The organism is Streptomyces sp. NPDC058231 (assembly GCF_042882275.1).
In the GTDB taxonomy this organism is placed as follows: Bacteria; Actinomycetota; Actinomycetes; order Streptomycetales; family Streptomycetaceae; genus Streptomyces.
Window position 1 is genome coordinate 1 of record NZ_JBHVWN010000024.1, and the last position, 99,783, is coordinate 99,783.

Annotated in this window: 90 protein-coding genes and 1 pseudogene; 51 read left to right on the forward strand and 40 right to left on the reverse strand. The window is 70.7% G+C overall.

Annotated elements, in window-relative coordinates; all coding sequences use genetic code 11:
* From ACFVXE_RS18100 to ACFVXE_RS18115, 4 genes are all read right to left on the reverse strand, one after another.
* The coding region (locus ACFVXE_RS18100) for a transposase (protein WP_389672131.1) at positions 1-409 on the reverse strand (409 nt) is incomplete at its 3' end.
* A gap of 88 nt (positions 410-497) precedes the next feature.
* A complete protein-coding gene (locus ACFVXE_RS18105) occupies positions 498-1,688 on the reverse strand; it encodes a DUF5667 domain-containing protein (RefSeq protein WP_389672132.1) in 1,191 nt (396 codons plus the stop codon).
* 232 nt (positions 1,689-1,920) lie between these two features.
* Positions 1,921-2,697 (reverse strand): ECF subfamily RNA polymerase sigma factor, BldN family, encoded by a 777-nt coding sequence (locus ACFVXE_RS18110; protein WP_030928170.1) that lies wholly within the window; start codon positions 2,695-2,697, stop codon positions 1,921-1,923.
* 437 nt (positions 2,698-3,134) lie between these two features.
* Complete coding sequence (locus ACFVXE_RS18115; protein WP_389672133.1) at positions 3,135-4,103, reverse strand: HAD family hydrolase; 969 nt, start codon at positions 4,101-4,103, stop codon at positions 3,135-3,137.
* Positions 4,104-4,250: 147 nt separating this feature from the next.
* Here ACFVXE_RS18115 and ACFVXE_RS18120 point away from each other — a divergent pair, with 147 nt between their 5' ends.
* The 6 genes from ACFVXE_RS18120 (at position 4,251) to hemB (ending at position 10,855) form a co-directional block, all read left to right on the forward strand.
* The gene (locus tag ACFVXE_RS18120; protein WP_389672134.1) at positions 4,251-4,526 is read left to right on the forward strand and encodes a glutaredoxin family protein; all 276 of its coding nucleotides are present in this window, start codon (positions 4,251-4,253) and stop codon (positions 4,524-4,526) included.
* A 270-nt stretch (positions 4,527-4,796) separates the two neighbouring features.
* Positions 4,797-5,570, forward strand: a complete 774-nt coding sequence (locus ACFVXE_RS18125) for a redox-sensing transcriptional repressor Rex (RefSeq protein WP_389672135.1) — start codon at positions 4,797-4,799, stop codon at positions 5,568-5,570.
* Entirely contained in the window at positions 5,567-7,063 is a 1,497-nt protein-coding gene (locus ACFVXE_RS18130; RefSeq protein ID WP_389672136.1) for a glutamyl-tRNA reductase, read from the forward strand. The genes ACFVXE_RS18125 and ACFVXE_RS18130 overlap by 4 nt, the downstream gene beginning before the upstream one ends.
* On the forward strand, positions 7,060-8,046 hold the full coding sequence (gene hemC, locus ACFVXE_RS18135; protein ID WP_389672137.1) for a hydroxymethylbilane synthase: 987 nt from the start codon (positions 7,060-7,062) through the stop codon (positions 8,044-8,046). Before ACFVXE_RS18130 ends, hemC begins: the two co-directional genes overlap by 4 nt.
* Positions 8,043-9,710 carry a uroporphyrinogen-III synthase gene (locus ACFVXE_RS18140; RefSeq protein WP_389672138.1) on the forward strand — a complete coding sequence of 556 codons (1,668 nt, stop codon included), beginning with the start codon at positions 8,043-8,045 and terminating at the stop codon, positions 9,708-9,710. Before hemC ends, ACFVXE_RS18140 begins: the two co-directional genes overlap by 4 nt.
* Positions 9,711-9,856: 146 nt before the next feature.
* The gene (gene hemB / locus ACFVXE_RS18145) at positions 9,857-10,855 is read left to right on the forward strand and encodes a porphobilinogen synthase (protein WP_389672139.1); all 999 of its coding nucleotides are present in this window, start codon (positions 9,857-9,859) and stop codon (positions 10,853-10,855) included.
* Between the two features lie 27 nt (positions 10,856-10,882).
* On the opposite strand, the gene ACFVXE_RS18150 is transcribed toward hemB, so the two are convergent.
* The 4 genes from ACFVXE_RS18150 to ACFVXE_RS18165 all read right to left on the reverse strand — a co-directional run bounded on the left by ACFVXE_RS18150 (position 10,883) and on the right by ACFVXE_RS18165 (position 14,067).
* Positions 10,883-11,413 carry a HEAT repeat domain-containing protein gene (locus tag ACFVXE_RS18150; protein WP_389672140.1) on the reverse strand — a complete coding sequence of 177 codons (531 nt, stop codon included), beginning with the start codon at positions 11,411-11,413 and terminating at the stop codon, positions 10,883-10,885.
* Between the two features lie 95 nt (positions 11,414-11,508).
* Positions 11,509-12,315 carry a DUF4253 domain-containing protein gene (locus ACFVXE_RS18155; RefSeq protein ID WP_389672141.1) on the reverse strand — a complete coding sequence of 269 codons (807 nt, stop codon included), beginning with the start codon at positions 12,313-12,315 and terminating at the stop codon, positions 11,509-11,511.
* Between the two features lie 114 nt (positions 12,316-12,429).
* Positions 12,430-13,089, reverse strand: a complete 660-nt coding sequence (locus tag ACFVXE_RS18160; protein ID WP_389672142.1) for a 1,4-alpha-glucan branching protein — start codon at positions 13,087-13,089, stop codon at positions 12,430-12,432.
* A 171-nt stretch (positions 13,090-13,260) separates the two neighbouring features.
* On the reverse strand, positions 13,261-14,067 hold the full coding sequence (locus ACFVXE_RS18165) for a HEAT repeat domain-containing protein (RefSeq protein ID WP_389672143.1): 807 nt from the start codon (positions 14,065-14,067) through the stop codon (positions 13,261-13,263).
* 95 nt (positions 14,068-14,162) lie between these two features.
* On the opposite strand from ACFVXE_RS18165, the gene ACFVXE_RS18170 reads away from it, so the two are divergent.
* Positions 14,163-14,597, forward strand: a complete 435-nt coding sequence (locus ACFVXE_RS18170) for a DUF3224 domain-containing protein (RefSeq protein ID WP_389672144.1) — start codon at positions 14,163-14,165, stop codon at positions 14,595-14,597.
* Here ACFVXE_RS18170 and ACFVXE_RS18175 read toward each other — a convergent pair.
* Positions 14,591-15,325 carry a DUF4232 domain-containing protein gene (locus ACFVXE_RS18175; protein ID WP_389672145.1) on the reverse strand — a complete coding sequence of 245 codons (735 nt, stop codon included), beginning with the start codon at positions 15,323-15,325 and terminating at the stop codon, positions 14,591-14,593. The genes ACFVXE_RS18170 and ACFVXE_RS18175 overlap by 7 nt on opposite strands.
* Positions 15,326-15,637: 312 nt before the next feature.
* Between ACFVXE_RS18175 and ACFVXE_RS18180 the strand changes: the two genes are divergently transcribed.
* Complete coding sequence (locus ACFVXE_RS18180; RefSeq protein ID WP_389672146.1) at positions 15,638-17,005, forward strand: helix-turn-helix domain-containing protein; 1,368 nt, start codon at positions 15,638-15,640, stop codon at positions 17,003-17,005.
* Positions 17,006-17,291: 286 nt separating this feature from the next.
* Here ACFVXE_RS18180 and argS read toward each other — a convergent pair whose 3' ends face one another.
* Complete coding sequence (gene argS, locus ACFVXE_RS18185) at positions 17,292-19,064, reverse strand: arginine--tRNA ligase (RefSeq protein ID WP_389672147.1); 1,773 nt, start codon at positions 19,062-19,064, stop codon at positions 17,292-17,294.
* A gap of 134 nt (positions 19,065-19,198) precedes the next feature.
* Between argS and lysS the strand changes: the two genes are divergently transcribed.
* Positions 19,199-20,953, forward strand: coding sequence for a lysine--tRNA ligase (lysS, locus tag ACFVXE_RS18190; RefSeq protein ID WP_389672148.1), 1,755 nt, complete (start codon positions 19,199-19,201; stop codon positions 20,951-20,953).
* A gap of 147 nt (positions 20,954-21,100) precedes the next feature.
* Here the strand turns inward: lysS and ACFVXE_RS18195 are convergent, their stop codons facing one another.
* The 3 genes from ACFVXE_RS18195 to ACFVXE_RS18205 all read right to left on the reverse strand — a co-directional run bounded on the left by ACFVXE_RS18195 (position 21,101) and on the right by ACFVXE_RS18205 (position 24,542).
* Positions 21,101-22,489, reverse strand: coding sequence for a DUF2637 domain-containing protein (locus ACFVXE_RS18195; RefSeq protein ID WP_389672149.1), 1,389 nt, complete (start codon positions 22,487-22,489; stop codon positions 21,101-21,103).
* A 199-nt stretch (positions 22,490-22,688) separates the two neighbouring features.
* The gene (locus ACFVXE_RS18200; RefSeq protein ID WP_389672150.1) at positions 22,689-23,585 is read right to left on the reverse strand and encodes a DUF3558 family protein; all 897 of its coding nucleotides are present in this window, start codon (positions 23,583-23,585) and stop codon (positions 22,689-22,691) included.
* Positions 23,586-23,753: 168 nt separating this feature from the next.
* The gene (locus tag ACFVXE_RS18205) at positions 23,754-24,542 is read right to left on the reverse strand and encodes a DUF3558 domain-containing protein (RefSeq protein WP_389672220.1); all 789 of its coding nucleotides are present in this window, start codon (positions 24,540-24,542) and stop codon (positions 23,754-23,756) included.
* Positions 24,543-24,710: 168 nt separating this feature from the next.
* Between ACFVXE_RS18205 and ACFVXE_RS18210 the strand changes: the two genes are divergently transcribed.
* Complete coding sequence (locus tag ACFVXE_RS18210; protein ID WP_389672151.1) at positions 24,711-25,904, forward strand: RtcB family protein; 1,194 nt, start codon at positions 24,711-24,713, stop codon at positions 25,902-25,904.
* A 133-nt stretch (positions 25,905-26,037) separates the two neighbouring features.
* Here the strand turns inward: ACFVXE_RS18210 and ACFVXE_RS18215 are convergent, their stop codons facing one another.
* Both ACFVXE_RS18215 and ACFVXE_RS18220 read right to left on the reverse strand, forming a co-directional pair.
* Entirely contained in the window at positions 26,038-26,796 is a 759-nt protein-coding gene (locus ACFVXE_RS18215) for an SDR family NAD(P)-dependent oxidoreductase (protein WP_389672152.1), read from the reverse strand.
* A gap of 110 nt (positions 26,797-26,906) precedes the next feature.
* The gene (locus ACFVXE_RS18220; protein WP_389672153.1) at positions 26,907-27,242 is read right to left on the reverse strand and encodes a YnfA family protein; all 336 of its coding nucleotides are present in this window, start codon (positions 27,240-27,242) and stop codon (positions 26,907-26,909) included.
* Positions 27,243-27,392: 150 nt separating this feature from the next.
* Here ACFVXE_RS18220 and ACFVXE_RS18225 point away from each other — a divergent pair, with 150 nt between their 5' ends.
* Positions 27,393-27,923 carry a hypothetical protein gene (locus tag ACFVXE_RS18225; RefSeq protein WP_389672154.1) on the forward strand — a complete coding sequence of 177 codons (531 nt, stop codon included), beginning with the start codon at positions 27,393-27,395 and terminating at the stop codon, positions 27,921-27,923.
* Between the two features lie 90 nt (positions 27,924-28,013).
* On the opposite strand, the gene ACFVXE_RS18230 is transcribed toward ACFVXE_RS18225, so the two are convergent.
* On the reverse strand, positions 28,014-29,519 hold the full coding sequence (locus tag ACFVXE_RS18230; RefSeq protein WP_389672155.1) for an FAD-dependent monooxygenase: 1,506 nt from the start codon (positions 29,517-29,519) through the stop codon (positions 28,014-28,016).
* Positions 29,520-29,657: 138 nt separating this feature from the next.
* On the opposite strand from ACFVXE_RS18230, the gene ACFVXE_RS18235 reads away from it, so the two are divergent.
* Both ACFVXE_RS18235 and ACFVXE_RS18240 read left to right on the forward strand, forming a co-directional pair.
* Positions 29,658-30,224: a TetR family transcriptional regulator gene (locus ACFVXE_RS18235; protein ID WP_389672156.1), complete on the forward strand. Its 567-nt coding sequence runs from the start codon at positions 29,658-29,660 to the stop codon at positions 30,222-30,224.
* Between the two features lie 63 nt (positions 30,225-30,287).
* Positions 30,288-30,776, forward strand: a complete 489-nt coding sequence (locus ACFVXE_RS18240; RefSeq protein ID WP_389672157.1) for a MarR family winged helix-turn-helix transcriptional regulator — start codon at positions 30,288-30,290, stop codon at positions 30,774-30,776.
* On the opposite strand, the gene ACFVXE_RS18245 is transcribed toward ACFVXE_RS18240, so the two are convergent.
* The 3 genes from ACFVXE_RS18245 to ACFVXE_RS18255 form a co-directional block, all read right to left on the reverse strand.
* Complete coding sequence (locus ACFVXE_RS18245) at positions 30,766-31,533, reverse strand: Mut7-C RNAse domain-containing protein (protein WP_389672158.1); 768 nt, start codon at positions 31,531-31,533, stop codon at positions 30,766-30,768. The genes ACFVXE_RS18240 and ACFVXE_RS18245 overlap by 11 nt on opposite strands.
* Positions 31,534-31,596: 63 nt before the next feature.
* Entirely contained in the window at positions 31,597-32,436 is an 840-nt protein-coding gene (locus tag ACFVXE_RS18250; protein WP_389672159.1) for an NAD(P)H-binding protein, read from the reverse strand.
* 127 nt (positions 32,437-32,563) lie between these two features.
* Entirely contained in the window at positions 32,564-33,370 is an 807-nt protein-coding gene (locus ACFVXE_RS18255; protein ID WP_389672160.1) for a DUF6597 domain-containing transcriptional factor, read from the reverse strand.
* 88 nt (positions 33,371-33,458) lie between these two features.
* Here ACFVXE_RS18255 and ACFVXE_RS18260 point away from each other — a divergent pair, with 88 nt between their 5' ends.
* Positions 33,459-34,031, forward strand: coding sequence for a TIGR03086 family metal-binding protein (locus tag ACFVXE_RS18260; protein WP_389672161.1), 573 nt, complete (start codon positions 33,459-33,461; stop codon positions 34,029-34,031).
* Here the strand turns inward: ACFVXE_RS18260 and ACFVXE_RS18265 are convergent.
* From ACFVXE_RS18265 to ACFVXE_RS18275, 3 genes are all read right to left on the reverse strand, one after another.
* The gene (locus ACFVXE_RS18265; RefSeq protein ID WP_389672162.1) at positions 33,964-34,320 is read right to left on the reverse strand and encodes a hypothetical protein; all 357 of its coding nucleotides are present in this window, start codon (positions 34,318-34,320) and stop codon (positions 33,964-33,966) included. The genes ACFVXE_RS18260 and ACFVXE_RS18265 overlap by 68 nt on opposite strands.
* A 122-nt stretch (positions 34,321-34,442) precedes the next feature.
* The gene (locus tag ACFVXE_RS18270) at positions 34,443-35,552 is read right to left on the reverse strand and encodes a hypothetical protein (protein WP_389672163.1); all 1,110 of its coding nucleotides are present in this window, start codon (positions 35,550-35,552) and stop codon (positions 34,443-34,445) included.
* 280 nt (positions 35,553-35,832) lie between these two features.
* A complete protein-coding gene (locus tag ACFVXE_RS18275; protein WP_389672164.1) occupies positions 35,833-36,414 on the reverse strand; it encodes a hypothetical protein in 582 nt (193 codons plus the stop codon).
* 129 nt (positions 36,415-36,543) lie between these two features.
* Here ACFVXE_RS18275 and hemL point away from each other — a divergent pair, with 129 nt between their 5' ends.
* From hemL to ACFVXE_RS18315, 8 genes are all read left to right on the forward strand, one after another.
* Positions 36,544-37,860 (forward strand): glutamate-1-semialdehyde 2,1-aminomutase, encoded by a 1,317-nt coding sequence (hemL, locus tag ACFVXE_RS18280; protein WP_389672165.1) that lies wholly within the window; start codon positions 36,544-36,546, stop codon positions 37,858-37,860.
* The gene (locus ACFVXE_RS18285; RefSeq protein ID WP_389672166.1) at positions 37,857-38,561 is read left to right on the forward strand and encodes a histidine phosphatase family protein; all 705 of its coding nucleotides are present in this window, start codon (positions 37,857-37,859) and stop codon (positions 38,559-38,561) included. Before hemL ends, ACFVXE_RS18285 begins: the two co-directional genes overlap by 4 nt.
* Before the next feature lie 484 nt (positions 38,562-39,045).
* Positions 39,046-40,305: a hypothetical protein gene (locus ACFVXE_RS18290; protein ID WP_389672167.1), complete on the forward strand. Its 1,260-nt coding sequence runs from the start codon at positions 39,046-39,048 to the stop codon at positions 40,303-40,305.
* Between the two features lie 67 nt (positions 40,306-40,372).
* A complete protein-coding gene (locus ACFVXE_RS18295; RefSeq protein WP_389672168.1) occupies positions 40,373-40,984 on the forward strand; it encodes a TlpA family protein disulfide reductase in 612 nt (203 codons plus the stop codon).
* Between the two features lie 46 nt (positions 40,985-41,030).
* Positions 41,031-41,753: a cytochrome c biogenesis CcdA family protein gene (locus ACFVXE_RS18300; protein WP_389672221.1), complete on the forward strand. Its 723-nt coding sequence runs from the start codon at positions 41,031-41,033 to the stop codon at positions 41,751-41,753.
* Between the two features lie 6 nt (positions 41,754-41,759).
* Complete coding sequence (locus tag ACFVXE_RS18305) at positions 41,760-43,556, forward strand: cytochrome c biogenesis protein ResB (protein ID WP_389672169.1); 1,797 nt, start codon at positions 41,760-41,762, stop codon at positions 43,554-43,556.
* Positions 43,553-44,632 (forward strand): c-type cytochrome biogenesis protein CcsB, encoded by a 1,080-nt coding sequence (ccsB, locus tag ACFVXE_RS18310; protein ID WP_389672170.1) that lies wholly within the window; start codon positions 43,553-43,555, stop codon positions 44,630-44,632. Before ACFVXE_RS18305 ends, ccsB begins: the two co-directional genes overlap by 4 nt.
* A gap of 51 nt (positions 44,633-44,683) precedes the next feature.
* Positions 44,684-45,223, forward strand: coding sequence for an SRPBCC domain-containing protein (locus tag ACFVXE_RS18315; RefSeq protein ID WP_389672171.1), 540 nt, complete (start codon positions 44,684-44,686; stop codon positions 45,221-45,223).
* Positions 45,224-45,317: 94 nt separating this feature from the next.
* Here ACFVXE_RS18315 and ACFVXE_RS18320 read toward each other — a convergent pair whose 3' ends face one another.
* Positions 45,318-45,761: a nucleoside deaminase gene (locus ACFVXE_RS18320; RefSeq protein WP_389672172.1), complete on the reverse strand. Its 444-nt coding sequence runs from the start codon at positions 45,759-45,761 to the stop codon at positions 45,318-45,320.
* A 232-nt stretch (positions 45,762-45,993) separates the two neighbouring features.
* Positions 45,994-46,398, reverse strand: a complete 405-nt coding sequence (locus ACFVXE_RS18325; RefSeq protein ID WP_389672173.1) for a PLD nuclease N-terminal domain-containing protein — start codon at positions 46,396-46,398, stop codon at positions 45,994-45,996.
* A gap of 88 nt (positions 46,399-46,486) precedes the next feature.
* Here ACFVXE_RS18325 and ACFVXE_RS18330 point away from each other — a divergent pair, with 88 nt between their 5' ends.
* A complete protein-coding gene (locus ACFVXE_RS18330; protein ID WP_389672174.1) occupies positions 46,487-47,944 on the forward strand; it encodes a menaquinone biosynthesis decarboxylase in 1,458 nt (485 codons plus the stop codon).
* Positions 47,941-48,858, forward strand: coding sequence for a menaquinone biosynthesis prenyltransferase MqnP (gene mqnP, locus ACFVXE_RS18335; protein WP_389672175.1), 918 nt, complete (start codon positions 47,941-47,943; stop codon positions 48,856-48,858). Before ACFVXE_RS18330 ends, mqnP begins: the two co-directional genes overlap by 4 nt.
* A 126-nt stretch (positions 48,859-48,984) precedes the next feature.
* Here mqnP and ACFVXE_RS18340 read toward each other — a convergent pair whose 3' ends face one another.
* On the reverse strand, positions 48,985-50,466 hold the full coding sequence (locus ACFVXE_RS18340) for an FG-GAP-like repeat-containing protein (RefSeq protein ID WP_389672176.1): 1,482 nt from the start codon (positions 50,464-50,466) through the stop codon (positions 48,985-48,987).
* A 334-nt stretch (positions 50,467-50,800) separates the two neighbouring features.
* The gene (locus tag ACFVXE_RS18345) at positions 50,801-51,436 is read right to left on the reverse strand and encodes a rhomboid family intramembrane serine protease (protein ID WP_389672177.1); all 636 of its coding nucleotides are present in this window, start codon (positions 51,434-51,436) and stop codon (positions 50,801-50,803) included.
* Positions 51,437-51,557: 121 nt separating this feature from the next.
* On the opposite strand from ACFVXE_RS18345, the gene ACFVXE_RS18350 reads away from it, so the two are divergent.
* On the forward strand, positions 51,558-52,229 hold the full coding sequence (locus ACFVXE_RS18350; RefSeq protein WP_389672178.1) for a UbiX family flavin prenyltransferase: 672 nt from the start codon (positions 51,558-51,560) through the stop codon (positions 52,227-52,229).
* A 23-nt stretch (positions 52,230-52,252) separates the two neighbouring features.
* On the opposite strand, the gene ACFVXE_RS18355 is transcribed toward ACFVXE_RS18350, so the two are convergent.
* Complete coding sequence (locus tag ACFVXE_RS18355) at positions 52,253-52,387, reverse strand: hypothetical protein (protein ID WP_389672179.1); 135 nt, start codon at positions 52,385-52,387, stop codon at positions 52,253-52,255.
* 132 nt (positions 52,388-52,519) lie between these two features.
* On the opposite strand from ACFVXE_RS18355, the gene ACFVXE_RS18360 reads away from it, so the two are divergent.
* The 6 genes from ACFVXE_RS18360 (at position 52,520) to ACFVXE_RS18385 (ending at position 57,941) form a co-directional block, all read left to right on the forward strand.
* The gene (locus ACFVXE_RS18360) at positions 52,520-52,975 is read left to right on the forward strand and encodes an Lrp/AsnC family transcriptional regulator (RefSeq protein WP_389672180.1); all 456 of its coding nucleotides are present in this window, start codon (positions 52,520-52,522) and stop codon (positions 52,973-52,975) included.
* Positions 52,976-53,068: 93 nt separating this feature from the next.
* Complete coding sequence (mqnE, locus tag ACFVXE_RS18365; protein ID WP_389672181.1) at positions 53,069-54,232, forward strand: aminofutalosine synthase MqnE; 1,164 nt, start codon at positions 53,069-53,071, stop codon at positions 54,230-54,232.
* A 118-nt stretch (positions 54,233-54,350) separates the two neighbouring features.
* Entirely contained in the window at positions 54,351-54,875 is a 525-nt protein-coding gene (locus ACFVXE_RS18370) for a GNAT family N-acetyltransferase (protein WP_389672182.1), read from the forward strand.
* Positions 54,876-54,998: 123 nt separating this feature from the next.
* Entirely contained in the window at positions 54,999-55,295 is a 297-nt protein-coding gene (locus ACFVXE_RS18375) for a DUF4229 domain-containing protein (RefSeq protein WP_389672183.1), read from the forward strand.
* A 419-nt stretch (positions 55,296-55,714) separates the two neighbouring features.
* A complete protein-coding gene (locus ACFVXE_RS18380; RefSeq protein WP_389672184.1) occupies positions 55,715-57,061 on the forward strand; it encodes a dicarboxylate/amino acid:cation symporter in 1,347 nt (448 codons plus the stop codon).
* A gap of 244 nt (positions 57,062-57,305) precedes the next feature.
* Positions 57,306-57,941, forward strand: a complete 636-nt coding sequence (locus ACFVXE_RS18385) for a TetR/AcrR family transcriptional regulator (protein WP_389672222.1) — start codon at positions 57,306-57,308, stop codon at positions 57,939-57,941.
* A 73-nt stretch (positions 57,942-58,014) separates the two neighbouring features.
* Here the strand turns inward: ACFVXE_RS18385 and ACFVXE_RS18390 are convergent, their stop codons facing one another.
* Positions 58,015-58,875, reverse strand: coding sequence for a MaoC/PaaZ C-terminal domain-containing protein (locus ACFVXE_RS18390; RefSeq protein ID WP_389672185.1), 861 nt, complete (start codon positions 58,873-58,875; stop codon positions 58,015-58,017).
* Positions 58,876-58,881: 6 nt separating this feature from the next.
* The gene (locus tag ACFVXE_RS18395; RefSeq protein ID WP_389672186.1) at positions 58,882-60,210 is read right to left on the reverse strand and encodes a 3-oxoacyl-ACP reductase; all 1,329 of its coding nucleotides are present in this window, start codon (positions 60,208-60,210) and stop codon (positions 58,882-58,884) included.
* Between the two features lie 85 nt (positions 60,211-60,295).
* Here ACFVXE_RS18395 and ACFVXE_RS18400 point away from each other — a divergent pair, with 85 nt between their 5' ends.
* The 4 genes from ACFVXE_RS18400 to ACFVXE_RS18415 all read left to right on the forward strand — a co-directional run bounded on the left by ACFVXE_RS18400 (position 60,296) and on the right by ACFVXE_RS18415 (position 65,727).
* Entirely contained in the window at positions 60,296-61,564 is a 1,269-nt protein-coding gene (locus ACFVXE_RS18400) for an acetyl-CoA C-acetyltransferase (RefSeq protein WP_389672187.1), read from the forward strand.
* Between the two features lie 176 nt (positions 61,565-61,740).
* Positions 61,741-63,663 carry an AMP-dependent synthetase/ligase gene (locus tag ACFVXE_RS18405; RefSeq protein ID WP_389672188.1) on the forward strand — a complete coding sequence of 641 codons (1,923 nt, stop codon included), beginning with the start codon at positions 61,741-61,743 and terminating at the stop codon, positions 63,661-63,663.
* Positions 63,664-63,850: 187 nt separating this feature from the next.
* Complete coding sequence (locus tag ACFVXE_RS18410; protein WP_389672189.1) at positions 63,851-64,669, forward strand: M23 family metallopeptidase; 819 nt, start codon at positions 63,851-63,853, stop codon at positions 64,667-64,669.
* 311 nt (positions 64,670-64,980) lie between these two features.
* Positions 64,981-65,727 carry a class I SAM-dependent methyltransferase gene (locus ACFVXE_RS18415; protein WP_389672190.1) on the forward strand — a complete coding sequence of 249 codons (747 nt, stop codon included), beginning with the start codon at positions 64,981-64,983 and terminating at the stop codon, positions 65,725-65,727.
* A 22-nt stretch (positions 65,728-65,749) separates the two neighbouring features.
* Here ACFVXE_RS18415 and ACFVXE_RS18420 read toward each other — a convergent pair whose 3' ends face one another.
* Entirely contained in the window at positions 65,750-66,187 is a 438-nt protein-coding gene (locus ACFVXE_RS18420; protein WP_389672191.1) for a VOC family protein, read from the reverse strand.
* 181 nt (positions 66,188-66,368) lie between these two features.
* A complete protein-coding gene (locus ACFVXE_RS18425) occupies positions 66,369-67,097 on the reverse strand; it encodes a siderophore-interacting protein (protein WP_389672192.1) in 729 nt (242 codons plus the stop codon).
* A gap of 80 nt (positions 67,098-67,177) precedes the next feature.
* Between ACFVXE_RS18425 and ACFVXE_RS18430 the strand changes: the two genes are divergently transcribed.
* Complete coding sequence (locus ACFVXE_RS18430) at positions 67,178-69,280, forward strand: penicillin acylase family protein (RefSeq protein ID WP_389672193.1); 2,103 nt, start codon at positions 67,178-67,180, stop codon at positions 69,278-69,280.
* Positions 69,277-69,870, forward strand: coding sequence for a GNAT family N-acetyltransferase (locus ACFVXE_RS18435; RefSeq protein ID WP_389672194.1), 594 nt, complete (start codon positions 69,277-69,279; stop codon positions 69,868-69,870). The genes ACFVXE_RS18430 and ACFVXE_RS18435 overlap by 4 nt, the downstream gene beginning before the upstream one ends.
* 76 nt (positions 69,871-69,946) lie before the next feature.
* Here the strand turns inward: ACFVXE_RS18435 and ACFVXE_RS18440 are convergent, their stop codons facing one another.
* Complete coding sequence (locus ACFVXE_RS18440) at positions 69,947-71,479, reverse strand: CehA/McbA family metallohydrolase (RefSeq protein ID WP_389672195.1); 1,533 nt, start codon at positions 71,477-71,479, stop codon at positions 69,947-69,949.
* Between the two features lie 243 nt (positions 71,480-71,722).
* On the opposite strand from ACFVXE_RS18440, the gene ACFVXE_RS18445 reads away from it, so the two are divergent.
* Together ACFVXE_RS18445 and ACFVXE_RS18450 are read left to right on the forward strand one after the other, a co-directional pair.
* Entirely contained in the window at positions 71,723-72,568 is an 846-nt protein-coding gene (locus ACFVXE_RS18445; protein WP_389672196.1) for an LLM class F420-dependent oxidoreductase, read from the forward strand.
* A gap of 335 nt (positions 72,569-72,903) precedes the next feature.
* Complete coding sequence (locus ACFVXE_RS18450) at positions 72,904-74,388, forward strand: peptidoglycan D,D-transpeptidase FtsI family protein (RefSeq protein ID WP_389672223.1); 1,485 nt, start codon at positions 72,904-72,906, stop codon at positions 74,386-74,388.
* 157 nt (positions 74,389-74,545) lie between these two features.
* Here the strand turns inward: ACFVXE_RS18450 and ACFVXE_RS18455 are convergent, their stop codons facing one another.
* Positions 74,546-75,262, reverse strand: a complete 717-nt coding sequence (locus ACFVXE_RS18455) for an SDR family oxidoreductase (protein ID WP_389672197.1) — start codon at positions 75,260-75,262, stop codon at positions 74,546-74,548.
* Positions 75,263-75,333: 71 nt separating this feature from the next.
* Here ACFVXE_RS18455 and ACFVXE_RS18460 point away from each other — a divergent pair, with 71 nt between their 5' ends.
* A complete protein-coding gene (locus tag ACFVXE_RS18460) occupies positions 75,334-76,170 on the forward strand; it encodes a helix-turn-helix transcriptional regulator (RefSeq protein WP_389672198.1) in 837 nt (278 codons plus the stop codon).
* Positions 76,171-76,313: 143 nt separating this feature from the next.
* Positions 76,314-77,279 (forward strand): aldo/keto reductase, encoded by a 966-nt coding sequence (locus ACFVXE_RS18465; protein ID WP_389672224.1) that lies wholly within the window; start codon positions 76,314-76,316, stop codon positions 77,277-77,279.
* A gap of 28 nt (positions 77,280-77,307) precedes the next feature.
* On the opposite strand, the gene ACFVXE_RS18470 is transcribed toward ACFVXE_RS18465, so the two are convergent.
* Together ACFVXE_RS18470 and ACFVXE_RS18475 are read right to left on the reverse strand one after the other, a co-directional pair.
* Complete coding sequence (locus tag ACFVXE_RS18470; protein WP_389672199.1) at positions 77,308-78,282, reverse strand: helix-turn-helix domain-containing protein; 975 nt, start codon at positions 78,280-78,282, stop codon at positions 77,308-77,310.
* Positions 78,283-78,918: 636 nt separating this feature from the next.
* A complete protein-coding gene (locus ACFVXE_RS18475) occupies positions 78,919-79,461 on the reverse strand; it encodes a PadR family transcriptional regulator (protein WP_389672200.1) in 543 nt (180 codons plus the stop codon).
* A 141-nt stretch (positions 79,462-79,602) separates the two neighbouring features.
* On the opposite strand from ACFVXE_RS18475, the gene ACFVXE_RS18480 reads away from it, so the two are divergent.
* From ACFVXE_RS18480 to ACFVXE_RS18490, 3 genes are all read left to right on the forward strand, one after another.
* Positions 79,603-80,184 carry a hypothetical protein gene (locus ACFVXE_RS18480; protein ID WP_389672201.1) on the forward strand — a complete coding sequence of 194 codons (582 nt, stop codon included), beginning with the start codon at positions 79,603-79,605 and terminating at the stop codon, positions 80,182-80,184.
* Between the two features lie 402 nt (positions 80,185-80,586).
* Complete coding sequence (locus tag ACFVXE_RS18485) at positions 80,587-83,169, forward strand: bifunctional FO biosynthesis protein CofGH (protein WP_389672202.1); 2,583 nt, start codon at positions 80,587-80,589, stop codon at positions 83,167-83,169.
* 252 nt (positions 83,170-83,421) lie between these two features.
* The gene (locus ACFVXE_RS18490) at positions 83,422-84,537 is read left to right on the forward strand and encodes an ADP-ribosylglycohydrolase family protein (protein WP_389672203.1); all 1,116 of its coding nucleotides are present in this window, start codon (positions 83,422-83,424) and stop codon (positions 84,535-84,537) included.
* 87 nt (positions 84,538-84,624) lie between these two features.
* On the opposite strand, the gene ACFVXE_RS18495 is transcribed toward ACFVXE_RS18490, so the two are convergent.
* From ACFVXE_RS18495 to ACFVXE_RS18510, 4 genes are all read right to left on the reverse strand, one after another.
* The gene (locus tag ACFVXE_RS18495; protein WP_389672204.1) at positions 84,625-86,196 is read right to left on the reverse strand and encodes a sodium:solute symporter family protein; all 1,572 of its coding nucleotides are present in this window, start codon (positions 86,194-86,196) and stop codon (positions 84,625-84,627) included.
* 845 nt (positions 86,197-87,041) lie between these two features.
* Positions 87,042-87,248: a DUF397 domain-containing protein gene (locus ACFVXE_RS18500; protein ID WP_389672205.1), complete on the reverse strand. Its 207-nt coding sequence runs from the start codon at positions 87,246-87,248 to the stop codon at positions 87,042-87,044.
* Between the two features lie 272 nt (positions 87,249-87,520).
* Positions 87,521-88,390 (reverse strand): helix-turn-helix domain-containing protein, encoded by an 870-nt coding sequence (locus ACFVXE_RS18505; protein WP_389672206.1) that lies wholly within the window; start codon positions 88,388-88,390, stop codon positions 87,521-87,523.
* Between the two features lie 219 nt (positions 88,391-88,609).
* The gene (locus ACFVXE_RS18510; protein ID WP_389672207.1) at positions 88,610-89,332 is read right to left on the reverse strand and encodes a GPP34 family phosphoprotein; all 723 of its coding nucleotides are present in this window, start codon (positions 89,330-89,332) and stop codon (positions 88,610-88,612) included.
* A gap of 193 nt (positions 89,333-89,525) precedes the next feature.
* Here ACFVXE_RS18510 and ACFVXE_RS18515 point away from each other — a divergent pair, with 193 nt between their 5' ends.
* The 5 genes from ACFVXE_RS18515 to ACFVXE_RS18535 all read left to right on the forward strand — a co-directional run bounded on the left by ACFVXE_RS18515 (position 89,526) and on the right by ACFVXE_RS18535 (position 96,510).
* Complete coding sequence (locus ACFVXE_RS18515) at positions 89,526-92,147, forward strand: serine hydrolase (RefSeq protein WP_389672208.1); 2,622 nt, start codon at positions 89,526-89,528, stop codon at positions 92,145-92,147.
* 156 nt (positions 92,148-92,303) lie between these two features.
* Complete coding sequence (locus ACFVXE_RS18520) at positions 92,304-94,163, forward strand: MFS transporter (RefSeq protein ID WP_389672209.1); 1,860 nt, start codon at positions 92,304-92,306, stop codon at positions 94,161-94,163.
* Positions 94,164-94,238: 75 nt separating this feature from the next.
* On the forward strand, positions 94,239-95,183 hold the full coding sequence (locus ACFVXE_RS18525; protein ID WP_389672210.1) for an adhesin: 945 nt from the start codon (positions 94,239-94,241) through the stop codon (positions 95,181-95,183).
* A gap of 95 nt (positions 95,184-95,278) precedes the next feature.
* Positions 95,279-95,560, forward strand: coding sequence for a hypothetical protein (locus ACFVXE_RS18530; protein ID WP_389672211.1), 282 nt, complete (start codon positions 95,279-95,281; stop codon positions 95,558-95,560).
* Positions 95,561-95,619: 59 nt separating this feature from the next.
* Entirely contained in the window at positions 95,620-96,510 is an 891-nt protein-coding gene (locus tag ACFVXE_RS18535; RefSeq protein ID WP_389672212.1) for an isocitrate lyase/phosphoenolpyruvate mutase family protein, read from the forward strand.
* Here ACFVXE_RS18535 and ACFVXE_RS18540 read toward each other — a convergent pair.
* Positions 96,483-97,988 (reverse strand): FG-GAP and VCBS repeat-containing protein, encoded by a 1,506-nt coding sequence (locus tag ACFVXE_RS18540; RefSeq protein WP_389672213.1) that lies wholly within the window; start codon positions 97,986-97,988, stop codon positions 96,483-96,485. The genes ACFVXE_RS18535 and ACFVXE_RS18540 overlap by 28 nt on opposite strands.
* A 432-nt stretch (positions 97,989-98,420) precedes the next feature.
* Here ACFVXE_RS18540 and ACFVXE_RS18545 point away from each other — a divergent pair, with 432 nt between their 5' ends.
* Together ACFVXE_RS18545 and ACFVXE_RS18550 are read left to right on the forward strand one after the other, a co-directional pair.
* Positions 98,421-99,032 carry a LuxR C-terminal-related transcriptional regulator gene (locus tag ACFVXE_RS18545; protein WP_389672214.1) on the forward strand — a complete coding sequence of 204 codons (612 nt, stop codon included), beginning with the start codon at positions 98,421-98,423 and terminating at the stop codon, positions 99,030-99,032.
* A 217-nt stretch (positions 99,033-99,249) separates the two neighbouring features.
* Positions 99,250-99,783: pseudogene (locus ACFVXE_RS18550) on the forward strand (hypothetical protein); the annotation flags it as partial.

Sequence of the window (99,783 nt, forward strand, 5' to 3'; positions counted from 1 at the left end):
GGCCCTCGTGGCTGATGTCGTCGACCACCCCCTCGGCGACCAGGAAGTCCGCCAGCTTGGACAGGCTCCAGGTCGAGAACGGCAGGTCGTGCTCGGTCGGCTTGGACTTCGCGATCTTCTTGATCTCACGGCGCTCCGGCAGCGTGAACGTCTTCGGCCGGCCACCGGAGTACTTCGGATACAGAGAGTCGAAGCCGTCCGTGTTGAAGTTGTGGATCACGTCCCGGACCCGGTCGTCGCTGGTGAACGACACCTCGGCGATCTTCGCCACCGGCATGCCCTGCGCAGAAAGCAGCACCATCTGGGCCCGCCGCCAGGTCACCACCGACCCGGTGCCTCTGCGGATAATCCGCAGCAGCCGCCGCCCCTCATCGTCATCGATCTCTCGGACACGCACTCGTTCTGCCACCCGGACAGAATGACGCCCACGCGCCGTCCACCACAGCACCCGGACGGCGCGTCACATCACAACAGGGCAAACGTTGCCTGATCCGGCACTAGTCTTCCGCGCTGTCGTCGTCGATCCCGAGGCCCGGGAGCAGCCCCGGGAGCAGCGGGGGCAGCGTGACGTCCGGGGTGGGCGTGGTGGTGCCCCTGCCCGACGCGGATGGCGGAGTGTTCTCTGACGGGGTGTCCAGGAGGTCGTCCGGGTCGCCCGGGAGCAGGTCGTCGGACGGGGTGGAGACGGAGTCGGACGGGTCCGGTGTGCCGCTGCTGCCGTCCTGGCCCGATGAGGTCCCGGAGGACGAGGGGGACGGGTCGTCCGAATCGGATGAGCCGTCGGGCTGCGGTGACGACCCCGACTGCTGTGAATCGGCGCTCCGGTCCGGCGTGCGGGGGAAGAGCGACTGCAGCGGTGCGACCTCTTCGTCTATGGCTTCGAAGACCGAGCTGACCTCGTCCCCGATGTCCGTCAGCTGGACCGGCAGCCGGTCGCGCAGGCTGCTCCAGCTCTCGCGGTGGGAGCGGGAGAAGGAGTCCAGGGTCTGGATGGGGCCGAGGGTCCCGTCGCGCTCGTACGCGGAGTGGAGCAGGCGGTGGCCCTCGGTGGCGTCGTGCGTCATGCCGCCCAGGGTGCGTCTGATCTCGCCGAGTGATTCGTGGTCCAGATCGCCCGTGCGGCCGCGCTCCATCAGTCTGCGGGCCTCGCTCAGACGGGTCGATGCCTGGTCGAGGTACACCTCGCCGCGGTCGGCATCGCCGTCGGCCATACCGAGATGGATGTCCTCCATGCCGCGCTTCAGTCCGTACAGCGAATCACCCGGCAGGGCGTCGGAACTGGCAGCGGCGACTCCGCCGAAGGCACCCGCGGCCACACCGACGGTGAGCCCGCCGGCGGCGAGGCCCTTCGTCCAGCGGGAGCGGGGGCGCAGTCTCCGGAGCGGGGAGGCCCGGTGGGCCCCCTTTCTCCGTTGTTCGGGCACCGTAGGGCCCGTGGATGCGCCGCCCTCGGCAAACATGGCCTCCATGGCGGCGACGAGCTGGGCTCGCTGCACCATCTTGACCTCGGGATCCATCTCCGGTCTCGGCAGCTCACCGAGGCCGTTCGCCAGGGCCAACAGCGTTCCGTGGTCGGCCGGTTCGGCCGGTTCCTCGGGCTGTACGGCCGCCGCACCCTGGAGCTCCTGCTCCTCCAGGGCCTGGGCGAAGGCGTTCGCCCGCCGGTGTGCCGAAACGTTTGCGATCACTGGCGGCACCTCCTCTCGTCATGACGGTCGACTCCCCTGGGGGTCCGGAAGGTTGCACACCTTGAGCGCTTCCACTCGGATGAGTGAGTGTCGGCGGACATGGAGTGACGACAGGGGGCCTGCAACCGGCACAACGAGTGGCGCGGCACTTGGGTTACGCGCGAAGGATGATCCGACCAGTGCGTGACGGGCCTGTCACCGAGCGCGTTCACGGGGTATGTCGTTCGGTGATTCAGCGGGCATCATCCGGCAGGAGCCGGGCGAGAGTGCGCACGGCGCGATACTGCAGAGTTTTGATCGCGCCCTCGTTCTTGCCCATCACACGGGCCGTCTCGGCGACCGAGAGGCCCTGCAGGAAGCGCAGGGTCACGCACTCCTGCTGCTGGGGGTTGAGTCGGCGCACGGCTTGCAGCAGTGCGGCGTTGGAGAGGGACTCCAGGACGGAGTCCTCGGGGCTGCGCTCGACCTCGTTGGCGTCGAGCATTTCGCCGGTGGTCACTTCCAGTCGGAACCGGCTGGACTTGAAGTGGTCGGCGACCAGGTTGCGGGCGATGGTGACCAGCCAGGCGCCGAAGTCGCGGCCCTGCCAGGTGAACGTGGAGATGCGCCGCAGGGCGCGCAGGAAGGTCTCACTGGTGAGGTCCTCCGCTGTCGCCTTGCCGCCCACCCGGTAGTAGATGTATCGGTAGACGGTGTCGCTGTACTGGTCGTAGAGACGGCCGAAGGCGTCAGCCTCACCGGCCTGTGCGCGCTCGACGAGATCCATCATGCGCGCGCTGTCGCTGTCGGCGGTGGGCCGACGAACGGTGGACGTGGTCGTTGCGCCGCGGTTGCTGCGTCTTCCGACCGCCGCACCGCGTTCGGCCAGGGCGTAGCAAGGGCCGACAGGCGCAGGGGTGGCAAAGGCGGGTACGGCGTACGCGGTGGGGACGAAGCCGCGCAAGCGGTCGGCGACCGTTGCGCGCAGCGTAGCCAGGCCCGAGGCGTCAACCCCGACGTGTGGGTACACGGGACTCCCAGAGGCAGAGCTTCCATCACGTGCAGTGCAGAACCGTCACTCGTCGTAGTGAGTGGTGGGTTCCGGAATGCGTCTGAGGAGAATAACGCTTCGTACAGGCAGTGCTACACCCAGTTGCTCAAATCATCGATTACGTCGCTTCTGTAGCGACTAAACGACGTATCAAGTAGCACATCGTGACCGTTTATTGATCGGATTACTTCGCCATCTGGCTGCGGGCGCGACGGGTTGTGGTCGGGTGCGCGCAATCCGACTGGCGGGGGCTGTCCGCGGGTAAGAGGTCCCGATTGGCGGCAGGCAGCCGGGCGTGGCCCGGCCCCGTCGGGGCCGGGCCAGGAGGTGGACGGGCCGGCCGGGCGGCCCGTCATCGGGGTGACGGGCCCGGCGGCGTGACGCTCCGACGCGCAGGGCCGGTCGGCGGCGGTGGGTCAGCGGCGGCGGCGGTGCAGGGCGACGGCGGCCGCCGTCCCGCCGGCCAGGGCGCCGACGCCGGCCGCGGCCGGAATGCCGACCTTGGCGGCCTTGCGACCCGTCCGGTAGTCGCGCAGCCGCCAGTCGAGGGCCCGGGCGTGCTTGCGGAGCTTGGTGTCCGGGTTGATCGCGTAGGGGTGGCCGACCAGGGACAGCATCGGGATGTCGTTGTGCGAGTCGCTGTAGGCGGCGCAGCGGGCCAGGTCCAGGCCCTCGGCGGAGGCCAGGGCGCGGACCGCCTCGGCCTTTGCGGGCCCGTGCAGCGGCTCGCCGACCAGTCGGCCGGTGTAGACGCCGTCGACGGACTCGGCGACGGTGCCGAGCGCGCCGGTCAGGCCGAGGCGCCGGGCGATGATCGTCGCGGTCTCCACCGGCGCGGCGGTGACCAGCCAGACCTTCTGCCCGGCGTCGAGGTGGGCCTGGGCGAGGGCGCGGGTGCCGGGCCAGATGCGGTCGGCCATGTACTCGTCGTAGATCTCCTCGCCGATGGACATCAGCTCGGAGACGCGGTGCCCCTTGACGATGGACAGGGCGCTGTCGCGGGCGTCCTGCATGTGCTCGGGGTCCTCGACGCCGGCCAGTCTGAACCAGGCCTGCTGCCAGGCGAACCGGGTCAGTTCGCGGCGTTCGAAGAACTTCCGTTTGTAGAGGCCTCGGCCGAAGTGGAAGATCGCCGCGCCCTGCATCACGGTGTTGTCCAGGTCGAAGAAGGCGGCGGCGCGGTCGTCGCCGACGACCGGGAAATCGGGTTCCGGTTCCTCGGCGGCCGCGGGGCGCGCGCCGACGGATCGTCCGGTGGGCTGGTCTGCGGGCTGTTCGGCGGGGATCGACGACTTCCGCGCTGCCTCGGCTGCTGCCTCGCCTGCCAGCACGCTCCGTGCTGTCGCGGAACGCCTACGGGGTGTGAGCCATCCAAGTGCGGCCATGTCGTGAGCATAGCCAGTCCGTTCGGCCGTTCCCGACCTGCCGGGATGCGGTGGCGTGAACTCTCGGGGGCCGAATTGTTAAACGGGCGATTCCGGGCGTACCGGATCGGCTCGGGAAACCGTGGGCGGGCGGCGCAGAATGAAGGCATGAGTGCCTTGCTGCGTCGTAGGAAGAAGAACCCCGCGGACCGGGTGGTGACCCTTGTGGGCAAGCCCGGCTGTCACCTCTGTGACGACGCGAGACTGGTGGTGCGGGAGGTCTGTGCGGAGACCGGCGCGTCCTGGGAGGAGAAGGACATCACCCAGGACGAGGAGCTGCACCGGGCGTACTGGGAGCAGATTCCGGTGGTCCTCATCGATGACGAACAGCACACGTTCTGGCGGGTGGACCCGGCGAGACTGCGCAGCGCTCTGCTTTCCTGACAAACCCGGTTACCATCATGGGCGTTTTGAGTGGTCTCGGGGGTGTAGTCGTGAGGAGTGTGTACCGCCTTGCCCCCTTCGGGCCTGCAACGGGCTGATGCGATCCATGGTTCCGGGATCGCACGACGGATGCGCGTGACCCCGGTCACTTTGACCGGACAAAACGGACACCATCTTTGTGCACGCGTTCACAAAGACATAGCCTGCATTCGACGGGGCGGTCTTGGAACATACGGCCGCCTGCAGCCCCGCTCATCCCGCAGGAGCACCGTGGCAACTGGCCGAACTCACCGACCGGCGACCCGTAGCCGAGGAATTCCCGAGGCCACCGTCGCCCGGCTTCCGCTGTATCTCCGCGCACTGACCGCGCTCTCCGAGCGTTCGGTCCCCACGGTCTCCTCCGAGGAGCTCGCCGCGGCGGCGGGGGTCAATTCCGCCAAGCTGCGCAAGGACTTCAGCTACCTCGGGTCGTACGGAACGCGCGGGGTCGGGTACGACGTCGAGTATCTCGTCTACCAGATCTCCCGTGAGCTCGGGCTCACCCAGGACTGGCCGGTCGTCATCGTCGGTATCGGTAATCTCGGCGCCGCGCTCGCCAACTACGGCGGCTTCGCCTCCCGTGGTTTCCGGGTCGCCGCGCTGATCGACGCCGACCCCGCGATGGCCGGTACGCCCGTCGCCGGGATCCCCGTCCAGCACGCCGACGAGCTGGAGAAGATCGTCAGCGACAACGGAGTGTCGATCGGTGTCATCTCGACCCCGGCCGGCGCCGCGCAGCAGGTCTGCGACCGGCTCGTGGCCGCGGGCGTCACCTCCATCCTGAACTTCGCGCCGACGGTGCTCTCCGTGCCCGACGGTGTGGACGTCCGCAAGGTCGACCTCTCGATCGAGCTCCAGATCCTCGCCTTCCACGAGCAGCGCAAGGCCGGCGAGGAAGCCGCCGTCGGAGACGTCGCCGACCAGGCCGCGCCGCCCGTGCGCGCCGCCACCAGCAGCGGCCGGAAGGGACCCGACGGGGACATGCCCGCCGTGATGCCGGCATGAGTCTCCTTGTCGTGGGGCTGAGCCACCGCAGCGCCCCGGTCTCCGTACTGGAGCGGGCGTCGCTGGCCGCCGAGACGCAGGGCAAGCTGCTGCAGGACACCCTGGCAGCCGAGCCCGCCACCGAGGCCGCCGTCCTGGCCACCTGCAACCGCATCGAGCTGTACGCCGACGTGGACAAGTTCCACGCGGGCGTCGCCGAGCTGTCCACGCTCCTCGCGCAGCACAGCGGGGTCGGGCTGGACGAGCTCACTCCGTATCTCTATGTGCACTACGAGGACCGGGCCGTCCACCATCTCTTCTCGGTGGCGTGCGGACTTGACTCGATGGTCGTCGGCGAGGGGCAGATCCTCGGCCAGATCAAGGACGCGCTGGCGCTGGGGCAGGAGCTCCACACCGCGGGCCGGCTGCTGAACGACCTGTTCCAGCAGGCGCTGCGGGTGGGTAAGCGTGCCCACAGTGAGACCGGGATCGACCGGGCCGGGCAGTCGCTCGTCACCTTCGGCCTGGAGCAGCTCGCCGACGGCGGCGAGATCGCCGTCTGGGCGAAGGGCAAGCGCGCGCTGGTGATCGGCGCCGGTTCGATGTCGTCGCTGTCCGCCGCCACGCTGGCGCGCGCCGGTGTCGCCGAGGTCGTCGTCGCCAACCGGACCAGGGCCCGCGCCGAGCGGCTCGTCGAGATCCTCAACCAGCCCGGCGGCACGGGAACGGTTGCCCGCGCCGTGGAGATGGCCGCGGTCTCCGACGAACTGACACGTGCCGACGTGGTCGTCTCCTGCACCGGTGCGACGGGTCTCGTGCTGACCGCCGAGGCCGTCGCCGGAGCGCTCGGCCTGCCGTTCGACGCGGCCGTGGCCGCAGCCCCGGCGCCTGCCGCGCCCGCTGCCGACCTGGACCAGCATGCGGCGTGGGTGGAGAACGGTTCCGCCACCATGACCGCGCAGACGCAGACCGTCCGCCGGGCCACCGTGCCCGCGCAGTCCACCGGACCGGTCCGGCTCGCCCTGCTCGACCTCGCGATGCCGCGCGACATCGACGGTGCGGCGACGCGCCTCGACGGCGTGCGCCTGGTCGACATCGAGTCGCTTGCCGAGGCGTCGGCGGACGCCCCGATGGCCGCCGATGTGGACCAGGTGCGCACCATCGTCTCCGACGAGGTCGCCGCGTTCGGCGCCGCTCAGCGTGCCGCCCACATCACCCCGACGGTCGTCGCCCTGCGCACCATGGCCGCCGATGTGGTGGCCGGGGAGATCGCACGGCTCGACGGGCGTCTTCCCGACCTGGACGAGAAGCAGCGCGCCGAGATCACGCAGACCGTGCGCCGCGTCGTCGACAAGCTCCTGCACGCGCCCACCGTGCGGGTCAAGCAGCTCGCCAGCGAGCCCGGCGGTGCCGGGTACGCCGACGCCCTGCGAGAACTCTTCGACCTCGACCCGCAGACGGTCGCCGCCGTCTCCCGGGCAGACCTGAACGACCCGAATCGAGGGCGGTCATGACCGACAACTCACCCCAGCGCGCGCAGACCGACGCGCCGCTCCGGCTGGGCACCCGGCGCAGCAAGCTCGCCATGGCGCAGTCCGGCCTCGTCGCCGACGCGGTCAGCGAGGTGACCGGTCGAGCCGTCGAGCTCGTCGAGGTCACCACGTACGGAGACACCTCCAAGGAGCATCTCGCGCAGATCGGCGGCACGGGCGTGTTCGTCGCGGCGCTGCGCGAGGCGCTGCTGCGAGGCGAGGTGGACTTCGCCGTCCACTCGCTCAAGGATCTGCCGACCGCGCAGCCCGAGGGCCTCGTGCTGGCCGCCGTACCGCAGCGCGAGGACCCGCGCGACGTGCTGGTGGCCCGGGACGGGCTGGCCTTCGAGCAGCTGCCGTCCGGTGCCCGCATAGGCACCGGCTCGCCGCGCCGCATGGCCCAGCTCAACGCGTACGCCCGCAGTCACGGCCTCGACATCGAGACCGTGCCGATCCGCGGCAACGTCGACACGCGTATCGGATTTGTACGAAGCGGTGAACTGGACGCGGTGGTTCTCGCCGCGGCCGGGCTCAGCCGCCTCGGCCGGACCGGTGAGGTGACCGACTTCCTGCCGGTCGACACCGTTCTGCCCGCTCCCGGCCAGGGAGCACTGGCGATCGAATGCGCTGCAACCAGCGCGGACCTCGCCGCCGCGCTCGCCGAGCTCGACGATCCGTACACCCGGATCGCCGTGACCGCCGAGCGTGCCCTGCTCGCCGCCCTGGAGGCCGGCTGTTCCGCACCCGTGGGTGCGCTGGCCGACCTCCTGGTCGACGGGCAGGCTGTCAACGAACTGCGCCTGCGCGGTGTCGTCGGATACACCGACGGTTCCTCGCTGGTACAGATGTCCACCACCGGTCCCGTCCCCACGTCGCTCGACGACGCGGCGGCCCTCGGTCGCGAGCTCGCGGCCGAGATGCTCGCCAAGGGTGCGGCCGGTCTTATGGGGGAGCGAGCACTTTGAGCCCCACCGGCCCCGCCGCATCCGACATTCCTGTCCTGTCCGCAGGGCACGTCACCTTCCTCGGCGCCGGTCCCGGCGACCCGGGACTGCTGACTCTGCGCGCCGTCGAGGCGCTCGCGAGCGCGGACGTTCTTGTCGCCGAGCCGGACGTTCTCGGCGTCGTCCGCGGCCATGCGCGGACAGGCGTAAGCACGCCTGAACTGACCGTTGTTGACGTGTCGTCAACAACTGCCACCGTGCCCGTTCTCAGGGACGCGGCCAATCTTGTCATGGAGGCCGCGAAGGGCGGCAGGCGGGTCGTCCGTGCCGTCTCCGGGGATCCCGGTCTGGACGGCAACGCGGGCGCGGAGATGCTCGCGTGCGCCGCCGCCGGCATCCCCTTCGAGGTCGTGCCGGGAGTGGCGAACGTCGTGGGCGTGCCCGCGTACGCCGGTGTGCCGCTGCGGGACGCGCAGGGCGCCGACGTCCGGTTCGTCGATGCCCGTACCGCTTCGGACCGCTGCTGGACCGAGGTCGGCGCGAGCGATGCCACGGCGGTCGTCTCGACCACGCTGGACTCGGTGGCGGCCGCGGCGGGCGAGCTGGTCTCGGCCGGCCGCAAGCCCGACACCCCGCTGACCGTGACCGTCGCCGGTACGACGACGCGGCAGCGCACCTGGACGGCGACCCTCGGGACGATCGCCCAGGTCCTGAAGCAGGCGAAGGTGCTGCCGTCGCCGGACGGGCACCAGCCGGTCATAGCCGTGGTCGGGGAGCGCAGCTCCGCCGCCCAGCGCGACCAGCTCTCCTGGTTCGAGTCGAAGCCGCTCTTCGGCTGGAAGGTGCTCGTACCGCGGACGAAGGAGCAGGCGGCGTCGCTCTCCGACCAGTTGCGTTCCTACGGTGCGGTGCCGCACGAGGTCCCGACGATCGCCGTCGAGCCGCCGCGCACCCCGCAGCAGATGGAGCGCGCGGTCAAGGGCCTGGTCACCGGCCGCTACGAGTGGATCGCCTTCACCAGCGTCAACGCGGTCAAGGCGGTTCGTGAGAAGTTCGAGGAGTACGGGCTCGACGCCCGTGCCTTCGCCGGGATCAAGGTCGCCGCGGTCGGCGAGCAGACTGCCGCCGCGCTGATCGATTTCGGTGTGAAGCCGGACCTGGTGCCGTCGGGCGAGCAGTCCGCGGCCGGTCTGCTGGAGGACTGGCCGCCGTACGACCCGGTCTTCGACCCGATCGACCGTGTCTTCCTGCCGCGCGCCGACATCGCCACCGAGACGCTGGTCGCCGGGCTGATCGAGCTGGGCTGGGAGGTCGACGACGTCACCGCGTACCGCACGGTCCGCGCCTCGCCGCCGCCGTCCGACACGCGTGAGGCCATCAAGGGCGGCGGGTTCGACGCGGTGCTCTTCACCTCGTCGTCGACCGTCCGGAACCTGGTCGGTATCGCGGGCAAGCCGCACAACGTGACCGTCATCGCGTGCATCGGCCCGGCCACGGCGAAGACCGCCGAGGAGCACGGTCTGCGGGTCGACGTCCTGTCGCCGGAGCCTTCGGTGCACAAGCTGGCCGAGGCGCTCGCCGACTTCGGCGCGCAGCGCCGGGAGGCGGCGAAGGAGGCCGGCGACCCGGTGACCCGGCCGAGCGAGCGGCGTCCGGGCGCGCGCAGGCGTCGTACGACGACCTGATCGGCCCGTCCGGGAACTGTTCATGGGTTGGGGGTCCGGCTGCTTCGGCGGCCGGGCCCCTGCCGTTTCCCCTGCTCGTACCCGTGGCCTTTTTCCCGGCACAGGTGTCGGTAAGACGGTGATGTGTACGGGTCTATCGTCGAAGGATGACTGTGTACGGAAACTTCCCCGGCTCCCGCCCCCGGCGGCTGCGGACGACCCCGGCGATGCGACGGATGGTCGCCGAGACACGGCTCGCCCCGTCGAACCTGATCCTGCCCGCGTTCGTGCGCGAGGACATCGACGCGCCCGTCGCGATCTCGGCCATGCCCGGTGTCCAGCAGCACACCCTGGACACCCTGCGGAAGGCCGCCGTCGACGCGGTCTCGGCCGGTGTCTCCGGGATCATGCTGTTCGGTGTCCCGGCGGACGAGAAGAAGGACGCCTGGGGGACGGCGGGCACCGACCCGGACGGGATTCTCCAGGTCGGGCTGCGTGCGGTGCGCGAGGAGGTCGGTGACGACCTCGTCGTCATGTCGGACCTGTGCCTGGACGAGTACACGGACCACGGGCACTGCGGTGTCCTGACCGACGACGGCCGGGTCGACAACGACGCGACGCTCGAACGGTACGCAGAGATGGCCCAGGTCCAGGCCGACGCGGGCGCCCATGTGGTCGGCCCCAGCGGCATGATGGACGGACAGGTCGGCGTCATCCGTGACGCGCTCGACCAGACCGGCCACGAGGACGTGTCGATCCTCGCCTACACGGTGAAGTACTCGTCCGCGTTCTACGGCCCGTTCCGGGAGGCGGTCGGCTCCTCGCTCAAGGGCGACCGCAAGACGTACCAGCAGGACCCGGCGAACGTCCGCGAGTCGCTGCGCGAGCTGGCCCTCGACCTCGAAGAGGGCGCGGACATGGTCATGGTCAAGCCGGCCGGACCCTATCTGGACGTTCTGGCGAAGGTCGCCGACTCGGTGGACGTGCCGGTCGCCGCGTACCAGATCAGCGGCGAGTACGCGATGATCGAGGCGGCCGCCGAGAAGGGCTGGATCGACCGTGACGCGGCGATCATGGAGAGCCTGACCGGGATCCGGCGCGCGGGCGCGCAGATGATCCTGACGTACTGGGCGACGGAGGTCGCCGAGCGGCTGCGTCGTTCGTGACGGCGGATGCCTGGAACCCGCGCCGCCTCAGGCCGCGGGTTCCAGGCCCCAGGCCGTGAGGATGCGGACCGCCTCGTGGCCCAGCGCGGCGTCCTCGGACAGCCGGTGCAGTACTTCGATCCGCTTGTCGCTGGGGCCCGCCTCGTTGAGCGCCGCCAGGGCGTTGTCGCGTACGAGCCGGTCGAAGTCGTCCATGACGGCGGCGGCCAGTACTTCGTGCACCTCGGGATCGTCGGCGTAGGGACCGAGCGCCATGGCCGCGTACTGACGGACCAGGTCCTCGTCGGGGCCGCGGAGCACCGCCAGCAGTGCCTGGCCGGCGCGGAGCCGGGACCCTGCGTCGGCCGGGGGCCGCAGGCGGAGCGCCTTGGTGGCCTCGACCCTGGCGAGCTCGTACTCCTCGGCGTCGGCGGTCACCGACGTGAGGAAGGGCACGACCACCGGATGGTCGGGCCGGTCCGCGAGCATGTCGCCGATGGTGGCGACGAGTTCGCGTTTCTGGTCGCTTTCGGCAGGCAGTGCGCGGAACTGCTCGATGAGGCTGTCTGTCCGGTCCATGATGTGTGCGCTTCCCCGTGCGCGGGTGATGCATGCCTCGTCGGAAGCGGCCGCCTCCCGGCGGCGGCAGGCCGAAGGGTGCGCACGGCGCGTCCTCAGTCCCACCAGAACGACCACGACTCCCCGCCCAGCACGTACCGGTCGGCGTAGGCGCGCAGGGTGGCCGGGGTGTTGTGGGCGATGTTGTCCGGGCAGAAGGCGAGGTGTTCGGCGGCGACCGCCACCGCCTCGTCGGCGGTTGCCGGCGGCGCGGCCACCGAGACGGTCAAGTGGTCGAAGCCGAGTGCCACGACCCGTATGCCGAAGCGGTCCTCCCAGGACCGGAGCACCGCGCAGAGCCGTGCCGCGTCGGTCTCGTGATTGAGCGGGCCCGTCCATCCCATCGCCGCGGGTATGTCCGCGCTGCGGCGGGCGGGTACCAGGGCCGCGCGGGCCCCCGGCATCCTGCTGTCCTCGGCGGTGAGCCGGGCGGCGATCTCGGCGGCCCGTTCCTCCGCGTCGGCGGGGTCGCTCACGGACGGGGTGGGTGCGAGGCCCGGCCACTCCGGGCCGAAGGGGCCGATCGCGGCGCCTTCGGGCTCGTCCTCCACGTACACCTCCCAGAGCTCGGCCAGCACCTCTTCGGCGTCGTGGTCGCCCGGGTACGACGTCGTACCGGGATCGAGCTCCCACTTCTCGGGCCACTCACCGCGTACGCCGGAGTCCAGCAGTACGGGGAGCAGCCCGACCGCCCTGCCTTCGGCGAGCAGGCGCGGCCAGGTGTCCGGGGTCGCGGGCCTGTCCGCGTACCAGAGCAGTGGTTCGTGCCACGGGCCGTCGTGCGTCGCGTCGACCGTTGTGCCGGGCGGGAGTCGGAGCCCGGAGGTGGCCAGGGACGGAAGCGGGTTCGGGAGCGTCGCCATGACCGCGACTCTAGACGCGGTCACTGACAGCGGTGGGGCACGGTCGGCCTCCGCGCCCGCCTCCGGCCGCCCTTGGGGGCGGGTACTCGGCGACCGCCCCGGTGTCCGGGTGGACTACGGGTGGGCGTGGACGACGGCGAACGCGGTGCGCGCCGTGGTGCCGTCGGGCATCGGCGCGTCCGCGGTGACATGGCCGAGTGCCTGGCCCTCGGTGTCCTGGCCGGGCTGGAGAACGCGGTTGATGTGGATGATCAGGAGGCGTCCGTCGGATGCCGTCTCCACCAATAGGTCCGTACCGTCGGGGTCATCGCTCACGGTCGTGGAGGCGATCGCCGTCGTGACGCCGGACTCCGCGAACCAACCGCTGACGGAAGTGTCGGGGGTATCGCTCGTGCTCTGCATCTGCGGCTCTGCCTCGCCGACGATCAGCGCGAACAACTGGGCGACGAGAACCGGGTCTCGCGTCCCGTCGTACACAAACCGCTGCCCCAGCACCCCGTGCTCGGTGGTGCCGATGAGCGCTTCGTCGGCACCCACGATCGGTGCGCCGCGATAACTGAACGGCACCTGGTATGTGACTGGTTGGTCCCCCGACGTGTCGGTGACCGCCATGAACTCGATCCCCACCTCGCCCTTCGGGTCGTCCAGCCGGAATCCGCCGGACTTCACCAGCTCGGGCTGTTCCCTGCCGCGGTACCAGGGCTGCACGGGCAGCCAGGTGGCGAGGAGTTCCAGCTTGGTGGGCGTCAGAGTGGTGTGGTGGATGAAAGCCATGGCGGTGGTACCCCTCCCGTGGGTTCGGACGAGTCGGCCGGCCTGCCGCGAAGCCGGCGGGGGCTGAGCGGCAGGTACCGGCAGGCCCTTCGTTCTCCCGGTGGAGGGCCTGCGATCGCAGCATCGCATACCGCCCGAGGAGCCGGGCAAGGTTGTGTGGTGCAAGTTCGGTCAGGGCTGATCGGGTCGGGCGAACTCGACGGCCTCGCGTACGTCCTCGTCCGGATCCTCGGCGAGGCGCCGGAGCAGCGCGTCGACGCCGGGTGTCCGCCAGCGGGCCACGGCCTCGACCAGCGCCGTCCGGACCGTGGCGTCGGGATGGTCGGCCAGGTGGGCCAGTTGGGCCACCGGGCCCCGTCGGCGCATGCCCAGCCAGTGCAGGGCCGCGCACAACTGCGCCGCATCACCGGGGTCACCGGCCTCGACGATCCGTTTCAGGAGGACCGGAGTCGCGGGCGCCGGGCCGTCGAGCGGGTGCGGCCGGCGGCGGCGCAGGCGCTGCGAGCCGTACTCGCCGCGCACTCGGCAGCCGTAACAGGTACAGGGCGGCCTGCCGTTGGAGTTCGGGAAGTAGCGCCAGCCGGTCACCTGACGGACGGTGCGCACGTGGTGGACTTCGGCCCGGGTGACGGGGCGGGGGACGAAGACCTCCCAGCCGCGCGGGTCCTCCAGGGCGGCCACCCGGTGCACGGCGTCGCTTGCCGTGGTGGCGGCATGAGCCCGGCCCGGCCGGTTGCTGTAGTGGCCGACGGTGACGGGTTCGTCGTCCGGCAGCCGGAGTTGGACGGCGACGAGTCCGCGTGGGCCGCCGTGGCGGGCGAGCTCGCGCAGCCATTGGTGGGTCAGCGTGTAGGAGGGCAGGACGGGGAAGCAGAACAGGCCCTTGCCGCCGTCGCGGTCGCGGCTGACGGCCCGTATTCCGGACTTCCGGATGCGGGCCGTGTTCGCTGCGGGTGTCAGGTGTACGAACATGGCCATGGCGCCGATCGTAGGGGAGCGGCCGGGGCGAACCCGCCCCAGGGCTCTGCAGGTTCTCACCCGTACGTCCCGGCCGTATCCCTACGATCGACGCCATGAGAGCTTCCGGAACCTTCACGGTCACCTCGTTCGTCCCGTCCGATCTGAAGCCCGTCCCCGAGGTCGCCACCGCGCTTCCGGTTGGCGTCGCGACCATCGTGAAGAGCTTCGAGGGCGAGGTCACGGGGCACTCGACGACCCTGTTCACGGCCGCCTTCGACCAGGTCACGGGCGTGGGTACGTACGTGGCCATGGAGTCCTTCGAGGGCTCGGTCGGCGGCCGCGAGGGCGCGTTCAACTTCGTGCACTCCGCCGCGACGAGCGGCAGCGACCGTGCGAACGAGTTCTTCACGATCGTGCCGTCGAGCGGTACCGGCGGACTGGCCGGGATCCGTGGAGGCGGCGGGCTGGCCGTGGACGGTGACAGCCACCGGATATGGTTCGACTTCGACTGCGACGTCGATGCCGGTCCTGCGGGCGGGGCTCAGTAGGTGAGGGCGTCGGCCATCTCGGTCTGCCAGTACGTGACGAAGCCGTTGTCACCCCAGTAGGTGTCGGCCGGCAGTGTCAGCTCGGCCGGGGCGGTGCCGGTGTCGCCCGCGGGGTTCTTCGACGAGAAGTGCACCCCGAGGCGGGTGGCCTTGTGCAGGTTCTTCTGATCGTCCTCGCCGGCCAGACCGATGGCGGCGTAGGCGGACTGGCCCGGCTGGAGTGTGACCACCGCCTGAGGCTTGCTGTCGTCGAGGATCGGGAAGACCGCCTGGGCGTCGTCGAACCGGAGCTTGGGCGCGTAGTAGGCGTAGCAGGTGCGGGAGCCCGTGTTCGTCATGGTGAGCAGCAGGTGGTTGATGGGGCGGCTCACCTTGCTGACGGTGATCTTGGTGTTCTCGCCTACGCAGGTGACGGGCGTGCTGGTTTTGGTGCTGCCTGCCTGGTCCGTGGAGCCGGTGGTGTTCTTTCCGCCGCTCTTGGCGGGGGCCGCGCTGTTCCCGGACGTGCTGCCGGTGCCGGAGTCGCTGTCGGCGTCGGTGCCGTCCTTGTCCGGCGCGGCGGTCGGGGACGAGGACTGCTTGCCCGTGGCGTCCGCCGCCGAAGCGGACGATCCCGCCTTGCCGTTGTCGCTGCTGTCGCCGTCGTCACCGCTGCATGCGGTGAGCGAGAGGGCGGCCAGGAGGGCGGTGGCGGCGAGGGCAGTGGTGCGGATGCGGTTGCTGCGCATGGTGGTGGTACTCCCCGTGAGTGTGGGCGGTCTGTGCCGTTCAGTGGTGGCAGATCAGGACCATGACGACCGTGCCGGTCACGATCACTACGCCGATGGCCAGTGCATCGATGAGCTCGATGCGTAAGAGGGTTCGCAAGCGCTTGTCCCCTGTGGTCTCTGCGGTGTGGTCACAGCTTGCGGGGAGGCAGATTTCGGCCGCAACGCCCGCCGGACCATTGGGGATGCTGGAATGCCTGCGCGTACTGTGACCTGGGCGGATTCCGTGTCCCTGGAACGGTGTTCCGGGACGGATCAGAGGGGGAGCACGTAGTGGCGACGCCAGAGGCCGAAGAATTCGCGGTCCTGCTCAAGGAACTGAAGGACCGTTCGGGGCGCAGTTACGGGGTGCTTGCCAAGAAGTTGCATGTCAGCACGTCGACGCTGCATCGGTACTGCAACGGGGACGCCGTCCCCAACGAGTACGGGGCGGTGGAGCGGTTGGCCCGCCTGTGCGGGGCCACGTCCGACGAACTCGTGGAACTGCACCGGCGGTGGATCGTCGCCGAGGCGGCGCGGCGGCGTGGGAAGCCGGAGAGCGCGGCGCCGATCTCCCCGGCGGCTCCCGGCGCCGATGCGCTGTCCCCTCCGGGGAGATCGGCGGCCCCGGTTCCTGAACCCGAGCGCCGGCACGATCCCGGACCCGAACCCGAACCCGCATCCGAACTGGCGCGCGAGCACGGACCTGTACCCGAGCCCTCAGGGGCCCGCTGGCGACGTGCATCCGCCCGTACACGCGTGCTGCTCGCGACGGCCGCCGTTGTCGCGCTCACCGTGCCCACCGTCATCGTCGCCGACCAGCTCGCCGGGGCGAGCCAGGACGCCTCCGCGGGTACCCGGGGGGCGGCGGACCCCGGGGACGACAAGAAGGCCGACACCGTGTCCGGCGCCTCGGAGAACGCCTCCACGTCGCCCGGTCCGTCGCGGCCCCCGAGCGCCTCCGTGAACACCGGGTCCACCACCCCGTCCGTACGTACCACCGCGTCGGTCCCGCACGAGTCTGGGACCAGGCCGAAGGACGGTACGGGGCGGCCGCCGACCGCCACCATCAGTTCGTACAACTGGGAGGAGCCCTGCGGTCAGTACTACTTGCTGGACCAGGGCGCCGATTACGTGCCTCCGCCGCCCGTGCCGCAGGACACCCGTGGCTGGGCCCGCGCGCTGGACGGGGTGGAGGGCGGCCGGATGCGGCTCGAACTCACGGTGCAGGGCACCTCGCAGGAAGCGGTCGTCCTGGGAGGCCTGAGCGTGCGGGTGCTGAACCGTAACGCGCCCCTGAAGCGGTCCGCGTTCTCGATGGCCGAGGGCTGCGGGAGCGGTATCGAGCCGCAGTCCTTCGACGTGGACCTGGACGACAGTCGTCCCACGCTCACCCCTGTGGCGGGGAAGCAGGGGGAACAGACCGTGCCGCCGAAGGACTTCCCGTTCCGCGTCTCCTCCAGCGATGTGGAGGTCTTCGACCTCGACGCGCATGTGGAGGGCCATGACGTCAGCTGGTACCTGGAACTGGAGTGGAGCAGCGGCGGCCGGACGGGCACCCTGCGCATCGACGACGACGGCAAGCCGTTCCGTACGAGCAGCATCGCGGGACGGCCGGAGTATCTCTACAACAGAGACCTCTCCAAGTGGGAGGCCCGCTGACGAGCGGTCACCGAGGGCTCCTCGTACTCCTCGTCGTCCCGGTGCACGATCGTGCCCCACGCCGTCATCGCGTCGACGACCGCATGTTGTGGCTCGGACCGACGCCGTCCATGACCACGGTGTGGCTCCGCTGCGGCTGCCGCTGTGGCGCGCGGGCGGCCGTCCGACGTGTCCGGGTGGGCGCTCGGCCGGCCGGAGTGACGCGGGTCCGCGGACGGACCGGGGCGGGGCCCGGCACACCGATGTGTGCCGGGCCCCGCCCCGTTTACGTCAAAAGGTGCGGTGCTCAGAGCCGCTCGGGGGTCCTGATGCCGAGCAGCGCCATGCCCTGGTGCAAGGTGCGGGCGGTCAGGTCGCAGAGGAAGAGCCGGTTCTCGACCACCTCGGCGGGGTTGTCGTCGCTCAGCACATGGCACTGGTCGTAGAACGTCGTGTATAGCGAGGCCAGCTGGTAGAGGTACGCGGCCAGCTTGTGCGGCTCGTACGTCGACGCCACCTCGGCGAGGTTCTCGCCGAACTGGTCCAGGTGCAGGCCGAGCGCCCGCTCGGCCGGGGCCAGCTCCAGCTCCGGGTGCGCGGCCGGCCGGGTCTCGCCCGCCTTGCGCAGAATGGACTTGATCCGGGCGTACGCGTACTGGAGGTACACGGACGTGTCGCCGTTCAGCGACACCATCTGGTCGAGGTCGAACTTGTAGTCCCGGACAGCGGAGGTCGAGAGGTCGGCGTACTTCACCGCGCCGATCCCGACGTACCGGCCGTTCTCGACGATCTCCAACTCGGTCAGGCCCACCTTCTCGGCCTTCTCGCGCACGACCGTCGTCGCCCGGTCGATCGCCTCGTCCAGCAGGTCCACGAGCCGGACCGTCTCGCCCTCACGGGTCTTGAACGGCTTGCCGTCCTTGCCGAGCACCGTGCCGAACGCCAGCTGGTGCGCCTTCACGTCCTCGTTCAGCCAGCCGGCCCGGCGGGCCGTCTCGAAGACCATCTTGAAGTGGAGGGACTGCCGCGCGTCCACGACGTACAGCAGCGTGTTCGCCTTGAGGTTCTGCACCCGGTCGCGGATCGCGGAGAGGTCGGTCGCCGCGTAGCCGTAGCCGCCGTTCGTCTTCTTGACGATGAGTGGCGTCGGGTTGCCGTCCGGGCCCTTCACGTCGTCGAAGAACACGCAGAGCGCGCCCTCGGAGCGGACGGCGACGCCCGTCTCCTCCAGGATCCGGCAGGTCTCCTCGAGCATGTCGTTGTAACCGGACTCACCGACGATGTCCGGGTCGTCGATCTGCATGTCGAGCTTGTTGAAGACCGAGTAGAAGTAGACCTTCGACTCGTCGACGAAGCGCTGCCAGAGCGCGAGCGTCTCCTCCTCACCCGCCTGGAGGGCCACCACCCGGTCCCGGGAGCGGGCCTTGAACTCCTCGTCGGAGTCGAAGAGGGCACGCGACGCCTTGTAGAGCCGGTTGAGGGAGGACATGGCGGCTTCGCCGTCCTGCTCCTCGCCGCCCCGGTGGTCCAGCTCGCTGGGGTGCTCGATCAGATACTGGATGAGCATGCCGAACTGGGTGCCCCAGTCGCCGATGTGGTGGCGCCGGACCACGTTCTCGCCGGTGAACTCCAGGATCTCCACCATCGCCGCACCGATGACCGCGGAGCGGAGGTGGCCGACGTGCATCTCCTTGGCCACGTTCGGCTGTGCGTAGTCGATGACGGTCGTGCCCGGGGTGCTGGTGTACGGGACGCCGAGCCGGTCGCCGTCCTCGGCGCGCGCGGCCAGTGTCTCGACGATCGCCCGGTCGGTGAGCGTGATGTTCAGGAAGCCGGGGCCGGAGACCTCGATCTCCTTGATCAGGCCGCCCGCCGGGATCGCGCCCGTGACCTGGGACGCCAGCTCCCGAGGGTTGCCCTTCAGCTTCTTGGCGAGGGCCAGGATCCCGTTGGCCTGGAAGTCGGCCCGGTCACTTCGGCGCAGCAGCGGGTCCGCGGTGCCGGCATCCGGCAGCGCTGCCGTCAGGGCGTCCGCCAGCTGCTGCTGGAGCGTGGAAGCGAGGGAATTGACCGAGGCCATGGGATGGCTGCCGTTTCCGTAGGGGTACGAGGGATCACGCCCAGTATCCCACGCGCGGTAAAGCCGTTTTCGCGCTGTCGGTGGGACCTGGGAGAATGGACGGTGCCCCTACGAGCCCTACCAGAGAGAAGGACGTGCCGACCGTGGCTCAGAGTCAGAGCAGCACCGAGGCCGACTGGGTCTCCCGCTTCGCGGACGATGTCATCGCCGAATCGGAGCGTCGTGCGCCTGGCAAACCGGTCGTCGTCGCGTCCGGTCTTTCGCCGTCGGGCCCGATCCACCTCGGCAACCTCCGCGAGGTCATGACCCCGCACCTGGTCGCGGACGAGATCCGGCGCCGGGGGCACCAGGTACGCCATCTGATCTCGTGGGACGACTACGACCGGTACCGGAAGGTCCCGGCGGGCGTCCCCGGCGTCGACGAGTCGTGGGCCGAGCACATCGGCAAGCCGCTGACGTCGGTGCCCGCACCGGCCGGGTCCGCCTACCCGAACTGGGCCGAGCACTTCAAGGCCGCGATGACGGACGCGCTCGACGAGCTGGGTGTCGAGTACGACGGAATCAGCCAGACGGAGCAGTACACGGCGGGCACGTACCGCGCCCGGATCCTGCACGCGATGAAGCACCGCGCCGACATCGACGCCGTCCTCGACCGGTACCGCACGAAGAGGGACCCGGCGGCCGGCGGCGGCAAGAAGCCGCAGCAGAAGAAGGTCGACGAGGCCGAACTGGAGGCCGAGGCGGGCTCCGGCGCGGCGAGCGAGGACGACGGCAGCAGCGGCTCCGCCGGCTACTTCCCGTACAAGCCGTACTGCGGCAACTGCGAGAAGGACCTGACGACCGTCACGTCGTACGACGACGACACGACCGAGCTGAACTACACCTGCACCGCCTGCGGCTTCGCCGAGACCGTCCGGCTCAGCGAGTTCAACCGCGGCAAGCTGGTCTGGAAGGTCGACTGGCCGATGCGCTGGGCGTACGAAGGCGTGATCTTCGAGCCCAGCGGTGTGGACCACTCCTCGCCCGGATCGTCCTTCGTCGTCGGCGGCCAGATCGTCCGCGAGATCTTCGACGGTGTGCAGCCGATCGGTCCCATGTACGCCTTCGTCGGGATCTCCGGCATGGCGAAGATGTCCTCCAGCAAGGGCGGCGTGCCGACCCCGGCCGACGCGCTGAAGATCATGGAGGCGCCGCTGCTGCGCTGGCTGTACGCGCGCCGCAGGCCGAACCAGTCCTTCAAGATCGCCTTCGACCAGGAGATCCAGCGGCTGTACGACGAGTGGGACTCGCTGGCGCGCAAGGTTGCCGACGGCTCCGTGCTGCCCGCCGACGCCGCCGCGTACGCGCGGGCCGTCGGCACGGCTGCCGGTGAACTGCCGAGCACGCCGCGCCCGCTGCCGTACCGCACTCTGGCGTCCGTTGCGGACATCACGGCCGGGCACGACGAGCAGACGTTGCGCATTCTGAGCGAGCTGGACCCGGAGAACCCGCTGACCTCGCTTGCCGAGGCGCGGCCGCGGCTGGACCGTGCGGAGAACTGGATCACCAGCCAGGTGCCGGCCGAGGCCCGCACCATCGTCCGCGACGAACCGGACAAGGAACTGCTCGGTTCGCTGGACGACCAGGGGCGTCAGTCGTTGCGGCTGCTCCTGGAGGGGCTGGACTCGCACTGGTCGCTCGACGGGCTGACCACGCTCGTCTACGGCGTGCCGAAGGTCCTGGAGGGGCTGGAGCCGGACGCCAAGCCGACGCCCGAGCTGAAGGTCGCCCAGCGGTCGTTCTTCGCGCTGCTGTACCGGCTGCTGGTCAGCCGGGACACCGGGCCGCGGCTGCCCACGCTGCTGCTGGCCGTGGGCGCCGAGCGGGTGCGGAAGCTGCTGGGCGCGTAACAGCCGCCTGCGGGACGGAGGGCCGCCACCCGGTGTCCGGGGTGGCGGCCCTCCGCGCTGCTGCTCCGTCCCGGCGGGGTCCGTGCCGTGCGGCGCGGACCGTCGGGGTTCCGCGCCGCACGGTCTCGGAGGTGCGGATCCGGATGGCTACGCGATGTGGTTCTCGGCCATCTCGTTGTCGAAGCGCTGCTTGAACCCGGGCAGCATGCGCCGGAGCAGGGCCGTGCTGCGCGGGTGGCTGATGTTGTGGACGTCCGAGAGCGTTATGTCGAGGACCTCCGCGCTCGGGTGGACCTGGTGCTCGTGCGTGAGTTCGGAGAACACCTGGTACGCGGCGTCGCCGAACGCGATCTCCGCCTCGGCCCACTCCGGCGGATCCACGTCCTGCTGCTGCGGCCGCGGCTGCTCCTGCTCCTGGCCCTGCGGAGGATTCAGCTGCTCCGGGTGGGGTTCCTCGTTGCGGGGATGGGGAACCGCGCCGATCGTGCCCACATTGCCCAGGGGACGGGTGCGGCCGCCCGGGCCCGACGGGATCATGACCGGGGTGGGTTCCAGGCCCTCGACGTACATGGGGTTGTACGCACCCTCGTACGCATCCTCGGGGACCTGTGGCGCCGCGAACCACGGGCTCTCGTGCGAGCCGGGACCCTCCTGGGGCCACTCCTCGGCAGCCGGGTCGGAGGGGTGCGGATACTGCGGCTGCCCCTGCGGCGGCTGTTGCTTCCGGTGTTCCTGCTCCCGGGGGCCGGCGTACTGCTGGTGCTGCTCCTGCGGGGCGTAGGCCAGCTCGGGCTGCGGGTGGGCCGGCTCGACGGCTGCCGGGGCGGGGGCCGGGGGCAGCAGTACCGGTTCGATGCCCGCGGCGGCCAGGCCGGCCGGGCCGGTGTCGGCCAGCGGGACGCCGAACTTCGCCAGCCGCAGCGGCATCAGCGACTCGACCGGTGCCTTGCGGCGCCAGTTGCGGCCGAAGCGGGCCTGGAGCCGGGCCTGGTAGATCAGCCGGTCCTGTTCGAGCTTGATGACCTGTTCGTACGAGCGCAGCTCCCACAGCTTCATCCGGCGCCACAGCTTGAACGTGGGTACCGGGGAGAGCAGCCAGCGGGTGAGGCGGACGCCTTCCATGTGCTTGTCGGCCGTGAGGTCGGCGATCCGGCCCACCGCGTGTCGGGCGGCCTCGACCGAGACCACGAACAGCACCGGGATCACCGCGTGCATGCCGACGCCGAGCGGGTCGGGCCAGGCCGCGGCGCCGTTGAAGGCGATCGTCGCGGCCGTCAGCAGCCAGGCCGTCTGACGCAGCAGCGGGAACGGGATGCGCATCCAGGTCAGCAGCAGGTCCAGTGCCAGCAGTACGCAGATGCCCGCGTCGATGCCGATCGGGAAGACCAGGGAGAAGTTCCCGAAGCCCTTCTGTTCTGCGAGCGCGCGCACGGCGGCGTACGAGCCCGCGAAGCCGATCGCGGCGATGACCGCCGCGCCTGCTACGACGACCCCGATGAGTATCCGGTGCGTGCGTGTCAGCTGCATCGCGGCCACCCGCGATCCCCTCCCTGTGTTCCCGAATTCGTCCCCTGGCGGGGCACAGCCTGGCACATGCGCGGGCGGCGTGGTGCGCGGGGAGGGGCGAAGCCCGGCTCTCGGGGGAGGGCCGGGCTCCGTAAAACTGCTTCTGTGCAGGGTTGTTCGGATACCTGCTGGGGCCGCGCCGGTAGGTCCGCGGAGCGGCGGAGCGGTGTTACCCGCTGTGCGACGTGGACTTGGCGGACTTCGAGGAGGTCGCCGACGCGGACGCCGTGGACTTCAGGGACGCCCCGGACTTCGCGGACGCCGTGGACTTCGGGGATGTCCCGGACTTGGCGGACGCGGGGGACTTGGTCGCCTTCGGCGACTTCGAGGTGCCGGCCGACGGGTTCGACTTCTTCCCCGATCCGTTGGCGTCGGCGACCGCCGCGACGGCCTCCTTGGCGGCCTTCTCGGCGCCCTTCAGGATGTCGTCGCCGGACGGGGTCTTCGCGCCCGCGTACCCCGCACCGTTGTAGGTCAGGGTGACGACGACGTTCCCCGTACGGGCCACGACCGTCGCGTACTTGAAGTCCTCACTCGTCTTGGTGAGGTCGTACGTGATCTTGTCGGCCTGCTCGCCGATACCGCTGACCGTGGCCTCGGCGACCTTCTTGGCGCCCTCGGCGGCCTTGGTCTTGGCGACCTGGTTCGCGAGGTCCCCCTGGGCGCGCTTGGCGCCGCTGCCGAGGGCCTGGTCCGAGTCGAAGCGGGTGAAGCCGACGTCGAGCCAGCGGTACTGCGAGCCCTTGACGCCGTTGTCGTCGAGTCCGTTCCAGGAGCAGCCGGCCCGCGCCGAGGTGTCGCTCGAGGTGGCGGGCGTGCCGGCCTTGCTCTTGGCCTTGGGGACCAGCGAGCTGATCGTGTCCGAGGAGATCGCGTCGCACGGGTCGGGCAGCTCGGCGAACTTCGCCGACTCGACCTTCACCTCGGTCTTCTGTGCGCTCGGCGCGGAGGACGAACCCGACTTCTTGTCACCGCCGGAGTCCGACGAGCAGCCGGCGACGACGAGCATCACCGGAACGGCGGCGCAGGCGAGTATGCGGGTGAGTCGCGGGGCTGATCGGTGCATGGTTCCTTCACTCGGGTGGCGCTACGGGCTGGTGGCGCGACGGGCAGTGGCGTGGTGCTCGGGCAGGTGTTCCGGAGGGCCACGGTACGACGGACGGCGGCCGGATGCCGCCATGGCCGGACACTCCGCCGACCGCGGGAACCCGGGGTCCAGGTGCCCGGGACCGGGCTAGTCGCTGAACTTCTCGACCAGCTTCCGGGCCAGCGTCAGGGCCTTCTCCTGCAGTTCCTTGCTGTCCGGCACCTCGGTCGGGACGGCGGTCTGCTCGGTGTACTGGACGGTCACAATGACGTTCGATGTGCGGAATACCACGCTCACCGTGCGGTGCTGTGCGCTGGAACCTGCCCGAGTGAGCAGATCGTCCAGAAATGCGGCATCTCCGAGGTCGTCGAGCGTGCGCGGGCGGAGGTCCTCGGTGTCGTCGGAGCCGTTGGCGCCGTCGTCCGGTGCAGAGCCGGACGGGGTGTCCGACGGGGTGTCCGAGGCGGAGGGCGTCTCCTTCGCCGCGATGTCGGGGGAGGCCGATCCGGTCGGCAGATGGGCGGCGGTCTCCTTCTTCCCGTACACCTCGGTGGCGCGGTCGTCGTCGCTCACCGCGGTGTCGTACGAGACGACCCGCTCGAAGTCGAGGACGAGCGAGTGGGACGAGGCGGGGGCCTCGGACTTCCACTGGCAGCCGACCCGCCGGTCGGTGTCGTACGTGACGGCGGCGGTCCCCGCGTACACCTTCTCCTGCTGGTCCTCCGGAAGCTCCGCCGCGCCGGGCAGCAGATCCTTCAGGGTGGAGCGCGGAACGGAGCGGCAGGGGTCGGGAAGCGTGCGGTACTTGCCGGCGGGTGCGGCGGCGACGGTCGGACTGCCGAGATTGCTGTCGTCGGCGGAGCTTTCGGTGCCGGCGCTGCCGGTGCAGCCGGCGGCCAGCACTGCGAGGAGTGCGACGCCGGGTGCGTACGCCATTCGTCGCACGTCCGGGCTCCCTTCGGGCGAAAAGCGGTTGCCGCTCGATAGCGGCCGGTGGACACAATGTGTATCGCACGCGCCGCTGTGGATGCCGGTCGGCCAACTCTTTTGCCGACCTTGGCACCGGTTTTGCGCTTTGAGGATTTTCGGGGGAATTGAGGAGTTATGTCGTACGTGGAGGTGCCGGGGGCGAAGGTCCCCATCCGCATGTGGGCCGACCCGGCTTCGGTCGAGGACGGCGCGATGCAGCAGCTGCAGAACGTGGCCACGCTGCCCTGGATCAAGGGCCTGGCGGTCATGCCCGATGTGCATTTCGGCAAGGGCGCGACGGTCGGCTCGGTGATCGCGATGCACGGTGCGGTCTGCCCGGCGGCCGTGGGAGTCGACATCGGCTGCGGCATGTCCGCGGTCAGGACCTCGCTGACCGCCAACGACCTGCCGGGCGATCTGTCGCGACTGCGGTCCAAGATCGAGCAGGCCATCCCGGTGGGCCGCGGGATGCACGACGAGACCGTCGACCCGGGCCGGCTGCACGGTTTCCCGACGGCGGGCTGGGACGACTTCTGGGCACGGTTCGACGGGATCGCCGACGCGGTCAAGTTCCGTCAGGAACGCGCTATGAAGCAGATGGGGACGCTCGGCTCCGGCAACCACTTCATCGAGTTCTGTCTCGACGAGTCGGGCGCGGTCTGGCTGATGCTGCACTCCGGATCCCGGAACATCGGCAAGGAGCTCGCCGACCACCACATCGGGGTGGCGCAGAAGCTGACGCACAATCAGGGTCTGGTCGACCGCGACCTGGCGGTCTTCATCGCGGACACCCCGCAGATGGCGGCGTACCGCAACGACCTGTTCTGGGCCCAGGAGTACGCGAAGTACAACCGCGCGATCATGATGGGGCTCTTCCAGGACGTGGTCCGCAAGGAGTTCAGGAAGGCCAAGGTGACCTTCGACCCGGTCATCTCCTGCCACCACAACTATGTGGCGGAGGAGCGGTACGAAGGCATGGACCTGCTGGTCACCCGGAAGGGCGCCATCCGCGCGGGATCGGGTGACTTCGGCATCATCCCGGGGTCGATGGGCACCGGCTCGTACATCGTGAAGGGCCTCGGGAACGCGAAGTCGTTCAACTCGGCCTCGCACGGTGCCGGCCGGAGGATGAGCCGCAACGCGGCGAAGCGGCGCTTCTCGACGCGGGACCTGGAGGAGCAGACGCGGGGCGTGGAGTGCCGCAAGGACTCCGGTGTCGTGGACGAGATCCCGGGTGCGTACAAGCCGATCGAGCAGGTCATCGAGCAGCAGCGGGACCTCGTGGAGGTCGTCGCGAAGCTGAAGCAGGTGGTGTGCGTGAAGGGCTGAACGCCCTCGCGCCGCCGCGAGGACGAGCCCCGGACCCTGTGGTGGTGGTCCGGGGCTCCGTGGCGTGTGCCGTAGGCCGCCGTGCCCGCTCGCGCGGCTGAGGCCGCCGCTCCCGTCGCGGCCCCGCCCGCTGTCAGAGCGTGCGGTGGACCTTCGTGTTGGAGGCCTGGGCGCGGGGGCGTACCACCAGGAGGTCGATGTTGACGTGGCTGGGGCGGGTGATGGCCCAGGTGATCGTGTCGGCCACGTCGTCGGCGGTGAGCGGGGCGTCGACGCCCGCGTAGACCTTGGCGGCCTTCTCCGTGTCGCCGCGGAAGCGGGTGGTGGCGAACTCCTCCGTCTTGACCATGCCGGGGGCGACCTCGATGACGCGGACCGGGGTGCCGACGATCTCCAGCCGGAGCGTCTCGGCAAGGACGTGTTCGCCGTGCTTGGCGGCGACGTAGCCGGCGCCGCCCTCGTACGTGGAGAGAGCCGCGGTCGAGGAGAGGATCACGACCGTGCCGTCGCCGCCCGCCGTGAGCGCGGGGAGGAGGGCCTGCGTGACGTTGAGGGTGCCGATGACGTTCGTCTCGTACATCCGGCGCCAGTCGGCCGGGTCACCGGTGGCGACAGGGTCGGCGCCGAGGGCGCCGCCCGCGTTGTTGACGAGGACGGCGAGGGTGCGGAAGGCGGTGGCGAACGCGTCGACCGCCTCGCGGTCCGTGACGTCCAGGGCGTAGGCCGTGGCCTCGTGGCCGGCCTCGCTGATCTCGGCGGCGAGCGCCTCGATGCGGTCCTTGCGGCGGGCGGTCAGGACGACGCGGTAACCGGCGGCGGCCAGCTGCCGGGCGGTCGCGGCACCGATGCCGCTGCTTGCTCCGGTGATGACGGCGATGGGGGTGGCGGCCATGCGGACTCGACTCCTCGGAGAGCTGATCGGTACCGGCTCAGGATAGGCAGGCGGCCCGCCGCGGCGTTCGGCGGCCACGGCCATCGGACGGACGGGGCCGTGGTTTCCGGTCAGTGGTTGCGGGGGGCGTACATGATGACGGCCATGCCGGCCAGGCAGATCAGTGCACCGGCCACGTCCCAGCGGTCGGGTCGGTAGCCGTCGGCGACCATCCCCCAGGCGATCGAACCGGCGACGAAGACACCGCCGTACGCGGCGAGGATGCGGCCGAACTCGCCGTCCGGCTGCAGTGTGGCGACGAAGCCGTACGCGCCCAGGGCGATGATTCCGGCGCCGATCCAGATCCAGCCCCGGTGGTCCCGCACGCCCTGCCAGACGAGCCAGGCACCGCCGATCTCGAAGAGCGCGGCGACGGCGAAGAGTGCGACGGAGCGGGCGACAAGCATGGGAACAGCGTTTCATGCGGGTGGCGCGGCCAAGGACTGTCCCGTGGAGCGCGGTGGTTCGAGTGGCACGGGGTGGAGCAAGTGGGTGGAATGGCGGCCAAGACGAGTGTGTAAATCAGAATAAATAGGGGTGATGTGTACCTTCGCTGCATGCTAGTGACGTGGAAGGCTGGGCTGGTGGTCTCCGCCGCGGTGGCGATGGTGGCAGCGATGTCCACCGATGCGTGGGGGGCCGGCCGGGTGGCCGTGGCGGCGCCGGTGGCCGCGGCCGCGCCGGCGGGCGGATGGGCGGAGCCGGAGGCGGACGTGTCCCACCACGGGCATGTCTCGCTGTGGGGCAGTGAGCTGGGGCTCTGGCTGCACAGTGAGAACCACGGCCCTTCGGATCTGGACGGGGCGACCGTGCGGCTGCGCTTCTCGGCGGTGCTCGCCGGCCGGCAGGAGATGCCGGTCGAGTGCCTGCAGGCCGACGCCCGTACGGTGCTGTGCCGGACCGGTCCGCTGCCCGCCGACGGTTCGGCGGGCCGACAGCTCGCCCTCGAACTGCGGCTCGCGGGGCGGCCGAAGGCCGTGGTCGTGCGGATCGACACCGTCTGGAACGGCGGTGCGACCGACCGGAACCTCCAGAACGACCAGCACCAGGTGTCGGCCTTCGCGACCGGGGACGAGTACGTTTTCTGACCGCCGGTGGCGGGCGACCGCGGTGCCGGCGTGCGACGGGGAGGGCGCAGGGGCGCGCGCGGTGCGGGCGGGCGCCGTGCCGCGCGGCGGTCACCTGTCGAGGGCGGCCCGCAGCGCCGCCGGGTCGGACCGGTCGCCGGCCCAGGCGACATAGCCGTCGGGGCGGACGAGGAGCACGGTCGTGCGGTCGCTCGCCCAGTGTGCGTGCACCAGTGGGGACGGGGACGACGGCGTGGGCACGTCGGCGGGGGTCACCAGGACGAACCTGCCGTCACGCAGCAACTCCTGGAGGCGGCCCTCCACCAGCCCCAGGTCCGGTGCACGCTTTCCGGTGAGGCGATGGGAACCGCGGGGCGCCGGGTACGCGATGCCGATGCCGGAGATCAGGCCGATGGCCTTGTCCGCGACCGGCCGCACCATGGACAGCAGGCGTGCGGCGGACGCACGGACCGCCCGCTGCCGCAGGGTCCGGGCCATGGCGAGGCGGATCAGCGCGCCGCTGCTGCGCAGCACCATGGTGCCGACCGGATGCCGCTCGGCCTGGTAGCTGTCGAGGAGCGCTTCCGGGTCCGACACCTCTCCCTTCAGTACGGCGGCGAGCTTCCACGAGAGGTTGGCCGCGTCCTGCAGCCCGGTGTTCATGCCCTGGCCGCCCGCGGGGGAGTGGACATGGGCGGCGTCCCCGGCCAGGAAGACCCGGCCCGTGCGGTAGGCGGGCACCTGTCGTTCATCGCTGTGGAAGCGGGAGATCCAGCGGGCGTCGCGCATGCCGTAGTCGCTGCCGAGGGCCAGACGCGTGATCTCGCGCAGCTCGTCCAGCTCGACGGGATCGCTGTCGGCGGCCTGATGCCTGCGGTTCCATCCCATGACCCGGTACCAGCCGTCGCCGAAGGGGGCGATGAAGGCGAACGCGCCCCCCGCGCCGTCGGCCGTGAGGAGGTCGGGCGGCTCCTCGGTGAGCCGGACATCAGCGAGGACGATGGACCGGATCACGGACGCGCCGGGGAAGGGCAGCCCGAGCGCCTTGCGTACGGCACTGTGCACGCCGTCGGTGCCCACGGCGTAGCGGGCGGTGAGCGCAGTGTGCGTCCCGTCGGTGTCCCGCACCTCGGCGGTGACGGTGTCGACGGACTGGCTCAGGCCCGTCAGCTCCGAGCCGTACCGGAAGTCCACGCCTGCGGACAGTGCGCGGCGCTTCAGCACGTGCTCGACCTCGTACTGCGGGGTGACCAGCAGGAACGGGAAGCGGGACCGGAGCCGGGACAGATCGAGGCGGAGGCCGTCGAAGAGCCGCAGCTCGGTGAGGCGGGAGCCTGTCCTGACCAGCTCGTCGGCGAGGCCGCGGGCGTCGAGCGTTTCGAGGGTGCGGGCATGGACGGCGAAGGCGCGCGTCATGTTGCTGATGGTCTCCCGGCGGCGCTCGACGACGGTGACCGAGAGGCCGCGCTCGGCGAGATCGCCGGCGAGCAGCATTCCGGTGGGTCCGGAGCCGACGACGAGGACATCGGCGGTGCGGGCGGCGCCCGGGGCGTCGGAGGTGCTGTGCGCGCCGGGGGTGGCGTCGGCGTTCGTACGGGTGCTGGGCTTGCCGGTCATGTCGGCCTCCTGAAGCCGGTTACCAACGGTCATCCGGTACCAACGATTGTTGGCCAACAAATGTAGGTCAACGCTTGTTGGTAAATATAGAACGCGCCCCACTGGCATGTCAACGGCTGTTGGCCTACGATTGTTGGCATGACGACGAATGCGCCCCGCCGCTCGGACGCCACCAAGGCCGCGATCCTCGGCGCGGCCCGTGAGCGGTTCGCCTCCGACGGCTACGAGCGCGCCACCATCCGGGCCATCGCCCGCGACGCGAACATCGACCCGTCGATGGTGATGCGCTACTACGGCAACAAGGAGGGGCTGTTCGCGGCCGCGTCCGCGATCGATCTGCGGCTGCCGGAGCTCGGGGCGCTGCCCGCGAGGCACGTCGGGGCCGTACTCGTCGGGCACTTCCTCGACCGCTGGGAGCAGGACGACGTCCTGACCGCCCTGCTCAGGGTCGGTGTCACCAATGACGCGGGGGCCGAGCGGATGCGGTCCGTCTTCGCCGGCCAACTGGGACCGATAGCCGCCGGGGTGTGCCCCGATCCCGCCGACGCGCCGCGCCGCGCCGCGCTCGTCGCCTCCCAGATCCTGGGGATGGCGCTCGCCCGCTACGTCCTGCGGATCGCCCCCGCCGCCGCGATGTCGCGCGACGAGGTGATCGCCTGGCTGGCGCCCACCGTCCAGCGCTATCTGACCGCCGAGCAGCCGTAGCGCGCACGGTCCGTCCCCTGTCCCGGCGGGGGCGGGAGGCCGTCTGATTCGTACACTCTCCGCATGACGCAGAAGTCTCCGGTCCGGCGCGGCGCCCTGCTGGCGGAGCTGTCCACCGTGTCGCGCCGCTACATGGCCGCGTACGCCCTCTTCAACCAGGCCGTGGCCGACCATCTGCGGATCCACCCCACCGACCTGCAGTGCCTCAATCTGCTCAGCCTCGAAGCGGAGCCGGTCACCACGGGCCGCATCGCGGAGCTGACCGGGCTCACCACCGGTTCGGCGACCCGGCTCGTCGACCGGCTGGAGCGAGCCGGCTACGTGACCCGCGAGCGCGACACGACGGACCGGCGGCGGGTGCTCGTCGCGACCGTGCCGGAGCGGATGGCGGAGTTCGGCGCCGTCTGGGAGCGGCTGAACGGGGACTGGGCGGCGATGTTCGAGGCGTACGACGACGACGAGGTGACGCTCCTCATCGGCCACATGCGACGGACGGTGGAACTCGGCGCGAGCCAGATCGCGCGGCTGCGGAGCGGCGAGTTCAGCCCGTAGGCGCTGTCCCGGCGGGACCCACCGGCTCGTCCGGGGCGCCGAACTCGCGCACCGCGTCGGCGACGATCGCCTCCAGTCGGGCGTGGTGCGCGCCGCGCCAGTACACCCGGCCGCACTCCGTGCACTGAGCGAAGACGTCGTACGACTGCCGGGTGCCGTGCTCGAGCCGCCCCTGGACGGAATCCTTGTCCGCCCCGGTCAGCTGCCCGTTGCACGCGGTGCACCGGCTCCACGGAACCAGCGCCGGCGCGAACCGCTCCAGTACGTCCCGAAGCTGGTCGTCCGGGCGGTCGCTGTAGATGTACGCCCCCGCCCAGATCTCCCTTCGCCGCAGCAGCCCCCGGTCCCGGGAGAGGAGTACCCGCCTCTCCTTCGCCGACAGGGTGGCCAGCGCCTGGTCGCCGATGTCCTCGCTCTCGTACGCGGCGTCGACGCCCAGCAGCCGCAGCCGCCGGGCGAGCGTGCCGAGGTGGACGTCGAGGAGGAAGCGCAGCGGTGCACCCTCGATGCGCTGGGGCCGTACCACCGCGCGCACCTCCACGCGTTCGCCGGCGCCCGGGATGTGCGAGACCGCAACGGGGCGGCCGTCGACGAGCAGTTGGCCGGCCTCGGTGAGCGGAACGCCGAGCGACTCCACGACATGGCCGAGCGTCGAGGAGCCGTCGGTGGTCACCGGCGTGCGCCCGTCGCGACGCTCGTGGGCGACGAAGAGCCGCAGTTCAGGGGCGACTTCGAGATGGATCTCCGGTCCGTTCACGTCGCCAGCATGCCACTGGGCGGTCTGCGCGAGCCAGGGGATTGCGGTGACGGAGCGTGCCGTTCAGTCGCGGAACGCGGCGGCGTGTTCGGCGGCCCAGGCGGCGAACGTGCGGGCCGGGCGGCCGGTCAGTTTCTCGGTCCCGCCGGTCACCTCGGCCGGTGAACCGTCCGTGGCGGCCCAGAGGGCGAGCAGGCCCTCGGCCAGTTCGTCGGAGACGTACGGGGCCACGGACGACTTCCAGGCGGTCCGGCTCACGGCGTCGACCTTGATCGGCCGCCCCGACGCCGCCGCCAGCAGGCCGACCTGTTCGGCGGCGGTGAGCGATCGGGGGCCGGTCAGGTGGTACGCCGAGCCTTGCAGCCGGGGCTCCGTGAGGACGGCGAGGGCGGCCTCGGCGAGGTCCCTCTCGTGGATCGGGCTGGTGTGGCTGTGCGGGTAGGGGAGGCCGACCGCGCCGTGGGCGCGCACCGCCCCGGCCCACTGGTACGCGTTGGCCGCGAAGGCGCCCGGGCGCAGGAGGGTCGAGGTGACGGGCGAGCCGGCGAGCGCCTGTTCCACCGCGTGGTGGGAGCGGGCGACCGGATCCGCGTGCGGGTCCGGGCCGAGGACCGCACTGGAGGAGAGCAGCACGATGTGGGCGACCCCGGCGGCCTCCGCCTGTGCCAGGAACGCGTCGATCCCGGCCGCTTCGGCGTACAGGAAGACGGAGTCGACGCCGTCCAGGGCGGCGGCGAAGGTGGTGGGGTCGGCCAGGTCGCAGGCCACCGCCGGTACGCCGGCCGGAGGGGTGAGCCGTGCGGGGGTACGGGAGGCGGCCCGCACGCCGTGGCCGCCCCGGTGCAGCAGCCGGACGAGTGCGGATCCGACGCGGCCGCGGCTGCCGGTGACGAGGGTGAGCATGGCGGCGGGACTCCTTCGATCTTCATGCGTGACACATAATCTGCGCAACGCAGATAAATATCCCCGAGGAGGGCCCGGTCGTCAATCGTTCCGGGGCGGCGGCCCCGCGGTCCGGCCTCGCCGGGGGTCAGCGCGCCGCGAACGCCGCCGGCGGCGCGCCGACCGTGGCCGTGAAGTCCCTGACCAGGTGAGCCTGGTCGCTGTAGCCGAGACCTGCGGCGAGTGCGGCCCAGTCCACTTCGGGGTCGGTCTCGGCGCGTTCCAGGGCCTCGTGGATGCGGTAGCGCAGGATCACCCACTTGGGTCCGACGCCCACATGGGTGGCGAAGAGCCGCTGCAGCGAGCGTGCGGACAGCCCTTCGGCGCGGGCGAGTTCGCCGACGCGGCGGATCGTGCGGTCGGTGCGGACGCGCTCGACCAGGGCTGTCGCACGCTCGGCCTGCGGGTCCGGCTCCGGGGCGAGCGCCAGCAGGTACGCGTCCAGTGCCGCGACCCGGGCGTCCTCCTCGGCCGGGTCGAGCACGGCCGGTACCGGGGAGGGTGCGGCGAGGACCTCGTCGGCCATGAGCCGCCGGCCGGACCAGTGGGACACCGGGTGGGCCGGTGCGAACGGCCGGAAACCGCCCGGCCGGAACTTCACCCCGCAGACCCGTCCGCGGCCCTCCAGCGTCTGGCTGAAGAGCCCGAGACCGACGCCCGCCACCTCCGCGAAAGCGGGCTCACCGGTGCTCCCGTGGTGCTGGAAGACCAGGTTCACCGAGGGGTGCGGCACCACGTACGAGGTGTACGGCTGCGGCAGGTCCCAGTCGATCAGCCAGTAGAACGCCAGATACGGCCGCAGCGCGGGAGCGGGTTCGCGCCGACGGAAGTGCACATGGGAGAAGAGTTCGCGGGCGTCGACGATGCCCCGGTTGTCGCGTCGAGGGCCTGACATGGCGGCGATCCTATGGCGCACGATCGTTCGATGCGTCCGTGTCGCGTTTCTTCAAGACGCCTGGGGTGGCCGGCGGCACGGTTGAACCATGAAGAAGATCAGTGAATTGCTGGACGCGGCCGCCGCGCGGGCGATTCCCGTGGTGCACGGGATCCATGACGGCCAGTTGGGTGACCCCACGCCGTGCACGGAGTACGACGTGCGGGCCCTGGTCGACCACCTCTTCCAGGTGGTCGTCAACTTCCAGGCCCTGGCGGCCAGGCAGGAGCCGGACTTCGGTCCGGCGCCGACGGCGGTCACCGGTGACTGGCGCGGCCGCTTCGGCGAGGAGACGGCGAAGCTGGTGGCGGCGTGGGACGCGCCGGGTGCGGACGAGGGGACCGCGGGCTCCATGGGCTTTCCGGCCAGGACCGTCGCTCGGATGGTGCTGGGCGATCTGACCCTGCACGCTTGGGACCTGGCGCGCGCCACCGGTCAGGTGTTCGTCCCGGACGGGGACGTGGTGGACGAACTCGGCCCGGGGGTGGCCGAGATGGCTCCGACCGCGCGGAAGGCGAAGGTGTACGGCGAGCCCTTCCCCGTACCCGACGGTGCTAGCCCCTTCGAACAGATGCTGGGGACGACTGGCCGTGACCCGGGCTGGCAGCCGCCCCCCGCGTGACGCCGGCGGCGCCGCCGGTGGTGGCTGCGGTCGCCGCCGTCACCGCGTCTTCCGTGGCCGGATCCGGTGCCCCCGGGATGCCGTAGAACCGGCCGAGCGCCGCGTAGGCCCCGTCGACGATCTCCTCCGCGGCCAGGACCGTCCCGCACCCGGCGAGACGGGCCGCCTGGTGGGTGTACGGGGACGGCGGCGCCGGGCTCCGGCGCCGCCGCCAACGCCCGCAGCCCGCATGGATCACGCCGGTCAGGACCAGCGCGGGGACGGAAAGAGCGAGCAGGGTCTCACCCACGGCAGGCCTCCTCGGCGTCGATGCCTCGCACATCGGCTATGTGGGCTACATCGGCACGTCCAGCAGGTCGGCTGAAGATCGTTCTTCGGCCAATGAATGGCCGGATAAAGACGGTTGGGAGCCTATTCGTCCAGCGTCCAAAGCTGAAGGGTGCCCTCGTCCTCGGACACCGTGTACCAGGTGCCGTCGCCGAGCGCGGTGGGTGTGCCGGAGACCGGGAAGGGGTACTCGATCCGCGCCGTGGGCCGCATGTCCTTCGCCCTCAGCAGCCAGTGCCGGACCGGACCGCACTCCTCCTCCTGATCCGTACTGGTGATGGCCCTCGCGTCGTCCACGAAACCGCACTCGTAGTCCCACATCACCTCGTCGGCGTCGTGGTCGTCCGGATCCGCTTCGGGATGACGGGGCACGGTCCCCTCCGCCGACAGCTCGGCCACCACCTCACCGTCCACGACCCGGTGCAGGGCGAGCGAGTCGAGATCGTGAGAGACCGTCAGGAAGTGCTCACCGGTGGGGCTCACCGAGGTCAGGATCCGCTCCTGCTCGCCGAACTGAGCGACGGAGAGTTCCTTCCCGTCCCACCGTCCCCACAGCAGCGGCGCCCCGTCCTGCCCCTCGCCGACACTCAGTCCCATCTGCGCCGGATCGGGGTGCGGTACGTGCTCCGAGCCCGCCGCCACGGTCTCCGTGTCCACCCGGCCCAGCACCCGGCCGTCGGCGGCGTCGATGACCAGCCACTCGTCGAGCGCCTCCGGATCCGGTCCGGCCGAGGCCACCGGACCGCGGACGTGGGCCCACACCAGCGACCCGTCCGCGGAGAACACCGCCGAGCCGCTGTCGGCGTACCGATGCGCCCTGCTGTCCGCGTACTCCTCGTACGACTCGTGCAGGACGCGGCAGTCGCCGGCCCAGCAGCCGTGCCGCACCTCCCAGCGCACCGTGCCCGATCGATCCACCGCGCGTACCGCGTGCACCCCGGCGAAGACCGCGAGCTCCCCGTCGGGCGCCACGGTGAACGTACCGAACCGGCGCGGCCAGGGCGCCGGGAAGCGGGTCTGCCGGCCGGCCCCCTCGTCCAGGCCGACGGCGACCGCCTCGGACTCGCCGCGCTGTATCAGCAGCCGCCGGTCCGGCCACCGCAGGACGGACGGGGCGTACGCGACGTCGCGCTCCCGGTCCAGGGGCGCGCTGAAGGTGGTGACAGGACGAGCCGGCACGGCATTGGTGATCATGGTTCCCCTCCCGAACGTGCAGCCTGTGGCGTGCACGAGAACAGGGGAGAACCGTAGAGCCCGTGAGTGACAACCGCGCTGCGGGGTGGGGGCCGCGACCGGCTCGGGCGGGGAACGCGCCCGGGCGGCGGACCGAAACCACGGGCAGAGTGGCCGTCGGGGCTCGTGAAGCCGGGGCGCGTCGGATCGCCCCACCGCCGCCGCCCGCATCAGGTCCCCGGCGGCCCGACGGCCTGCCGGACCACCGGGCGGGTACCCCGGCTCGAGGTCACATCATGGCTCAGGGCCACACCAGGCAGTACGCCTGATGGCCCGCGTCATGCAGCCGGTGCGAGAAGTCCTGCCACTCGTGCAGCAGTTGGTAGACGTTGAACGCGTCGCGTGGGCCGCCGCGGTCCGGGACCGTGGACCAGATGAAGGCAGCGGCACCGACCGATTCCTCGCCGACGCCGCGCAGCGGGTCGACCACCGTCATCGGGAGCTTGACCACCGCGTAGTCGGGGTGCAGGACGACCAGTTCGAGCGGCGGGACCTTGTGCAGCGGTATGCCCTGTATGCCGGTGAGGACCATCGCCGCCACCGTCTCCGGCTTGATCTTGGTGAACATGCCGCCCATGCCCAGTTCGTCGCCGCCGAGCTCCTCGGGGCGCATCGAGATGGGCACCCGGGCGGCAGTGGCCCCGTCGGGAGCGCCGAAATATTTGTAGGTCACCCCCACCCGGCCACCACTCCTGCTTCCGGCCCGCGCACTGCCGGCCTGTATGCCCTGACTGCGCTCAGCCTCACGCCGGTGCCGACCTCGCCGGGCAGGCTCGGGCCCCAGGTCGTCGGTCCCTTCGCCCACTCCGCCACCGCGATGCATATTTCATCCACCCGACTACTACTTAGGAGACACAGCCCCCGCCGCGCAACCCGATCATCGTGTCAGTGACCTCCCCCACGGGCGTGGTGTGAAACACCTGTCCGCAAGTCCGTCCGTGGCTCTGACACCATGGCTTGTGTGAGCTTTCCCTATGACGCCCCAGTTTCGCAGACGCTTTTCGACCGCGCGTCCCTCGTGACGCCCGGCGGCGTGAACTCTCCCGTACGTGCCTTCCGGGCCGTGGGCGGTACGCCCCGCTTCATGGTGTCCGGTACCGGTCCGTACCTTACCGACGCCGACGGCCGTGAGTACGTCGACCTCGTGTGCTCGTGGGGGCCGATGATCCTCGGCCATTCCCACCCGGAGGTCATTGCCGCAGTTCAGGAGAGTGTCGCCCGCGGCACCTCGTTCGGTACGCCCGGTGAGGGCGAGGTCGCGCTCGCCGAGGAGATCGTGGCCCGGATCGAGCCCGTGGAGCAGGTACGGCTGGTGTCGTCCGGCACCGAGGCCACCATGTCCGCGATCCGGCTGGCCCGCGGATTCACCGGCCGGGCGAAGGTAGTGAAGTTCGCCGGCTGCTACCACGGGCACGTCGACGCGCTGCTCGCCGCCGCCGGGTCAGGGGTCGCGACCTTCGGGCTTCCGGACACCCCCGGGGTCACCGGGGCGCAGGCCGGCGACACGATCGTGCTGCCGTACAACGACCTGGACGCCGTGCGCGCCGCGTTCGCCGCGCACCCGGGCGAGATCGCCTGCGTGATCACCGAGGCGTCGCCGGGCAACATGGGCGTCGTGCCGCCGCTCGACGGTTTCAACGCCGGACTCAAGGCGCTCTGTGCCGAGGGCGGCGCGCTGTACATCTCCGACGAGGTCATGACCGGATTCCGCACCTCGAAGGCCGGCTGGTTCGGCATCGACGGCGTGCGACCCGACCTGATGACCTTCGGCAAGGTCATGGGCGGCGGCTTCCCGGCCGCGGCCTTCGGCGGGCGCGCCGACGTGATGGCGTACCTCGCCCCGGTCGGCCCCGTCTACCAGGCGGGCACCCTCTCCGGGAATCCGGTCGCCACCGCCGCCGGCCTGGCCCAGCTGCGGCTGCTCGACGACGCGGCGTACGCGAAGGTCGACGCGGTCTCCGCGGAGATCCGGTCCCTGGTGAGCGAGGCGTTCACCAAGGAGGGAGTCGCGCACACGGTGTCCGCGGCGAGCAACATGTTCTCCGTGTTCTTCACGGACCAGCCGGTGCGGAACTACGAGGACGCCAAGAAGCAGGAAGCTTTCCGCTTCACGGCCTTCTTCCACTCGATGCTGTCGCAGGGCGTGTACCTGCCGCCGTCCGCGTTCGAGTCCTGGTTCGTCTCCACCGCCCACGACACGCAGGCCGTCGAGCGGATCGCCGCCGCCCTGCCCGCAGCCGCCCGCGCCGCCTCGGAGGCCACCGCATGAGCGAGACCAGCAGTGCCGGCAGCGCCCGCAAGGACATCACCGTGGTGCACCTGATGCGCCACGGCGAGGTGCACAACCCGGACGGAGTCCTCTACGGCCGCCGTCCCGGCTACCACCTCTCCGAGCTCGGCCGGCAGATGGCCGACCGGGTGGCCGAGCACCTGGAGAAGCGCGACATCACCCATGTCGTCGCCTCCCCCCTGGAGCGTGCCCAGGAGACGGCGACGCCGATCGCCAAGTCGCACGGCATCGACCTCGCCACGGACGAGCGCCTGATCGAGGCCGCGAACGTCTTCGAGGGCAAGACGTTCGGTGTCGGTGACGGCGCGCTGCGCAAGCCGGACAACTGGAAGCACCTCACCAACCCGTTCCGCCCGTCCTGGGGCGAGCCGTACGTCGAGCAGGTCGTGCGGATGATGGGGGCCCTGGACGCCGCGCGTGACGCGGCCCGCGGGCACGAGGCGGTCTGCGTCAGCCATCAGCTGCCGATCTGGATCGTCCGGAGCTTCGTCGAGCGCCGGCGGCTCTGGCACGACCCGCGCAAGCGGCAGTGCACCCTCGCCTCGCTGACCAGCTTCACGTACCAGGGCGACAAGATCGTCTCGGTCGGCTACACCGAGCCGGCCCGTGATCTGGTCCCCGCGCACCTGCTGGCCGGGGCCAAGCCGGTGAAGGGGAAGTCCAAGGCGTTCGGCGCCTAGGGCCGGTTTCGAAAGTCCCGCCTGCTCGGCGACGTCTCGCACGCACGCTCGCCGCGTTGTCGGGATCACCCCGATACATCCAGTATCGGGGCGACCCTCCGACTTGCGATCGCACGCACCAGACGCCGCCGAGCCCGCCCTCCGGGCGGACGGCGCTACTTTCGAAACACGCCCTAGGGCCGGTCGTCCGGATCATGCCGGGCCCGCGTGCCCGACCCGATCCGGCCCGGTCCGGACGGAGAACCCCGGACGGACAGGCCGGATGCACCGTGGGCCCCAGCCGAAACATCGGCTGGTGGGGCCCACGGTGCATCCGGGAAGGAATTGGTCGAAATCGAGGACGGGGCCGGTTCGGGATCAGGGTCGGGATCAGGTCACGTAAATATTCTTCTGCAAACCAGCGGAACCGTCGTGTTGTTTCGCCCATCTAAGTCGTTGCCAGTTTGTATGGACTTGGGCCAAAACGAACGCAGATGGGGACGCCATGCGCGACATCAGCCGAAGGAGTCTGCTCGGAGCCGGCCTGGGGACCGTGGCCGCCGTCGGGGTGGCGGGCTGCAACTCCTCCGGCGCCTCCCGGGCGGGCCGGCCAGGCCCCGGCCCCGGCAGTGGGACGACGGGGAGCGACGGGAAGGGCGAGGGGCGCGGTCGCGGCAGGAAGGACGTCCGGGAGATCGGCGACGGTTCCACCGCGGACACGGGGAAACAGCCGAACCAGCCCCCCGCGCCGGTCCCGCTCGAACCGGGGCAGACCCCGCCGCAGTTCGTCATCTTTTCCTGGGACGGTGCGGGTGAGGTCGGCAACGGGCTCTTTTCGCGTTTCCTCGGGCTGGCCAGGGATCACGACGCGGCGATGACCTTCTTCCTCTCCGGGCTCTATCTGCTGCCCGAGTCGAAGAAGACGCTGTACCGGCCGCCCAACAACGGCATCGGCGCCTCCGACATCGGATATCTCGCCGACGATCACATCAAGCAGACGCTGGAGAACGTCCGGCAGGCCTGGTTCGACGGCCATGAGATCGGCACGCATTTCAACGGGCATTTCTGCACCGGTTCCGGATCGGTCGCCGGCTGGACGCCCGATCAGTGGCGGAGCGAAATCGACCAGGCGGTCTCCTTCGTCACCGAATGGCGCACCAACTCCGGCTGGACCGATCTCGACCCGCTGCCTTTCGACTACCGGAAGGAACTCGTCGGCAGCCGCACACCCTGTCTCCTCGGCCAGGACAACCTGCTGCCCACCGCGCGCGATCTGGGCTGGCGCTACGACGCGAGCTCACCCGGCGGGACCCAGATCTGGCCCACGAAGCGCGAGGACGTCTGGGACCTTCCGCTGCAGGGCATCCCGTTTCCCGGGCACACCTTCGAAGTGCTCTCGATGGACTACAACATCCTCGCCAACCAGTCGCAGAACTCCACCCGCGGAATGCCGTCGCGCTATCCCGAATGGCGTCGGCAGGCCGTCCAGTCGTATCTCGCGGGTTTCGACCGCGCGTACGAGTCGAATCGCGCCCCCTTCTTCATCGGCAACCACTTCGAGGAGTGGAACGGCGGCATCTACATGGATGCGGTCGAGGAGACCCTCAAAAGGATCGCGGGGAAGCCGGATGTACGGCTCGTCTCCTTCAGGCAGTTCGTCGACTGGCTGGATGCCCAGGATCCGGCCGTGCTCGCGAAGCTCCGTACGCTGGAGGTCGGCGAGTCGCCCGACGGAGGCTGGAACACCTTCTTTAATCAGGCCTGACAACGGGCTTTACGGGCACCGAGGGGGGTGCGCAAGATCCTCGAAACGGTCATGCGAAACTTTTCACATGAGCTTTGGCCGCGCACCCCGACGCCGCTTCACCCTGCTCGCCGCTCCCGCAGCGGCTGCCGCGCTGGCGCTGACGCTGACCGCCTGCGGTGGTGATGACGTCAAGAGTGGTGGCGGCGGCAACTCGCACTTCGTCACCGGTGACGGCGGGACCTCGACCGTCGCCGAGGCAGACCGCGTGGTCGCTCCGAAGCTCGACGGGACCTCGGTGGACGGCAAGCCGCTCGACGTCGCCGACTACCGGGGCAAGGTCGTGGTGCTGAACGTGTGGGGATCCTGGTGCGGGCCCTGCCGGGCGGAGGCCAAGCACTTCGCGAAGGTGGCCAAGGAGACCGACGGCCGGCAGGTCCAGTTCGTCGGGATCAACACCCGGGACGCCCAGAGGGGTCCGGCGGTGAACTTCGAGAAGGACAACGGCATTCCCTACCCGAGCCTCTTCGACCCGATCGGGAAGCTCATCCTGCGTTTCCCCAAGGGGACGCTGAACCCGCAGCTCATCCCGTCGACCGTGGTCCTGGACCGGGACGGGAAGATCGCCGCGCGCAAACTGGGGGCGCTCGACGACGTCGCGCTGCACAAGCTGATCGACCCGCTGATCGCGGAGAAGTGATCAGGTGCTCACCCTCGCCGCCGTAACCGGCCAGAACGACACGGTCATGACCGGGGCCCTGCTGGTGGCCCTGCCCGTCGCCGTACTCGGCGGACTCGTCTCGTTCTTCTCGCCGTGCGTGCTGCCCCTGGTGCCCGGTTACCTCTCGTACGTCACCGGCGTCAGCGGCACCGACCTGGCTCAGGCCAGACGGGGTCGGATGGTCGTCGGCGCCTCGCTCTTCGTGCTCGGGTTCTCCGCCGTGTTCGTCTCCGGCGGCGCGCTCTTCGGCTTCTTCGGCCAGCGGCTGCAGGACCACAGCCAGCTGATCTCCAAGGTCCTCGGCGTCCTGATGATCCTGATGGGCGTCTTCTTCATGGGCCTGATGCCCTGGATGACCCAGCGCGAATTCCGTATCCACAAGAGGCCGGTGACCGGGCTCGCCGGAGCGCCGCTGCTCGGGGCGCTGTTCGGGGTCGGCTGGACGCCCTGTCTCGGCCCGACGCTCTCCTCGGTGCAGATCCTCGCCATCGACCAGGGGACGGCGGGGCGCGGGGCCGTGCTGACGCTGGCGTACTGTCTGGGACTCGGCCTGCCTTTCGTGCTCGCCGCAGTCGCCTTCCGCAGGGCGCTCGGCGCCTTCGGGTGGGTCAAGCGCCACTACGCATGGGTCATGCGGATCGGCGGCGCAATGATGATCGTGACCGGACTGCTTCTGCTGACCGGTGCGTGGGCCAGCATGATGCAGGAACTGCAGGGCTGGTCCGACGGCTTCACGGTGGGGATCTGATTTTCGATGAGCAACACCAAGACCAATGCCGCCGACGAGCGCGAGCGCGCGAACCAGCGGGAGCGGGAGAATGCGGCCGAGCTCGGCGCGGCCGGCTCGCAGCTCTCCACCGCGCCGCTCGAGGAGTCCCTGGCCACGCTGCCCGCCATGGGCGTCATCGGCTGGGCCCGCTGGTTCTGGCGCCAGCTCACCTCGATGCGGGTCGCGCTGATCCTGCTCTTCCTGCTCTCGCTCGGCGCCATCCCCGGCTCGCTGATCCCGCAGAACAGCGTGGACGAGCTGAAGGTGCAGACCTTCAAGGACGCCCACACCACGGTCACGCCGATCTACGAGAAGCTCCAGTTCTTCGACGTCTACAGCTCGGTCTGGTTCTCCGCGATCTACATCCTGCTGTTCATCTCCCTCATCGGGTGCATCGTGCCGCGCACCGGCCAGTTCATCGGCCAGCTGCGCAGCCGCCCGCCGGGCGCCCCCAAGCGTCTGACGCGGCTGCCCGTGTACACGACGTGGCGTACCGAGGCCGAGCCGGAGCAGGTCCGCGAGGCCGCGCTGGCGATGATGCGCAAGCGGCGCTACCGGGCACACACCGCCGGTGATGCCGTCGCCGCGGAGAAGGGGTATCTGCGCGAGGCCGGGAACCTGGTGTTCCACATCGCGCTGATCGTCATGCTGGTGGCCTTCGCCACCGGGCAGCTCTTCAAGTCCGAGGGCGGCAAGCTGATCGTCGACGGCGACGGCTTCTCCAACACGCTGACCCAGTACGACGACTTCAAGTCGGGTTCGCTGTTCGACACCGACTCGCTCGTCCCGTTCAGCTTCACCCTCGACAAGTTCGTCGGCACGTACGAGCGCAGCGGCCCGCAGATCGGCACGCCCCGTAAGTACGAGGCTCACGTCACCTACTCCGAGGGTGCGTACGGCAAGCCGAAGAAGACGGTCATCAAGGTCAACGAGCCGCTGGTGGTCGACGGCTCCAAGGTCTATCTGATCGGGCACGGCTACGCCCCGGTCGTCTCCGTCAAGGACGGCAAGGGCAAGGAGGTCTACCGGTCGGCCGTACCGCTGCTGCCGATCGACTCCAACGTCACCTCGACCGGCGCGATCAAGGTGATGGACGGCTACAAGGACAGGAGCGGCAAGCGGGACCAGCTGGGCTTCCAGGCGTTCTTCGTGCCGACCTTCGCCGGCAGCGGCAAGGGGACGATGTTCTCGCAGTTCCCGGCCGCGGACTTCCCGGTGCTCGCGCTCAACGGGTTCCACGGCAGTCTCGGCGTCGACTCCGGCCTGCCGCAGAACGTGTACCAGCTGAACACCTCGAAGATGAAGGCGTTCAAGGACAGCAAGGGCGGCCAGCTCAAGCAGCGGCTGCTGCCCGGCGAGACGATGAAGCTGCCCGACGGCGCCGGGTCGATCACCTTCGTGGGCGTCGAGCAGTGGGCCAGCTTCCAGATCTCGCACCAGCCCGCCGGCGGCTGGGCGCTCACCGGTGCGATCGGCGCGATCGCCGGTCTGGCCGGGTCGCTGTTCATCCAGCGGCGCCGGGTATGGGTCCGGGCCGTACGGGGAGCCGACGGCGTCACCGTCGTGGAGATGGCGGGTCTGGGCCGCAGCGAGTCCGCGAAGCTTCCCGAGGAGCTGGCCGATCTCGCGGTCACGCTCAACGGCCTGGCGCCCATGGCGCCGGACACGCCCGGGGAACCGGGGCCGGCCGAAGAACCAGTCGTGGCCGCGGCGCCCACAGCGCCGGACGGCGCATCCGCCGAAGCACTTTCCGAAGAACCTGCCGAAGGGGCTGAGAAGTGAATCTCGCCGCCGCAACCAACGAGAACCTGGCACACACCAGCAATGTGCTGGTCTATTCGTCGATGGCCGTCTACACCCTGGCCTTCTTCGCGCACATCGCGGAGTGGGTGTTCGGCAGCCGCAGCAAGGTCGGCCGCACCGCCGCCGCGCTGACCGGGGCCGATGCCCCGGCGAAGATCCAGGTCCAGGTCGCGCAGAAGGGCGGGGCCACCGCCGTACTGGACCGCCCGAAGATCATCACGCGTTCCGCGTCCGGTTCGCGGGACGTCCCGGACGGGCCCGGCGCGGCCGGCGGCACGTTCAAGGGCGATCTGTACGGGCGGATCGCGGTCTCCATGACCGTCCTGGCCTTCCTCGTCCAGACCGGCGGTGTCGTCGCCCGCGCGATGTCCGTGCAGCGTGCCCCCTGGGGCAACATGTACGAGTTCTCGGTCACCTTCTCCACGGTGGCCGTCGCCGCGTACCTGATCCTGATGGTGCTGAAGAAGAACGTCCGCTGGATGGGGCTGCTGCTGGTCACCACCGTCCTGCTGGACCTGGGTATCGCCACCACGGTGCTCTACACCTCCAGCGACCAGCTGGTGCCCGCGCTGCACTCGTACTGGCTGTGGATCCACGTCTCCACCGCCATCATCTGCGGTGCCGTCTTCTACATCGGCGCCGTCGGTACGCTCCTCTACCTGTTCCGTGACAGCTACGAGAACAAGCTGGCGAACGGTACCGAGCCGGGTTCCTTCGCCCACTCGGTGCTGTCCCGGCTGCCCGCCGCGGCGACCCTCGACAAGTTCTCGTACCGCGTCAACGCCGCCGTCTTCCCGCTCTGGACGTTCACGATCATCGCGGGCGCGATCTGGGCGGGCGACGCCTGGGGCCGCTACTGGGGCTGGGACCCCAAGGAGGTCTGGTCCTTCATCACCTGGGTCGCGTACGCCTGCTACCTGCACGCGCGCGCCACCGCCGGCTGGAAGGGCCGCAAGGCCGCCTACCTGGCGCTCATCGCGTTCGGCTGCTGGCTCTTCAACTACTACGGCGTGAACATCTTCGTCACCGGCAAGCACTCCTACGCGGGCGTCTGACCGCTTACGCGTACGGGTGCGGAACGCGTCCCACCGGGCCACGCTGGGACCATGACCGATGCGCACTCCGTGATCGAACGCGGCACCACCGAGACCCGCGGTGACGAGCACGTCCTGCGGTTCACGCTCCGGCTGCCCCACCCTGTTCCAAGGGTGTGGGCAGCCGTTGCCAGTTCCGAGGGGCTGGCGCGCTGGCTCGGCGCCGCCGACCCCTTCGAGCCGTACATCGGCGGCGCGGTCACCCTGCGTCTGGCCCCCGCCGGCCAGGAGACGGAAGTCAGGACCGTCTCCGGCACCGTCACCGCCTGGGACGTCGAGCGGGTCGCCGAGTACACCCTCGACAGCGGACGCGGCCGTACCCGCTTCCACCTGGAGCCGCCGCGCGGCGAGGACGTGGTGCTCCGCTTCACCAACGAGTTCCGTGGCGACGACGCGAGGCGGCTGGACCGCCTGACCGATTGGCACAGCCGCTTCGAGCGCCTGGCGGCCGCGCTGGACGGAGAGGCCGCCGCCGGACCGGACCGGCCACCGGCCGGGTGGCGGGAGCTGAGGGAGAGCTACGGGGCGGACGACGGCGGCAAGCAGTTCTGAGCCGGGGGCTTCCCCTCCGGCCGGGTGATCGCCACGAACCGCTGGGAGAGGTCCTCGGGCGCCGGCACCGACGTCCGCCGGCCGTCCGGTGTCGCTACGCGGTACCGATGTCCTCGTGCCACAGGCCGGGGTGGTCGCGGATGAACGTCCGCATCAGGGAGATGCACTCGGGGTCGTCGAGCAGCACGATCCGCACGCCGTTTTCGGCCAGCCAGTCATGTCCGCCGTGGAAGGTGGCGGCCTCCCCGACGACCACCCGTGAGATGCCGAACTGGCGGACCAGGCCGCTGCAGTACCAGCAGGGGGAGAGCGTGGTGACCATGGTCGTACCGCGGTACGAACGCTGCCGGCCGGCCGCGCGGAAGGCGGCGGTCTCCGCGTGCATGGACGGATCGTCGTCCTGGACGCGACGGTTGCGGCCGCGGCCGAGAAGGGTGCCGTCCGCTCCGTAGAGGGCGGCGCCGATCGGGATGCCGCCCTCGGCGAGGCCGGCCCGGGCCTCCGCGAGGGCGGTGGCGAGCATGGTCTCGTCCCTCATGTGCGTGCTCCCCTGATGGCCGTTGCGCGGAGGTGACCCCCGTGGACACCGCGGGGATCCGGTTCGGCCGGCCGGGCCCGGGGCCCCGGTCGCACCGGAGGCCCGGCCCGATTGTCCCTCCCGCGGCCGTCGTGCGGGGGAGCCCCGCCGAGCTCGTCGCCGGGCGGTGCGCCGCACCGCAGCCGCCGCCCGGACGGCCGGGACGGCGGCTGCGGTGCGAATACGCTCCGCGTCACTGGGCGGGCGGCGCGGACCCCTCCGGGCCGGTTCCGCTATCCCGGCGCCTGAGCTCCTCCTCGCGGCGGCGCAGATCCGCCTCCCAGTCCTTGAGGAGCGACTCGTCCTTCTTGTTCTCTTCCTTCAGCGCCTTCAGGAACTCCGGGTTGTCGTCCGGTGCCACCCACTCGTGACGGTGATTGCGGTGCCACTCGGACGGCGTGCGGCCACCGGCGGGCACCTGGCGAAGCTTCCCCGCGCCCAGCCACACGAGCGGGCCCACGATCCAGAACAGCAGGATGATGAAGACCCAGGCGATCTTCGGCAGGTGCTTCGCCTCGTCCTCCGGGGTGTTCAGGCAGTCGATGAACGCGTAGATCGTCAGTGCCAGAGGCAGGAGATAGATCAAGACCCGGAACATGGTGAAGGGTCCCCCCGCGAAGAGATGACGGGGCGCTGTCCCGCCCCGGTGACGGGGCCAGGGTAGCCCGTGGCCGATACTGGACCGCATGGCTTACGACGATCTTCGCTCCCTGCTCCGGGCACTGGAGCGCGAGGGCGAGCTCAAGCGCATCAAGGCCGAGGTCGACCCCTACCTGGAGGTCGGCGAGATCGTCGACCGGGTGAACAAGGCGGGCGGGCCCGCGCTGCTCTTCGAGAACGTCAAGGGCTCGTCGATGCCCCTGGCCATGAACGTCTTCGGGACCGACCGACGGCTGCTGAAGGCGCTCGGGCTGAAGTCCTACGCGGAGATCAGCGACAAGATCGGCGGCCTGCTGAAGCCGGAGCTGCCGCACGGCTTCGTCGGGGTGCGCGAGGCGTTCGGCAAGCTCGGTTCGATGATCCACGTACCGCCGAAGAAGGTGAAGTCCGAGAGCGCCCCGGTGCAGGAGGTCGTCCTCACCGGCGACGACGTGGACCTGGACCGGCTGCCCGCGCTCTTCACCTGGCCCGAGGACGGCGGCTCCTTCTTCAACCTGGGGCTCACCCACACCAAGCACCCGGAGACCGGCGTACGGAACCTGGGGCTCTACCGGCTCCAGCGCCATGACCGGCGCACCATCGGGATGCACTGGCAGATCCACAAGGACAGCCGCAACCACTACCAGGTCGCCGCCAAGCGCGGGGAACGGTTGCCCGTCGCGATCGCCTTCGGGGCGCCGCCGGCGGTGACGTACGCCTCCACCGCCCCGCTGCCCGGGGACATCGACGAGTACCTCTTCGCCGGGTTCATCCAGGGCAAGCGGATCGAGATGGTCGACTGCAAGACCGTGCCGCTGCAGGTACCGGCGCAGGCGGAGGTCGTCATCGAGGGGTGGCTGGAGCCCGGGAAGATGCTTCCCGAGGGGCCGTTCGGCGACCACACCGGCTTCTACACACCGCAGGAACCGTTCCCCGCACTGACCATCGACTGCGTGACGATGCGGAAGCGTCCGCTGCTGCAGTCGATCGTGGTGGGCCGGCCGCCGACCGAGGACGGGCCGCTGGGGCGCGCCACCGAGCGGTTCTTCCTCCCGCTGCTCAAGATCATCGTGCCGGACATCGTGGACTACCACCTGCCGGAGGCGGGCGGTTTCCACAACTGTGCGATCGTCTCGATCGACAAGAAGTACCCCAAGCACGCCCAGAAGGTGATGAGTGCCATCTGGGGCGCGCACATGATGTCGCTGACCAAGCTGATCGTGGTCGTGGACTCCGACTGTGACGTCCACGATCTGCACGAGGTCGCCTGGCGGGCGCTCGGCAACACCGACTACGCCCGGGACCTCACCGTCAGCGAGGGCCCGGTCGATCACCTCGACCACGCTTCCTACCAGCAGTTCTGGGGCGGCAAGGCGGGCATCGACGCAACGAAGAAGTGGCCCGAGGAGGGCTACACCCGGGACGGGGGCTGGCCGGACATGGTCGAGTCCGACCCGGAGACGGCGGCGAAGGTCGACCGCCGGTGGAAGGAGTACGGGCTGTGACTGCGGCCGAAGCATCACTGGGCCCCGGGTCCGCGCGACCGACCGGCGGGGTCAAGCCGTTCCTGCGGCTCGTGATGATCGAGCACTCGGTCTTCGCGCTGCCGTTCGCCTACATCGCAGCGCTGACCGCGATGTTCCAGCTCGACCGGAACATCCACTGGGTCCGGCTGCTGCTCGTCACGATCGCCATGGTCGGGCTGCGCACGTTCGCGATGGCGGCGAACCGGATCATCGACCGCGAGATCGATGCCCGCAACCCGCGCACCGAGGGCCGCGAGCTGGTCACCGGCGCCGTGTCGGTGAAGTCGGCGTGGACCGGTGCGCTCGTCGCCGTCGTCGTCTTCCTCGGCGCCGCGGCCCTGCTCAACCCGCTCTGCCTGGCGCTCGCGCCGGTCGCCGTCGTGCCGATGGTCGTCTACCCGTACGGCAAGCGGTTCACGAACTATCCGCACGCCATACTCGGCATCGCCCAGGCCATGGGTCCGGTCGGAGCCTGGCTCGCGGTCACCGGCAGCTGGTCGTGGGACGCGGTGATCCTCGGCCTCGCGGTCGGTGTCTGGATCGGCGGCTTCGACCTGATCTTCGCCTGCCAGGACGTCCAGGCGGACCGCGCCCACGGCGTGCTCTCGTTCCCGGCGCGCTTCGGGATCCCGGCCGCGCTGTGGGGGGCCCGGGTCTGTCACGTGGTGACGACCGGGCTGCTGGTCTGGTTCGGTCTGGCGACGCACGCCGAGCTCTTCTACTGGATCGGCATGGTGATCGTCGCCGTGGCGTTCGTCTACGAGCACCGAGTGGTGCGGCCGCACGACCTGTCCCGGCTGAACCGGGCGTTCTTCTCCGTCAACGGGTTCATCGGGATCGCCCTGTTCGCGTGCGCCCTGCTGGATCTGCTGATGCGCGGGCTGACGGTCTGAGCCCTCGGGCCGTTCTTCGCGGCTCCCGCCCTTCCCCGCGCCCCTGTCCTGATCACGCCCCGCCCCGTGCGGGTCAACGGGACAGGGGCGGCCGGGAGGCCGCCTCCCGGCCGGTCGAACGTCGGGTCAGTCGAACGTCGAGCCGAGCTGCGCCTGCTTCGCGACCGTGCCGAGCGTGCCCGCGCCGAAGGTGAACGAGCCGGCCGGTGTCACCCCGGAGGCGGTGGACCTGAACACCCACACGGAGCCGGCGCCGGCGTTCTCGCCGGGCGCGCCGACGATCAGCTCGGCGCGGCCGTCACCGTCGGTGTCGGCCAGCGCGGTGGCCGCGCCGAAACGGTCGCCGGTCTCCGCGACGCCGGGGACCCCCGAGGTGTTCTGCGAGTAGCTCTTGGCACCCGCGCCGGTGAGGCCGGAGGCCGTGCCGCGCAGGGTGACCACCGAGCCCGCCTGGTTCCTGCCGTCGAAGTCCTCCTCCGGAACGCCGACCGACACGTCCGCGTAGCCGTCGCCGTCGACGTCGGCGACCTGGACGGATTCGCCGAACCTGTCCCTGTCCTCGGCGACACCCGGGATACCCGCGCTGTCCTGGTTGAAAGCCTTCGCCCGGGTACCGACCGGGCCCGAACGGCTGCCCGGCACGTAGGTGATCATGCCGCCGAGCGATGTCGGGATGTCCAGGTCGCTGTCGTAGCCGTCGACCGCCCGCCCCACGACGACGTCGTCGATGCCGTCCTTGTTCACATCGCCGACGGCGATGCTCTCACCGGCCTCCAGCCAGTTGCCGTCGGCACGCCTGACCGCCTTGGGTGCGCTCAGTCCCGCGCCGGTGCCCGACCAGTACAGGATGTGCCGCCAGTCGAACTCGTCGAGGGAGTTGACCACCGCGACGAGGTCGGTCACCCCGTCGCCGTCGACGTCGCCGGTGGCGACGTCCAGGAGCCGCATGTCGTCCGTGTCGGCGATCCGGGTCGTGCCCCGTGAGCCGCCGTCGCGGTCGAACGGCCCGGACAGCACGCGCAGATCCAGGTACTCCTCGACGCCGACGACGTCCAGGTCGCCGTCCCCGTCGAAGTCCCCGGCCCGGACCGTTCTCCCGAGGTCGTCGTAGGTCTCCTCGCCGACGGCCAGCGTCGTGGAACCGGACAGCCCACCGGCGCCGCCCCAGATCACCGCGAGCGAGCCGGCGCCGTTGACGGTCCCGACGTCCTCTCCGGAGGCGCCGACGACCAGATCCGCGTACCCGTCGCCGTCCAGGTCGCCGGTGGTGACCGAACTCCCGTAGGCGTCCCCGGCCTCGGCGACGCCCGGGATGCCGGCGCTGTCCTGGTGGAACACCTGCTTGGTCGAGGTCTTCAGACCCGTCGGCGAGCCGTACATCACGGCCACGTATCCGGCCTGTGCCTTGCCGCCGACGGTCGCCGAGGGCGCGGGGAACACCGCGTCGGCGTAACCGTCGCCGTTGAAGTCGCCGCGGAGTTCCGTGGCGGGGGTGGCGGGGCCGGTCGCGCCGTCCTGCGCGTGCGCGGCCACGGGGACGGTCACCGCGCTGCTCGCCGCGAGCGTGGTGGCGAGTCCGAGGACCCATCCCAGTGCACGTCTGTTCATGTCACTCCCGGTGCTCTGTGCTTGTGCGTAGGGGGCAGTGGGCGAACGCCGCGCCGAAGCGGGCCGTGACCGTGCCGGCCGTGCCGTCGCCGGGCGAGGAGGAGCGGGCGGGTGGGGGCGGAAGCCCCGGGACCGCAGCCAACAAGACAGGCGAGAACGGCAAACGGTTGTACACCGTCCCGTCACCTGCCGTACCACGGCTGCCGCCGTGCAGCCGGCCTCCAGGAGGCCGCGCGGACGGCGGAGAGGCCCCGACCCGCTGCGTGTTCGCGGTTCGACGGGTTTCGGTGGTGCGGCACCGGGAGGATGCCGAGCCGGAAGGAGCGGGGAGCCCTCAGGGCATGAGCGGGGCGGGCGTCCTGCCCCGGCGGCGGAACACGAACGCGGCCACCACGCCCGCGGCCAGCCCGAAGAGATGTCCCTGCCAGCTGACCTCGGTGTTGGCCGGCGAGATCCCCAGCAGGATCGACGACCCCCAGAGCGCTCCGACGACCAGCCCCGCACCGATGTCGAGGAATCTGCGGTCGACGAAGCCGCGCACCAGCAGATAACCGAAGAGACCGAAGACCAGTCCGGAGGCGCCCGCCGTGTTGGTGTGGGCCGGCGAGACCAGCCAGACGCCGAGGCCGTCGACCACGATGATCAGGGCGGCCACGGCCGCGAACCGGCGGATGCCGCCGAGCGCCGCCAGGAACCCGAAGACCAGCAGGGGCACGCTGTTGGACGCGACATGCCCGAAGCCGAAGTGGATGAAGGAGGCGGGTACGACGTCACGCAGTTCGCCGAGCCGCCGCGGCTCGATCCCGTACGCGTCCAGCGCGTGGCCGGTGGCCGCGTCGACGGCTTCGAGGACCCAGAGCAGTGCGACCCAGCCCAGCATCAGTTCGGCTGCGGCCTTCGCCCGGCCACCCGTGCTCCACGCCAGCACGCCCCCGTGCTCCGGTGTGTACCGATCCGGCGATGCGGTCATCGCGGCCCCCCTGCCGTCCTGTCCTGCCTCTGTTCCCGCCCCTGGAAACGCATGAGGCACCTTACCCAGTTCCGGTTTCGGAGAGCCGGATAGGCTCGGGTGTGTGGAATCCGGGACTTCAGTGAGCCAGCGTCAGCGGCAACCTTGGATTGTCGGGGTTTCCGGCGCTTCGGGCACACCATTCGCCGCCGCCGTGCTGCGCGGTCTGCTGGCTGCGGGCGAGAGCGTCGACCTGGTGGTGAGCCGGGCCTCTCGGCTGACGCTGCTGGACGAGACCGGGATCGCCTTCCGCGACGCGCACTGGCAGGAGGATCTGCGGAGCTGGCTGTCGCGCGGTGCCGACGGGAAGCCGCACACCTTCGAGGTGGGCGATGCGGAGCTCGACGCCGTGCGGCACTGGGCGGCCGGCGATCTCGCGGCCGGGCCGTCCTCGGGCTCGTACCCGGCGCGGGGGATGCTGATCGTGCCCGCGTCGACGGCCTGTGTGGCCGGAGTGGCGCTCGGTCTCTCGAAGGATCTGCTGCAGCGGGCCGCGAGCGTGACGCTCAAGGAGCGGCGGAAGCTGGTCGTCGCGGTGCGCGAGACTCCGCTGAACGGACAGACGCTGAAGCATCTGGTGGCCCTGGACGAGGCGGGCGCCGTGGTGCTGCCCGCCTCTCCGGCGTTCTATGCGGGCGCGACGCACATCCAGGATCTGGTGGATTTCGTCGCGGGGCGGGTGCTGGACGCGGCAGGGGTGCCGCACCGTTTGTACCGCCGGTGGGAGGGGGAGCTCGGTGGCTCCCGGAACTGAGGCCGCGGCAGGCGCGGCGCGGCTCAGCGCTTCTTCGGGGCGCGCGGGGTGCGGGTCCTGTCGACCCGGAGCGCGGCGGCGGGCTGATGGGCACGCGAGCGGTTGGCCAGGTCCTGCAGCTCGCGCATCCGGGCGTAGGCCATCTCGATCGTGTACACGGTGTTCTCACTCCTGAGGATTCGAAAGCGTTTCTTTGGATGTCCGAAAGATTTGCAGGGCGTGAGCCCTGCACGCCTTAGATTTTACACATAGACTCGCGATACTGCTGAACAATGGAAGGTCTCAGTCATATGGACGCGGTGGACAGGCAGCTCATCCAGGCCCTCAGGGAGAACGGCAGGGCCTCGTACGCCGAGCTGGGGCGGCTCGTCGGGCTCTCCGGGCCCAGCGTCACCGACCGCATCAACCGGCTGGAGACCGCCGGCGTCATCACCGGTTACCGCGCCACCGTCGCCGCCGCCACGCTCGGGCTCGGGGTCACGGCCCTGATCGGCATCTCGCTCTCCGACGCCGCGGACCACGAGGACGTCGCGCGCCGGCTCAAGGACCTCGCCGAGATCGAGGACTGCTGGTTCATCGCGGGCGACGACTCGTACATGCTCAAGGTGCGGGTCGGTGACGTCGACGGCTTGGAGAAGACCATTCGCCGGCTCAGCGGAACCAAGGGCGTCTCCCGGACCCGGACCACGATCGTGCTCTCCACCAAGTGGGAGAACCGGGTCGGGGAACTCCCCGAGGAGTCGTAGGCGTAACGTGGTGGGGCCCCCGGGGGACCGGGGGTTTCCTCCGGTATCACGGTGGAACGCACAGCACGTCAGAGACATCTTGGAGGCAGCCGCATGGACGTTGGGCTCAAGCGCGAGCTGGAGGAGAAGGTCCGCGCGGGGGAGCGGCTGACCCGTGAGGACGGCATCGCCCTCTACGAGTCGGACGACCTGGCATGGCTCGGCGGCCTCGCCCACGAGGTGCGCACGCGCAAGAACGGCGACGTCGTGCACTTCAACGTCAACCGGCACCTCAACATGACGAACGTGTGCACCGCGTCGTGCGCTTACTGCTCGTTCCAGCGCAAGCCGGGCGAGAAGGACGCGTACACCATGCGCATCGAGGAGGCCGTCCGCCTGGCGAAGGCGATGGAGGGCGAGAGCCTCACCGAGCTGCACATCGTCAACGGGCTCCACCCCACCCTTCCGTGGCGTTACTACCCGCGCTCCCTCAGTGCACTGAAGGAAGCGCTCCCGCAGGTCTCCCTCAAGGCGTTCACCGCCACCGAGATCCACCACTTCGAGACCATCTCCGGGCTCTCCGCCTCCGAGATCCTCGACGAGCTGATCGAGGCCGGCCTGGAGTCGCTGACCGGCGGCGGCGCGGAGATCTTCGACTGGGAGGTCCGGCAGCACATCGTGGACCACAACACCCACTGGGAAGACTGGTCGCGCATCCACCGCCTTGCCCACGAGAAGGGTCTGAAGACCCCGGCGACGATGCTGTACGGGCACGTCGAGGAGCCCCGTCACCGCGTCGACCACGTGCTGCGGCTGCGTGAGCTCCAGGACGAGACCGGCGGCTTCCAGGTCTTCATCCCGCTGCGGTACCAGCACGACTTCGTGGACATGAAGGACGGCAAGGTCCGCAACAAGCTGCAGGCGCGGACGACGATGGCGACCGGCGCCGAGGCGCTGAAGACCTTCGCGGTCTCGCGTCTCCTCTTCGACAACGTCCCGCACGTCAAGGTCTTCTGGGTGATGCACGGGGTGCAGACCGCCCAGCTCGCGCTCCAGCACGGCGCGGACGACATGGACGGCTCGGTCGTCGAGTACAAGATCACGCACGACGCGGACAACTACGGCACGCCCAACAAGCTCGGCCGTGACGACCTGCTGGACCTGATCCGGGACGCGGGCTTCCGCCCCGTCGAGCGGAACACCCGGTACGAGATCATCCGCGAGTACCCGGGTCCGGACGCGGACCGTCGCGAGGCGCCGCAGGCCATGCGCGTCTGACGACCGGCGCGTTCCGCGTATTCTCCGCACGAAAGCCCCGGCCGCCGTCCCCGGTCGGGGCTTTCTCGCGTACTGGACGCTTCTTGGCCACCTCGCGGGTAATGGTTAATCTGCGTGTATGGCACTTACCTTTGAGCTGGATCCCAAGGTCGACCGCACCCTGCGGGACGGCATCTCCGGGCTCTGGGCCGATGTTTCCAACGCGGGCGGAGCCGTCGGCTTCGTGCCGCCCGTGACCGCCGACGAGATCCGGCCCGAGCTGGTCAAGCACCTCGCCGCCATGGCCGAGGGGCGTACCCGTCTGCTGGTCGGGTACGACGAGGAGGGCGCCGTCGCCGCCACGGCCTTCCTCACCCACAACACGCACCGCCTGATGGGCCACTGGCTCTGGATCTACACGGTGATGGTCCATCCGCGCCACCAGGGCAAGGGGTACGGCCGCGACCTGATGGCCGCCGCGGCGGAGGGCGCCCGGGGGATCGACGGCATCGAGGCGATCCGGCTCACCTGCCGGGGCGGCACGGGTGCCGACCGCTTCTACGCGTCGTGCGGGTACAAGGAGGTCGGACGGGTCCCGGGCGCCATCCGGGTCGCCGACGGCGACGACCGCGACGACATCGTGATGCTGCTCCCGCTGGGCTGAGGCACGGCTTCCGCCGGACGGACCCGCGCGGCCCGTCGGCCGCACCCGCCCGCCGAAGTGATCGATTTCGGGGCATGCTTCACTGGTCGGGCAGGATTGTCGTACGTAGAGAGAAGGCCAGCCGTGTCCGCTGCCAAGCCGAGCGCAACGATCCGGTACACCTTGATGCGTCTCAGCATCTTCGTCGGCTGCCTCGCCGTCGTCGCCGTGGCTGTCACCTACGGCCTGCTGCCCTCCGGGCTCGGCGGGTCCAACGTGATGTGGGTCGTCATGCTCGCCCTGCTTCTTTCCGCGCCCCTCAGCTATGTCCTGCTGCGCAAGCAGCGCGACGAGATGTCCGCGCAGATCGCCCCCAGGATCGACCGGGCCAAGGCGCGGCTGGTCGCGAACCAGGGGCAGGAGGACGGCGTCTCCCGGTAGACGGCGCACCGGGCCCGCCCAGGGCCCGGCGGCTGTCGGGCGGTGGGGACGTAAGTTTCCTCACGCCCGCACACTTTTCCTCCGAAACCCCAGCGCCGAGAGCCCCCTCCGGTGCTGGGGTTTCGGCGTTCCGCCGGTCCGCGCGGAGCAGGGTTCCCAAAGAAGTGCTTTGAGTTCCTCAAAGTTCAAGTGTTAACGTGTTCGACATGAAGACAGCTGTGCGCACCCACCTCGGAGCGAGCATCCCGCTCGTGGCGCGCCTGCATGTCGATCTCTGCCGCTGTATGTCCGCGGTCTGTTAGCCGCACGGTCCGAACCGGCACCATGCAGCGGCGCCGCCGCCCCTGACGCGGGCGCCGCACCCCCGTCCCCCAGCCTCGTCCCCGTGCGCCCCGATGCGCCACATCAGGAGTGTGTCCGTGTCCGCGAATCCCGCGTCCGCCACCGCCGGTCAGTCCGGCTCCGGTTTCCGTATACCCAAGGTCCCGTTCTGGGCCCAGATAGTCGCCGGTCTCGTCCTCGGCGTGCTGCTCGGCTGGCTCGCCCGCAGCCAGGACATCGGCTGGCTCTACACCACGCTCGACAAGGTCGGCCACATCTTCGTCCAGCTGCTGAAGCTGGCCGTCGCGCCCCTCGTCTTCTTCGCGATCCTGGTGTCGATCACCAACCTGCGCAAGGTCAACAACGCGGCCCGGCTGGCCAGCCGCACCGTGCTCTGGTTCATGATCACCTCGCTGATCGCGGTCGCCATCGGCCTCGTGATCGGTCTGATCACCAACCCGGGATCCGGCACCGGCCTCACCCCGAAGGACGGCAAGCTGCCGGACCACGCGGGCTCCTGGCTCGACTTCCTCACCGGGATCATCCCGGAGAACGTGATCACCCCGTTCACCGAGCTGAACGTCCTGCAGATCGTCTTCATGGCCGCCGTCGCCGGTATCGCCGCCCTGCAGCTCGGCGAGAAGGCCCAGCCGATCCTCAACCTCAGCGAGTCGATCCTGGAGCTCCTCCAGAAGGCCCTGTGGTGGGTCATCCGCCTCGCCCCCATCGGCACCATCGGCCTCATCGGCTACGCGATCGCCGACTACGGCTGGGACCTGATCGGCAAGTACGCGACGTTCACCGCGGACGTCTACATCGGCTGCGCCCTGGTGCTGTTCGGCGTCTACCCGCTGCTGCTCGCCACGGTCGCCAAGGTCAACCCGCTCCAGTTCTACAAGGGTGCCTGGCCCGCGATCCAGCTGGCCTTCGTCTCCCGCTCCTCGGTCGGCACGATGCCGGTCACCCAGAAGGTCACCGAGCGTCTCGGCGTCCCGAAGGAGTACGCGAGCTTCAGCGTCCCGTTCGGGGCGACCACGAAGATGGACGGATGCGCCGCGATCTACCCGGCGCTGGCCGCGATCTTCATCGCGCAGATCTTCGACATCCAGCTGGGTGTCGGCGACTACGTCCTGATCGCCTTCGTCTCGGTGATCGGCTCGGCGGCCACCGCCGGTCTCACCGGTGCCACGGTCATGCTCACCCTCACGCTGTCGACGCTGGGTCTGCCGCTGGAGGGCGTGGGTCTGCTGATGGCCATCGACCCGATCCTGGACATGATGCGTACGGCCACCAACGTGGCCGGCCAGGCGCTCGTCCCGGTGATCGTCTCGGCCCGCGAGAAGATCCTCGACCACGACGCGTACAACTCGGCCTCGTCCTCCCCGGTCGACGACGTCGTGGTGCGCGACGCGGAGCCGCAGGCGAAGGTGCCGGTCGCCGCATAACGACCATGTCCTGGGCGAGCGCCCCCGGTCCTTCGACGGACCGGGGGCGCTCGTCGTCGTCGGTGCGGGCGGATCCCCGGCGCGGCGCGATCACGCCGCTTCCGTCCGGGGTGAAACCGGCCACCGGGCGGTCCGGGAGAGGGGTCTGTGTACGACGGGCGGGAGGCCCGCGCCGTACCCTTGCCGAGGAGCAGGGCAGCGGGGCGGGAGGAAGTCGGACGTGGGTGCTGTGAAGAGCAAACGGATGCCGCGTGCCGTGCGCGAGCAGCAGATGATGGACGCCGCGGTGCAGACGTTCGGGCAGCGCGGGTACCGGGCCGCCTCGATGGACGAGATCGCGGAGCTGGCGGGGGTCTCCAAGCCGCTGGTCTACCTGTACCTGAACTCCAAGGAGGAGCTCTTCACCGCCTGCATCCGACGCGAGGCGAAGGCCCTGGTCGCGGCCGTCCGGTCGGGGGTCGAGCCGGGGCTGTCGGCGGACCGTCAGCTGTGGGCGGGACTGCGGGCGTTCTTCACGCACACCGCGGAGAATCCGGACGGCTGGTCGGTGCTGCACCGGCAGGCACGCACGCACGGGGAGTCGTTCGCCACCGAGGTCATGGTGATGCGGGACGAGATCGTTGCGTTCGTGACGGGTCTCATCGGCGCCGCGGCCCGCGAGGCGCACCACGATCCGGCGCTCGCGGACCGTGATGTGGCGGGTCTGGCACAGGCGCTGGTCGGTGCCGCGGAGTCGCTCGCCGGCTGGGCGAACGACACCCCGGGCGTCTCGGCGAAGGAGGCCGCGGCCACGCTGATGAACTTCGCCTGGGCGGGGCTGGAGAACCTGATGCACGGCCGTCCGTGGCTGCCGCCGGCCCAGCGCGCGGCCCGGCGGTAGCACCCCGTACGTCGTGTGCCGCGGTGTGCGGGCCGGGCGGAGGCATACGGCCGGGGTTCCGCGCGGCGGCGGTTCATCGCTCCGGTACCGCGGAGTCGTACGTCGTCGTCCCGGCGAGATGGACGCGGCCGTCACTTCGCAGCTGGAAGGCGGTTCCTGCGCCGTCCGCCGCGTACGTGACGGTCGCCGGGAGCAGGACGGGCGCCTTGAAGTCGGCCCGTACGTACCGGATCCGGCCCGGTTCGCCGGCTTCGGCCAGGCAGCGGGCCACCGTCCACATGCCGTGCGCGATGGCCCTCGGGAAGCCGAACAGCCGGGCGGTCAGCGGATGGAGATGGATCGGGTTCCGGTCGCCCGACGCGGCGCCGTAACGACGTCCCAGGTCGCCGGGGAGCCGCCACTCGGCCACGGCCGGCAGCTCCGTGACGGGGGGCGTGGCGACGGCCGCGGGTGCGGTCGCGGCGGCGGGGGCGTGCCGGGACAGATAGCCGCTGCGCGACTCCCAGACCGGCTCACCGTCCGACCGCACCTGCGTCACCACGGTGACCTCGGTGCCGCGGCGGTGGGGCGTCAGCCCGTCCGCGTACACCGTCAGTTCCATCCGGTTCGAGGGGTGCAGTGCCCGGTGCCGGGTGATGTCGATCCAGGTGTGGACCAGGCCGACGACCGGCAGCGGGAAGTTCCGTCCGGTCATCAGCCGCATCGCGAGCGGGAAACCCAGCACATGCGGGTACGTCAGCGGCAGTGCACCGGAGTCGGGGAAGCCGCAGATCTCGCGGTACGAGGCGAGAGCGCCGGGCGGCACACATACGTCGGCGGCGACCAGACGGTCGGCCGGGAGCACGGCGCCGGACCGGCCGGCCCGCTTGAACGGGGACGTGATCGCGCCACGCACGAGTGATGCCGTGAGGTCCCGGGAGGAGGCGGTCGTCATCGGAGGTCAGGCCCCCAGCAGGCTCTGGCCGCAGACCCGTACGATCTGGCCGTTGACGGCCGTCGACGCGGGCTGGGCGAACCAGGCGGTCGTCTCGGCGACGTCGACCGGCAGACCGCCCTGCGCGAGTGAGTTCATACGGCGGCCCGCCTCCCGGATGAAGAGGGGGACCGCGGCGGTCATCCCGGTCTCGATGAAGCCGGGGGCGACCGCGTTGACCGTGACGCCGTGGTCGGCGGCGGCGTGCGGGGCCAGGGAACGGACCAGGCCGATGATGCCCGCCTTGCTGGCCGCGTAGTTCGTCTGGCCGTTGTTGCCCGCGATACCGGCGATGGACGCGGTGGCCACGATCCGGCCGCCCCGGTTGACCGCGCCCGACTTGAGCAGGGCGTCCGTGGTGCGCAGCACGCTGCCGAGGTTCACTTCGATCACCGAGGCCCAGCGGTCGGCGGGCATGTTGGTGAGCCGCCGGTCGCGGGTGATGCCCGCGTTGTGGACGAGGACGTCCAAGCCCCCGGGAACCGCGGCGCCGATCCGTTCGGCGGCGTCGTCCGCGGTGATGTCCAGGGGCAGCGCGGTGGCGCCGAGCCGGTCGGCGGTGCGCTTCAACTCGTCGGCGGACTGCGGGATGTCGAGGCAGAAGACCTGGGCGCCGTCCCGTGCCAGGACCGAGGCGACCGCGGCGCCGATACCGCGGGCCGCCCCGGTGACCAGCGCGGTGCGTCCGTCGAGCGGCGCGGACCAGTCGGCGACGGGTCCGGGGGCGGCGCCGCTGAGCTCGATCACCTGGCCGCTGACGTACGCGGACCGGGGCGAGAGCAGGAACCGGAGGGTGGACTCGGCCGGCGCGACCGATCCCGGTGCGAGCCGCAGCAGTTGAACGGTGGCACCCTTGCCGATCTCCTTGCCGAGCGAGCGGACGAACCCTTCGAGTGCCTGCTGGGCGGCCGCCTGGTGATGGTCGTCCGCCGACGGCCGCACCCCGAGGACCACGATCCGGCCTCCCGGCGCCAGCGACCGTACGACCGGGTGCAGCGCCGCGTGCACGGCGCCGAGTCCTGAAGCGCTGTCGACGGCGGTCGCGTCCAGGACCATTGCGGCCGGACGGGCGGCCTGTCCGGGCCGGCCGGTCACCTCGAGGCCGATCGTGGCCAGGAGCGCGGCGAGCTCTTCGGTGACGGCGGAATCCCCGGCCGTGAGGTGCAGGAGCGGGCCGTCCAGCGACTGGGTCTCCAGCGACCAGCGGCGCAGCGGGGCGGGCTGCGGCAGACCGAGCCGGCGGGTCAGAAATCGGCCGGTTGCTGTGCCGGTGAAGTGCAGATAGCGGTCGGCCATTGTCCAGACTCCCTGCTCGGTCGTAGATTTACTCCGGAGTAAGGTTACTCAAGAGTCAGGAGCTGGTCGAGATGAGTTGGTCGAGATGATTCCCCTCGCTCTCCCGCAGCCGCGCCGGGTCGCGGTCATCGGCGGCAGCCGAATCCCGTTCGCCCGCTCCGACGGCCCCTACGCACGCGCCTCCAACCAGGAGATGCTCACCGCCGCACTGAACGGACTGGTCGAGCGGTTCGGGCTCCAGGGGCAGCAGGTCGGCGAGTTCGTCGCGGGCGCCGTCCTCAAGCACAGCCGGGACTTCAACCTGGCCCGGGAGACCGTGCTCGGTTCGGCGCTCGACCCGCGCACCCCCGCGTACGACATCCAGCAGGCTTGCGGCACCGGTCTCCAGGCCGTCGTCGCCGCCGCCAACAAGATCACGCTCGGCGCGGTCGACTCCGCGATCGCGGGAGGCACCGACACCGCGAGCGACGCGCCTCTCGGCGTCAACGACGAGCTGCGCAGGCTGCTGCTGGCGGCCCGGCGGGCGAAGTCGGCCGGTGGGCGGATCAAGGCCCTGGCGGGCGTACGGCCCCGGCATCTCGTCCCGGACATCCCGCGCAACGCCGAACCCCGCACCGGGCTCTCGATGGGCGAGCACGCGGCGATCACCGCCCGCCGATGGGACATCGCCCGCGCCGACCAGGACCTCCTCGCGGCCACCAGCCACCAGCGGCTCGCCGCCGCGTACGAACGGGGCTTCCTGCACGACCTCGTCGTCCCGTTCCTCGGCCTGGCCCGCGACCAGAACCTGCGCCCCGGCTCCACGGTGGAGAAACTCGCCACCCTCAGGCCGGTGTTCGGCGCCGACCACCCGGACGCCACGATGACCGCGGGCAACTCGACCCCGCTCACCGACGGTGCCGCCACCGTGCTGCTGGCGAGCGAGGAGTGGGCACGGGCGCGAGGACTGGAGCCGCTGGCCTACCTCTCGCTGTACGAGACCGCCGCCGTCGACCATGTGGGCGGTGAGGACGGCCTGCTGATGGCCCCCGCGCACGCCGTGCCGCGGATGCTGGAGCGCGCCGGGCTCACCGTCGAGGACTTCGACCTCTTCGAGATCCACGAGGCCTTCGCCTCCCAGGTGCTCGCCACCCTGGCCGCCTGGGAGAAGCAGGGGCTCGCCCCGGTCGACCGGGCGAAGCTGAACGTGGCCGGCTCGTCCCTCGCCACCGGGCATCCGTTCGCGGCGACCGGGGCGCGGATCGTCGCCACCCTGGCCGCGCTGCTCGCGGAACGGGGAGGGCCGGGCCGCGGACTGATCTCCATCTGCGCCGCGGGCGGCCAGGGCGTCACCGCGATCCTGGAACGCCCGTGACGCCCGTGCGGCTCATGACACCCGTGACGACCTGACGACCCGGCGCTTCGAGCCCGCCGGCGGCAGGCCGTCCGGCGCGCCCGATGACCCCCTGCAAGACCGTTCGGCGACCTGGGACGAAACGGCCGCCGGACGGAACCGGCGCACTGCCCGACCCCCGAGTTGAGGAGCCGCTCGTGTCCACGCCACTTTCTGCCGCCGCGCCCGCCGCGACGCCCGCCGTCCCCGCCCTGGTCGAGCCGACGAAGGTCAGGGCGGCGGACGGTTCGGTACGGCAGGTCTCCGTGCCGGCGTTCGCGCCCCCCGTCCGGCGCGGTTCGCTCGCCGAGATCCCCTTCGACAACGCCCGCGAGGCTCCGTCCGACGCCGTCCTCAGCCGCAAGGAGTCCGACGGTGGCTGGCAGGACGTGACGGCGGCGCAGTTCGCCGATGAGGTGCTCGCGGTGGCCAAGGGGCTGATCGCGGAAGGCCTGCGGGCCGGCGACCGGATCGCGATCATGGCCCGTACGACGTACGAATGGACGCTGCTCGACTTCGCGGGCTGGGCCGCCGGACTGGTCACCGTACCGATCTACCCGACCTCGTCCGCCTTCCAGGCCCGCTGGATCCTCCAGGACTCCGGCGCCGTGGCCTGCGCCGTCGAGACGGCGCAGGAGGGCCGGCTGATCAGCCAGGAGCGCCGGCAGCTCGGCGGGCTCACCCATCTCTGGCAGTTCGACACCGGAGCCCTCGCCCGGCTGAAGAAGCTGGGCAAGGACGTCCCCGACGACGCCGTCACCGCCCGCCGGGCCGCCCTGGGGCCCGAGACGCCCGCCACCCTCATCTACACCTCGGGCACCACCGGGCGCCCCAAGGGCTGCGTCCTGACCCACGGCAACTTCTTCGCCGAGGTCGACAACTCCATCGAGCTCCTCCACCCCGTCTTCAAATCGGTCAGCAAGTACCCGGCCTCGACGCTGCTCTTCCTGCCGTTGTCGCACGTCTTCGGGCGGATGGTCGCCATCGGCTGCCTGCGCGCCCGGGTCCGGCTCGGCCACGCCCCGTCCATCCGGACCGAGGATCTCCTCGCCGACCTGGCCGGTTTCCGGCCCTCGTTCCTGCTCGCCATCCCGTACGTCCTGGAGAAGGTCTACAACACCGGCCGCGCCACCGCCGAGAAGATGGGCCGCGCCTCGTCGTTCGACCGCGCCGCGCGGATCGCCCAGCGGTACGGGCAGGCGGTCGAGGCGGCCGAACACGGCACCGGACCCGGACCGGGCTGGGGGCTCCGGGCGGCCCGGGCGCTGTACGACCCGCTGGTCTACCGGCGGATCCGGGCCGCGCTCGGCGGACACGTCCGGTACGCGATCTGCGGCGGCTCCCCACTCGGCAGCCGGCTCGCGGCGTTCTACGCGGGCGCGGGCATCGAGATATTCGAGGGGTACGGGCTGACGGAGACGACCGCCGCCGCCACCGTCACCCCGCCGCTCAAACCACGCCTCGGCACGGTCGGCTGGCCGCTGCCGGGCACCGCCGTACGGATCGCGGACGACGGAGAGGTGCTGCTCAGCGGCGGCCAGGTGTTCACCGGCTACTGGGACGCCGAACGCGGCGCGGCGGTCCCCGCGCTCGACGGCGGCTGGTTCCCCACCGGCGACCTGGGCGCCCTCGACGAGGACGGCTATCTCACGATCACCGGCCGCAAGAAGGACATCATCATCACGTCGGGCGGCAAGAACGTCACCCCGGCCCCGCTGGAGGACTGGCTGCGCGCGCACCCGCTGGTCGGCCAGTGCATGGTGGTCGGCGACAACCGCTCGTTCATCACAGCCCTGATCACCCTGGAACCGGACGGGCTCGCGCACTGGCGGCAGATGCACAAGAAGCAGTCCGTGCCGATCAGGGAGCTGGTGGCGGACGAGGAGCTGCACGCCGCGCTGCAGCGGGCGGTCGACGAGGCCAACCGGCTGGTCTCACGCGCCGAATCCATCCGTAAGTTCGCCGTGCTGCCGGTCGACTTCACCGAGGAGGGCGGCCATCTGACGCCTTCGCTGAAACTGAAACGGGACACGATCGCGCAGGACTTCGAGGCGGAGATCGAGCAGCTGTACCGGAAGTAGCGGCCGGGCCGGGGCGTGGCCGCGCATGCTCGCCGGGCCCCCCGGGGAGCTCCGCCCGCATGCCCGGGTGTCTGCCGGGTCCCGTGGGTCTACTGGGGAGGCCGGAACTCCGGCACTCTTGAGTCCGTTCAGGCCCGACCGATACCACGCACCGCACTCCACACCCCGATTCCGACTCGGAGGATGCATGCGCTCCTTACGTATCGCCCTGCTCGCCCTGGCGGCCCTGCTCGCAGGACTGCTCAGTGCCACGCCCGCCACCGCCGCGCCGAACTTCAAGGCGCCGTTCCCCTGCGGTCAGACGTGGACCTACAGCCACCATTCGGCGGAGGTCAGATCGGCGCTCGACTTCGTGCGCTCCGACGGCGGCGCCACCGCCGGCACCCCGGTCCTCGCCTCCTCGGGCGGGACCGCCCACCGCTACTCCCAGCCGAGCGGTGCGGGCAACTACATCGCGATCGACCACGGCGGCGGCTGGCAGACCTACTACTTCCACCTCGCCTCCTACTCCGTGGCCGACGGGGCCTCGGTCTCCCAGGGCCAGCAGATCGGCGTCACCGGCTCGACCGGGAACAGCACGGGCGCCCACATCCACTACGAGCAGCTGTACAACGGGGTCGGCCAGAGCATCGTGATCAACGGCCTGTCGATGGCGCCCTATCCGGGTTCGTACGACAGCAAGTACCTGACCAGTGACAACGGTTGTGGCGGCGGCAGCGCCACGTACTGGGTGGACACCTTCGCCGCCGCGACCGGCTATGCCGCACCCGACACCGCGGACGCGCAGGGCGTCCTGAACGCGGGCACCAACTACGTCTACTGCAAGGTGTGGGGCGCCCAGATCGGATCCGGCGGCGCCTACAACCACTGGTGGCTGAAGACCGACCTGGACACGGTGTACGCGGGCAAGAACGGGCGGGGCGCCTATGTCTCCGCCTACTACCTCTCCCGCTGGGGCAACGACGAGGCACGCGACAACAACGGCACGGTGATTCCCGACTGCTGACCGGACCACGGTCCGGGGGTCCTGCCCGCCCGTCCATGAGGTCCGGCGGGCAGGACCTCCGGCGGGGTCGGGCGGCGGGCCCCGGATTCGTGCGGATTGGTTCGGAAAGCCGCGCGGGCGTGGCGCACAATGCCCCCGGCACGGGTCTCGGCGGCGGTCTGGACGGCCGGGTACCAGGGGCCGGCGGTGAGGCCCTTCCGACTGCGGCCGGGGGCTCCCACACGGCCGTCGAAGGCTTCCTCAAACGGGGTCTGAGCTGGGCTTTTACGTATTCCGTCCGTACCGTTCCGCTCATCGTGAGAGGGGATCCGATGGACCGGAACATACGCACGGTCGACGATGTGCTGACGCTGCTGGACGGCCTGTTCGCGCCGGAGGCCGACCGGTGGACGGCGGGTGGGTCCGCCTGGTGGGACGGTTTCTACACCGACCGCTCGAAGCCGGTGCCGTTCTTCGTGCCGAAGCCGGACGAGAACCTGGTGTCGTACCTCGACCGCGGACTGATCGCGCCGGGCAGGGCGCTCGACCTGGGCTGCGGGCCGGGCCGCAACGCACTCCATCTCGCCTCCCTGGGCTTCCAGGTGGACGCCGTCGACCTCTCCCCGGCGGCCGTCACCTGGGCCGAGGAGCGCGCCCGTGCGGCCGGGGCCGAGATCAGCTTCCACTGCGGAGACGCCTTCGCCCTCGCCGGGGCGGAGTTGGCCGGTCCCTACGACCTGATCCACGACTCCGGCTGCTTCCACCATCTGCCGCCCCACCGCCGCATCAGCTACCTCGCCCTCCTCGACCGCGTCCTCGCCCCCGGCGGGCACCTCGCCCTCACCTGTTTCGCCGCAGGGGGGATGGGCTCCGAGCTGCCCGACGCGGAGTTCTACCACCGGTCCGGTCTCCAGGGCGGACTCGCCTACTCGCCGGAGTCCCTGCGCGGGATCTTCTCCGGTCTGACCGAGGTCGAACTGCGCCGCATGCACGACGAGCCGCCCGGGTCCGCGTGCTTCGGCGAACCGTTCCTGTGGACGGCCTTGTTCCGCCGCGACGAGCAGAGGGTGTCCGGCTGACCGGGCACGGTCGCCGCCGCCGTCAGACCACGCAGAACTCGTTGCCCTCCGGGTCCGTCATCTCCACGTGGTCGGGCCTGCCGTCCATCTCGTGCTCGTGCACCACCTCCGCGCCCGCCGCGGTCAGCCGTGCGACCGTCTCGACGACGCGCGGCCACCGCACCTCCCAGGGGGTCTCGCGGCCGCCGCCCGCCTGGACGTCCAGGTGCACGCGGTTCTTGGCCGACTTCGGCTCCGGCACCTTCAGGAACGACAGCGCGGGCCCCACCCCGTCCGGATCGCACAGGTAAGCACCGTCGTCCCATTCCTCCTCCGGGACGCCGTGGCGGGCGAACCACTCCTCCCAGCTCCCGAACCCGGCGGGCGGCGGCTTCCGAACGTAGCCGAGGGCCAGGGCCCAGAACTCCGCAAGCAGGGCAGGGCGCGCGCAGTCGAACGTCACGGTCCACCTGGTCGACATGGCTCCTCCTGTGTCCGGGCGAGTGGTGAGGACCGTACCGCGCGCCACCGACGTCAACCGTCCGGCAGCAGGGTGGGCCCGGCCGTGGGCCGGGACCGAGCGGCGGGACCCGGCCGGGGTCCACGGGGTCTCCGGTGGGACCCGGGGCGCGTGGCCCGGGCTCCGCGCACGCCGCGTCGGGTCAGGTCGTGCGCCAGTAGCCCAGCGCGTTCACCCGCTCCTTGGAGACCCCGAGTTCCCTGCGCGCGTACGAGGCCAGACTCCGGGTCGTCGCCGTGTCGCAGGCGATCCAGAGGTACGCCTCCGAAGGGTCGCCCAGCAGCGCGGGAAGAGCGGCCCTCACCTCCTCGACCAGGTGGGCCCCCGCGTCGCGGCGGGGCACCAGGTGCAGGGTGTGACGGTCCGGGTCCAGGCGGAACGGCAGCTTCTCGTCGGAGGCGTGCGCCGTCTCGAACCAGATGGTCGCCCGGGCCTGCGGGACCGCCCCCAGCAGGGAGTTGATCGCCGGCAGGGATGCCGGGTCGCCGATCACGAAGAGCCGGGCGGGCTCCGGTTCGGGCAGGGCGAAGCCGGTGCCCTGGAGCGTCGCCTCGATCGTGTCGCCGGGCTGCGCGGTGCGTACCCAGTCGCTCGCGGCGCCCTGATGCAGGGCGAATTCGAGACTGAACGTCCCGGCGGCCGGGTCCGGGTCGACCAGGGTGTAGGCGCGCTGATGAGGTCTGCCGTCCTGCTCGAACCAGATCCTGACCCACATCGTCGGGTGCGCGCCGCCGGCCGCGGCGAGCAGCCCGCCGTCGGTCAGGTGCACCCGCCGGAAGTCCTCGGTGACCTGTTCGGCCCCGGTCACGGTGAACTCGAAGTCCTTCCCGCGCATCAGTTTGAGGACCACGCCCTCCCAGCCATGCCCCACAGCTGTCTCCTCCCCGGGGAATTGCCGAAATCGCTTTAGGTTAGGCTAACCTAAATTGCGAGGCGGGGATCTGGACAGGGGTGGGTATCGGCATGCGCGACGAGGTCTATCGGGACGACTGGGGCATCCCCCACCTGCGTGCCGCCGGAGCCCGCGAACTCGCCCGCGCCCAGGGCCGAAACGCCGCCCTGGACCGGGCCTGGCAGATCGAGGTCGAGCGGCACCGGGTGCAGGGCACCACGGCCGCGTTCCTCGGCCCCGACGCCGTCGAGTGGGACCGGTTCGCCCGCCGGGCCAGGCTGGACGACACCGCCCGGCGCTGCTTCGAACGCCTGGAACGCCTTGCACCGGAGACCGCCGACTGGGTGCGGTCGTACGTCGACGGCGTCAACGCCGGACTCGGCGAAGGCGACGGGCTGGCCCCCGAGTTCGCGGCCGTGGGGCTGGCCCCGGGGACCTGGAGACCCTGGACGCCGCTGGGTGTCTGGCTCTCCACCCACATTCTGTTCGCCGGTTTCCCCACCAAGCTCTGGCGTGAGGAGGTCGCCCGCAGGCTCGGCGACGGTTCCGTCGAGCTCTTCGCCACCGACGGCCCCGGCACCTCCGGCAGCAACGGCTGGCTCGTCACCGGTGAGCGCACCGCCACCGGCGCACCGATCATCGCGGGCGACCCGCACCGGTTCATCGAGGACCCGGGCGTCTACCAGCAGATCCGGCTCGCCTGCCCCGAGTTCGACGTGGTGGGCCTCGCAGTCCCCGGCGTCCCCGGTCTCGCCCACTTCGGCCACACCGGGCAGGTCGCCTGGGCGATCACCAACGCGATGGCCGACTACCAGGACCTCTACCGGGAGCGGCTGCGGCGCACCCCGGGCGGCGTCGTCGAGGCGCTCGGCCCGGACGGCTGGGAACCGGCCGCCGCCCACACCGAGACCATCGACGTCGCGGGCGCGGACGCCGTGACCGTCGAGATCGTCGAGACCGGCCGCGGCCCGGTCGTCATCGGCGACCCGGACACCGGGGCGGAGACGGTCAGCCTCCGCCACCCGCCCCGCGTCACCGGCGAACTCGGCTTCGAAGTCCTGCCCGCGATGCTCCGTGCCCGTACGGTCGACGAGCTCGACGCCGCCCTGGACCGGTGGGTGGAGCCGATCAACGTGGTCCTGGCGGCGGACACGACGGGAGGGACCCTGCACCGGGTTGCCGGACACGTACCGCTGCGCCCCGCTGCGAACCGGCTGCGCCTCGTGCCCGCCTGGGACCCCGCGTACGCCTGGCGGGACGGCCGCGCGCCGATGCCGCGCGAGAAGGTCCGGGGCTCCGCCGTGATGGCGAACCAGCGGGGAATCGCCGGCCCGCTCGGCGTCGAGTTCGCGCCCGCGCACCGGGCCGACCGGATACGGGAGCTCCTCGGCGGCTCCGCCCGGTGGACCGCCGAGGAGATGGCCGACCTCCACATGGACACCCGTCTCGCCTCGGCCCGGCCCCTGCTGGCACTGCTGGCGCAGGTGACCGTCCAGGACGGCACGGAGGCCGGGCGGCTGCGCGACCGGCTGCTGCGCTGGGACCGGAGGATGGGCGCCGACAGCACCGACGCAACGATGTACGCGGCGCTCCGCGCCGAGGTCGTGCACCGGCTGGCCGCCCACCCGGCCCTCGCTCCGCTGCGCGGTTCTGCGCATACGGATCCGTACCCGGAGCTGTTCCGGCCGTGGCTGGCGACCGTGCCGAGGATCGCCTACGCGCTGGAGGGCCTGCTGACGGGGCCCGCCGGGCCGTTGACGCACGAGGACCGTGTGACAGCGGTGGCGGAGGCGCTGGAGCGCGTACCGGCCGGGGACACGGCCGTCCCCTGGGGCGAGCTGCACCGGCTGACCCCCTGGCAGTCGCTGCCCGGTATGAACCCCGGTGAGACCTGGCCGGGGCTCGCGGGCGACCACGACTGCGTCCTGTCCACGTCCAGCGTCCCCGGCGTCACGGACGGCAGCGCCCGCGGCCCCGCCGCCCGCTACGTCTGGGACCTGGCACGGCGCGAGGACAGCCTGTGGGTGGTCCCGCTCGGCGCGTCCGGGATCCCGGGCGACACCCATCACCGCGACCAACTGCCGCTGTGGGTACGGGGAGAGCTCGTCCCCGTGGTCACCGACTGGAATCTGCTGCACCGAGAAGAGGAGAGACAGGGATGAGCCCCGAGACGACCGCCGGGACGGCACCGGGCACGGGCGCCCGTTCCCCCGGGTACGAGCGGGAGGTCGCAGGGTTCGGCACCGTCCGGATCGTCCCCGTCGATCCGGCCGGCGACCTGGACCTGATCCATTCCTGGGTCACCGAGGAGCGGGCCCGCTTCTGGGGCATGGGCGGCCACAGCCGCGAACAGGTGCTGGAGATCTACGAGTTCCTGGATTCTCTCACCACGCACCATGCCTACCTGGTCCACCGTGACGGTGTTCCCGTGGCGCTCTTCCAGCGGTACGAGCCGGACGCCGACCCGCTCGGAGAGTGCTACGACGTCCAGCCCGGTGACCACGGTGTCCACCTGCTGATCGGTCCCGCGGACAGCGCGGAACCCGGTTTCACCGGCGCCCTGCTCTCCGCGTTCATCGACTTCGTCTTCCGCGACCCCACCCGTCTCCGGGTCGTCGTCGAGCCCGACGCCCGCAACACGAAGGCGATCGACCGCATGGTGCGCGCCGGGTTCGAACTGGGCCCGGAGGTCGAGAAGCCGGAGAAGCGGGCCCGGCTCGCGTTCCTGAGCCGGGACGCCGTGCGGGGCTGATCCCGGAGCGCCGGAGCCCCGGCGCCCCCGGCGCCGGGGGCACGCGAGCCCGGCGTGATCCGGACGAGAGGCGGCCCTAACCGCCCAGGAACACCGGATTGGTCAGTGCCGCCAGTGCCCCGGGCAGCCCCGGCACGGCCGCCGGATGACGGACCTCGGCGCGGACGTACGCGGCGTACGCCGGAGTCGTACGCCACTCGACCGTGCCCGAGCCGGACTCCGGCAACGTGGAGACGAACAGCGTGCCCTCGTCCGTGACGAACTGCGCGGTGCACCCGGGCGCCCCGGTCACCTCAAGCCGTACCGTGACCGGTGTGTCCGCGTCGGCCCGGAGCCGCTCGCCGATCCCCGCGTGCCCGCCGCGCCCGCCCGACACCCCGAAGGAGAGGGCGACGGCGGACGACTCGGCGATGTAGGAGTGTCCGGCCCGGATGCCCGCCACGATCGCGTCGCGCGAGAGTTCGTCGGCGAGCACCACGGTCTGCGGCAGCCCCACCACGTCCGGATCGCGGTGCGCGTCGCTGTTGCCCATGGCGGGGAGCCAGGGCTTCGACGCGCGGACGGCCGCGACGAGGGAGTTGTCCCACTCGGCGAGCGCGATCTCGTCGTCCGGGGTGTACGGCCCGTTCCACACCTCCACGGCGTCCGCCTCACCGAACCCGAATTTCCAGTGGCAGCCGATGCAGGTGGCGTGCGGATGCGCCGGGACGACCAGACCGCCGGCCCGGCGGACGGCCTTCGCGTAGTGCCCGAAGCGGTTGTCGCGGGCCCGGTAGCGCCAGTCGACGAAGGTACCGGGGTCGGTGGAGAGCGCGAGCACGTGGCCGTTGCGGGTGGTGATCTCCTCGCCGGTCAGGATGAGCAGGTCGTCACCCCACAGTCCCTGCCACGCGCCGTGCGCGGAGCAGGTGTTGTGCTCGCTGCTGTTGATGAAGTCGAGCCCGGCGGCGCGCGCGGCGGCGGCGATCTCGGCCGGGGTGCGCCTGCCGTCCGAGTGGACGGAGTGCAGATGGCAGTCGCCGCGGTACCAGGCGAGGCCGCGCCCCTTGGCGCGATCGGGCGGGTACACGGGTTTCGGGGTGGTGCCGGGCGCACCGGAGCGGAGGGTGATCGTCACCTCGTACGGGAGCCCGTCGGGGGCGACGGTGTAGGGCCCCAGCGCGATGTGCCAGGTCCCGGCGCGCACCGGACCGGCGATGTATCCCGGTGTCGCCTCGTCCGCCCTGATGAAGAATTCGGTGCGTGCCCCGCCGGACCACCCGCGGAATCCGCGTCCGCCCGGCTCGGTGCCGCGCTCGTCGAAGATGCCGATGTCGAGCGCGTTGCCCTGCGTCCCGGCCGGGACGGACGTCTTTTCGTACGTGTAGGAGACGGCGATCTCGCGTACCCCGGCGGGCACGTCGACCGGCAGGTAGACGAAGTCGGGCGATCCGGTCGGCAGGGTGCCGCGCACGGTCCTGGTCCGGTCGGCCGGGGCCGCTGCGCCGTCCTCGCCGGCTGCGGCGTTCGCGAAGCTCACGGTGGACAACGTTAGGGCGGTGGTGGCCGCCCCGACGAGAAGGCCGCGCCTTCCGAACGGGCCTCGCTGCGATGTGTGCGATCCGGTCATACGAGTGGCTCCCCAAGGTGTCGCGAGTGGCGTGGGTGACGAACTCGAACCCTGGTATGGGGCCATGAACTCCCGGCAAAAGGAAGAAGAGTTATGGCCAAGACTCACGGATCGGCCGTGGGGAACGACGCCGGGTGCGGCCAGGAGGGTGCTTCGACCGCCCGCGACCGGTCACCCCTGGGCCCGCCGACCGGCACGGCATACGGTTTGACCCGCCACCAGACGACGACGGAGGGGCCCCGCATGCGGATCGCCACAACGATCTTCCTCACCGACGAGACCATCACACCGGTACGGCTCGCGCGCGAGCTCGAACAGCGCGGATTCGCCGGGCTCTATCTGCCCGAGCACACCCACATCCCGGTGAGCAGGGACACCCCGTACCCGGCGGGCGGAGAACTCCCGCGCGAGTACGGCCGCACCCTCGACCCGTTCGTGGCCCTCGGGCAGGCAGCCGCGGTCACGCAGCGGCTGGCGCTCGGCACCGGCATCACTCTGATCGCCCAGCACGACCCGATCGGCCTGGCGAAGCAGATCGCCACGCTCGACCACCTCTCCCACGGGCGGTTCACGCTGGGCCTCGGCTACGGCTGGAACGTCGAGGAAGCCGCGGACCACGGGGTGACCTGGTCGACCCGGCGTGAGCTGGCCCGCGACAGGATGGCACTCATGCGCGCCCTGTGGGCCGACGAACCCACCGGGCACACCGGCGAGTTCGGGTCCGTCCGGGCCAGCCACGCGTATCCGAAGCCGGTCCAGAAGCCGCGCGGGCCGGTGACAGGTCCGCGGACCCTGATCGGCGGCGCGGCCGGCCCCGGGCTGTTCGCCCGCATCGCGGAGCACGCGGACGGCTGGCTCCCGATCGGCGGCCGGGGCCTGACGGAGTCGGTGCCGGCGCTGCGAGCGGCCTGGGAATCGGCGGGCCGCGACCCGCGGCAGCTCCAGGTCGTGCCGTACGCGGTGCTGCCGAGCGCGGGGAAGCTGGCGCACTACGCGGACCTGGGCATCGACGAGGTCGTACTGCAGTTGCCTCCGGCGGGCGAGGCCGAGGTGCTGCGCGCGCTGGACGCCTACACGGAATATCTGTGACCCATGGGGCCGGAGCCGTTCGGCGGGCGGGGACCGCTCGGGTGACGTCCGCACCGGAGCCCCGGGAGGCCTGGCGTGCCGGGTCTCCCGGGCCTCCGGGATCGGGAATGATCTTCTGCGCGGCAGGAGTGCTCCGCGTTCCGTCCGCGGTGCGCCCCTCCCGAGCAGGAGACCCCCACCGGCCGCATGCGCGGTGGCACGCAGTGGTCCCCGGACCGCCCCGACCGGGCGGGCCCGCGCCCCCTTCCGCGGACCCGCCCCCGGTGCAACCGTCCGCCCGGTGCGCGCATCTTCCACTGTTGAAGATCGAACGGAATCCGGGGATCGGGGAGACGATGAACAGGCCGCTGCGGCACATAGCCATCTTCTGCGGGCTACTGGTGATGGCCCTGCTGCTGCGGACGAACTGGCTCCAGTACTTCCAGCGGGAGTCCCTGGCCACCGATGAGCACAACCGCCGGGTGAAGATCGCCCAGTTCGCCACCCCGCGCGGGGACATCATCGTCGGCGGCAAGGCGATCACCGGCTCCAAGGCGGTCGACGGCACGGACTTCAAGTACCAGCGGACCTTCAAGCAGGGTGCGATGTACGCCCCCGTCACCGGCTACGCCTCCCAGGCGCAGGGCATGTCCCTCCTGGAGAAGACGTACGACACCATCCTCAGCGGCCAGGACGACCGGTTCGCGTTCCGGCACGCCAAGGACATCCTCACCGGCGAGCAGCGCCGCGGCGGTGACGTGATCACCACGATCGACCCCAAGGCGCAGGAAGCCGGGTACAAGGGGCTGACCGACCTCAAGGCCCGTGGCGCGGTCGTCGCCCTCGACCCTCGCACGGGCAAGGTCCTGGCCCTCGTCTCCACGCCCTCCTACGACCCGTCCGTCTTCGCGGGGAACTCGTTCAAGGAGGGTGACCGGTTCCAGGCGCTCGTCGACGACAAGAACAAGCCCCTGGCCAACCGCCCGCTGCGCGAGACCTTCCCGCCCGGCTCCACCTTCAAGATCCTCACAGCTGCCGCGGCCCTGGAGAGCGGTGTGGTCACCGATGTCGACGCGCCGTCCGGCGCCGTCTCGCCGTACCCGCTGCCGCTCTCCTCGAACAAGATCAGCAGCGAGGCCGGCGACGCGGTCTGCGACAAGGCGTCGATGAAGACCGCCATGCAGTACTCGTGCAACAACGTCTTCCTCGACGCGGCGTCCAAGGTCGGTGCCGACAGGATGCGCGCGACGGCGGAGAAGTTCGGCTTCAACGCCGATGTCTACTCGGACGAGTTCGGCGACATGCTCGCCACCAGGAGCCTCTACCCGGCGGGCCTCGACAGGCCGGGCACGGCTCTGACCGGCATGGGCCAGGGAAGCCTCACCAGCACACCGATGCAGATGGCCATGGTGACTGCCGCCATCGCCAACGACGGCAAGCTGATGCAGCCGTACATCGTCGAGGAGCTGCGCGGCCCCGACCTGTCGACGCTGGAGAAGCACGAGCCCAAGCTCAAGAGCCGGGCCGTCTCCGAGGGAACGGCGAAGAAGGTCCAGGAAATGATGGAGTTCACCGCCAAGGAGGGCAGCGCGCAGCGGGCCCTGATCGACGGCGTGACGGTCGGCGGCAAGACCGGCACCGCGCAGCGCGGCGTGAACGTGAACGAAGAGGTGCCGTACGGCTGGTTCGTCTCGTACGGCAAGAAGGCCGACGGGCAGTCGGTCGCGGTCGCCGTCTTCATCGACCCGACGGACATGGACATCTCCCGCTCGGACATCTCGGGCGGGCGCCTCGGCGCGCCCATCGCGAAGAACGTGATGCGGGCGGTGCTGGGGGAGTAGGCGCCGCTCCGCACAGCCGTACCGGTGGACCAGGGGCGTGGGTCGGCAACGAGTGAGCGGCCAGGTGGAGGAGATCGAGCGGCAGCGCAGCCGGACTGCGCCCGACACGTCGGCTGTGCGCCCGGTGGCGGCCGAGCTCTCCCGGGCGTCTGCGCGCTCACCACGGCACGGGCGTTCCGTCCCAGGAGAAGAACGCGCCGGTGGGGCCCTCGTCCGGCAGGAGGGCCAGTCGGACGGCTCCCCGGGCGGCGCCGGCCGGGTCCCCGCCCGCGGTGGCCGCCAGGGGGTTGAGGGAGGTGGCTCGCAGGCCAGGGGCGAGCGCGTTGACCTTGAAGCCCTCCTCGGCCAGCGTCTGGGCGTAGAAGACGGTCAAGGCGTTGAGGGCGGCCTTCGACGAGCGATAGGCGGCAGCGCCCCCGTTCCCGGGGGTGAACTGAGGGTTGGGGTTCGTGCTCCAGGTCACCGATCCGGTGCCACTGGAGATGTTGACGACGCGGGGGCGGGGCGATCGGCGCAGGGCAGGCAGGAAGGCATTGGTGACCTCGACGACCGCGAACACGTTGGTCTCGTACGTGCGCCGGAACTCCTCGACACCGGATTCGGTCGGCGGGGTGAGCGAGACCGAGATGCCCGCGTTGTTGACCAGGACGTCGAGGCGGTCCACCTGCGCCGCGGCCCTGTTGATGCTGTGGGTGTCCGTGACGTCGAGGACCAGCAGGCGGGCGTCGCCGCCGATCTCCTCGACGGCCTGCTGCCCTCGCCCGACGTCGCGGGAACCCACGTACACGGTGAAGCCCTCTGCGGCGAGTCGGCCGGCGATGTGCTTGCCAATACCTTTGTTGGCACCGGTGACCAGTGCTGTGCGATCGTTCATGACGCCTACGGTTCCCCGGCCGTGACCGTTCTGCCAGGGACAACCTGTACCAGGCGGCTGGAGGAGGCACCATGGCGCGGGAGGAGCTGGCCCGCTTCCTGCGGGAACGCCGTGCGGGGCTGCGCCCGCACGAGATGAGCCTGCCGACGAGCACCCCTCGCCGCACACCGGGCCTGCGACGCGAAGAGGTGGCAGAGCTGGCCCACATGTCGGTCGACTACTACACACGACTCGAGCAGGCCCGCGGGCCCCGGCCGTCGCCCCGGATCCTGGACGCGCTGGCCCAGGCCCTGCGGCTCGCCCCGGCCGAACGCAGCCACCTGTTCCACCTGGCCGGATCATCCGCGCCGCCCGGCGCCGACGCCATGCAGCGGGTGCGCCCGCAGGTGGCCCGGATGCTGCGGCGACTGCCGGAGACCGGTGCGATCGTCACCGACGCGGCCTATGGCGTCGTCGCCTGGAACCCCCTCGCGCAGGCTCTGCTGGGCGATGACATCGGACGCGGGACGACGAACCTGGCCCGGCGCCGCTTCCTCGGCCAGGGGCGCATGTACGAGAGCTCCGGCGCGGAGGAGTTCGGGCACATCGTGGTGGCGCGGCTGCGCCGGGCCGCAACCCGATACCCGCACGACGCGCAGCTCGCCGGTCTGCTGACCGGACTGCGCTCCGGCAGCGAGGAGTTCCGGAGGATCTGGGAGACCCGCCCGGTCCACGCCCCCGGGCACCGCACCAAGACCCTCGACCATCCGTCGGCGGGCAGACTGCGGTTGAACTGCGACGTACTGCTCGTCCCGGAGGACGACCAGGAAGTCGTCCTGATGACGGCCGATCCCGGATCGCCCGCCGCGCGGACGCTGCGCAGGCTCGCCGCACGGGTGGCCGGAAGCAGTGGGTGGCCTGACGCGTAGCCGATCTCGATACCGGGCCACGCCCCTGGGGAGCCGGGGATAAATCCGCCTGCCACCACCACCCGAGTCGCATATCGTCGGCATGATTTCCTGGCGGAGGCCTCGGCCCGGCCGGGACGACGCCCACGACCTGGAGGATGACTGTGCGCTACCGCGAGCTGGGACGCAGCGGACTGTCCGTGTCAGAGATCGGCTACGGCGCCTGGGGTATCGGTGAGTCCAGCTGGGTCGGTGCCACGGAGGACGAATCCGTACGCGCCCTGAACCGCGCCATCGACCTCGGCGTGAACTTCATCGACACCGCCCGCGGCTACGGCGAGAGCGAGCGGATCGTCGGCCGGGTGGTCCGCGAACGGGCGGGCGACGAGGTGCTCGTGGCGACCAAGGTGCCGCCGAAGAACCGCGTGTGGCCCGCGCCCGCCGGTCTTGACCCGGCCGAGACGTTCCCGGGCGAGCACATCCGCGCAAGCCTGGAGACCAGCCTGGGCGCCGCCGGCCTGGACCACTTCGACGTACTGCAGTTCCACGTCTGGAACGACGACTGGATCGGACGCGGCGACTGGCTGGAGACGATCGCCGAACTGAAGCAGGAGGGGAAGATCCGCCTGTTCGGTGTCTCCGTCAACGACCACCGGCCCGACACCGCGCTCGCGCTCGTCCGCAGCGGCGCCGTGGACAGCGTGCAGGTCATCTACAACGTCTTCGACCAGTCCCCCGCCGACGAGCTGCTGCCGGCCTGTGAGGAGCACGGCGTCGGTGTCGTCGTGCGGGTGGCGCTGGACGAGGGCGGCCTCACCGGGCGGATCACCGCCGGCACGACCTTCCCCGAGGGCGACTTCCGCAACCGCTACTTCCGCGACGACCGCCCGGCGCAGGTCGAGCAGCGGGTGGCCGCGATCGTCGCCGACCTCGGCATCGCTCCCGACGAGATCGCCGAGAACGCACTGCGCTTCGTGCTCAGTTCGCCGGCCGTCTCCACCGTCATCCCCGGGATGCGCACCGTACGCAACGTCGAGCGCAACACGGCCCTGAGCGACGGACGTCCGCTCACCGCCGACCAGCTCGCCGTGCTGGCCAAGCACCGGTGGCAGCGCAACTACTACTCCTGATCCGCGGGCGTCGTGCGGGTCGTCGCCCTCACACGGTGAGCGGGTGGTCGTCGTCGCTCCGGCAGTCGCGGCAGCGGCCGGGACGGGGGGAGCGGAAGGCGCGCTCGCAGCCGTCGCAGGTCTGGAAGGGCGTCACCCGGCACACGGGTGTGCGGGGCGGGGCGAGAGGGAGAGGCGAGGGGAGGAGCGCGACGAGGCGGTGTCCGAGGAACTTCGCCGGGTGCTTGAGGGACACGGGCAGGTCGGCGGTGAGGGCGCGGCGGACGGTCTCCGGCGCGACCTCGCGTTCGAGCCAGGCGGCAACGGCGGGGGCGAGGCGGTCGACATCACGCTCGGAGAGGATCAGTTGCGGGTCGTCCCGGCGCAGACCGGCGAGGAGAGCGGCGGCGGTGCGGTGCACCTCGGCGCCGGGGGCGTGGGGCACGGGGAGCCGCATGGGCGCGGTGGGCGGCGGTACGGGTGCCGGGTGCGACGCCGGTGCCCCGTCGGAGCGCGGGGGCGGTAGCGGCTGCGACACGGGGGTGTGCGGCTCGGCGGGTTCGGCCGCCCCGCACGTCGCCGGCAGGGGAAGAGGCCGGTCCGGGCGCGGTTCCGGTCGGGGGCGAGGCACCCGTGCCGGGGGAGTGCGGGGGCCCGGGCCCGGCTGGTTGTACGAGCAGGTGCGGGTGACGACGCGGCCGTCGGGGAGCCGTTCCCGGGAGCGCCGGAGATAGCCGTGGGCTTCCAGCTCGCGCAGGGCTGCGGCGATGCGGGCCTCGCTCTCCGGGAAGCGCTCGGCGAGGACCTTGATGCCGATCTTCGCTCCGGAGGGCAGCGACTGGATGTGGAGGCCGAGCCCGATCGCGAGCAGGGAGAGTTCGCGGTGCTGGGCGAGGTGGTTCCCCACGACGGTGAAGCGGCTGGTGTGCCGGGAGTTGATGTGCACGACTCCGGAGGGCGACGCGGCGCTCACGGGTACGCGGGACGGGGCGTGCGTGGGCACGCTAACCTGCTGGGTATCCATCGGGAAGCCTCTTACTTCCTCGGTGGTCAGGCCCTCGATCGGGATGCCAGTCCCGGCCGGGGGCCGACGCATGTCTGCGGTTGTCGCGGCGAGCATATGCCAGCCAACCGGTGCGAAAGCCAGCTCAGTTGGCAAACCTCACCCGTGTGAGTGACGGGCCGGTCGGGGTTGGGTCGGGTGGGTTTTCTCCCCGGATCCTTGAAAGCTTTTTACGTCGCGAGCCGCCGCGACGCGGCCGATCAGGTCGCGGCCGGCCGGATCGCGGTCCACCAGGTCGCGGCTGCCGCGACCCGGTGGGTCTCGGGTGGTTCAGCCCCGCTCGTACCCGACGAAGGCGGACCAGGTGGTGGGGCGATGTCGAGGTGGGGGCCCTGGATGATCTCGGAGCTGGGCCCAGCCGGCCACGGCCCCTTGAAGATCGGCCGATGTGGCCGAGGTGCTCGCCTTGCAGCGGGGGAGCCGTCCGTGCAGACCTCGGAGGCGGCGGGGCGTCGGCGAAGGGGTGGGTGTCGCCGTTCTCGGCAGCATCTCCCTGCACACAAAAGACAGTGAGGCACTGCGAGAGCGGTGATTCTTGCGGGTGACGGATGCGGTCGGCCTTGACCGGAGTGCGCTCTCGGCCCAGCAGATCGACGTTTATCGCTGTTCGGTCAGAGCCGCCTGAGCCGCCTCGATCTCCTTCTCCGCCCACTCGCTCCACTCCGCCTGCATCTGCGTGAACCGCTTGCCCCACTCCAGGGTCAGGCGGCCGTACACGGACAAGGCGCTGTCGTCCCAGTCCGTGGTCTTCCCCATGGACTCGAACTCGGCATGGCGTTCACGGGCGAACTCTGTCCGCCTGTGCAGGAATTCACGGGCCTCGTCCCACTCGACCGCGCCGAGAAGGAAAACTCTCAGCAGGATGTCGTTGCGCCGGTAGCCGCTCGGGTCCACCTCCAGGAGCCAGTGGCGCAGCTCGGTGCGGCCCGGTTCGGTGATCTCGTACGTCTTGCGGCCACGGGGGCCCTCGGCCGCGACCCGGGTCAGGCCTGCGGCGTCGAGCTTGGTCAGCTCCGTATAGATCTGGCTCTGCGTGGCGGGCCAGACGTTCGAGAGCGTCGTACGGAACGTGCCCAGCAGGTCGTATCCGCTGGCAGGGCCGTCCGCGAGCAAGCCGAGGAGTGCGTGTCGAAGACTCATGGGTATTACTTTAGCTCCAACATTCCACTGTTGACATGTCATGGACTGACCTTCTACATTCGACATGTCAGTTCAGGGATGCCGATTTCTCGGAGTCCTGACCCGCCCAGCACCCATCCCGCAAGCAACAGGGAGACCCTCATGGCGTACCTGCGCAGCTTCCTCCCGTGGATTGCCGTCAGCGTGCTCGTCGGCACCATCGACATCCGTTACGCCCTGCTGGTAGGGCTGGTGCTCGCGCTCGCTCTGGCCGTGGGGCAGCGTCGCGCCGGCCGCGACTGGTCTGCGCTCGTCATCGAAGTCAGCGCGGCCCTGTTCTTCGCGGCGTGCACCGCCGCGGCGTTCGCCTCACCGGACTCGGACCTCGTGAAGAACTACTCGTCGGCCGGTTCCTCCCTGTGGCTGGCGCTGGTGGCCTGGGGGTCGCTCGCTCTCGGCAAGCCGTTCACACTGGGGATCGCGCGGACCACGGTCGCGGCCGAGCACTGGCAGAGCCCGCTGTTCCGGCGCGTGAACACGGTGATCACCGCAGTCTGGGCCGGCGCCTTCACCGTTGGCGGCGCCGGGTCGGTGTGGCTCCACCACACGCAGCCGGACAACAGCGGTGCCCGCACGGTGCTGACCGTCGCCTGCATAGTCGTGCCGATCCTGTTCACCGTGCGCTACCCGGCGCTCGCCCGCGCACGGTTTCTCGCCGCCCCGCGGGAAGAGACGTCCAAGTGACATGCCGGGCACGGGCCCACGGCTCTGACGGTGCAGTTGCTGCACGCGTCCCCGACCCACAGCCCAAGGTGCTGATCCGTCCCGGATGACCGGCGATGCCGTGGTGGCTCAGGCGCCGACAGGTGTCCGGCCGGCCACGGTGTCCGGGGCGCTTCGGTGGAGCTGCTGCCCTCATCGAGGTCAACCGTCACCGGGCCGAACCTGCGAGTGCTGCATATCGTCAACGGCCGAGGCGGCAACTCCATCGGGATCATCGATCTTTCTGATCCTTCGGGCGGCAATGTCACGCTCGCACAAGGACCCCTCGCGCCGCCCCCGAGCTGTCCCCGGAAACGCCTGGGCCCCCCTCCGCCCAGTGGAGTCACCGGCCACCGGCTATCGGTCCGCTCGTATGCTCGGTTCATGACCGATCCTCAGCGCGGACGCCCGACCACCAACTCGATGCGGCGTGCCCTCAAACGGGCCCGTGACGGAGTCGCCCTCGATGTGGCCGAGGCCGCCGTCCTGCTCCAGGCGCGCGGTGACGATCTGACGGACCTTGCCGCCTCCGCCGCCCGGGTCCGGGACGCGGGCCTCGAAGCCGCGGGCCGGCCCGGTGTCATCACGTACTCCCGCAAGGTCTTCATCCCGCTGACCCGGCTCTGCCGCGACAGGTGCCACTACTGCACCTTCGTCACCGTGCCCGGCAAGCTCCGCAAGGCCGGACACGGGATGTTCCTCTCGCCCGACGAGGTGCTGGACATCGCCCGCGAGGGCGCGGCCATGGGGTGCAAGGAAGCGCTGTTCACGCTCGGCGACCGCCCCGAGGACCGCTGGCCCGAGGCGCGGGAGTGGCTGGAGGCCGAAGGCTACGACGACACCCTCGCGTACGTACGGGCCATGGCGATCCGGGTGCTCGAAGAGACGGGTCTGCTGCCCCACCTCAATCCCGGTGTGCTGACCTGGACCGATCTGCAGCGGCTCAAGCCCGTCGCCCCGTCCATGGGCATGATGCTGGAGACGACGGCGACCCGCCTGTGGTCCGAGCCCGGCGGCCCGCACCACGGATCCCCGGACAAGGAGCCGGCCGTGCGGCTGCGGGTGCTGGAGGACGCGGGCCGGTCCAACGTCCCGTTCACCACCGGCATCCTGATCGGGATCGGCGAATCGTACGAGGAGCGCGCCGACTCCCTCTTCGAGCTGCGCAGGACCGCCCGCGCGTACCACGGCATCCAGGAAGTCATCGTCCAGAACTTCCGTGCCAAGCCCGACACGGCGATGCGCGGAATGCCCGACGCCGAACTGGAGGAACTGGCCGCGGCCATCGCCGTGGCCCGCCACATCCTCGGCCCGTCCGCCCGCATCCAGGCCCCGCCGAACCTCGTCGACGCCGAATACGCCCTGTTCATCGGCGCCGGGATCGACGACTGGGGCGGCGTGTCCCCGCTGACTCCCGACCACGTCAATCCCGAACGCCCCTGGCCGCACATCGACGAACTCGCCGCGAAGACGGCCGAGTCGGGGTTCGCTCTGCGGGAACGGCTCACCATCTACCCCGAGTTCATCCAGCGCGGTGAGCCATGGCTCGACCCGCGCCTGCTCCCGCACGTCCGGGCGCTCGCCGACCCGGAGACAGGACTGGCGAGGGAAGGGGTGACCCCTGCCGGGCTGCCCTGGCAGGAGCCCGACGAGGGGTTCAACGCCTCCGGCCGCACCGACCTGCACCGCACCATCGACACCGAGGGACGCACCGGCGACCGCCGCGACGACTTCGACGAGGTGTACGGGGACTGGGAGGCGCTCCGCGAGGCCGCCGCCCCCGGCATGGTTCCGTCCCGCATCGACACGGACGTGAAGGCGGCGCTGAGCCGGGCCGCCGACGACCCGACGAAGCTCACCGACGACCAGGCCCTCGCCCTGCTCCACGCGGACGGTCCGGCGCTCGACGAGCTGTGCCGGATCGCGGACACGCTGCGCCGCGACACGGTCGGCGACGACGTCACGTACATCGTCACCAGGAACATCAACTTCACCAACGTCTGCTACACCGGATGCCGGTTCTGTGCCTTCGCGCAGCGACGCACCGACGCCGACGCGTACACCCTCTCCCTCGACCAGGTCGCCGACCGCGCGGCGCAGGCGTGGGACGTCGGGGCGGTCGAGGTCTGCATGCAGGGCGGCATCCACCCGGACCTGCCCGGCACCGCGTACTTCGACATCGCGCGCGCGGTGAAGGAACGCGTACCCGGCATGCATGTGCACGCGTTCTCGCCGATGGAGGTCGTCAACGGCGCCACCCGCACGGGCATGTCCGTCCGCGACTGGCTGACCGCCGCCAAGGAGGCCGGGCTCGACTCGATCCCCGGGACCGCGGCCGAGATCCTCGACGACGAGGTCCGCTGGGTCCTCACCAAGGGCAAACTGCCGACCGCCACCTGGCTGGAGGTCATCAGGACCGCGCACGAGGTCGGGCTGCGTTCCTCGTCGACCATGATGTACGGACACGTCGACCAGCCCCGCCACTGGCTCGGCCACCTCCGTACCCTGGCCGGACTCCAGCAGGAGACGGGCGGATTCACGGAGTTCGTCACACTCCCCTTCATCCACACCAACGCGCCCGTCTACCTGGCCGGCATCGCCCGTCCCGGGCCGACCGACCGCGACAACCGGGCCGTCACCGCCATGGCCAGGCTCCTCCTGCACCCGCACATCACCAATATCCAGACCAGCTGGGTCAAACTCGGCACCGAGGGCGCGGCCGAGATGCTCCGCTCCGGCGCCAACGACCTGGGCGGCACGCTGATGGAGGAGACCATCTCCCGGATGGCGGGCTCCGGTTACGGCTCCTACCGCTCGGTCCGGGACCTGACGGCCATCGCCGAGCTCGCGGGCCGGCCGGCGAAGCCGCGCACCACGCTGTACGGCGAGGTGCCGCAGGAGCGGCAGCTGGCAGCGGCGACGTCCGACGGGCATCTCCCGGAGCTGCTGCCCGTGCTGCCGAGCTGAGCCGAACGCCCGACTGCCCGGACGGGTGCGCCGGCCGGGCAGTCGGGTCATCACAGCAGTCGGGGACCTCGCCCACGAGGCCCCGTTACGGCGGTCGGGCGGCCCCGGAAAACCCCGGAGATTGCCGTTCAAAAGTGACCGCGGGAGCTACTCCGTACATACCGTTCCGGCCCCCGGCCGGCCGTTCCCCGTTCGATTACAGTGCTGCGGAGTCGGGGCTGCGCGGCCGTACGCGTACGGGGAAGGGGCACGGTGAGCACAGGAGCCACAGCCATCTGGGGCCGTGCCGAACAGCAGGACTTCCGCAGCCGGGTGCGCGGTTGTCTGCTGGGCGGTGCCATCGGTGACGCGCTCGGTGCGGCCGCGGCCGGGCTCTCGCTCGAAGAGATCCGCGCCGCGCACGGCGCGGAGGGCGTCACCGACTTCCTGCCCGCGCACGGCAGACGCGGCGCGGTCACCGCCGTCACCCAACTCACCCTTTTCACCGTCGACGGGCTGATCCGCGCCCAAGTCCGGCGGGACACCGGCGCCTGGCACCCGCCCAGCGACGTGCACCGGGCGCATCTGCGCTGGGCCGCCACCCAGCGGGACTGGGGGCCCGACGAGCGGCACCGGGAGAACGGCTGGCTCGCCCAGGAGGAGTGGCTGTACGCCCGCCGCGCCCCCACCAGGGAATGCCTCACCGGCTTCGGCGACACCGTCATGGGCACGCTCGACCACCCCAAGAACCCCGCCGCGCGGGACTCCGCGGCGCTGTGCCGTTCCGCCCCGTTCGGTCTGCTGGTGGGCTGGGAACCGCAGCTCGTCCTGCAACTGGCCGTCGAATGCGCCGCGCAGACCCACGGCCACCCCACCGCACTGCTCTCCGCGGGCGCCCTCGCCGTCATCGTGCACGGTCTGGCGCGGGGCGAGACGCTGGACGGATCCGTGCAGCACGCCCTCTCGTTGCTGGCCGAACGCCCGGGCCACGAACAGGTCACCGACGCCCTGCGGCAGGCTCTCGGCTCCGTACGCCAGGGCATCCCCGGCCCGGCACTCATCGAGGCGCTGGGCGACACGGACTCCGCCGAGGAGGTCCTGGCCGTCGCGGTCTACTGCGCGCTGGTCGGTGAGGACGTCCGGCACGGGCTCCGGCTCGCGGTCAATCACGGCGGCCCGTCCGCGGCCGCCGGGGCGCTCTGTGGTGCGCTGTTCGGCGCGCTGCACGGCGAGACCGCCCTGCCGCCGGCCTGGCTCGCCGAACTGGAGGGCCGCTCCACCCTCCTCGAACTCGCCGACGACTTCGCCATGGAGATGACGCAGGGCCCGGCGCTGCACAGCCCGTCATCCGCCGCGCCCGGCTGGCTGGTCCGTTACCCCCGGGGCTGAACGGGGCTGACCCGCCGCGCACACGTGAAAGGCGGGGTACGGACGCCGCCGCGTCCGTACCCCGCCCCCTGGCCCGCGTGGAGCGGGTCAGTCCTTCACGCCCTCCGTGACAGCGGCGTCGCCGGGACCGGCCTGGGCCGGAACCATCGCATTCGCGGAGGCGCCGTCACCGTCGGAGTTGATCTCCTCGATGAGCGCGTCGCGCTCCGGGGTGTCCTCCGGCTTGATGAAGCCGATCAGGATGTAGAGCACCAGCGAAATCGCCAGCGGCAGCGCCACCTGGTACTGCAGCGCGACGTCCGTCTTCACCGAACCGTCGAAGTTGTAGTTGGTGAAGTAGAACGCCAGCAGTCCCGCTGCCCAGCTGACCAGCGCCGCCGTCGGGCCCGACTTACGGAACCTGCGCAGCAGACCCAGCATGAACGGGATCGCGATCGGGCCCATCAGACCCGCCACCCACTTGATGACGACGGAGATGATGTCCTTGAACGTCGGCTGGTTGATCTGGGTGGCGAGCGCCATCGACAGACCGAGGAAGCCGAGCGTGGACACCCGGGCCGCCAGCAGACCGGTGCGGTTGCTCCAGGTGCGGGCCGACTTGGAGAGGACCGGGGCGATGTCCCGGGTGAAGACGGCCGAGATGGCGTTGGCGTCCGAGGAGCACATGGCCATCGTGTGCGAGAAGAAGCCGACGACGACCAGGCCGAGCAGACCGTGCGGCAGCAGCTGCTCGGTCATCAGGGCGTAGCTGTCGGAGGCGTCCGGCTTCTGGGCGTGGACCAGCAGCGGGGCGCACCACATCGGGAAGAACAGCACCGTCGGCCAGACCAGCCACAGCACGGCGGAGAGCCGGGCCGAACGCTTCGCGGAGGCGGCGGAGTCCGTGGCCATGTAGCGCTGGGCCTGGTTCCACATGCCGCCGTTGTACTCGAAGGTCTTGATGAAGAGGTACGCCAGCAGGAACGTCACGGTGTAGGGGCCGGCCGTCGGGTCCGTGTGCCCCTCGGGCAGCTTGTCCCAGACGGTCCACAGCGTGCTGAACCCGTCGAGCTTGCTCATGGCCGCGACCAGCATCGCGACACCGGCGAGCAGCTGGATGACGAACTGCCCCAGCTCGGTCAGCGCGTCGGCCCACAGCCCGCCGACGGTGCAATAAATGGCCGTGATGGCACCGGTGATGAAGATGCCCTGGCCGATCGTGATGCCCGTGAAGACGGAGAGCAGGGTGGCGATGGCCGCCCACTTGGCACCGACGTCCACGATCTTCAGCAGCAGACCGGACCAGGCCAGCGCCTGCTGCGTCGGGATGTTGTAGCGGTTCTTCAGATACTCGAGCGGCGACGCGACATGCAGCCGCGAGCGCAGCCGGTTGAGCCGGGGCGCGAAGAGCTGGGAGCCGATGCCGATGCCGATGGCGATCGGCAGCGACCAGGTCACGAACGACGTGACGCCGAACTGGTACGCGATGCCGGCGTAACCGGTGAACATCACGGCGCTGTAGCCGGACATGTGGTGCGAGATGCCCGACAGCCACCACGGCATCTTGCCGCCGGCCGTGAAGAAGTCGCTGACGTTGTCCACACGCTTGTGGGACCAGAGTCCGATCGCAATCATCACGCCGAAGTAGCCGATGAGCACGACCCAGTCGAGACTGTTCATGTGCCCCCTCCTGGGGTCCGCCTTGTGAACGGGTGCGCACTTCGTCAGTACGGCCGTTCAGCGGGGCCCCGTGCGGGAGCGGGGACATCGGGGATTGAACCGTCTGTTCGGGCCCTCGGTCAAGGTTTTTCGCGATCAGGGATGTGAACGCCAATCAGTAAGTCGAACGATTTTACTTGTTCTTGACCTACGGAGGCGTTGTCGCGGACGTGACGGGGGCCACACGATGAGCGGGCACTTCGTCAGGCTGTACAGAACGATCAGGAGTACCGCAGAGCACAGAAAGACCGCACGGGATGCGGGTCCCGTGCGGCCGCGAAGGGGGAGAGCTGCGACTACCGCAGACGGGCCGTCTCGGCCCGGTCGGCGCATTCGGTGCGGCCGGCCTCGGGGCGTAGGGCCGTCGGCATCCGGCGGTGGCTGCCCTTGCACGCCTGAGTCCGGTCCCGGGCGGGGCGGGACCGCCTCGCCCTCACTCGCGTCACCGGCGGTTGCCGGCCCCCGGCGCTGCCATCCGTCCGGTGAGCCTTCCCGGCGCCTCGGCCTCCTGCACGCCCTCGGCGCGTGAGGTGGGCCGCGCCTGCTCCTACGCCGGCGGACCTCATGTCCAGCCGGCGGCGCCGTGTTCCCCGTATGCGGCGCGGGGCCGTCTGCCGGGTCATTGAGTGCGTCGCCGCGGAATTCCCCGCTCCTTGAGTTCCTTATGAAGCGGGCCGGCGTCGTCGGCGCGCGGTGGATCGGGTCGAGCGGCGAGCCCCCTCGGCCAGGACGGCGGACCAGTCGAGAGGGCTCCCGGCGGCACCGACACCGGTGCCGCGCCGCGATCTTCTATGGATGGGCATCGGTCAGGCGTTGATGGAGCCCTTTGCGATGTCGGACACGAAGGCGTTCCACGCGCCGGGCACGAAGGCGATCGAAGGGCCCTCGGGGACCTTCGAGTCGCGCACCGCGATCGCCTGCACGAGCGGGGACCTGACCTCGACGCAAGCGCCGTTGCCCCCGGAATACGACGACTTCGTCCACTTGTCCGTAGCACCCTGACGAATGGCCATGTTCACTCCGGTTCAGATTCTTAGAGTTGTGTGAGTGGCGCCAACCTCGTATCTGTTGGCGTGATCGACGCTACTCGCCAACATCGTTGGGCGAGAGGGCCGTTCACTCGACCGGATGGCATATTCCATTTGGGTCTTCCGCTTTGATGTGGCGACGGTGTACGGTGCCGCCGCCCCACCCGTTACATCGCCCATTTCAGCGCATGACGGACTTTGCGGAATGGCTGATCAGGTGCCCGGTGAGCCGGGTTCGGCCGGCATCCGGCCCACGTTCAGTCGTTGTTCAACCGGGCGTACTTTTTCGCGATGTCGGCGATGTAGTGCCGTGTCTGCTCCACATTCAGCGCCTGCGCCCGCAAATGCTCGTACATGACGCTGTATCGCTGTACGTCATTGGCTTTCTCCAGGTAGAGGTCGCTGGTGACGCCCTCGATGTAGACCACGCTGGAGTCCGCGGCATCCGGAAACTCGAGGATGGCGTACTGCCCGTTGATGCCGGGGTGCGCGCCCATGTCGAAAGGCAGTACCTGCACGGTCACATGGGGGAGCTGCGACAGTTCGACGAGCTGTTCCAGCTGCTCGATCATCACCTGCCTGCCGCCGACCTGGCGGCGCAGTGCGGCCTCGTCGATGACCGCCCAGAGCCGCAGTGGATGCTCCTGGTCGGTGATCCGGTCCTGGCGGCGTGCGCGGACGCTGACCCGCTTGTCGATGTCGGCCGGCGGAGCCTCCGGCAGTGCGCCGTTGATCAGTGCCTCCGCATAGCTCCGGGTCTGCAACAGGCCCGGTACGACCTGTGGTTCGTACACCCGCAGCGACTCGGCGTCGGTCTCCAGGCCGATGTAGACGCTGTACGGGATGTCGCCGAAGGCATGCCACCAGCCCTGCTGGCGGGAGTCCTTGGCCATCTGCATGAGCGAGTCGACGATCCGGTGGTCCTCGACCTCGTACACCCCGCACAGATCGCGGACGTCACGCTGGCTGATCGAACGGCGGCCGTTCTCCAGGCGGCTGATCTTCGACTGCGAGACCAGCAGGCGCTCCGCCACCTCCTCGGCCGTCATGCCCTTGAGTTCGCGCAGGCGGCGCAATTCCTGGCCCAACCGGCGTCGCCTGACGGTGGGATTGACGTTGGTCGGCACGGAAACGGCACCTCCGCTGTGTAGCTGTGCGTATCTACTGCTCAGCAGATTGCCACCCGTGGCCCCGGTTGCGCTGGGAAATGGCCACACGCAGGCGCGCGGGGCAGCCGGTGACCGGCTGCCCCGCGCGTGGTGCGGCTCCCGAACCGGGTCTTGGGGACGTCGGCGCGGCGGTATGCGGTTCCTGCGGTGGTGCGGTGTGCGGTGCGGATCGCCGGCCTAGTGGACGGCGGTGTGCACCATGCTGTCGCGACGTGACTGCGACTGCACTTGCGGTTGCAACGGCCCTCCCGCCGCCTGGTTGCGGCGCGGTTGGGCGATCGCCCCGTTCTGGACGTCCATCACGGCGTGCGCGACGAGACCGCCCATCGGGTCGTGCCTGATCAGGTCCCGGAGCCGGGAGCGCGATGAGCGCCCTTCGTTCCCGGGGTAGAGGTGCTTGCCGAGTCCGACCGCGTGGGCCAGTGCGGCGAGCGCCGCGGTCCGCGGGTCCGGCGGTACGCCGGTGCGGATCGCACTGTCCAGCCGGGATCTGATCTCCCGGCTGATCGCCGTGTCCGTCGCCTGGTAGCGAGTCGTCGGCAGCACTCCGCACATCTGACCCGCCACGGCATGCACCATGCCGCACCGCTCCAGATGCGAGAGATAGGTCTGGCGCAACCCCAGCCGGGGTCCGCCAATCCAGTGGACGGCCCGAACCGGGCTGCCGCGTCGGCGCAGCAGTTCCAGTGCGGAGTCCAGTGTCGGATCTCCTGTCGGCCGTGGCATCACCACGGCGATACGATCCCCGTCAGGGGCTATCCGTCCTGCCAGAGCCAGCTCCACTAGCTGAGCTCCGGCGAGGCCGAGGTCGAGCGACTGCGGCTGCGCTGTGGTACCCGTGGTCGGGTCCAGAGCGAGCAGCAGAAGCTCCTCCGGAATTGTTCTGCGGCTCCTGCCCATCCATGCCTCCCCGCGTGGATGAATGACAGGGTGACCCCTCTCACATTGGTCTGTCGAGAGCGCCTGGGTGCTTCGTACGGGAACCAGTAGGTATGTCGTTCTCGTCTAGCAGCGCGGCCGAGGGTTCACACAGGACACTGGTGGTTGGTTCGGACAGCGCGGGGGCGTCCCGCGGCGCATGGAGGAGGCATCGGTGGCGGGCGAGTCCCCCGACAAGTCGGAGCAGCAGAAGCCGTCGGGCACGGCTCGGAGCGAACGCGATCCGCGGCTCGCCGTCTTCCGCGAACCGGCTGCCGCGGCGGAAACCGGAACGAGCGGCAAGCAGGACACGGCGACGGCGGTGTTCGGTACGAGGCCCGCGGGCGCGGGCGAGGACTCCGCGACGGCGGTCTTCGGTACGAAGGCCGCAGCCGACCGCGAGGACGCGACGGAGGACCCCGCGGAGACCGCGCCGGGCTCCGAGGGCGCCGAGAAGGCCTCTGAGGCGCCCGGGAAGGCCTCCGAAGCGGAATCCGGGGCCACGGAGCCCGCGGAGAGTGCCGAACCCGAGGAGGGCGACGCGCGGCTTCGTGCTGCCGTTGCCGCCTGGGTGGGGAAGGGCGGCGGTGGCAGCGCCGCAGAGGAGCCCGCACCGTCCGAGGACGCCGAGACCGACACACCCGAGCACGACGACGAGGCGGCCGACGGCGGATCTGACTCCGCGGACGTGACCCCCACCCCGGCGGAGGGGAGCGCCGCGCCGGACGAGGACGCTGCGGACGCGCCGGCCGGCGCCGGTACGTCCGATGCCGCCGAGGTCCAGGACGCGACCGACGGTGAGCCTGCGGCTGCCGACGACGGCGCCGACACCGCGGAAGACCCGGCTGACCCGGAAGGCCCGGAAGAGGGCAGCGCCGAGGCCGCCGGCGACGACGCTTCCGACGAGGCCGGGAGCCCCCGGGCCGCAGGGACCCGCGGGGAGGACCCCGCATCCGACGGCGAGGCCACCGACACCGATGGCGACGCGGCTGACGGGGGCGACGAGCCCGCGGAAACCGTCGACGCCGACGAGCAGGCCGACGCCGCCGGAAGCGGCGAGGACACCAAGGACACCAAGGACACCAAGGACACCAAGGACACCAAGGGCCCCAAGGGCCCCAAGGGCCCCAAGGACGCCGAGGACGCCGGGAGCACCGAGGACGCCGGGAGCGCCAAGGGTGGCGCCGAGGGCGAGCGCGGAATCGACCAGCCGACGACCGTCTTCAAGGCCGTCCGGCGGGAGCAGATCGACCAGCCGACGACCGCGCTGAAGATCACACGCCCGCCGGTGAAGCCCCGGCCCGAGTCGGAGTCCGAGCCCGAGAGCCCCGCCGAGCGCACCAGCCGGTTCGTACCGCTGCGCCGCGACGACGCGCGGCCCGTTTCGGCGCCCCGCAAGCCCGAGGCGTCCGCACCCGCATCCGGTTCCGCTCCGGCCGCCCAGCAGCCGCAGGCCCCCGCACCTTCGCTCAGCGGTGCCGAGCGGACCCGGCAGCAGCCCATGCCGCCCAGGCCGCCGCTCGACCTGCTGGCCGAACTGACGAACACGCCCCCGCCGCCCGAGACCCCGGTCCGCACCGCCGTCCGGCGGGTCAAGATCTGGACTCCGCTCGTCCTGCTCCTGCTGATCGTGTTTGCGATCGTGCAGGAGGTGCGCCCGCTGCCGACGCCCGGCCTGGAGCTGTCGGCCGACCCGACGTACACCTTCGACGGTGGTGACCCGACCCTGGCCTGGCCCGGACAGGGCCAGTCCGCGGTGACGGTGGACGGTGTCGGTTCCCTCGGCACCGAGGGGGCGCAGAAGCCCGCGCCGATCGCCAGCGTCGCCAAGGTCATGACGGCGTACGTGGTCCTCAAGGGCCACCCCCTCACAGGCAAGGAGGAGGGGGAGAAGATCACCGTCGACCAACAGGCGGAGGACGAGTCCAAGCGTGCCGAGGAATCGACGGCCCCTCTGAAGAAGGATCAGCGGCTCACCGAGAAGCAGCTGCTCCAGCTCCTGATGATCCCCTCGGGGAACAACGCGGCGCGCCTCTTCGCCCGCTGGGACGCCCCGAACGAGGCGGCCTTCGTGACGAAGATGAACGACGCGGCCAAGGCGCTCGGGATGGACAGCACCACGTACACGGACCCGAGCGGTCTGAAGAAGACCACCGTGTCCACCGCCTCCGATCAGCTCAAGCTGGCCAAGGCGGTGATGCAGAACGAGGTGTTCCGGCAGATCGTCGACACGCCCCAGATCGACATCGAGGGCATCGGCGGCACGATCTACAACAACAACACCCTTCTGCTGCAGCCCGGTGTGAGCGGCATCAAGACGGGCTCCTCCACCCCGGCGGGCGGCAACCTCCTCTGGTCCGCCAACACCATCGTGGACGGCAAGAAGCTCTGGATCTACGGAGCCGTCATGGGCCAGCAGGCCGGCACCGGCCGGGTCTACGACAGCCTTCAGCAGTCGCTGGACAAGAGCCTCAAGCTGATCCAGGACGCGCAGAAGGCCGTCACCTCCGCGACGGTCGTCAAGAAGGGCGATGTCGTCGGGTACGTGGACGACGGCTTCGGCGGCAGGACCCCGGTGGTCGCCACGAAGAACCTCAAGGCGATGGGCTGGCCGGGTCTCAAGGTCGAACTGGCCGTGACGGGGAACGGCAAGAAGATCTCGAACACCGCGACGGCGGGCACCGCGGTCGGCCTGGTGACCGTGGGATCGGGCGCCGGCAAGGTCAGTGCCCCGGTCGCCCTCCAGCAGGACCTGAAGGAACCGACGTTCGGCCAGAAGCTGACCCGGATCGGCTGAGGTCCGCGGGGAAGGGGGTGCCTGTCCCGGCACCCCCTTCCCGATTGCGTACGTGTTAGCGTCCGGGACAACCGGAGAGCGCCGTACAGCGTCCTCGCAGGTGTACGGAGCACGTGGCACGGGATACGGAGACGGCGGAAACGGGGAGAGACCGTAGTGACCACCGCGGAGCCGATACCCGGCCGTGCAGCGGCCGGGACCAGCAAGGTGCGAGGCGACGTGACGAGCGGCAGCGGTGGCGGCGGTACGGACGTCCGGCTGCCCGCGCCGCGCACGGAACCGCACATCGACCCGCCGGAGCCGAACCGCACCCGGCGACTGCTCCGCCATCCGGTGACCATCGCGACGGCGGCAGCCGCCGTCACCCACATCCTCTGGTTCCTCTTCTTCGCCAACAGCGGCGGCGACCTCGCGGCGCAGGACGCCTGGGCCGAGTTCGTCGGACGGCACCCGGGAACCGCGTACAACCTCGCCTGGTACGGAGGCATGCACCCCGTCTCGTACAGCGTGGTGTCGCCGTATCTGATGTCGGTGCTCGGCGTCCGCACGACGATGATGATCGCCGGGACGGTGTCGGCGGGACTGACCGCGCTGATCCTGGTCCGGGTCCGGGCCGTCCGTAACACCGTCGCCTGCTCGCTCGCGGGGGTGTTCGCCTATCTGTGCAACGCGCTGTCCGGACGCGTGACGTTCGGGCTCGGCATGATGTTCGCGCTGGGCGCGGTGGCAGCGGTGTTCTGCTGGCCGTACCGATGGCGTCACAAGCGGTGGGCGAAGGCGGCCGTCGCCGCGCCGCTCGCCGGGCTCGCCACCGCGGGCAGTCCCGTCGCGGGGCTGTTCCTCGGAGTGGTGGCCGCCGCGCTGTTCCTGAACAAGCGGCGCCCGGGTGCCTACGCACTGGGCCTGGCGCCGGTCGCCGTCGTGGGGCTGTCCGCGTGGCTGTTCCCGTTCTCGGGGACGCAGCCGATGTCACTGGCGACCGTGTCCCTGCCGTTCCTCTTCGCCGTCTTCGTCTTCTTCCTCGTACCCGCCGACTGGCGCACGGTGCGCACCGCCGCGGCCGTCTACGGGGTCGGGACCCTCCTCACCTACGTCGTCGACTCGCAGATCGGCTCGAACGTCACACGGATGGCGATGCTGTTCGCCGGGGTCGTGCTGCTCGCCGCTCTGCCGTACGCCGTGCCGCGGTCCCGGCGCTGGTACGCCCTGCTCCTGACGTTCGTCGGGCTGAACGTCTGGATCGGCTTCAAGGGCGTCGACGACATAGTCCGTACCGCACCTGCCGCGTCATGGACCCGTGAGCTGGCCCCGCTGGTCAACGAGCTCCAGACGGTCGGCGCGGAACGCGGCAGGGTCGAGGTGGTGCCCGCGAGGAGCCACCGGGAGGCGTCCGCGCTCGCGCCGTACGTCAACCTGGCCCGCGGCTGGAACCGGCAGGCCGACATGGATCGCAACCCGCTCTTCTACGACGACACCCTGAACTCCGCGAACTACCGTCGGTGGCTCGACCGCTGGGCCGTGCACTACGTGGTGCTCCCCACGGGGGAGCCCGACGCGAGCGGAGCGGTGCGGGAGGCGGAACTGGTCCAGAAGGGGCAGCCGTACCTGAAGCTGATCTGGTCCGACTCCAACTGGCAGCTCTTCCAGGTCGCCGGGCCGGTGCCGTTGGCCGATCCGCCCGCGACGGTGGACCGGGCCGGTGCGGGCGAGCTGACCATCCATGTGAAGCGGGCGGGCCGGGTGCTGATCCGGATCCCGTACTCGCCCTGGCTCGCCCTCGTCGACGACGAGGGCCGGAGCGTGGAGCGACCACGGGAGACCGAGGCGTCCAAGCACCGCGTGGACCAGGACAGCTCACGGACCTTCGTCAACACCAACGGCTGCCTGATCAAGGTGGACGAGGACGAGGACGGCGACGAGTGGACGGAACTGCTCGCGCCGCGCCCCGGGGTGTACCGGCTGGCGGCCCCGTACCAGCTGTCGCCGGGCACACCCTGCCCGGACGAGCTGCGCTGAGCCGGCGGCGCGAGGGCAGGGCGATCGTGCGCGATCTCTCCCTGCGGGCGCGATGCCCTGGCATGGTGTGCTGCCATGAGGTGCCAACGGTGCGGTGGTGAACAGCGGGGGTCGCTGCCGGGAATGGTCTGCCCGGGCTGCGGATCGGTGGTCCGCCCGGTCGGCGGGGACGGTTCCTGGATCGCGCGCGAGACGCTGGCGGGCCGGTTGTCCACACTGCCCCGAGGCCGGAAGGCGCTGCTGGCGGCGGGAGTTGTGGTGGTGGCCGGCTCGCTGGTCACGGCCGGATCGCTCCTCGCGTCGGGGGGCGACAGCGGCAGGCGCGCGGGTGCGGTGGGACGGGCGGGTGTGCCACCGGGCGACATCAGGGGCGGCGCCCCCACCCGGATCGGACCTGCGGGCACGGAGGGCCCGGACCCGGCGGACCCCACCGCCTCGGGGTCCGCGTCGCCGCGGAGCCCGTCACCCGGTCGGTCCGGGGCCCCCGGAACGACTCCCGGCAAAGGCGGCTACACCTACACCGCCTGGGCGGGTCCCGGCTGCACGACCGGTGAATACCGGGAGGGCGGACGGTTCGAGGACGGTGACGACGGCTGGTACACGGTCGACTCCGGCGGTTACCGGGGGAGTTCGTGCGACGGCCGGTTCAGCGCCGTGCCGATGTCCGGCAGCCCGACCGAGGACCGGGGCAACACCGCCACCTGGTCCTGGCACCTGGGCCGCGGCTTCGAGGAGTGCGCGCTGACCGTCTTCGTGCCGAACAGCGGCCGCGACCGTGACGTCGCGGGCAGCCCCACCGTGTACCGGGTCCTCTCGGACCCCGACGACGCCGACTCCGCGTACACGGGCTTCGCGGTACGCCAGACCGACCACCGCGGCACTCCGGTCGAGGTGAACAGCTACCCGGTCAAGGGCAACACCTTCGCGGTGCAGCTGGTGGACCGTGGCCGCGACTGGGGCGACAGGGAGCTGGTGGGTGCGCATCACGCCGCCGCGCAGCTGAAAGTGGCCTGCCGCTGACCGCCCCGGGCATCGCGTGCCACGGCCCGGGTCCGCCGGCACCGGGCACACGGAAACGGCACCTGCCGGCCCAACCGGGCGGTCATAGTGGACGCATGAGCCTGACCACCGATGGGGAGCCACCCGGACCCGTGCGGTTCCATCTCAGGTGCGACCGCCGGGGATGCGGGGCACGGGCCGTGTTCGACATGGTCATCGCGGACCCGCCGCCGGACATCGCGACCGACCTGTTCGGCCACATCCTGCACAGCGTGACGATCGCCTCCCCGCACATCGAGGAGCTCGGCTGGGTCCACATCCAGCATGAGGGCTACTGGTGCCCGACCTGTGCCGCACCGGGCCGACGGCCGAGGTCGAGAGGCGTCACGGCCTCCTGACCGGCGGGTCGTGACACGGTTCGGCGCCCGCCGAAGCGTTACACCCCTACCGTCGGACCATGAACACGGCGACCGACGGCACCTCCGCGAACGGCCCTGCCGCCTTCGCGGCCTTCACCGAGCTGCACCACCCGTCGGACGGTGTGCCGCTGCTGCTCCCCAACGCCTGGGACCACGCCTCCGCGCAGGCCCTGGCAGCGCAGGGATTCCGCGCCATCGGCACCACGAGCCTCGCGGTGGCCGCGGCGGCCGGACTGCCCGACGGTACGGGGGCGACCCGGGCGGAGACGCTGCTGCTGGCCCGACGGCTGGGGGCGGGCCCGTACCTCCTCTCGGTCGATGCCGAGGGCGGTTTCGGCGACGACCCGGCAGAGGTGGCCGAGCTGGCCCGTGAGCTCGCGGACGCCGGGGCGGTCGGCATCAACCTGGAGGACGGCAGGACCGACGGCACGCTGGCCCCTGTCGAACTGCACGCTGCGAAGATCGCGGCGGTCAAGGCCGCGGCGCCGCACCTCTTCGTGAACGCGCGCACCGACACGCACTGGCTCGGCGGTGAACACGCAACGGGGACGGCGAGCCGCCTCGACGCCTATCAACAGGCCGGTGCGGACGGTGTGTTCGTGCCGGGCCTGTCCGACCCGTCGCTGATCGCCGGGCTGGTGCGGAACGTGGACGTGCCGCTGAACATCCTGTACTCGCCGTCCGGCCCCACGGTCGCGCAACTGGGCGACCTGGGGGTACGGAGGGTGAGTCTCGGCTCGCTGCTGTACCGGGCGGCACTGGGTGCGGCGATGGGCGTCGCGGCTGACATCGGGGCGGGCCGCCCGGTGGGCGGGTCCGGGTTCGGGGACGTACCGACGTACGCACAGGTGCAGAGCCTGAGCACGCGGCGGCCGGCCCCGAACCCGGGGCGGGCGGACGGTCAGTCGGTCAGTACCTCTCCGAAGTAGCCGAAGCCACCGGGTCCGCCGACCGAGAGCGAGCCGAACGAGGTGGATCCCGTGGCGGTGATGCCGCTCGCACCGGCCTTGACGAGCCATGCGGAACCGGCGTTGCCGTTCTCTCCGTAGGCCCCGGCCACCAGCTCCGCGCGGCCGTCGTTGTTGCTGTCCACGAGCTGCACGGCGCCGCCGAAGTGGTCATGGTCCTCGGCGACGCCGGGAACTCCCGCCGTGTCCTGGGTGAAGCTTCTGGACCCGGTGCCGGTCAGCCCGGCGGCCGAGCCGCGCAGCACGGTGACCATGCCCGCGCCGAAGGTGCTGGTGCCCAGGGTCTCGCTCTGCGCGCCGACGGCGACATCGGCGTACCCGTCGCCGTCGGTGTCGCCCGCCGACAGGCTCCAGCCGAACTCGTCGAACCGTTCGGCTGCACCGGGGACACCGGGGGTGTCCTGGTCGATACGGACCCGGGGGCGGGTGGACAGGCCGTCGGCGCCCCCGTACGTCACCGTGAGCGCGCCCCCGTGGCCGCCGTCCGGCTCCTGGGCGCGCTTCTCCATGGGTTCGCCGGTGACGATGTCGCCGTAACCGTCCTTGTCGACGTCGGCGATGACTCCGGCGCGGCCGCCCGCGACGGTCCCGACCTCCTTGAGGCCGGTGGCACGGCCCGAGTACAGCACACCGGCGTTGACGTAGTCCCCGTCCGTTTCCCGCATCCCCATGACCAGCAGGTCGGCGGCACGGTCCCCGTCGACCTGCCCGGCGACGAGCCTCCTGGGCGTGATGCCGGTCGAGTGCGTGACGGAGAGTTCCGTCCTGCCCGCACTCTCCCCGGTGCGGCTGATCGGCCCCCTGAAGACGAACAGATCGCTGTACGCGTTGTTGACGGCCGCCAGATCGGTCCTGCCGTCCCCGTCGAAGTCGCCGGCGGCGACGCCCAGCCCCAGCGCGTTGCGCTGGTCCCCGGGCATCGGTGCCGCGATGTCGGTGGACGCCCTGAGGCCCGTCGGACTGCCCCAGATCACGGTGAGGACCCCGGTCGAGCGGGTGGAGCCGATCCGCTCCTCGGGCACGCCGACGACGAGGTCGGTGTATCCGTCGCCGTCGAGATCGCCGGTGGTGAGCTGGGCCCCGAAGGCGTCTCCCTCCTCCGGAACGCCGGTGATACCGGTGGTGGCCTGACTGATGAGGGCGTGCTTCGACTTGTCGAGGCCGTTCCTGGTGCCGTACACCACGGCGATGTACCCCGCTCCGCCCTTGCCGCCGGCTGCGGCGCGGGGCGCGGAGACGGCGATGTCGCGGTAGCCGTCGCCGTTGAAGTCGCCCTGCAGCCCGGAGGGCGCGGCGGCGGCGGTGCCCGCTCCGGCGACGAGCAGTCCACCGGTGAGGGCGGCCGCGGCGGCGGTGACGAGGGTGACACGGAGGCGCTGGTGCATACGGATCTTCTTCTCCTGCGGCATGCCGACGGCCCGTCGGACTTCCGAAGTCATCGGGTGCGAATCGCCCGGGTTTCCTGGGACTCTGTGTCGCGTGCACGGGCTGTTCACCGTTGAGGGGACCGCTGAAGGGGCCCGGGGGTTGTACAGGCTCATGAATCGGGGGGACCAGGGGGACGAGAGGGCCTCGGGCGCGGGCGTGGGGGGTGTGTGGTGGCGCTCCCGGGTGCCATGGGCGCAGTCCGGGCAACCGTGGGTGTCACCTGCCGTGACCGGCCTCGGAGCATCGATATGCCTACGGGACAGCCCTTGTGGGGCCCCATCGAAGCGCACAGGCCGCCCCGCTCGGGCCAGGTGAGCCGCCTGGCCTAATCATCGCGCCGATGGTCACGAACGGGTCCAACCTGGGTGCAGACGGTAGGACCACCGGCCGTCGCCCCCGTCGCTTGTCGCGTGGCGGGTGTTCCTGCCTCCCCTGGGACCTCGATGAACGCACCTCTGACGCCCATCAGCGTGATCAGTGACTGCCCACTGCTTCTTCACGGCCTCGCGCACGTGATCAACCCTGAGCCGGATCTGAAGATTGTGACCTCGGTCGGGAAGGCCGGGGACCATCGCAGCGAGGGGAACGGCGAAGAGGTTGTCCTGCTCAACCTGAGGCAGCCGACCTGGGAGACATCCCATGACGTTGCCAGGCTGCACCGGCAAGGCCATCCGGTCATCGTGCTGTCGGACTCCGAAACGCAGTCGGACGTGGTTCTGTGCATCAAGGCAGGCGCACGAGGTTACCTGGGGCAGCGAATCGGCGAGACGGAGCTGCTCACAGCCATCCGTGCCGTGGCCTCGGGTCTCAGTTATTTCTCCACCCATCTCAACGGCCAGATCCTGCCCTCACCGCCACCCCGTATAACCGACCGCGAGAGGCAGATCCTGCAGCTCCTGGCCAGTGGCGCCACGGACCGGGAGATCGCCGCCAAATTGAACATCACCGAAAACACAGTGCATTCGCATCTGGACCGACTCCGTAGTAAGAGTGGGTCTCACCGTAGAGCGGATCTGACCCGGCTGGCGCTCCGTTACGGCCTGACCGGCGATTGACTCCGGGTGGGTAGGCAGTTCTACCCACAGGAAAGTCGGCAGTTCTACCCTCACCCAGACCAGCATTTCTGCCCCTTGTTCTTCTGGGCGACGTGAACAAGCCTTGTGTTGGGAACGCGATGCGGCAGCTCCGGACAGGCGCTGCAAGCAAAGCTTCGTGTCACACGGCTTGTGCGGCTTCCCAGTCGAGATCTCCCGAATCCTCAAGGGGCTGACCATGAAGAAGAGGCTATGGCAGAGCATCGGTGTCGCGGCAGCCGCTTGCTTGACGGCAAGCACGATCGGCGTTACAGCCGCGTATTCCAGCGACACACCCCAGAACACGCGCGCTGTATCTGCCCAACAGGCAGAGAAGGGCCACGCCCGCGGTGTAGCCAAGATGCCGGACCGCCTCGTGTGCTTCAAGCGAAACCTGGCGGATCTGAAATGCTTCTCCACGGCCAATGTTCCTGGGCCCGGCAACCCTCTCGTCATCCTCGTTCCCGTAGGACGGCCGTTCCCCAACCTTGCCCGCTTTGTGCAAGGCAATGTCCAGGGCAATGTCCAGGGCAACGTCAGGGGCAATGCTCAGGGCAACGTCCAGGGGAACGTCGCGGGTAACGCTCAGGGCAATGTCCAGGGCAACGTCCAGGGCAATGTCGCGGGTAACGCCCAGGGCAATGCTCAGGGCAATGTCCAGGGCAATGTCGCGGGTAACGCGGCGGGCAATGCTCAGGGCAATGTCCAGGGCAATGTCGCGGGTAACGCGGCG

What these genes read in the sequence shown, in the direction of transcription:
- ACFVXE_RS18155 (WP_389672141.1), bottom strand. Translation starts at nt 12,315, where the DNA reads ATGGCGACGCTCCCGAACCCGCTTCCGTCCCTGGCCACCTCCGGGCTC.
- ACFVXE_RS18295 (WP_389672168.1), top strand. Translation starts at nt 40,373, where the DNA reads ATGAGCTTTGGCCGCGCACCCCGACGCCGCTTCACCCTGCTCGCCGCT.
- ACFVXE_RS18345 (WP_389672177.1), bottom strand. Translation starts at nt 51,436, where the DNA reads ATGACCGCATCGCCGGATCGGTACACACCGGAGCACGGGGGCGTGCTG.
- argS (WP_389672147.1), bottom strand. Translation starts at nt 19,064, where the DNA reads ATGGCCTCGGTCAATTCCCTCGCTTCCACGCTCCAGCAGCAGCTGGCG.
- ACFVXE_RS18320 (WP_389672172.1), bottom strand. Translation starts at nt 45,761, where the DNA reads ATGAGGGACGAGACCATGCTCGCCACCGCCCTCGCGGAGGCCCGGGCC.
- ACFVXE_RS18540 (WP_389672213.1), bottom strand. Translation starts at nt 97,988, where the DNA reads ATGACTTCGGAAGTCCGACGGGCCGTCGGCATGCCGCAGGAGAAGAAG.
- ACFVXE_RS18420 (WP_389672191.1), bottom strand. Translation starts at nt 66,187, where the DNA reads ATGTCGACCAGGTGGACCGTGACGTTCGACTGCGCGCGCCCTGCCCTG.
- ACFVXE_RS18455 (WP_389672197.1), bottom strand. Translation starts at nt 75,262, where the DNA reads ATGAACGATCGCACAGCACTGGTCACCGGTGCCAACAAAGGTATTGGC.
- ACFVXE_RS18470 (WP_389672199.1), bottom strand. Translation starts at nt 78,282, where the DNA reads ATGGATACCCAGCAGGTTAGCGTGCCCACGCACGCCCCGTCCCGCGTA.
- ACFVXE_RS18165 (WP_389672143.1), bottom strand. Translation starts at nt 14,067, where the DNA reads ATGGCCATGTTCGTACACCTGACACCCGCAGCGAACACGGCCCGCATC.
- ACFVXE_RS18460 (WP_389672198.1), top strand. Translation starts at nt 75,334, where the DNA reads ATGGCGCGGGAGGAGCTGGCCCGCTTCCTGCGGGAACGCCGTGCGGGG.
- ACFVXE_RS18160 (WP_389672142.1), bottom strand. Translation starts at nt 13,089, where the DNA reads ATGGCTTTCATCCACCACACCACTCTGACGCCCACCAAGCTGGAACTC.
- ACFVXE_RS18170 (WP_389672144.1), top strand. Translation starts at nt 14,163, where the DNA reads ATGAGAGCTTCCGGAACCTTCACGGTCACCTCGTTCGTCCCGTCCGAT.
- ACFVXE_RS18535 (WP_389672212.1), top strand. Translation starts at nt 95,620, where the DNA reads ATGAACACGGCGACCGACGGCACCTCCGCGAACGGCCCTGCCGCCTTC.
- ACFVXE_RS18435 (WP_389672194.1), top strand. Translation starts at nt 69,277, where the DNA reads ATGAGCCCCGAGACGACCGCCGGGACGGCACCGGGCACGGGCGCCCGT.
- ACFVXE_RS18445 (WP_389672196.1), top strand. Translation starts at nt 71,723, where the DNA reads ATGCGGATCGCCACAACGATCTTCCTCACCGACGAGACCATCACACCG.
- ACFVXE_RS18175 (WP_389672145.1), bottom strand. Translation starts at nt 15,325, where the DNA reads ATGCGCAGCAACCGCATCCGCACCACTGCCCTCGCCGCCACCGCCCTC.
- ACFVXE_RS18340 (WP_389672176.1), bottom strand. Translation starts at nt 50,466, where the DNA reads ATGAACAGACGTGCACTGGGATGGGTCCTCGGACTCGCCACCACGCTC.
- ACFVXE_RS18545 (WP_389672214.1), top strand. Translation starts at nt 98,421, where the DNA reads ATGAACGCACCTCTGACGCCCATCAGCGTGATCAGTGACTGCCCACTG.
- ACFVXE_RS18410 (WP_389672189.1), top strand. Translation starts at nt 63,851, where the DNA reads ATGCGCTCCTTACGTATCGCCCTGCTCGCCCTGGCGGCCCTGCTCGCA.
- ACFVXE_RS18325 (WP_389672173.1), bottom strand. Translation starts at nt 46,398, where the DNA reads ATGTTCCGGGTCTTGATCTATCTCCTGCCTCTGGCACTGACGATCTAC.
- ACFVXE_RS18250 (WP_389672159.1), bottom strand. Translation starts at nt 32,436, where the DNA reads ATGCTCACCCTCGTCACCGGCAGCCGCGGCCGCGTCGGATCCGCACTC.
- hemC (WP_389672137.1), top strand. Translation starts at nt 7,060, where the DNA reads ATGACCGACAACTCACCCCAGCGCGCGCAGACCGACGCGCCGCTCCGG.
- ACFVXE_RS18330 (WP_389672174.1), top strand. Translation starts at nt 46,487, where the DNA reads ATGGCTTACGACGATCTTCGCTCCCTGCTCCGGGCACTGGAGCGCGAG.
- ACFVXE_RS18510 (WP_389672207.1), bottom strand. Translation starts at nt 89,332, where the DNA reads ATGGGCAGGAGCCGCAGAACAATTCCGGAGGAGCTTCTGCTGCTCGCT.
- ACFVXE_RS18400 (WP_389672187.1), top strand. Translation starts at nt 60,296, where the DNA reads ATGATTCCCCTCGCTCTCCCGCAGCCGCGCCGGGTCGCGGTCATCGGC.
- ACFVXE_RS18260 (WP_389672161.1), top strand. Translation starts at nt 33,459, where the DNA reads ATGAAGAAGATCAGTGAATTGCTGGACGCGGCCGCCGCGCGGGCGATT.
- ACFVXE_RS18205 (WP_389672220.1), bottom strand. Translation starts at nt 24,542, where the DNA reads ATGGCGTACGCACCCGGCGTCGCACTCCTCGCAGTGCTGGCCGCCGGC.
- ACFVXE_RS18360 (WP_389672180.1), top strand. Translation starts at nt 52,520, where the DNA reads ATGGACGCGGTGGACAGGCAGCTCATCCAGGCCCTCAGGGAGAACGGC.
- ACFVXE_RS18475 (WP_389672200.1), bottom strand. Translation starts at nt 79,461, where the DNA reads ATGAGTCTTCGACACGCACTCCTCGGCTTGCTCGCGGACGGCCCTGCC.
- ACFVXE_RS18480 (WP_389672201.1), top strand. Translation starts at nt 79,603, where the DNA reads ATGGCGTACCTGCGCAGCTTCCTCCCGTGGATTGCCGTCAGCGTGCTC.
- ACFVXE_RS18270 (WP_389672163.1), bottom strand. Translation starts at nt 35,552, where the DNA reads ATGATCACCAATGCCGTGCCGGCTCGTCCTGTCACCACCTTCAGCGCG.
- ACFVXE_RS18215 (WP_389672152.1), bottom strand. Translation starts at nt 26,796, where the DNA reads ATGGCCGCCACCCCCATCGCCGTCATCACCGGAGCAAGCAGCGGCATC.
- ACFVXE_RS18235 (WP_389672156.1), top strand. Translation starts at nt 29,658, where the DNA reads ATGACGACGAATGCGCCCCGCCGCTCGGACGCCACCAAGGCCGCGATC.
- ACFVXE_RS18415 (WP_389672190.1), top strand. Translation starts at nt 64,981, where the DNA reads ATGGACCGGAACATACGCACGGTCGACGATGTGCTGACGCTGCTGGAC.
- ACFVXE_RS18485 (WP_389672202.1), top strand. Translation starts at nt 80,587, where the DNA reads ATGACCGATCCTCAGCGCGGACGCCCGACCACCAACTCGATGCGGCGT.
- ACFVXE_RS18255 (WP_389672160.1), bottom strand. Translation starts at nt 33,370, where the DNA reads ATGTCAGGCCCTCGACGCGACAACCGGGGCATCGTCGACGCCCGCGAA.
- ACFVXE_RS18440 (WP_389672195.1), bottom strand. Translation starts at nt 71,479, where the DNA reads ATGACCGGATCGCACACATCGCAGCGAGGCCCGTTCGGAAGGCGCGGC.
- ACFVXE_RS18500 (WP_389672205.1), bottom strand. Translation starts at nt 87,248, where the DNA reads ATGGCCATTCGTCAGGGTGCTACGGACAAGTGGACGAAGTCGTCGTAT.
- ACFVXE_RS18390 (WP_389672185.1), bottom strand. Translation starts at nt 58,875, where the DNA reads ATGACGACCGCCTCCTCCCGGGACCTCACGGCATCACTCGTGCGTGGC.
- ACFVXE_RS18315 (WP_389672171.1), top strand. Translation starts at nt 44,684, where the DNA reads ATGACCGATGCGCACTCCGTGATCGAACGCGGCACCACCGAGACCCGC.
- ACFVXE_RS18220 (WP_389672153.1), bottom strand. Translation starts at nt 27,242, where the DNA reads ATGCTTGTCGCCCGCTCCGTCGCACTCTTCGCCGTCGCCGCGCTCTTC.
- mqnE (WP_389672181.1), top strand. Translation starts at nt 53,069, where the DNA reads ATGGACGTTGGGCTCAAGCGCGAGCTGGAGGAGAAGGTCCGCGCGGGG.
- ACFVXE_RS18370 (WP_389672182.1), top strand. Translation starts at nt 54,351, where the DNA reads ATGGCACTTACCTTTGAGCTGGATCCCAAGGTCGACCGCACCCTGCGG.
- ACFVXE_RS18395 (WP_389672186.1), bottom strand. Translation starts at nt 60,210, where the DNA reads ATGGCCGACCGCTATCTGCACTTCACCGGCACAGCAACCGGCCGATTT.
- ACFVXE_RS18230 (WP_389672155.1), bottom strand. Translation starts at nt 29,519, where the DNA reads ATGACCGGCAAGCCCAGCACCCGTACGAACGCCGACGCCACCCCCGGC.
- ACFVXE_RS18210 (WP_389672151.1), top strand. Translation starts at nt 24,711, where the DNA reads ATGTCGTACGTGGAGGTGCCGGGGGCGAAGGTCCCCATCCGCATGTGG.
- ACFVXE_RS18200 (WP_389672150.1), bottom strand. Translation starts at nt 23,585, where the DNA reads ATGCACCGATCAGCCCCGCGACTCACCCGCATACTCGCCTGCGCCGCC.
- hemB (WP_389672139.1), top strand. Translation starts at nt 9,857, where the DNA reads ATGACTGTGTACGGAAACTTCCCCGGCTCCCGCCCCCGGCGGCTGCGG.
- ACFVXE_RS18240 (WP_389672157.1), top strand. Translation starts at nt 30,288, where the DNA reads ATGACGCAGAAGTCTCCGGTCCGGCGCGGCGCCCTGCTGGCGGAGCTG.
- ACFVXE_RS18385 (WP_389672222.1), top strand. Translation starts at nt 57,306, where the DNA reads ATGCCGCGTGCCGTGCGCGAGCAGCAGATGATGGACGCCGCGGTGCAG.
- ACFVXE_RS18495 (WP_389672204.1), bottom strand. Translation starts at nt 86,196, where the DNA reads ATGAACAGTCTCGACTGGGTCGTGCTCATCGGCTACTTCGGCGTGATG.
- ACFVXE_RS18300 (WP_389672221.1), top strand. Translation starts at nt 41,031, where the DNA reads ATGACCGGGGCCCTGCTGGTGGCCCTGCCCGTCGCCGTACTCGGCGGA.
- ACFVXE_RS18285 (WP_389672166.1), top strand. Translation starts at nt 37,857, where the DNA reads ATGAGCGAGACCAGCAGTGCCGGCAGCGCCCGCAAGGACATCACCGTG.
- ACFVXE_RS18530 (WP_389672211.1), top strand. Translation starts at nt 95,279, where the DNA reads ATGAGCCTGACCACCGATGGGGAGCCACCCGGACCCGTGCGGTTCCAT.
- hemL (WP_389672165.1), top strand. Translation starts at nt 36,544, where the DNA reads ATGGCTTGTGTGAGCTTTCCCTATGACGCCCCAGTTTCGCAGACGCTT.
- ACFVXE_RS18450 (WP_389672223.1), top strand. Translation starts at nt 72,904, where the DNA reads ATGAACAGGCCGCTGCGGCACATAGCCATCTTCTGCGGGCTACTGGTG.
- ACFVXE_RS18525 (WP_389672210.1), top strand. Translation starts at nt 94,239, where the DNA reads ATGAGGTGCCAACGGTGCGGTGGTGAACAGCGGGGGTCGCTGCCGGGA.
- ACFVXE_RS18225 (WP_389672154.1), top strand. Translation starts at nt 27,393, where the DNA reads ATGCTAGTGACGTGGAAGGCTGGGCTGGTGGTCTCCGCCGCGGTGGCG.
- ACFVXE_RS18150 (WP_389672140.1), bottom strand. Translation starts at nt 11,413, where the DNA reads ATGGACCGGACAGACAGCCTCATCGAGCAGTTCCGCGCACTGCCTGCC.
- ACFVXE_RS18120 (WP_389672134.1), top strand. Translation starts at nt 4,251, where the DNA reads ATGAGTGCCTTGCTGCGTCGTAGGAAGAAGAACCCCGCGGACCGGGTG.
- ACFVXE_RS18275 (WP_389672164.1), bottom strand. Translation starts at nt 36,414, where the DNA reads ATGCATCGCGGTGGCGGAGTGGGCGAAGGGACCGACGACCTGGGGCCC.
- ACFVXE_RS18130 (WP_389672136.1), top strand. Translation starts at nt 5,567, where the DNA reads ATGAGTCTCCTTGTCGTGGGGCTGAGCCACCGCAGCGCCCCGGTCTCC.
- ACFVXE_RS18305 (WP_389672169.1), top strand. Translation starts at nt 41,760, where the DNA reads ATGAGCAACACCAAGACCAATGCCGCCGACGAGCGCGAGCGCGCGAAC.
- ACFVXE_RS18290 (WP_389672167.1), top strand. Translation starts at nt 39,046, where the DNA reads ATGCGCGACATCAGCCGAAGGAGTCTGCTCGGAGCCGGCCTGGGGACC.
- ACFVXE_RS18115 (WP_389672133.1), bottom strand. Translation starts at nt 4,103, where the DNA reads ATGGCCGCACTTGGATGGCTCACACCCCGTAGGCGTTCCGCGACAGCA.